The sequence below is a fragment of the Psychrobacter sp. NG25 genome (assembly GCF_015234355.1).
Taxonomy (GTDB): Bacteria; Pseudomonadota; Gammaproteobacteria; order Pseudomonadales; family Moraxellaceae; genus Psychrobacter.
The window spans coordinates 576,716-675,670 of sequence record NZ_JADGMV010000001.1 but is presented as its reverse complement, the minus strand read 5'-3'; the positions used below and the strand labels follow the sequence as shown (position 1 = coordinate 675,670).

Sequence of the window (98,955 nt, the reverse complement as noted above, 5' to 3'; positions counted from 1 at the left end):
GTCCAGTGTTAGTATTTCAACTAAATAATCTCAGCCAATACGGCTTATCCTATTTAGCGAGCTGACTATCATATCATGTTTTAATAGTCTGTCAACTTCTTTTTTTAATTCGTTTCAATGAGTTAACTGGGTTTTAATTAAGTAATTATCTCCTAATTACTGCCAGTTCTCCCTGTTGAGGGGCGTATTATATAGAGTTTAAGAGCTGTGTCAACTGCTTTGCCAAAGGTTTCTTGATTAGTTTGATCGTCTATATAATACTGCATTAGTTTCAATGGGTTAGGTTTTTATTGCTCCCGATAGGCTAAGAAGATGGCTAGGAATATCCTTTGGGTGTTTTCCTACTTATTCTTTTAATGTTGATATTTCTATAAAAAGCACTATATAAAAGGTCATTCACAGAGCTTCGCCAACACTCTATACTGAAATGTCCAAAACGGCTTTCATAGTCTATATTATGGTTCATGTCTTATTGAGACTAATACTCTATCCCTTGATATCTAGTGTTGATAGATGGTCTTTGCTATAATAGTTGGTTTACTGCATTATTTTATTTCCGCTAACCGTCCATTATCAATTAGATGACGAGACGTTACCTATTATATTGGCATTGGTCAAACACACTTGAACAATCCACTAGTTCCGCAATATGCAATATATATTAGTAAGCGACTTATAAAATAATGTATACCTTCCACAATGAACAGATGTACTTGATGCGGTCTCACGGTTATATGATTGATGGTTGCAATCATCACTGCCAACGGACCCAATAATAGGTGAATAGATTATGGTAGCGATTACTTTACCCGATGGCAGCGTAAAAGACTTCGAAGGTAATACAACAGTCATGGAAGTGGCGCAAAGTATCGGGGCGGGGCTTGCTAAGGCGACGGTTGCTGGACGTGTAAACGGTCATCTCGTAGATGCTCATGATCCTATCGTCGCTGATGCTAAAGTCGAAGTCATTACCCCAAAAGATGATGACGGTGTCGATATCATTCGTCACTCATGTGCTCATCTTTTGGGTCATGCCGTTAAGCAACTATATCCTGATGTGAAGATGGTCATCGGTCCTGTTATTGATGATGGTTTTTATTACGATATTTTCAGTGAGACGCCGTTTACGCCTGAGCATATGGAAGCTATTGAGAAGCGCATGATGCAGCTGATCAAGCAAGATTATGACGTTGTTAAAAAGATGACACCACGTGCAGAAGCGATTGAGATATTTGAGTCACGTAACGAAGATTATAAGCTTAAGTTAATCAACGATATGCCAGGCGAAGAAGCCTTTGGTCTGTATCATCATCAAGAATACGTCGATATGTGCCGCGGCCCACACGTGCCAAACACACGATTCCTAAAAGTATTTAAACTGACCAAAATGTCTGGCGCTTATTGGCGCGGCGATGCGAAAAACGAGCAGTTGCAACGTATCTATGGTACTGCGTGGGCTGATAAGAAACAGCTAAAAGCCTATATCCAACGTATCGAAGAAGCAGAAAAACGTGACCATCGTAAGATTGGTAAAGCGTTAAATCTGTTCCATATGCAAGAGCAAGCACCTGGTATGGTGTTCTGGCATGCAAACGGTTGGACGATTTATCAAGTACTTGAGCAATATATGCGTAAAGTGCAGCATGATAATGGCTATGAAGAAATCAAAACACCACAAATCGTCGATCGTAGCTTGTGGGAGCGTTCTGGACATTGGGGTAACTATGCCACCAATATGTTTACGACCTCTAGTGAAAACCGTGATTATGCTGTAAAACCGATGAACTGCCCTTGCCATGTGCAGGTATTTAACCAAGGCCTAAAATCTTACCGTGACCTGCCTCTTCGTATGGCAGAATTTGGTTCTTGTCATCGTAACGAACCATCAGGTTCATTGCATGGCTTGATGCGTGTTCGTGGTTTTACCCAAGATGACGCGCATATCTTCTGTACCCAAGCGCAAATTCAACAAGAAGTGGCTGATTTTATTAAGCTGACGCTTGCAGTGTATGAAGACTTTGGTTTCGATAACATTATCATGAAACTCTCAACCCGTCCTGAAAAACGTGTTGGTAGTGATGAGTCATGGGATTTTGCAGAGAAAGCCTTGTCAGATGCACTTGATAGCTCAGGCCTTGACTGGGATTATTTACCAGGCGAAGGCGCATTCTATGGTCCGAAGATTGAATTTAGTCTAAAAGACTCATTAGGACGTGTATGGCAGTGCGGTACCATTCAGGTTGATCCAAACATGCCTGAGCGTTTAGATGCTGAATTTGTCAATGAGCAAAATGAGCGCGAAGTACCTGTTATGTTGCACCGTGCAATATTAGGTTCATTTGAGCGTTTCATCGGTATATTAATTGAAAACTATGCGGGTTGGATGCCAGTATGGCTAGCACCACAACAAGTAGTGGTTATGAATATCACCGATAAACAAGGTGAAGCTTGTGAAAACGTCGTTAGTGAACTAAAAAATGCAGGTTTGCGAGCTATTAGTGACTTGCGTAACGAAAAGATTGGATTTAAGATACGAGAGAAAACATTAGAACGTATTCCCTATATGCTAGTATTAGGGGATAAAGAAGTCGAATCGGGCAGTGTCAACGTCCGTACGCGTGAAGGTGAGAACCTTGGCGTGATGAGTGTTTCTGAATTTATTACATTAGTACAGACCGCTGTCGCTGAGAAAGGCCGACAGACCCCAAAAACAGATGAGGAGTAATACCTATTAAACAGTCGAACCGTTTGAACATCAACGAAGATATCAGTGCCAAAGAAGTCCGTCTGGTTAAAGAAGACGGCGAACAAATGGGCGTGGTCGATATCGACACCGCGATGAAAGCGGCACGTGAAGACAGTCTAGATTTGGTTGAATTAGTTCCTGAAGCTAAACCGCCAGTATGCAAAATCATGGATTATAAGCATTTCCTCTATGATCAAAAGCAGAAAGCAAAAGAAGCTAAGAAAAACCAAAAACAGACTCAGCTCAAAGAGATGAAGCTACGTCCAAGTACCGAAGAAGCCGATTATCAGGTTAAACTGAGAAAAATCGTTAGTTTCTTGGAAGATCAAGACAAAGTTAAAATTAGCATCCGCTTCCGTGGACGTGAAATGGCGCACCAAGATATTGGTCGCAAACAACTTGATCGTATTATTGAAGATACCGCTGATATCTCAAACGTCGAGCAGTACCCTAAGATGGAAGGTCGTCAAATGGGTATGCTGCTTGGGCCAACTAAGAAAAAATAATCTGTTTTTCAGATTGTTTTAGTTGTGGCTGTTAGTCGATGTAGATACTTGTAATCTTAACCATCAATATGCTGCGGGATATTGATGGTTTTTTAATATTTAGGCCTATGAATAGCCATTTTTTAATATAATAAGTCGACGCTACTTTACAAAATCTATCTTCTCAACCTTTTCATTACCAGTTAGTCTAAAGGTCTTCTGTACGACATTTATACCATTCAAATAAGTACAATCGAGTGTATAAAAATATCCATGTACTGTTAACGTGTTTTACGATTATCGTCTTTTGTAGCTATTGACCAAAAATACTGTCCATTTCAGATATTATAGGAAACTTCATGCAAGAATTGACTCCACCAGAAAACGCAACAACTCCAAGTATTTCATTGACGCCGCCTGAACCTGTGAAAGAAATACAAAAAAGTGAAGCAGATCAGATGGTCAAGTTGGATGAAAGCCAGATTCCAGAGCTCGATGCCAAAGTTGACGCTTTTGTAGACCACGTTCTTACTAACTCTGTGCATAGCGATGAGTTTAGACAAAACGTGCAGTCTATTCATAACTTGGGTACGAAAGAGATTCGTGAATCGGCACAAGTATCTAACCGTATGTTGGATTTGCCAGCGAAAAGTCTCAATGACAGCTTGTTTGACAACTCCCCTATTGCCAAGTCATTGACTGAACTGCGCGGTATCGTAGAAGATTTAGATCCGAGTAAAAAAGAGCTGACTAGCTCACGCAAGCTGTTCGGTCTCATACCTTTTGGTAACAAAGTGCAAGATTATTTCCGTCAATATGAGTCAGCACAGTCACATATCAATGCCGTGGTGACCAGTCTTTATAATGGTAAAGATGAGCTGCTCAAAGACAATGCGATGATTGAGCAAGAAAAAGTCAATATGTGGGAGCTGATGCAGTCTATTCGTCAATATGTCTATGTTGGCAAAAAAATTGACGAACAGTTGGAACACAAAATCTATGCAATCGAAGCAACTGACCCTGAAAAAGCTCGCATTATCAAAGAAGAAATGCTGTTTTATGTGCGTCAAAAGAATACAGATTTTTTGACCCAATTAGCTGTTAATGTACAAGGTTATTTGGCGCTTGATACTATTCGTCGTAATAATTTAGAGCTAATCAAAGGCGTAGATCGTGCTACAACAACGACTGTTTCAGCATTACGTACTGCTGTCGTCGTCGCTCAAGCAATGACCAATCAGAAACTGGTGCTTGATCAAATCACTGCGTTGAATAAAACCACCAGTAGCTTGATTGAATCAACCTCAGCGATGCTAAAACGTCAGTCGGGTGAAATTCATGAACAAGCCACTAGCAGCAGTATCGAGCTTGATAAACTGCAAAACGCTTTTAATAATGTCTATGATACGATGGATATGATTAGCAATTATAAGATTGAAGCGTTAGAGAACATGAAACAAACGGTCAATACCTTGACTACTGAAGTAGATAAAGCACAAAAATACCTCGACAAGTCTAATCAAACAACCGTGCTAGAAGTCTCAAAAGAAATTGACAGCAAAAAGATAGCCAATAAATCAAGTAAGGTCGATGTTGATATTTGATTTATCACAATAGTTGTTACTAATTGAAAGTAACAACTCCTTGCTACTGAACACACATAAGACAATTGACGCAAGATATTGCCACGTTGTTCGTGTTAAGATAGCCCCTATTAATAATTTTAAAAATAGATACGGTAATTTATGAGTTGGAATGATCCAAACGCCTCAAGCGAGGCAAAAAGATATGACAATCCCATCCCTAGTCGTGAGCTAATACTTAGCACGATTACTGAGCATGGTGAAGTCACTCATCAGCAATTGGCAAAAGCCTTTAATATTGATGATCCTGATCAATTTGACGCTTTGGGCAATCGCCTAAAAGCAATGGCGCGTGATGGACAAGTAAACCGCGACGGTCGTCCTTATCGCTATCGCACAGTGACTCAGCAAGATGTCGTCACTGGTACAGTGTCTGCGCATCCTAAAGGTTTTGGTTTTGTGCTTTTGAGTGATATGCCAGATTTGTTCTTGCATGAAAAGCAAATGCGTTGGGTATTTAACGGGGACACCGTCGAAGCAGTCGGTACTTCAACAGACAATCGTGGCCGTACCGAAGGGCGTATTGTCGATGTCGTTGAACGTCGCCAAAACAACTTTATTGGCACATTAGCTCGTGATGACGATGGCTACTGTGTCGAGCTTGGCAGTCCAAATAACCATCAGCCGATTACGGTCACTGAAGACAACGTACAAGCGTTTAATGCCAAGCAAGGCTCTCCTGTCAAAGTCGATATCATCGATTGGCCAAACCAGCATGAGTTTGCTACTGGTAAAATCACGGAACTCCTGTCTGATGACAATGATCGTGAACTGATTATTGAAACCACGCTACTCAACTATGACATCCCTTCAGACTTCAGTGAAGCCACACTCAAACAAGCTGATGGCTATCAAGAGCCGACTGAAAAAGACATTAAAGGTCGCACAGACTTACGTCATTTACCACTCGTCACGATTGATGGTGAAGATGCACGTGACTTTGATGATGCTGTATTCGCTGAAAAACGATCTGGTGGTAACTATCGCGTTTTAGTAGCGATTGCTGATGTCAGTTATTACGTGACGCCAAATTCAGCACTTGACCAAGATGCTTACGAGCGTGGTACCTCAGTATACTTCCCGCATCGAGTGATTCCGATGTTGCCAGAAGTGCTTTCTAACGGTTTATGTTCATTGAACCCTAATCTTGATCGTCTGTGTATGGTTGCTGATATTAAGATATCACGCGCTGGCAAGGTTACTGGGTATGAGTTTTATCCTGCTGTCATGCATTCACAAGCACGTTTGACCTATAATCAAGTAAATGATTATCTGGTAAATCAGACTGATAAGCGCTTGCCTGAATCATTAACAGGTAATAAAGACGTTAAAAAATCTGTCGACACGTTACATCAGCTTTATGAGCTACTGCTTAAAAAACGTGAAGAACGTCATGCGATGGAATTTGAAACCGTTGAAACGTATATCAAGTTCAACGAAAAAGGCGGCATCGAGGCTATTCTGCCACGTACTCGTGGTGATTCTCAGAAGCTTATCGAAGAATGTATGCTACTGGCCAATACCTGTGCAGCGAACTTTGCGCTAAAGCATGAATTGCCTGTCTTATATCGTAACCATGATAAGCCTGATGGTGAAAAATCAATGCGTATTCATGAATATGCAAAGAACTTTGGCCTATCGTTCCCAGAAGAAAACCCAACTCAAGCGGATTATCAGCGCATTATTGAAGCGACTAAAGACAGACCCGATGCGATTAGTATCCATAGCATGCTATTGCGCTCAATGATGCAAGCAAACTATGCACCTGACAATATCGGTCACTTTGGTCTGGCATATGACGAATATAGCCACTTTACTTCCCCTATTCGTCGTTATCCTGATTTGATGCTGCATCGTGCTATTAAAGCAAAAGTGACTAATAGCCAACAGCCTGCTATGGACTTCTCTCTTGAAGGTGCTGGTACGCAAACGTCAGATACAGAACGCCGTGCAGAAAAAGCCTCTCGCTATGTAGAGTCTTGGCTCAAATGTCATTACATGAAAGACCATGTTGGCGAAGAGTTCGAAGGTGTGGTGACTACCGTTACTAGCTTCGGTCTATTTGTGACATTGACCGACTTATATATCGATGGTTTGGTCCATATCTCAAATGTCGGTGATGATTTCTTTGTCTATGATGAGCAGCAGCAACAACTGATTGGTAAAGACAAAGGTACTTTGTTTGGACTTGGTGATTCGGTCAAGGTCAAAGTTGCTGGCGTGAACATGGATCTATTGCAAATTGACTTTGATTTAAAAGCCAAACTGCAATCTAGTGAAATGAATCAGACGAAAAAAGCACCCGCCAAAAAGAGCCCAGCCAAGAGAAGTAGCAGTCGTAGTAAAGGCGCTAATAAGAAAGGCTAGTTTTAGTTAGACGCTCGAAATATAAAAAAGGCTAACGTCATCGTTAGCCTTTTTTATGTCTCACTATTCATATAAATGCGTGGTACTTGCTTAATAAGCACTGGCTACTGTGCAGTGTTATCCATCTCTTCTAGATTTTTCTGTTCTGCTTGTTGAGCTTGATCTATTTGAGTCGTGGCACTGTCAAGGATGGCTTTAGGCTGCTCACCCAAAGGCTTGCTAGTGATAGCATCGGAGCTGCTTGCTTCGATATGAGTCTCAGGTATCTCTGCGTTGATACTACTCTGCTGTGACGCTGCACTACTGACGAGCGCTTCTCTATTTTTATCACGTTGACTACCATTAATAAGGTTAAAGCCAAGTAATGCTACCATGCCAACTAGCGCGAATATAATCAGATGTTTCATTTGCATAGAAAATGTCTCGTATTTAAATAATTATCAGATATACGTTTCGTTGCATTTTCTATGCCTATTTTAAAACTGGTCTATATATAGTTGATTCAATATAGTTTGGATACAAGGAAGACGAATGAAAGTACTACAAATAGTAGACTAAATGAGACTGACACCGTATCCAGTTTATAGAGGATTGACCATATGTCACTCTTGCGGGCTATTATTGTTCAATAAATCAGTCTCATCTGAACGCTCTGCAATCTCTTGCTCAACCTTTTTCATTAGCTTGTCATCAGAACGCGCACTCAGAACATCACTAGCATTGTCATCTTGTAAAATAAGCTTAGCACGTGCTTTTGCTTGTTTTTTGTCGTTATTATCAGTAGGGCTGCTATTACTATTCGTAGCAGTCTCAGACACGGTCGGTGTAACCGTCAAATTAGATGTATCGTTTAAATGACTGCTTTGCATATGCTCAAAGGCTTTTTCCAAATCACGATTAAAACGCAATCGATAAATAGGTTCAGGTAGGCTGAAACCTTCATCCTCTAATGCATGTTTGGTCTCACGAATGGCAATACTGCGTGCTTTTGAAAAGTCCGTCTCTGATTGATCTACCCAAACTTGAAACTCTAATACGATGTTAGAATCGCCAACATTATTAATAACAGCGATCGCTTTTGGCTCATCTAACACGAACGCCAAACTATGTATTGCGTCCAATCCAACCTTGATAGCAGCTAACGGATCATCATTAGCATCAACACCCAACTCAAAGGTGAATCGACGTTCGGGGTTTTTGGTGTAATTGAGGATAGTACCTTTGAAGACTTCAGAATTAGGAATACGCAATTGATTACCATCTAGTGTCATCAATATCGTCGCGCGTGAGGTCAAGCGCACTACTATACCCTCTTGCCCATTAATCACAATGTGGTCACGTGCGCGAAATGGTTGGCGAATACTTAACATTAACGATGCGATATAGTTTTCAATGGTATCTTTGACTGCAAAACCAACCGCAATACCGATGACGCCAGCACCACCAAGCAATGTGCTTAAGATGGTCTCTGCTCCTATCAAGCTTAGCGCTAAGATAAGGCCAAATATAATAAATATGACTTTGACAGTTTGTGACAGTAGCTCAGCGACAAATGGATTGGGTGTCAACCGTTGCCACATTCTTTTGCGATTAGACAACCAGCTACCAAACCAGCTCACCAGTATAAACAGAATGATACCGACTAATAATAGTGGTAAGGCTTTGACTAAATTTTTGGCTTGTACTTTGAGACCTTGATAGACAGTAGTGACGTTATCTTGCACATCTAATGTACGATCAATCTGATCCGAGACGGTAACCACATCTGTCAAACGATTGGTTAAATTAATGGCCTGCTGTGCTTTCTTCTCGTTTGGCGTCTCTCCCGTTAAGGTAACCACACCTTGGGCGACACTCACATTGACAGCTTGTAAGCCATCAATTTCAGAAAAAATACCTTTGATACGTTGACGAATGTCATTGTCTTTTTGCGGGGTCGGTGTGGTTTCAATTTGGGCGTTATTGGTACTTTCGCTGACGATTACTGGCGATGGAGTTGGCTCAGGTTCAGATGACTGCGTAGGAAGCTCAACAATATCAGTATCTGGTTCCGCAATATCATTTGATACAACGCTTTCTGCACGCTCTATTTCTGATACTTCGGCTATATCAGTGGTTTCTTCATCAACAGCATAAACTGGAAGAGAACAAAGGAGGCTTAATAGCAACCATATCTGACACCACGCTCTTGGACAACTGCGTATCCTTGGAAGGTCTAAACGAGTTGCCATAAGCATCCTTTGCTAGCTTCACTAATTTTTATTGCTCAGTTTCACTACTACATTGTTTCTTATTTATGATCTAGATAAATCTGCGCTTCACTTAAGCTTAGCGTACCTTCATAAATAGCACGGCCAGTAATGATGCCCTCGATGCAATCGCCATAAGGCTTTAATAGCTCGATATCTTTCATATCAGTCACGCCGCCTGAAGCAATCACTGGTAAGCCGCCTTCACGAGCCAAGTTAACCGTTTGCTCAACATTGACGCCTTGCATCATGCCATCACGGGCAATATCAGTATAGACGATTGAAGAGACACCTACATCAGCAAAACGCTTGGCAAGCTCAGTTGCTTTGGTATCAGTAACATTCGCCCAACCATGGGTTGCGACCATGCCGTCTTTTGCGTCGATACCTACAATGATATGCCCCGGAAATTCGCGGCAAGCTTCTGCAACAAATTCAGGGTTTTCAACTGCTTTTGTACCGATAATAATATAAGTTAAACCTGCAGTGATGTATTGTTCAATGGTGTTCATATTACGCACACCGCCGCCCAATTGAATAGGCAAATTCGGATAAGCTTTGGTGATATCATTGACTACTTGTCTATGAACAGGCACACCATCAAAAGCGCCATTCAAATCAACCAAATGCAGTCGGCGTGCACCTTCCTCTACCCAGCGTGCTGCCATCGCAACTGGATCATCAGAGAATACCGTATCATCTTCCATACGGCCTTGTTTTAAGCGTACACATTTACCATCTTTTAAATCAATCGCCGGGATAATGACAGGCACAGCACACATATCGCATTCCTTATAAAACAAAATATTGAATAAATTTGAAAAACCAAACTTTAAATATTATGGTGTATTGAGTTCTCAACACACGCTAAATAATGATAAAAAATATTGCTCAAAACTGTATTCATGACAATAAAACTAAAAGTGATAACTATAAGTTTTTATAATTACAGCCATTGAAAACATTAGGTAAATTGAATTCCTGACTGGCAATTTTAGGTCAATTTAGCGTATAATCCTAGGTAAATTTTATTTGTTTCTATGTGATAGTAACCATACGTTATATTTTTATTAGGTCATTCACGACTAAAAAAAGATTAGCGGTCAGGATGAATCGAGTAAGAGCTAAATACATTTACATGATATTGGCTGACTTCTTGCTAAGAAAGGTTATATTAGAAATCTCAACTGGTCGATCGAAACAGATTACCCTGCAGTATTACACACTCTAATTAAATACCTTTCCTAACGTTTTCATATTGTCTTTATCACTGGTCAACGATACTAAAATAGCTATTATTGGCTTTATAGCAATATTATACGATAAGTGCACACTGCTTGTTAATTGCTTAGCCAGTTTGTCTTTTTACCAGTTTATCATCTATCTCAATAGATCGTTATTTGGCTACATACTTATTCAATTAAGTATCTTTTCTAGGATACTGAACTCATAAGTGGGGTCTACAATACTGGTATTAAGAATTTTAATTTTCAATGAAACGTATGATAAAGCTGTTTATCTTAAGAACTGTCACTTTTAGCTAACTGCTTTAGCGATGGTTTTTAATTGGATGGTTTTAATATACACCTTGGTAGCCAGTCGCCACTTTGGTAATTCGAATAAGACATTAACGTGTTGTTAAGGAGTCTAAGGTCAGCGTTAATACTCTTAATAGTAGTTATGATCGTGCTTTATTTTTAGAGAACTCTATCACCATCCTATTATAGGAATAGGTGAGTGAGTGCTTTATTAAATGATGCATATGTTCATGCTACCGATGTACCAAACAGGAAGTCTGGTATCGTTTTAGACTATGGACTAAGTTTTCGCTTATGATTACCATCAAAAAAGGTTTGGATTTGCCCATCACCGGCGAACCCTCCCGCGAGATATCTGAGCACCAACCGACACACGTAGCCCTTATTGGCTATGATTATATCGGTATGAAGCCCACGATGAATGTCAAAGAAGGTGACATCGTAGCAAAAGGTCAGCCCGTTTTTGAAGATAAAAAACGTGCAGGCGTTATCTACACTGCCCCTGCTGCTGGTAAAGTTGTCGCGATTAAACGCGGTGACCGTCGTGTGTTTGAGAGCCTCGTTATTGCGGTCGACCCAAAAGGTGAAGAAGTAGACTTCGAGCGCTATGACTCCCAGCAACTGGCTGACCTAGACTCTGAAGTTGTCGAAACCCAATTACTTGCCTCTGGCGAATGGACTGCGTTTCGCACGCGCCCCTTTAGCCGTACGCCAGAAATCGGTGCCCGTCCTCATGCCATCTTTGTCACTGCTATAGATACCAGCCCCCTAGCGTTTGATCCGATGTTGCTGATCAATGAGCAGCTACAAGCGTTCAATGATGGTCTTGCTGTGTTGTCGACACTCAGCCCAAAGACGTTTGTCTGCCATCATGGTAATGCCCAACTGACACCGGTCGCAAAAACTGCTGCGAATAACGTCACTGAGTATCATGGCTTTGCTGGCAAGCATCCAGCTGGTCTGGCAGGTACGCACATTCACTTTTTACACCCAATTATGCGTGGCGTGAGCGTCTGGACAATTGGCTATCAAGATGTGATTGCGATTGGTAAGCTATTTACCACCGGCCGTCTATACACGCCTCGCTTGATTAGCTTAGCGGGCCCTTCTGTCAGTAACCCACACTTAGTTATGACTGAGCGCGGCGCTGATATTACTGCCTTGACCAAAGGTCAGCTAGCAGCTGGCGAGAACCGTATCATTTCAGGTTCGGTATTATCTGGTCGCAAAGTGTTTAGCAATATTGCCTATCTTGGTCGTTTTCATAATCAGATCAGTGTGCTGACGGAAGGTCATGAGCGCCCAGCGTTCCACTTCTTTACGCCAGGTAAAAACCGTTTCTCAAAACTGCCTATCTATATCTCGCAGTTTTTTGGTGGCAAAAAATACAACTTTACTACCACGAGTAATGGCTCACCGCGAGCGATGGTGCCAATTGGTGCCTATGAAGAGGTCATGCCTCAAGACTATCTACCAACCCAACTACTACGCGCATTGATTGTCGAAGACATGTTGGTCGCGGTTGATTTGGGCGTACTTGAGTTGGATGAAGAAGATTTGGCACTATGCACCTTTGTATCTCCTGGCAAATATGAATTCGGTGATATCTTGCGTGATAACTTAACGCGCATCGAACTGGAGGGCTAACCACGATGAAATTTTTACACAATATGTTCGATCGTATGGAGCCATCTTTTACCAAAGGCGGCAAACACGAGAAATACTATGCCATCTTTGAGATGTTTGATACGTTTTTGCGTCAACCAGACTCAACCACATACGCGTCATCACACGTACGCGACGGGATTGATCTAAAACGCATTATGATTACCGTATGGTTATGTACTTTCCCAGCGATGTTTTGGGGTATGTACAATATCGGTCATCAAGCGTTAACTGCGGTTGCTCAGCTTGGCTTGCAGCCTGAAGGCTGGCGTACGGTTATCACTAGCATGGCAGGCTATAATCCAGACAGTGTCTGGGCAAGTTTTGTCTACGGTGCTATGCAGTTCCTACCTATTTACCTTGTGACATTTGCCGTTGGTATTCTCTGTGAGATTATCTTTGCCGTAGTACGCGGGCATGAAGTCAACGAAGGCTTCTTTGTGACCTCGGTACTATTTGCACTATGTCTACCACCAGATATTCCTTTATGGCAAGTTGCCTTGGGTATTATCTTTGGTGTGGTCGTAGCCAAAGAAGTATTCGGTGGTACAGGTAAAAACTTCCTTAACCCTGCCCTATCGGGTCGTGCATTCCTATACTTTGCTTATCCAGCCTATATGTCTGGTGACTCTGTATGGACAGCGGTTGATGGTTTTTCAGGAGCAACGCCTCTCGGTCTTGCTGCACTTGGTGTCTCTCCTCAAGATTTCGTCGATGTCTATGGCAATGCGATCACCTGGAGTGATGCATTCTTCGGTAATATGCAAGGCAGTATCGGTGAAGTATCAACACTAGCAATCTTAATGGGTGCCGTTGTTCTACTATGGACGCGTATTGCCTCATGGCGCATCATGGCAGGTTGTGTGGTTGGTCTTGTAGCTACCTCGCTTATCTTCAACATGATTGGCTCTAAAGACAACATGATGATGAACTTGCCGTTCTATTGGCACTTAGTCATTGGTGGTTTTGCCTTCGGTGCGGTATTTATGGCAACTGATCCAGTCTCAGCTGCACATACCAATAAAGGCCGTTGGGCTTATGGTATCTTGATTGGTTTTATGACGGTATTGATTCGTGTCATCAACCCAGCCTTCCCAGAAGGCATCATGCTGGCTATTCTATTCGCCAACTTATTTGCGCCATTGTTTGATTACTTTGTGACCCAAGCAAACATCAAACGCCAAACAGCTCGGAGGGTTCGTTATGTCCAAGCCCAAAAGTAATAATGCGAAAACCATTAGTGTGGCATTAACGCTATGCTTGGTGTGTTCAGTATTGGTCTCGGCCGTTGCAGTTGGCCTAAAGCCAGCTCAGCTTGAAAACGCGCGCTTAGACCGTAACAAAAACATCTTAGTCGCGGCTGACATGTACGATGCTGAGTCTGACACACAAGACGATGTTGCCGAACGATTCAAAGACTTTGATGTCGAAATTATTGACTTAAACAAAGGCAACTATGTCGATGATGCAACGCTAGCAGACGCGGGTATCCCTGATCGCAATGCTTATGACGCTAGTCAAGCGACTAAGAATCAAGCATTGAGTGACGACCTAGGTAACGATGATCCTGCGGGTATCGGTCGTAAGCCTAAATATGCCAAAGTCTATGTCAAAAAAGACGATGCTGGTAAACCTGAATTAGTCGTATTGCCTATTCAAGGTTACGGACTATGGGGTACTATCTATGGTTTCTTGACGCTTGAAAGCGACATGAATACTATTAAAGGTATCAGCTTCTATGAGCATAAAGAAACCCCAGGTTTGGGTGCTCGTATCGAAGAGCCAGAGTGGCGCGCCAAGTGGACTGGTATCCAGTCTTATGATGAAAACGGTGAAGTTGCCACTGGTGTAACCAAAGCAGGTAATCCAAAAGACAACTGGGTTGATGGTATCAGTGGTGCGACATTGACTAGCCGCGGCGTCAGTAACATGATTCAGTTTTGGTTAGGCGAGCAAGGTTATAAGCCTTATCTAGATATGCTGCGCAAAGAGGGTGGTCAGACAGTTGATACTGCAGAAACGCAAGCAAATCAATCAAAGCAAACCGCTCAACCTAAAACCGAACTGGCAGCAAAACTACCAGTAGCAAACGGCAAGGAGGCTTAACATGGCTGACACTAAAAGTATTTTAACCTCGCCTGTCTTTGATAATAACCCTATTGCCCTACAGATCTTAGGTATCTGTTCGGCACTAGCGGTTACCACAAGCATGGCAAATGCCATGGTTATGTGTGTAGCATTGACACTGGTAACGGCATTTTCGAGCTTTTTTATCTCGATTATTCGTAAACAGATTCCATCAAGTATTCGTATCATCGTGCAGATGACCATCATTGCCTCATTGGTTATCTTGGTCGATCAGGTCCTAAAAGCCGTGGCTTATGATGTGAGTAAGGGCTTGTCAGTTTTCGTTGGTCTGATTATCACTAACTGTATCGTAATGGGCCGTGCTGAAGCGTTTGCTATGAGCAACCCACCAGTACCGAGCTTTTTAGATGGTATTGGTAATGGTCTTGGCTACTCTGCGGTACTACTGTTCGTTGCCACTATCCGTGAGCTATTAGGCGCAGGTACTTGGTTCGGTATCACTATTCTACAACCAGTGACTGACGGCGGTTGGTACATACCAAACGGCCTATTATTATTGCCACCGTCAGCATTCTTTATTATTGCTTTGTTCATTGTCATCGTCCGTATTTGGAAACCAGAACAGGTTGAAGAAGCTGAGTTTGTAATGAAGCCGCAGTCTAAAGGCATGGCACATGGAGGCGGTCACTAATGGGACATTATGTTAGTTTATTTATAACCTCAGTCTTTATTGAGAATATGGCTCTTGCCTACTTCCTAGGTATGTGTACTTTCTTAGCAGTATCAAAGAAGGTTTCAACCGCTATCGGTCTTGGTGTTGCCGTCGTCGTCGTCATGGCGATTACGGTTCCATTAAACAACTTACTATTTCAGTTCATCCTAAAAGATGGTGCACTGGCATGGGCAGGTTTCCCTGATATCGATTTAAGCTTCTTAGGTTTGCTTAGTTATATTGGTCTTATTGCCGCTACCGTACAGATTCTAGAAATGTTCTTGGATAAGTTCGTTCCTAGTCTATACAACGCCCTTGGTGTTTTCTTACCACTCATCACTGTAAACTGCGCCATCTTAGGTGGTGTACTATTTATGGTTGAGCGTGACTATAACTTCGGCGAATCAGTCGTTTATGGTGTGGGTGCAGGTTTTGGTTGGGCATTAGCGATTACCGCATTGGCTGGTATCCGTGAAAAACTGAAATACTCAGATATCCCAGCACCGCTGCGTGGTCTTGGTATTACGTTTATCACCGTTGGTCTGATGTCACTTGGCTTTATGTCTTTCGGCGGTATGTCAATTTAGACCGCTAAGCTTAAACACTTATTTAGCGATTTGACCTATTTAATTCATTTATTCGGTAGGGGTTCAGAAAAACGTTATGACGTTACTTCGCTCCCCTACTCCATAGATTAAGGATACCTACCATGGATTACGCTACGGCGATTGGTGGCGTTGCTATGTTTACCTTGATCATCATGGGCCTTGTCGCCATTATTTTGGCGGCGCGCTCAAGACTGGTCAGTTCAGGCGATGTTACCATCCATATCAATGATAATTCCGATAATGACGTCGTGACACCAGCGGGCGGTAAACTACTGCAAACACTTGCGAGCGAAGGTATTTTCTTATCTTCAGCATGTGGTGGTGGTGGTACCTGTGCGCAGTGTCGTTGCCGCGTTATTGAAGGCGGCGGTTCTATCTTGCCGACTGAAGAAGGCTATTTTACTCAAGGCGAAATCCGCAATCACATGCGCTTAGCTTGTCAGGTAGCTGTTAAGCAAGACATGAAAATCGAGATTGACCCTGAGTTTTTTGATGTACAAAAATGGGAGTGCGAGGTTGTCTCTAACGATAACGTTGCCACTTTCATTAAAGAGCTGGTACTAAAAATTCCTGAAGGTGAAGAAGTTAACTTCCGCGCTGGTGGTTATGTACAGTTAGAAGCGCCACCGCATGAAGTGCACTATAAAGACTTTGATGTTGCAGAAGAGTACCGCGAAGATTGGGAAAAATTTGGTATCTTTAACTATGTATCAAAAGTTGATGAGCCAGTTATCCGTGCTTATTCAATGGCCAACTACCCTGAAGAAAAAGGTCTTATCAAGTTCAACATTCGTATCGCAAGTCCACCACCACGTGGCCCAGACGGTATCCCACCAGGTAAGATGTCTTCTTGGACATTTAGCTTAAAACCTGGTGATAAAGTAACGGTATCAGGTCCTTACGGTGAATTCTTTGCTAAGAAAACTGAAGCTGAAATGATCTTCGTCGGCGGTGGTGCAGGTATGGCACCAATGCGCTCGCACATTTTCGATCAGCTTAAGCGTTTGAATACAGACCGTAAAATCAGTTTTTGGTATGGTGCACGTTCTATTCGCGAGATGTTCTACGTTGAAGACTATGATCAACTTCAAGAAGATTTTTCTAACTTTGAGTGGCATGTGGCACTATCAGATCCACTTCCTGAAGACAACTGGACAGGCTACACCGGCTTTATCCATAACGTCTTACTAGAAGAATACCTGAAAGGTCATCCAAACCCAGAAGATTGTGAATATTACATGTGTGGGCCACCGATGATGAATGCTGCGGTCATCGACATGCTACATAGTATGGGTGTTGAAGATGAAAACATCATGCTTGATGACTTTGGTGGTTAAACCTACTGGTTAGGAATTACGATTAAATCCATACTATAAAAGAGAGTCTCAATTGAGGCTCTTTTTTTGTTTCTAAAAACTTACATTTTTAATGGTTTATTGTTAATATTTAGATGAATGAAATATTTTTCAATAAATTTTAATTTAAGGTTTTAGTATGAAACTTAGCTTACTTACAACTGTTATTGTTTCTATGGTAGTTGTTTCCGGCTGCACAACCACTCCCACAACACATCGTTCAACGCAGATGACACAGCCGACTTGGCAAAAAGCAGGTGTAGCACAAGATGATGTAAATAGTGCTTTACAAAAATGCCGTTACGACATTGGTATAGCAAACGTAAGTCCTGAGAAAGAAAATACGTTATTCACTGCTTGCTTAGAGTCAAAAGGTTATCGTTATACAAATAGAAATTTGACTGAAAACGCATATCTACAATAAGTACTCTTGTGAGACCATTTAAAAAAGGTACCTGATAAGGTGCCTTTTTTTGTTATTTATATTGACTATACGATGCTGTTTAGCTCATAGTTTTGATTAGAAAAAATACTTAGCTGACAAAGCTAATATCTCAAATATACACAGAACTTCAATAAATCAAGAAAGGACTCTTATGAAAACCAACGTTAAAAAATTAACTATTTGGATTACTGGTGCCTCTAGTGGTATTGGTCAAGCACTTGCAATTTCTTTCGCCAAGCGAGGCGCCAGAATTATACTAAGTGGTCGTGATCATGAGAAACTAGAAGCGGTCAGAAAAAACTGTAAAGGTAGTAAAAACCATATCGTTATCCCATTTGATATTGGTGACACCGATCAGACAAAAATAGCATATGAGTCAGCTATTCAGCAGGCAGGTAAAATCGACTGGCTGATTAATAATGCTGGCATCAGTCAACGCTCATTAATCATGGACACCACAGAAGACGTCGAACGGCAGTTGATGGAAATAGATTACTTTGCACAAACACGTCTGACCAGACTGGTATTACCAAAAATGATCGCACAAGGTGGCGGTAAAATAGTCATGATATCGAGTATCGCAGGTCTATTAGGTACTCAATATCGCGGCGCTTACAGTGCTGCCAAAGCCGCTATTCATATGTGGGCGAACAGCTTGCGTGCTGAATTACATGAGCAAGGCATAGAAGTTGCCACCATATTCCCAGGTTTTATCCAAACCAATGTATCTATCAATGCGTTGACTGGAGATGGTAGCGCGCAGGGTACGATGGATGAAGCTACTAAGAAAGGTTTGACTGCCGCAGTATTTGCCAAGCAAGCCGTCAAAGCGCTATTAAAAGAAGAAGAATATATTGTTATTTCTGGTCCAAAAGAGAAGTTCGCCACCAAGGTCAATCGCATATCTCCGCCCAAGCTGTACAAACTCATTCGTGAGTCAAAAGTGACCTAAGAAATTTAGCCAATTTAGATGACTATCGAGTAAATTGAAGACATGCTCTAGTCCAAATATTATTTACGCTCAAAGCGATTGGCGTTATTGCTAGCAAGAGGTGTAAAATAAGCACAGTTTATTTTACACCTCTCACTCCTCTGCTATAGCAAAAAGCTTATGAAAACGATAATACTTTCTACTAAGACAACTCGCACAGGCTACAGCATCATCGCTCTTGTCAGTGCGCTTAGCCTCACCGCTTGCCAGCAAACGCCAGATTACGATTATTTGGCTGGTGAAACAATGGGTACTAGCTACCACATTAGCTATCAGCTACCCGATGATGCTGATGAAGCGGCGATACAAGCTTCGATAGATGAACGTCTAAAGCAAATAAATGACAGTATGTCTACCTATCAAGCAGACTCGACTATCTCTACATTCAATCAGTTAGGCAAAGAAACACCCATCACTATCGATGCAGATTTTAGTCGCGTGCTCGACGTCTCGCGTATCGTGTACGAACAATCTGGTGGGGCATTTGATCCGACTGTGATGCCATTGGTAGAAACGTGGGGCTTTGGTAGTACTATGACCGTTGATCGGTTACAAAGCCCACCGACGGCCTTAGAAATTGCTCAAGCTAAAGCGTTGGTAGATTTTGACAGTATCATACACAAAGATAAAACCGTCCATAAAACCAAAGAGGGTGTCGAACTTGATTTTTCAGCAGTAGCCAAAGGCTATGGCGTCGATGTCATCGCTGACGTATTAAGAGAAGATTATAAGATTCGCAATTATATGGTAGAGATTGGGGGTGAGATTTCGACCGCTGGTGTCAATAATCAAAATCAGCCATGGCAAATTGCAATCGATGCGCCTATTGAAGGTAGCACAGTGAGCGAGCGCGAGACGATATCCGTCATTCGTCAACCAATCAATACTCACAATAAAATGCATTTAGCGACGTCTGGCAACTATCGTAACTCCGTCATATTCGATGGTAAACGTTATAGCCATACTATTGATCCCACTACTGGAGAGCCTATCGCTGGTGGCGCACCGTCTGTCACCGTAGCATCCGACTCAGTCGCATTGGCTGATGCATGGGCCACCGCACTCACTGCGATGCCTTATCAGAAAGCTCTAAAAGTTGCTAAAGAACAAAATCTAGCTGCCATGTTTGTCGTGTTAACTGATCGAGCAAAAGCCGATGGTTCTGATGATAGCATTGATGATTGGCAAGTGATAGAAACACCTGCCATGCAAGCCCTACGCGCTGATAAAAAGTCTTAGATGCTAATACATGAACTAACACGATAGGTATAAACGAGCGAAACAAAAATTTGCTATACTATTATGTAGATAATGTTGAAGATATATCGTTATCATAAAGATAACTACCCTATTTTGAGAACTGAGGTGCCCACTATGCTTAGTCAATTGCTTCCCATGCTCGCTATTACCTTTACTGTATTTGTCCTGTTTTTTGTATTTATGGGTATCGGTTATATGGTAAAAAAGACACCACTGAGGGGGTCTTGTGGCGGTGTTGCTAAACTGATGGGCAACGAAAAATGCTCATACTGCGGCGATGATCCTAATAAGTGCGATTCCATCATTGCTGAACAGCAAGAGAACGCGCTTAAAGCCGCTCAATTAGGCAAGTCGGTATAGACTTAATCCTTATATATACCGCGTTTGTTACCATACGCTGGTAGTATTTGCCTGACATCTGTTCTTATAATAGCGCTAGTTCTTTGAAAAGGACTGGCGCTATTTTTATTAGACTGCTCAAAGTATATCGCTTAGGTCATGTAGTTGATTCAATTTGAAAGTAGTACAAGGCAACCGAGTGCAGATGTATATGAAATACCTCAAGCGAGGTTAACGCAGTAATACTCTTATAGTGGAATGACTATACCTCTTTTTTCAAAGTCACGACTTATATATCCTGTACTCTGCACGTATTTCTATTTTTAATTTGCGATTCTGTTTTACTATTCTGATTTGCCATATTAGTCACCCTCTAGGTGCATTTTCTTTGGTGTTGTTTACAAGCGACGATTCTTCGGCGCGGTTTAACGATGTGTTCTTTTTCTTACTCTAATAATAGTCGTCCTGTTATGCCTACCTCTTCTCACTCTCAATCGGATGTGTCATCACAGCCTCATTTGGATAGCGCCTCACCATTGAAGCTGCCTTCTTCGCGTTTCACGTTTTGGCTCATATTGTGTGCCATGATTCTACTCGCCAGCAATATGCGAGCGCCTATCGTAGCGCTAGGCTCTATTGCGCCCGTCGTAAAAGACGCACTCAATATCTCCGAGACACAAATTGGCTGGCTAGGGGCAGTACCGATGCTAGGGTTTGCCATTGGTGCACTGATCTCACCAGCCATCGGTAAGCGATTCGGGCTAGAAAACACACTGATTGCGATGATTGCGCTATTAACCGCTGGTATGATTATTCGTAGTATTGTGCCGACTTGGAATTGGTTTTTGGTTGGTACGTTATTATTGACGTTGGCTATCGGTTTTGCCAATACCTTGGCAGCACCAATCATCAAACAGCGTACACCCAAACATATTCCGTTGATAACAGGACTGTTTAGTCTGACTATGACGGCGACCGCAGGCATTGTCTCGGGCGTAGTATTACCACTATCTGAGCAAGTAGGCTGGCAATGGGCATTGGGTGGCTGGGCAGTTTTGGGTATCTTTGCGATTATTCTCTGGATTTTTTTGCGATTGCGTTTAGGCTCATCTAGCCATCAAATAGCCGTCCTACCCACGTCAGCTTCTTCAGATATATCTAGCAGATCTATATGGCGTCTATCTTTTGCTTGGCAAATCGCCATCTTTATGGGTTTGCAGTCATTGTTATTTTATACCGTCGCCAGCTTCTTACCTTCCATTTGGATTGGTAAAGGATTATCCGCTATTCGGGCAGGACATATGGCTTCGGTGTTCCAATTTATGGCACCGATATCTATCTTAAGCTTAACGTGGCTCATCAATCGTGGTCGCCCTATTCAAGCGCTAGCCGTATTTGCGTCGGTATTAAATGTCATCGGAGTATTAGGCGTCAGTTACTTATCACCGAATTTGGCTTGGCTATGGTCAGGTATGATGGGCATTGGTTGCTCAGCGATTTTTACCTTGAGTATGATGCTATTCTCGTTACGGACTTATACCACCAATCAATCAAGTGAGCTGTCTGGGATGGCACAAGCCGTCGGGTACTTGATTGCGTTTTTTGGTCCGTTGGGTACTGGTTGGTTACATGAGGCGACGGGTAGCTGGGATTTACCCCTTTTACTTATCTTGATTTTGATGGTGATGAACGTGGTGATTGCATGGCTGGTCAGTCGTCCTGTTATGGTCGATGGTAAAAAGTTTTAATACTTACGATTAGATAAAGTAACCTTCGAATAATATTGGTATTCGTCTTATTTTGCTACACTGGTTCGATTGCATATAGGACAGAATAATTATTATGAAAGTATTTCCTCATTTCTCTCGACGCTTGCCAGCAATGGCAGTGCTGACCATCGCCGTGGCTATCAGTGGTTGCCAAAAAGACGCTGAATCAACTGACGCGACTGATTCGCAAAATACCAGCTCCCAAAACACTGATGTTCAAGCCATCAATACTCAAACAAGCACTCATACTAATGAAGTCACAGCTAGCGCGCCAGTATCCGCCGACCAACAAATCAATTCGCCGCTGACCATTTTAGCGCTTGGCGATTCATTGACTGAAGGTCTTGGTGTTGATAGTGATGCCAATTATCCTGCTCAGTTAGAAGCCAGCTTAAAAGAGCTAGGCTATACCAATGCCAAAGTAATCAACTCAGGCTTAAGTGGTGAAACCAGTACTGGCCTAGTCAATCGTCTAGATTGGGTAGCGCAGACCAAACCTGATATTACTATTTTGACGATTGGTGCCAATGATGCCATGCGTGGCTTAGATGTGGCTACCATTGAAAAAAACATCCGTACTGCGGTCAAAACGCTGCAAGATAATGGCAGCCACGTGATCTTAGGGGGCATGTCGATCTATGACAATCTCGGTAATGACTATGTTTCCGCGTTTTCAGACATCTATCCTCGTGTGGCAAAAGACATGAATGTGCCACTTATCCCCTTCTTTTTAGAAGGCGTGGGCGGTGACCCTGAGCTGAATCAAGCCGATGCGATTCATCCGACCAAGGAAGGCTATCAGATTATCGTCAAAGATAATATTTTGCCTATCTTAAAGCCTGAGATTGAAAAATTGAAAGCCAGTAATAGCACTAATACGACAGCATCAAACAATACGCCAACTGAGACCACGCAATGACATCATCACCTTCAGCTGACACAGTGACGACGCCTACCGCTACAGCAAAAGCATTACTGACTGCCTCGCATTTAAACAAAACCGTACAAGTCGGTGAGCAAACCCTATCCATTATTAAAGATGTGAACGTTCATATTAGTGCGGGTGAATTTGTGGTCATCATGGGCAAGTCTGGCTCTGGTAAATCGACGTTATTGGGATTGCTAGCAGCACTCGACTATCCTGATAGTGGAACGGTTGAGCTGGCAGGCCAAATGCTCAGCAGCCTTGATGAAGATGCACTGGCAGCTATCCGTCAGCGTGATATGGGCTTTGTGTTTCAGTCATTTCATCTACTGCCAACGCTAACCGTGGCAGAAAATATTGCCTTTCCGCTAGATATTGCGAGGCAGCCAAACCCTGCACGAGTAGATGAGTTAATCGATGCCGTTGGACTCGGTCATAGACGTGATAGCTTGCCCAATCAATTATCAGGTGGTGAGCAGCAACGTACTGCTGTCGCCCGCGCATTGGTATCGCATCCAAAAATCGTATTCGCGGATGAGCCTACGGGCAACTTGGATGAGCAAAACGCCGACCAAGTCATGCAGCTATTGTTGGACTTAAGACAGCAAGTCGGTTCGGCATTGGTCGTCGTGACCCATGATCCTGCACTGGCTGAGATGGCAGACCGAGTCATTACCATGCATGATGGCATGATAGATGGATTAGCGGCCAATGGATAAGCCTTCTATAGACACCAATGGCAACGCTAACGCTGTGAATCAAAGCAAAAGTAGAAATCCCTTCACTGCGCGTACTTTAGGTGCGAAAGCGTTGTCTCGTAGTTGGTGGCGACGCTGGGTATATCCCCTGCTCTTTTTGCTAACACTGATGCTATCGCTTGCCACCTATCTGACATTGGACTCTATCCAACAGTCAGTGAATACCTATGTCAATGACAATCAACTGGCACTCGTCGGTGGTGATTTAATCCTAGAAAGCAATCAAGCATGGCCTGAGGAAGTCTTGGCACAAGTCCAGACATTGCCTGATAGCCAAACGGTTTATGATTATCAGTTCAACGCTATGTTGGTCGCAGCAGACCAAACGCTGTTGGCTCGTATCAAAGGCGTTACTGCGGCTTATCCTTTATACGGTGAGGTTGAACTGGCGTCAGGCAAACCATTGTCCGAGCAGCTAAGTGCAACAAACGTGGTGGTCGCGCCTGAGGTTCTTAGAAGTCTAAACGTCGCGGTTGGTGACAGTATCAATATTGGTGAGGGAAAATTCACCATCAGTGATGAGCTCGTCAAAGAGCCAGATCGCCCACTAACGGCCTTTGGCTTTGGTGGTCGCGTGATGATGCAGCAAGACGCCTTAGAATCGACCAATCTAATCGGTCAGCGTAGCCGAGTCAGTTACCAAATCGAGATGGCAGGCACGCCAGAAGTCATTGCCACTCAGCGTGAGCAGTTGACGCAGATGCTGGTTAATTATCCTGATATTGAGATGTCTGACCCTACCTCAGAGGAGACGTCTGTCTCACGTATCTCTGACAATGTATTGATGTTCTTGAAACTGCTAGTCATTGCCGTTCTATTATTATCTGCGGTTGCCATGTATGGGGTGATCACTGCGTTTGTGACCAAGCAGCAATCCAACGATGCCATACGCATGGCGCTGGGTGAGACCAATCGTTCGATTAAGCGTAGCTATTATTGGCTGCTATTAATCATGTCTGTCTTGGCCTGCGTCGCTGCAGTATCGCTAAGCCTTGTGTTACTCAAAATTGGTCAACCGTATCTGACAGCTATTTTACCGCCAGACTTAGGGCTGGCGATTAACCCGATTAGTATCTTCAAAACGATTGTCATCGCCCTTGTCATGACGCTACTGATTACCCAGCGCAGTCTGCGTGCGCTTGATGGTACAAAACCTGCGGCACTGCTCAATCAAAGTACTGGTCAATCATCAAAGCGTTTGCCTTGGCAGCAGCGCATACCATTCTTGCGCTATGGTTTATTATTCATCGGGCTGTATGCCTTCCTTGCTTACGAAGTGCAATCTTTAGCGTTGGGCGCACAGATACTGGTCGGATTGATTGTATTCATTGCGATATTTTGGGCATTGGCACGTGGTTGGCTATGGTTGCTGGCTCGTATTGCCACTGGTAAAAAAATCAGCTGGATGCAGCGCATTGCGATTCATAACTTAGCGCGTAAAGGCAATCAATCAGCGCTATTCTTTGTGACATTGTCATTATCCGTTGCGGTATTGACCCTTATCACGTCGATCAATCACAGTATCAATGAGCAGTTTATCAATGCCTATCCTGAAGATGCGCCAAATCTATTTTTATTGGATGTGCAGACCGAGCAGCACGATAAGATAGACAGTATTCTCAAAGCACCTGTCACGTATTATCCAGTGATTCGAGCACGTATTGGTACGGCCAATGGTGTCGAACCCAAAGATATCGACGCGCCTGAAGGCGAAGACGACCCTACTCGGGTATTCAATTTAAGTTATTCCGATAGCATCATGGACACAGAGTTCATTACTGAGTCGTTGACTGACGATGCGCTTTATACTCCCATAGAAAATCAGGATGCGAGTGCCTCTGCGATCTCGCAAGTGCAGCCGTTGTCTATTTTGGACACGGCAGCCGAGATGCTGAACGTCGGTATGGGTGATCAAATCAGCTTCAATATTCAAGGTATCGAGTTGGTTGGAGAGATTACCAGTATTCGCTCACGTTTCGAGCGTGGCCCGAGTCCGTTTTTCTACTTCTTGTTTGAGCCTGAGATACTGGCTAGCGCACCGCAAATCCAATTTGCGACGGCGCATGTTTCTGCCGATGATATTCCTGAGCTGCAAGGTAAGCTGGTACGCGAATTCCCAGCTGTGACCAGTATTGACGGTACGATTATTGCGGAGCAAGTCCAAGGGTTGGTCGCGCAGATGAGCCGCTTGGTGTATATCTTTACTTTGCTTGCCTTGCTTACGGGCATCATGGTGCTCATCAGCTCGCTACTCTCTACGTCACAAGATCGTATGAAAGAGAGTGCTTCGTTTAGACTACTCGGTATGCAAAAGCGTGACTTGTATATGCTCAATATCTTAGAGCTGGGTGTGCTTGGGATTAGTGCGGCGACATTTGCGGTGATTATCGCCACTGGCGGTGCTTGGCTGGCGGTCACTCAATGGTTTAATCTGCGCTTTAGTGTGCCGTGGGCAAACTTAGGACTTGGCGGTATTGCGTTAGTTGCTTTGTTGTTTGCTATTGCTATTATCTATGTGAAATTAGTGATTGGACGCGGGATTATGGCGAGAGTAAGGGCGATGGTTTAAGCGTATTCGATTTTGGCTTGATACGAAAAAACCCCTTAATTGGGGTTTTTTCGTTCTATATTATCTAGCAGTATATGCGAAGCTTAGCTCGTCAGAATAACCGCTACTATCAGGACTAAAATGCTCTTAAAATCAGATTTTGATACAAAAAACGAATTTATTCTAATGGGTTGTGTCTAAAATCAATTATTACATGGCGTACAGTATATTCTAGTCCTGAAGAAGGATGATCATGATAACTATAGAAAACTAGTTGTTTTTCAGAACAGTTTTCAACTTTCAATGCTGGAGGTAGTATTGTAGGCAATCCCTCCTTATTAACAATATTGAGGTCAGGGCTTACTAAGTAGTCTTTCCAATCATCTAACATTTTTTTAGCTTTAACGTCACTGTCTTTAACATATATCATCATACCGCCAGAAGTTTGGAAATCCCTTCCTGTAGAATAACGATGAATGAGCTGTTTAATACCTTTATCTAGGTTCCCATTTCCACCTCTAATCTTTCCTTCGCCTATCCATTCATATTTTCCGTAATCAGTAGAAACTACAATATCAGCGTTACCATTAACATACTTACTATGATTCGCTACCCAACCTCTCGCATCTAGCATGTCACATATATATAGATTTATTAAGTCTTCACCTTTCTGAGAGTTGTCCTTCATGCCTTGAAGGTATTTATCTTTTGATTGGGATAGCTTATCTATAGTACGGTCTATATCATGATATAAAAGTTCTAAAAACTCTTGGTAACTAGTTGGGTCTCTCCTATATGATAATTGACGAATAGTCCTGTTAGACAAAGAAGGATTAGATAAACTACTATTCATTTATTTTCTCCACAAAGCATTTAGATGGAGAAAAATAAGTTAAGACCTGTTTACCAAACTCTTCTTCACTCAATGGATTACCTATAAAAGGATTATAAAGCTCACCATCACGCATATCCTCAATAAAACTGTCTCTGTTAGGTATAGATTGAAAAGAACAAGTTCTAGGTTCTATAGCTTCAAATTGTTGCTCTAGTACATCAATGTTTTTTCTAGTTAAATAGAATACAGCCTCATAAAACACAGCTTCATTAACTGTAGGGCTAATACTATATAAATCAATAAATGTTAGATGAGACTTTTTTGAAGGCCCTATTGAAACGTGTTCTATTATAGCCAAGCAAACCTTAGCCATATCTCTATCACTGAGATTAGAATAAACTTTACTTTTCAACTCATTCACAAAAATTGTGTTCATTGGAATAGTCCAATTAAATTAGCTTACCTAATATAAAGTTAAGTTCATCAATATTTCGTGTTCCATATACATAAGCTTCGTACAAATGGGAACCATTTGCAGCATGTATGGCTTGGTAGGAACTCTTTAGTGATGTATCTAAGTTTCTATCATCACGATAATAACGCATGCTTATTCTGTAAGGCGTAATATTATTACCCAACAGTTTTCCATTAATTTTTTCATTTCTAACAGCTTTTGTACCTTCATCGTGATATGTTGCGTCTCGCAGATCTTTTTGATTGCCTTTTAGCTTTTCATCATGCGTAGTACCATGAGGTGTCATAAACACTATTTCAGTAACACCATTTTTATTAGTTTTTTCTTCGTAAAGTTCTTGAATTTTAGGGAAGAAATCACATGGATTAGTCAAAATTATACCAATATCTTTCTCAATATAATTATTGAAATTAATATAAGCTAAGTTTAAATCACTTCTACTTAATACACTTGCGAGATCCATAGCAACAACAACGTAGTTATTCTTGGTATCACAAATCACTAAGTCGTAACAAGCTAAAGGGATCTTCTTTACACCAATTAGCTGTTGATATTCCTCTGTTATACTTTCTATCAAATCATTTGGATCAAGAATATCACGAACACTAATTTCTCTAACAATTGAGAACTGGAATAATGACACAGAGTCAGATAACTTAACTTGCTCTATAGGATGATATTCCGTTTCGTTTTCGTTGGATTCATTGAAATTAGTATTGAAAAACTCTATCAGCTTTTCAGCGGTTTGTTCTACATCAACTTCGTAATAAACTGATATTAACTTATCATCAAAGAATATATGTGATCTTAATAGCTTCTCAAGCTCTTCTTTTAGTTTTGAAAGCTTATCCAAGTCAAACTCACTGTTTAGCTTAGTTTTTAATCCCTCTCCATTCCTAGCACTTAGAGTACGTTTTACACCTCTAAATGTCGCTTGTAGCTCTGGAAGAGGAATTTTTCTATCAAGAGCCCAGTCTACATGCTTCGCTATTTGCTCTCGTATTTCATTAAGATCAACATTTTCACTCATAAATTAACCCGTCAATTTTTATTTCAAATACACTTAGTTACTAACTGAAAGTCTAGTGAAATTTTTAAGCTCAAATCGAGTTAATTTTTGAAATACTACCATCTAAAGTATTGATAGTAAGCATACTATAACTGTCAGAACCAAACTATACTTAGAGACTGTTTCTGTAGATTAAGTGACATCTGCTGTCGTATTGTTATCTATCTTCAATAAATTATAATCATATAGGTAAACATAAGTTATTTAAAGTTATTTTTATCCTATAGCAAGACTAGCTCTCATAGCTTTTTACTTAACAGTTTAAGCCTTAGGAAATTCTAATTTTTTGGTAAGATTAGCTACATAAACTTAGCTTTTAAAACCTCAAGCCAAAACGCCTTCTACTCATCTAGAAGGCGTTTTTTTGCTTCATAAGCTGTATAGACACATAAGTCAATATCTGCCCCGCACTTTGCTTATTTTATAGCCCTCATTTGCTATACTAGCCTAACTTTTATGAATCAAATCCCTTATTACAACATCCTCCAAAACAGCATGGTAGTCTTATGAAATTCTCAAAGTTCGGTCAAAAATTTACCCAGCCCACTGGCATCTCACAATTAATGGACGATTTGGGCGATGCGCTAAAAAGCGATCAGCCAGTCAACATGCTGGGCGGTGGTAACCCTGCCAAAATTGATGCCGTCAATGAGCTATTTCTAGAGACTTATAAAGCACTTGGTAATGACAATGATGCAGGTGAGGCCAATAGTAGCGCGATTATCAGCATGGCGAATTACTCTAATCCGCAAGGTGACTCAGCCTTTATCGATGCCTTGGTTGGCTTCTTTAACCGTCATTATGATTGGAATCTGACCTCAGAAAATATCGCCCTGACCAATGGCTCACAGAATGCGTTTTTCTATCTGTTCAATCTATTCGGCGGCGCTTTCGTTGATGAAAAAAGCCAAGATACAGAAAGCCAGTCTGTAGACAAATCCATTCTACTGCCATTGACCCCTGAATATATCGGCTATAGCGACGTGCATGTCGAAGGTCAGCATTTCGCAGCAGTATTGCCACATATCGATGAAGTGACTCATGACGGTGAGGAAGGTTTCTTTAAATACCGTGTCGATTTTGACGCATTAGAAAACTTGCCAGCGCTAAAAGAAGGCCGTATCGGCGCGATTTGCTGCTCACGCCCGACCAACCCGACTGGCAATGTACTCACCGATGACGAAATGGCGCATTTGGCCGAGATTGCCAAACGTTATGACATACCGCTTATCATCGATAATGCCTACGGTATGCCCTTCCCTAATATCATCTATTCAGATGCGCATTTGACTTGGGATGATAATACGATTCTATGCTTTAGCCTGTCTAAAATTGGCCTGCCTGGTATGCGTACGGGTATTATCGTGGCCGATGCCAAAGTGATCGAAGCGGTCAGCGCGATGAATGCGGTGGTGAATCTAGCCCCGACACGCTTTGGTGCAGCGATTGCCACGCCATTGGTAGAAAATGACCGTATCAAGCAATTAGCCGATAATGAGATTAAGCCGTTTTACCAAAAGCAGGCAACCCTTGCCGTGAAGCTGCTAAAAGAAGCATTGGGCGACTATCCATTGATGATTCATAAGCCTGAAGGCGCGATTTTCTTATGGTTGTGGTTTAAAGACTTGCCGATTAGCACTCTTGAGCTATACGAGCGTCTCAAAGAAAAAGGTACGCTCATTGTGCCAAGTGAATACTTCTTCCCCGGTGTCGATGTCAGTGATTATCAGCATGCGCATGAATGTATTCGTATGAGTATCGCGGCTGACGAGCAGACGCTGACTGATGGTATTAGAGTGATTGGTGAAGTGGTGCGTGAGTTGTATAATCAGAAATAGGTTTCTAAAGGTTTTGGTGGCGTCTTCTCTATAGAGCCACCTTTATCCTAATATATTGAAACTCATCATTGATATGCCCGTCTTCTTTCCAAAAATTAAGGCTATGGGTAACCGCTAGATACAGATAGCCATCTCTTGACCAAAATATGTCTTCTGGTTCAGTAGCTGGCATCCAGTTTTTAAACTCTGCATTCAGTATAGGTACGATTTGCTTATTCTCAATACGATATAGCTCAAGGTCAGCATGTTGTTCACCGTAAGGATCAGCATAGACAGCAATAATGTGCTTCTTGTTTGGAGAAAGATAAGGGAAGCCTATAATACCCTGAGTTTCCTTTCCGTTCGTCTTATCAATCATCGTATAACCAGAGATTTCCCAGAATTGCCCAAAAATTAGATGCTGATTTAAAGCATTAATCTGTCCAATATATTCAAAGCTAGCTTTACCGTCATCATCAGTGTCGATATCGATCAGCTTAACTACTTTTTTGGCAGTTGGAATCGATAGGACACCTTTTTGTTTTTTAATCATTTTGTCTTTAGATAAAAAACTGACCGCAAGTGGACGCTTTTTTTCAAACAAGGATTTGTCGATTAATTCGAACTTAAGATAAGTTTTAAGTGCTTTTCCCTTTTCAAAACGTTCATCTTTTCCATCTGCTAATAAGTAGGTTATGATGTTTAATTCATCAGGCGTTAAGATAGTTTTACGAATGGCTCCTGTATGATCTTTTTTCACAAAGACCTTTTCCCATTTGACAATATTAGTCTCTATAACCCCGTCACCGTTCTCATCATATTCTCTATAAATTTTGTCCCGCACCGCATACCAGCCACCTCTATCTTCAATAACCTCTAATTTCTCTCCAAAGGTATAATCTTTCACTTTTCTAGCGGCACTGCTTGGTAATTGGTGTGCGACCGCACCATTCTCGTCAGTCACGAAGACTTTTTTTAGTACAGGCGTATTGTCATAGTCGAACTCGATACCATCACGATTGTACTGTGCCAAAAGTGCTGCTGATATGGGTTTATTTAGGTCAATGATGACGTTTTGATTTGCCATTGCTGAATGATAGCTAAACGTCGTTAGGCATAGAATAGTAGAAGAAAAAATGTAAGTAGGTATTTTAAATGAAGGCATAATATGGACTGCTATATATTTTATATTATGAATTTTACACCATAAAATCCTACTTAAGTTCACTTTATTAGTACTTAAAAGAAAATTACTTCAGTATATTAGCGCTGCTTTAACAGCTTAGTTGAGGGGTTGGATGCATGAAAGATTTTCGTCCACTTATTTAACCCATAAAGCACATAAGACAGTAGACAGGTATTGATCAAATCACGGATACTGGCGGTAAGCTGTTCATGGCTTAAACCAGCCAAACCAAGCGATTCAATCGTCTCTCGATTGTCCAAATACTCACCCAATAACGCAATGCAAGTCACTATCACTAAGGCGATAAAAGATCTGATACCTTGCTTTTTAAAGATAGGACGCAGTAGCATTAAACATAGGAAATAAGCACCGATACCAACATAAATATGTAGGGCATCTTTGGCCAGTCCTGTCGCTTCAATAATACTCATTTTAAAGGCGGTAAAATCCACTATATATTCCAAATATAAGCCAGTAGAAAATAACTGAGGGTATCACTATAGCCATCCCACTATAAAAGTATTACAGCGTTAACCTCGCTTGAAGTATCACATATACATCTACACTCGGTTGCCTTGTACTACTTTTAAATTGAATCGACTATAAACAATATGACTAAAAATTGGTGGCTAAAAATTGATAGCTGATAATAAAATCTGAGAACAAAAAAGGCAGATTATACAATGGATAATCTACCTTACTGCTGAATTAAATATTCAATTCACGTTTATCGTCTATCTTACACATTCCACTCTACAAAGTTCTTTAACAGCTGCAAGCCTGCGGTATGGCTTTTCTCTGGATGGAACTGGGTCGCAAACAGATTGTCTTGGATGACACTGGCACAAAATGGCTGACCATAGTCACATACCGCAGCCACTTGCGCGCTATCGGCAGGCTCGCAGTAGTAGCTATGCACAAAGTAAAAATGCGCATTGTCTTGAATGCCATTCCACAGTGGATGATCAAAATCCATACCGCTGATGGTATTCCAGCCCATGTGCGGTACTTTAATCGTAGCGCCTTGCTTGTCTTTCCACGTAGGGTCAAAGGCTTCTACCGTGCCCTTTAAGATGCCGAGACAGTCTGTACCACCATTTTCCACTGACTGCTCAAACAACGCCTGCATGCCTATGCAGATAGCCATGACGGGCTTATTAAATATCGCCTGACGTATGACATCATCAATGCCAGCATCATGCATGCCAGCGATACAGTCACGCATGGCACCGACACCGGGGAAGACGATTTTGTCTGCCGCAGCGACGACTTTTGGATCATTGGTGATAGAGACGTCTGCCCCGACCACTGACAACGCTTTACTGGCGGAATGCAAATTACCCATACCATAATCTAGTAGTGCTACTTTAGTCATCGATTGGTTCTCATTTTTAAATATTTTGACTACTGTACTATTTATATCGTTAGCCATTTATATTGTTGGCTATTACCAAGGTGTAGATAAGGTTTTGCTACAAGGAAGTCAAGCGCAGGCTGTACAGCTAGTACGCCAAGCTTGACTGACACCGTAGAAGAGCCTTAAATGCGCCTTAGAAAGCCTCTTTGGTCGATGGCAATGTATTTAACGCACGCTCATCATATTCACAAGCCATGCGCAGGGCGCGAGCAAAGGCCTTAAAGGTCGACTCAATTTGGTGATGGCTGTTTTTGCCTTTGAGATTGTCCAAATGCACGGTCATCCACGAGTGATTGACGAAGCCATAGAAAAACTCACTGAACAAATCAACATCGAAACGACCTACGTGCGAGCGAGTAAACGGAATGTCCATGTGTAAACCAGGACGACCTGATAGATCGACTACCGCACGAGTCAACGCTTCATCGAGCGGCGCATAAAAGTGCCCGTAGCGACGAATGCCTTTTTTATCACCTAGCGCTTTGTTAAATGCTTGACCAAGCGTAATACCAGTGTCTTCGACGCTATGGTGGTCGTCGATAAAGGTATCGCCGTTGCATTTGATGTCCAAATCAAACAAACCGTGACGCTTGATTTGATCAATCATATGATCCAAAAAAGGTACGCCAGTGTCTACCGTACCTTGACCAGTCCCATCCAGGTTGACGGTACAAGTGATTTGCGTTTCGGCAGTGATACGCTCAACGGTCGCAATACGTTCAGGGCGACCGTGTAAGTTTGCATTTTTTGGTGCATTTTGCTCAGTTGCATTGGCTGTCATGGCTACTCTCTATCAGTTTTTTATCAGTGAAAAGCGGTCAATAAAATAGGACGAACACACGCCCAAAATATTTTACTAGTGTCTGAGTCAGACCTTAGCGAAAAAGGTATTAGAAAGTGATATATACAAAAGATATCAAGATATTAGACGTTATACGTATTACATATTATCTAGACTCATCATAGCAAACCCTAACATTTACTGCTATGTCCAAGCCGTAAACCACGCACAAATTTACGTCATTCTGCTAAAATAGTGTGTTCAGTATTATCAATCATGACGCACGCTAATGCTATAACACGACAATTTGCGACATCACACTCTATGACATTATGATGTCTCACATCATAGAAACCCTCTGTTTATAGGAACTGCTATGCCTTTAGAAGCGATCGCCATCAATAGTTTGGATGCACCACTGATTAAAAAACCTGCACGCGATAATGAACTCTCTGAGCGCCTGCAGGCTTTATATGACAGCGATGATACTCAGCCCAGTGGCGCCGATGTACTCAGTCTCGTTGAGCAAGGTTTTAAACGTGGACAAATTCTATACGTCGGTATGTTCAATGACAAGCCGATCGCTGCAGTTGCCTGTTTTGATGATGGTCAGACCAATGCTAAACGCTTGCAGTATCTAACGGTGCATGAACAGAATCGCGGCCGTGCTATAGATGCCAAGTTTATTAAACTGGTCTATGATGCCGAAGTAAAAAAAGGCGTACGTGAGTTTGTTCCTGTAGATACCGACATTCATCGTATTATGAGCGAGTACGAACTACTGCGGGTAAAAGACTAAACTGAGAACTAGAATGTTTAATTTTGCCCATATCTGACTATTTATCGTCTTTTATCAGATATAATGCAAAAAATGCTTGACAGCAGTGCGTATATTTAGTTTAATAGCGCCTCAACGAAGACGGCTCGATAGCTCAGTCGGTAGAGCAACGGATTGAAAATCCGTGTGTCGGCAGTTCGAACCTGCCTCGAGCCACCATCGTTTAAGCATTCTAAAAAGCCCCAAACATTTATGTTTGGGGCTTTTTTTATGTTTGGATTTTTATGTTTAGGTAGCATGCTCATATGTATATTAAATACTTCGAGCAAGATTAACGCAGTAATATTTTTATAGTGGAATGACTATAAGCGCTTTCTTACTTATCACAAACGTTTTCTTAATAATAACTCACAACGCTCACGCGAGTCCAAATCATAAACCGTCGCACGGTAATCAATACCATGACGTCCTTCAAAAAATATCACCCGATCGCCCACTGCTAAGAAACAAGACGTGCGCGCATCATAAATAAACCCATCAATCACAAATGCCAAATCACGATCTATCTCGCGTACCGTGTATGTCTCTCCCTTTGGAATCAAACCCTCAAACCAAGCGCTATGAGCTGCACTAGAGATTAGCAGGCTTATCAGTATAGTTGACATCATAAGACTATTCTGTGATAACCGCATAAAACGTGAATATGTAGTCGTTATTTTATTCATGATGATTGGCTTCCTGATAAGTAATGTCTTCAACCCGCGATAGTATTGAAGCGGTTTTATAATAGGCAGACTATAACGCTGACAGTCACAGCTGAACAACATTTATACGCTGTTTTTTCAACAGTCCGGCTCAGTATACTAGGACGTGTTAAATATCGATATGCTTAGCAGGTAACGTTATGAGAGAGTTTGATTACGACTTAGACTACCAAAATCTAGACTTGCGCGCGCAGCCAGAGCTGTATCGTGTCGGTCGTGGTGAGCAAGGTGTACTACTCGTAGAGCCCTACAAATCAGAAATACTACCCCACTGGCGCTTTGCCGATCCTGACATTGCGACCGAGAGTAGTGACACTATTTATCAGATGTTCTTAGATTATTTGGCTGACGATGACTTTGTCGGTGCGGATATGGCGCGCAAGTTTATTCAAATGGGCTATACCCGCGCTCGTCGTTATGCCAATCATAAAGGTGGCAAAAAATACAAAGGCACCGTCCCTGATGATAAAAAAGGCCAAAGCGGTGCACATGGGAGAGAAGAGCTGCCACGGCAAGAGGAAGACCCTATCAAGGCCGAATCTGCACGTATATTTAAACAAAAATGGGACGAGTGTCGTAAAAACGAAGATTATCTAAGAATGAAAAAAGAGCATCGCGAACGCTATAAAGATGTCTAGGGCGTGTCCTCAATTCAAACGAGTGTCCTCTAAATGGGCTAAAAACAACTAAATTTTGCCAAACATCGTCAAATAGTTGGTCAATATCTCGATATTATCTGCACTACTTTCCTCGTTTGACGGCAATTTATCTCATTTTTATCACCATTTTTAAAATGAGGACACGCCCTAGTGATTGCTTTGGTTCATTAAGGTCTGTTGCACATTGAAAAAGTGAATTTTCTAGCCTCAAAACATTACTGTGCTAAGGTATGGCATAACGTAAAGTATGGCAAACATGACAAATAGAACGATTTCTAATAGCGAGGAATAATGGATAAGCAACTTTTGATTTTTGATTTCGACGGAACACTCATTGATAGTGTGCCTGATTTGGCTGATGCGACTAACGCTATGCTAACCACGTTGAGCAAAGAGACCTACCCTATCGAGACGATACGCAACTGGATAGGCAATGGCTCAAGATTACTGGTAGAGCGCGCGCTAGTGGGTAAGGTAGAGGTGTTAGAAAATGAGTTAACGGTCGAGGAAGCTGATCACGCAGAGCAAATATTTTTTGAAGCTTATAAAAATCTCAGTGGCAGCAAAACCGTCGCTTACCCAGATGTCGATAGCGGACTAAAGAAACTGAAAGATGCAGGGTATACACTGGCATTAGTAACCAATAAACCCATTCGTTTTGTACCGAAGATATTGCAGTCATTTGGCTGGCAGGACTTATTTAGCGAAGTATTGGGCGGTGATAGTCTCTCAACTAAAAAACCTGATCCGGCACCGCTATTGCATGTCTGTGAAGCGTTAAACGTTTCTCCAGAACAAGCCGTTATGATTGGTGATTCTAGAAACGATATATTAGCCGGACAAAATGCCAATATGGACACGCTTGGATTGTCTTATGGCTATAACTACGGGCAAGATATTCGTGAGCTAAATCCTACCGAAGCGTTTGATAGCTTTCAGGCGCTGCAAGATTATCTGCTTAAATAATTATAATCTCAAAAATTTTCACAAGGTTAGTCGCATCTTTTGTGGCTTACCTTGTGGGACTTATCTTGTGGGAATAAAGTCACTTGCTACGATAGCTCAGTGCCTCAGATACATGGACACTCGTTATATCTACACTATCAGAAAGGTCTGCGATAGTACGCGCTACTCGCAATACTCGATGGTAGCCACGAGCGGATAAATTCAGGCGCTGCTGAGCAAGCTGTAATAGCTGCTGCTCGCTTTCTCCTAATTGGATATATTTATCAATCTCGCTAGGACTCAGCTCATTATTGACCTTTTGTTGCCGCTGCATCTGATTTTTATGAGCGGCGGCTACCCTTACCCTCACTTGTTCGGAGGTTTCTCCAGCCTGAGCATTTTGCAAGTCAGCAATGGGCAAAGCAGGCACGGTGATATGCAAATCAATGCGATCTAATAGTGGTCCTGACAGCTTGTCTTGATAGCGTTTAATCTGCTCGGGTCGACAGCGGCAACGTCCTGATGTATCGCCATCATAACCGCATGGGCAGGGATTCATGGCAGCGACCAATTGAAAATTAGCAGGAAAAGTCATTTGTGAGTTGGCACGGCTGATGGTGATTTGCTTGGCCTCCAATGGCTGACGTAACACCTCTAATACCGTACGATCGAACTCTGGTAATTCATCAAGGAATAACACACCCTTATTCGCAAGGGTAATCTCACCAGGTTTCGGACGTGAACCACCACCCACCAATGCCACGGCTGATATCGTATGATGAACTTGCCTAAATGGCCGTGTACCATAGTCATAATCGCTGTCTGCGACTGAATAGGTGCTGGCTACTTCTAACGCATCTTCGTCACTGAGGTCAGGCAATATAGTCGGTAGACGCGATGCCATCAATGTCTTGCCTGAACCGGGCGGCCCTGTGAATAATATCGAGTGCCCACCTGCTGCTGCAATCTCTAGTGCACGCCGTGCATGATGCTGACCTTTGACATCAGCCAAGTCTACTTGATAACCTACATGCTGTGGTGCTGGGCTGGGTGTGACGACTACCAAAGACTCATAGTGTGCGCTTGGATTCGCTAACGACTGCAGATGATCACAAACGGCTTTGAGACTTTGAGCGCCTAATATCTCTACTCCTTCGACACGGCTGGCTTCTGCCCCGTTATCTATTGGCACGATTAATTTGACTGATGTTAATGCTTCTCTTGGCCGCTGCTCGCTTGATGGTTGCTCATTACTACTCGATGAAGTTACAGCCAACCCTTCCGCTTTAATCGCTCGAGCTACTGCCAAACTGCCTGTCACTTGCCGCAGATTTCCGTTTAGTGCCAATTCACCGATAAACTCAAACCCTGATAACACGTCTGGATCGAGCTGATCACTGGCTGCCAAGATACCGATAGCAATCGGTAAATCTAGCCTTGCGCCATCTTTAGGTAAATCCGCAGGTGCTAGGTTAATAGTGAGGCGGCGATTGGGAAACTGAAACCCAGAATTCAATATCGCGGAACGTACTCTGTCTTTACTCTCACGCACTGCAGCTTCTGGTAGGCCGACAATGGTCAATGCAGGCAAACCTTGCGACAAGTGCACCTCAATAATGACCTTTGGTGCGTGCAGACCGACGACTGAACGGGTATAGACTTGAGCAAACGACATGAGTGTTTCCTATAAAGAGGCTCTCTCGATAATAGAGGATTACACATAGGTACGCAAATGTCGTGTTTTGAGTCATAAAACCTCATGTGATTGATGATTCAATCATGAGCTCATTATCTTAATAAGTTTTGCCTAAGAGCACTCGCTATTCACCCCACTATTAACAAGGATTTGTTATACTAGCCACTGTCTATTTAGACATAAATATCGCTAGAAAGGTGATCATAAACGAACGGTTTCAATTGCTACCCTTGAACCACATAAACTCTAGCAATATATATGGTCAAAACGAGGAATATCGCATGACAGAACATCCAGAACAAAACAATTCTAACAGTGCTGACCATATCGAGCAGCCTTACAATCGCGCCGAAGAGCAGCCGACCACGACACGTCCTGTCATGCAACCAGACAACCCTTATGCTAGTTTGCGCGGCAGTATTACGAGCAAACATCTACCCGCATTTGATGAAGCGATCATTCATAAATACAATCGCTCAGGGCCACGATATACCTCTTATCCAACGGCTTTAGAGTTCGCGCCAATCGCTGACAACCTTGAGACTAAAATCCTGCAGAACCGTGAAGCGCGTGCTCCCCTATCTTTGTACTTTCATATCCCTTTCTGTCGTCACCTTTGCTACTACTGTGCTTGCAATAAAATTATTACCAAAAAAAATAGCGACTCGGGCGATTATTTGCAGTACTTAATTGCTGAGATTAAGCATAAGCGTCGCTTATTATCTGTGCCAGAAGGTAGCAGCAAGCCATTGGTCAAGCAGCTGCATTTGGGCGGTGGTACACCCACATTTTTGCGCGATGAAGAAATGGTTCAACTGTGGCAGTTTTTGCAGACGCAGTTTGAGTTTTTGCCCGAAAATGAAGGCGACTACTCTATTGAGATTGACCCGCGCGAGCTGAGCGAAGACACACTAAAAGTATTGCGTGGTCTTGGTTTCAACCGTATCAGTTTAGGTGTGCAAGATTTAGATGAAACCGTACAAATCGCTGTCAATCGTGTGCATTCAGCAGAATTGATTGAAAATGTGCTCAACGAGGCGCGCGAACTTGGCTTTCACTCTATTAACATCGACTTGATTTATGGCTTACCACATCAAACGCCTGATACCTTTAACCAAACGGTACAGCGCATCATAGAGATGTCGCCAGATCGTCTGTCTGTGTTTAACTATGCGCATCTGCCTGAGCGCTTTAAAGCGCAACGTCAGATTAAGGATGAAGACCTACCCAATCCAGCAGCGAAGCTTACAATGCTTGGCAATACCATCAATATGTTGAGCGAAGCGGGCTATCAATATATCGGTATTGACCATTTCGCAAAGCCTGATGATGAACTCGCTATCGCACAGCGCGAGGGTAAATTACATCGTAACTTCCAAGGTTACACCATCATGGGTGACTGCGACCTATTAGGATTCGGTGTTTCTTCTATCAGTCAGATTGCCAATGCCAGTACCCGCTATATCCTACAGAATGATACGGATCTGCAAGCCTATCAAGCCAATATTGATATGGCAAAAATCAATCCTACTGTCATGCCAGCGGTAAAAGTAATCAAGACGTCGATTAAAGATCGTCTGCGTGAATATGTCATTATGAACTTGCTCTGTCATGACTATGTTGATTTTAAAGATGTGAATCAGAAATTCGGTATCGATGCTATTACTTATTTTATTGATGAAATAGCACAGCTCGGTGCCATGCAAGACGATAGACTCATCGATATGGATGCGGCTGGTATTCGTGTTTTACCACGTGGACGCTTATTGGGTCGAAACGTTGCGATGGTCTTTGATGAATATCTGGAAACAAAACATAAAGATCGTTTTTCGAAAGTGATTTAAAGCAACTTTAAAAAATAACTTTAGAAAGCAACTCTGAGTTTATAGCGCAAAAAAGACCTCGCTTGAGGTCTTTTTTTATCTGAAATAATAGTTACTACACTTTTAACTTATCACCCACCATACCTTTTACGGTACTTAAAATATCAGCAGGTAACACCACCATTTTTGAGTTATCAGATTCAGCCAGTTCACGGATTGCCTTGATATACTGCTCACCAAGCAAATAAACAATCGGCATCTCTTCTGTGCCCATGGCGTTGGTAATCAAACGAATCGACTCTTCTGAGCCTCTCGCTAGCACTACCTGCGCTTCAGCATCACGGCGTGAGGCCTCGAGACGCCCATCGGCTTCTAGGATAGCCGCTTGCTTTTGACCATCAGCACGCGTCACTGTGGCACGACGTAGACGCTCTGCCGCCGCCTGCTCTTCCATTGACGCTTGCATAGTTTGCGATGGGTTAATATCTTGAATTTCTACCGTCTTCAGCGTGATGCCCCAATCAGCGATATCTTCTGAGATTGCATGCTTTAGCTTCATCTTGATTTCGTCGCGACTCGACAAGGCACTATCCAGATCCATCTCACCGATGATTGAGCGTAATGAGGTCTGTACCAGATTGCGAATACCATATTCATAATCTTCGATGCCATATACTGCTTTGTCAGGGCGTACGATATTAATGTAAGCCACTGCATTGGCGATAATCACCACGTTGTCTCGAGTAATGACTTCCTGTGATGGAATATCAAGCACGATGTCTTTAGTCGTCACTTTATAGGCGACATCATCGACGAAAGGAATAATCAGATTTAACCCAGGCTCTAGCGTTTGGCTATATTTCCCCAAGCGCTGCACCACCCATTTGTAGCCTTGCGGTACGATGCGAACACCCTTAAACACTGTAAACACCACCAGTGCCACCAAGACCAACATGACAATACTAAAGCTTCCCATAACCCACCCCTATTATTATATTTGTTTACTATTATTCATCGCTGCCTGCGATTTCATACTGCTCACAATCAACTCGTTGCCGACGATATCGGTCACGACCACTCTATCACCGACTGCTACTTGTTCCCCTCTCGTGCGGCATACCCACTCAGCAGCACCAACAATAGGTACACTAAATCTGACGGTACCTGCCCTATCTGGCTGCGGCTGTACGATAATCATGCCAGTTTCGCCAACGATAACGCTGCCACCCAAACCTGCTTTGGTACGGTCTATCGATAACGGCTTAATGAATTTGAACCATGCCAACAGAAATATAGCCGATAACACCAACCAAATAATCACTTGAACAAAGACTGAAATCGGCAATAACCATGAAAGGGCTGCAACAATGATAGCAGCAGCACCAAACCATAGGCTTGCAAATGTGGGCACAAACATCTCAACAATCAGCAATATAAAGCCTAAAACGAGCCAATGCCAAGGTTCAATCATCCAAAGTATGTCCATCGCTGCGATACCTCTTATCTTTGATATTCTAACTTTCAATGTAACACACTTTTAGTATTCATAACTTCTTAAAAATCATCAATCTATGATGTTCACAGCTTAATAAACATGAGAGAAGTTATAAAAATTTAACGCAAAAAAACGCACCCCAAAGGATGCGTTTTTTATTTCTTTGCAAGCCAATTAGAACTTAAAGTGCGCGCCTAAGCTGAAACCACCAACATCCAAATCGTCAACTTCAGGATAGATGTTATACATAGCTTCAAAAGAAGCCGTAGGAGTAAGGTTATAACCCAAACCTAAACCACCTGCAATACCAGTATCGGAAAAACTAGAGCTATCATTTTCGCTAGAATCTTCTTTATCTGTGTAATCCACATCAATTTCATTTTTTGCGATACCTAAACGACCTTTAGCATACAGTGCCGTATTAGGGAATGCATAATCATAAGTAGCATATATACCGTAAACATCTGCGCTGTACTCATTCTTCTCAAACTCATCTTCAAAAGAATCAGCATCAGTAGTAGTCAGATACTCAGCTTCTACACCGAACGCTGGCGTGAACTTGTAACCACCGTAAACGCCATAAGACACAGCATCATCAACACCGCTTGCATCAGGGCTATACTGACCCACTTTTACACCAGCGTAAGGCTGGCCTGCATAATTCATGGCAGCTTGAGCACTCACGCTCATTAAAGAACCAACTGATAATGCGATTAAAGCTTTTTGCAAAGTATTCATATATCTTCCTATTGAATGCAAATAAAATGCAGTCTAGATGGATTAATAGAGTATACATTTTAGATGAACTATTGTTGGATGCAGGATTCTAACAGAACCGTATTTTTAATGCACTATTTTTTGGTTATTATCATGCTGTTTTTATAGCAAGCAAAAAAACGCACCCAAAAGGATGCGTTTTTTATACATTGTACAGCTAGTCAAACATTTAGAACTTGATGTTTGCACCAACAGTCATAAGATCTGTATCGCTACCCAACACGTCATATTCTGCTTCTACGTTGAAGTTAGGGTTTACTGAATAACCAAGACCTACACCACCAGCCAGACTGGTATCATGATCTGAGAAATCAGATGCGCCTGCAAAATTAGTATTTGTAGCTTCTACCTCAGTTCTTGCTACACCAAGCTTACCTTTTGCATATAGACCAGTATCTGTGAACGCATGGCGATAAGTACCATAAGCACCATAAGATTCAGCATCGATATCACCACCACGGTAATCAGCATCATCTGAACCTACATATTCAGCTTCAAGACCAAAGTTAGGATCAAAGTTATAACCAGCATAAACACCATAAGCAGTTGGATCATCAGCATTATTGATATCTAAATCAAATTGACCGACTTTAGCACCAACATACGGCTGGCCAGTATAGCCATTACCATAAGAACCAGCAGCTTGTGCGCCCATGCTTAATAAAGAACCTGCTACTACTGCCATTAGAGTTTTTTGTAGAGTTTTCATTTTATTTCCTTAAAATTACATTTTTGATTGGTATATATTATCTGTATGAGGAAAACCCATCAGATAAGCCTTCAATAAAAAGGGTTATAAAAAATATTTAGAATTTTAATTGAGCACCGACGGTCAAGAGTTTGGCATCTACATCGCTGTCCATCATTGAATATTCAGCTTCGACACCAAAATTAGGATTGACTGAATAACCAAGACCTACACCACCAGCAATACCAGTATCACTGCTAGAGTTTGAGACTTTAACCAAACCGTTGGTGTAGTCACCATCCACTTCAGTCTTAGCCACACCTAGCTTACCTTTGGCGTACAAGCCAGTATTTGGGAACTGATAACGTGCGGTACCGTATGCGCCATAAGTTTTGGCATCGAGGTCACCGTTTCTATAATCAGCATCATCTGAGCCGACATATTCAGCTTCAACACCGAAAGTAGAATCGAAGTTGTAACCACCATAGACACCATAAGCAGTAGGATCATCTGCGTTATCAATATCTAAATCAAACTGACCGACTTTGGCACCGATATACGGTTGACCAGTGTAGCCGTTGCTATAGGACGTTGCGGCTTGTGCGCCCATGCTTAATAAAGAACCCGCTGCTAGCGTGATTAGAGTTTTTTGTAGAATTTTCATTATTAGCTCCTTAACATCCATTTAAACAAACAAGTTATCTATTTATTTATACTGGCTCTTATAGCCCTATCGTCTTGCTTGCTACGATGAATGTAATAGTAACAAACTATTTCAGACACTCTGTCAGTGTTTAATAGTATGAGAGTTAAGATTTGCAAGTTTTCATCAGCGAGTGGGTTACAAAGGCCAAGATATGAAACCTTTTGTTACAACCAGCCCATTTATGCAATAATCCCTACTCATTTCACGCTCTTCCTACTAAAAAACCAAGCTTAAAATGCCTTAAATACTGTCAAATAACAAAAATGAAGGAAGAAAGAATGACCAATCTCATCACTGATCGTCTACAAGTAGCGCTCGAAGACCTCAAAGCAAACCAACAATATCGCCAATTGCCAAACCTGCAACACAAGGGGCAATACGTCATGAGCGAGGGTAAAGCTTTGCTCAACATTGCGAGTAACGATTATCTTGGCTTGGGTGGTGATATCGAGTTACAGACTGAGTTTCTTAATCAAATAGAACAGCTACCCACTGCACAGACACCTAAAATGAGTGCCACTTCCTCACGGCTCCTCACAGGAAACGATATACAGTTGCAAGCATTAGAGTCTGAATTGCAAAGCTGGTATCAGAATGCTACCGACAAGCAGAACATATCTGCCTCAAAATCAGTGTTGGTATTAAACAGTGGCTATCATGCAAATCTTGGTATATTGCCAGCACTGACTGCCCTACCAGTCAAAACACTTATTTTGGCTGACAAGCTAGTACATGCGAGTATTATCGATGGGTTGCGTCTGAGCCAAAGCAAACTGGTCACCTATCGTCGTTACCGTCACAACGATTACGAGCATTTGGCCAGATTCATTGAGCAAGCAGATGAAACGGTTGAGCGCATCATTATTATCACTGAGAGTATTTTTAGTATGGATGGTGACCGCGCCGACTTACCTCAGCTGGTGCAATTAAAAGCAAATGACACTCGTATTGAGCTATATGTCGATGAAGCACATGCCGTCGGTGTTTTAGGTGAAACAGGATTGGGTCTAGCAGAAGAAACAAATACGTTGTCCGATATCGATTATTTGGTGGGGACATTTGGGAAAGCCTTCGCTTCAGTTGGCGCTTATATCATGTGTGATGAGGTCGTCAAACACTGGCTGATTAATACGATGCGCCCACTAATTTTTAGTACGGCATTACCACCTATCAATCATGCCTGGACACGCTTTATCTTAGCCAAAATGCCGCAGTTAACTGATCAACGTATGCATTTAGCGCAATTGTCTATCACACTTAGTCAGGCTATCGACCCACAACACCGTGTATCACCTACTGCTCAACATATCAGTTATGACTCTCCTATCATTCCTTATATATTGGGCGATAATGCGCGTGCGCTTACTAAAGCGAACCAGTTACAAACAGCAGGGTTCTACGCATTGCCTATTAGACCACCCACCGTTCCTGAAAACACTGCTCGTATTCGCTTAGTGATGAATGCCAAATTAACCCACGAAGACTGCGAACGGCTAATACAACAGTTATAATTCCATTATCTAGCAAGGACAATGGTCCTACTATAGTCGATTCAATTTAAAAGTAGTACAAGGCAACCGAACGTAGATGTATATTTAATACTTCAAGCGCGGTTAACGCAGTAATATTTTTATAGTGGAATGACTGTATCGATTGATAACTGGCTCAATTGGATGTAATACACTCTATGAAAACACTCGACACACCTGATGACCTCAGTGCTAGAAAGCAAACCATCGCTCGTCATTTTGCGAGTGCTGGTGACTATGACCAACATGCCAATATTCAGCAAACAGTCTGTCAGTATTTACTAGAAAACATTGCTCAGTCCAAGCAAAGCAGTGTGCTAGAAATGGGTGCAGGCACAGGTCAAATGACGCGCCTACTCGCTGAGCATATCCAAAGCCAGCACTGGGTCATTAATGAGTTATGTAGTGAGCAGGCTGCTACATTGCAATCCATACTACCAACTGCTGATATCGTCATTGGTGATGCTGAAACCATAGACTTAGAGTCAAATCATAGTTTGATTGTCAGTGCCAATGCGGTGCAGTGGTTTGATGATCCATTGAATTTTGTCACGCAGTCAGCACGCAGTCTACAAACTGGAGGGCAACTGGTCTTTAGTACCTTTACCCCAAATAACTTTTTGCAAATTAAGACGCTAACCGGTCAAGGGCTTTACTACCCAGATATCGATAAGTGGCAATCAGCATTGGTTGATGCAGGTTTTGAGAATATCGAACTCTCAACTCAGCGCTTTGATCTACCCTTCCCTACCCCCTACGCTATCCTAAAACATATGCAACTGACTGGCGTATCAACCAATCAGACACAAGTACAATCAGATAACACCCAGACCTTTATGTGGACAAAATCGCGTCTAAAACAATTTGAATCAGACTATTGGCAACACTTCTCAGCACAAGATGAAGCAGGACAGCCTTGTGTGAATTTAACGTATGAGGTGCTAACAGTGAGTGTGTTTAAAACTTAAACCCTCAACTTATATAGTCGGTGAAATACTAAACTGCTACGGCGTTACCCTCCTTAGATGTACTACTTGTACAATCTGCAGTCGGCTGCCTTGTACCCATTTTAGAGTTCTTTGACTATAGTAGAAGTAATGACAACTCGTAGAAATATTAGCCACAAAAAAAACGCATCCCGAAGGATGCGTTTTTTAATTTAACTAGTTAGTAGATTAGCAGTATTACTTTTTGTCTTCGTCTACTTCAGTAAACTCAGCATCAACAACGTCGTCATCGGCTTGGCTGCTATCTGCTGCACCGTCTGCACCTTGTTGGAACTGGCTTGGATCCATACCTTCTGCGCCAGCGCCTGCATCAGCATAGATCTTCTGGCTAACTGGTAAGAAAGCATTATCTAACGCTTCAAGCTTAGCTTTGATGTCATCATGATCATCTTCTTTCGCCGCGGCTTCAAGTTCAGTGATAGCAGTCTCAACTGAAGATTTTTCTTCATCAGATACTTTATCTGCTGCTTCTTTTAGTGCTTTTTGCACGGCATGAATGCGGCCATCTGCTTCATTACGTACTTGCGCTAGGTTAGCGAACTTCTCATCTTCAGCAGCATTGGCTTCTGCATCACGAACCATTTGTTCAACTTCTTCGTCCGACAAGCCAGAATCCGCTTTAATTTGGATGCTTTGTGCTTTACCAGTACCTTTGTCAGTTGCTGAGATGTTCATGATACCATCAGCATTGATGTCAAAAGTTACTTCGATTTGTGGCAGACCACGTGGTGCTGGTGGAATATCAGTCAAGTCAAAACGACCAAGCTGTTTGTTTTGGTTAGCGATTTTACGCTCACCTTGATACACCTGAATCGTTACTGCTGGTTGGTTGTCTTCAGCAGTTGAGAACACCTGTGACTTCTTAGTAGGAATCATCGTGTTTTTCTCGATAACTGGCGTCATTACACCACCCATCGTTTCGATACCTAGTGTCAGTGGCGTCACATCAAGTAGCAATACGTCAGTTTTGTCACCAGACAATACGGCACCTTGAATAGCTGCACCAGCGGCTACGGCTTCATCAGGGTTCACATCTTTACGTGGCTCTTGACCGAAGAATTCTTGTACTTTTTGCTGTACTAGTGGCATACGAGTCTGACCACCAACTAGAATAACGTCATCGATATCGCCGATTTTTAGACCAGCATCTTCAAGAGCAATCTTACAAGGACCCATAGTACGCTGTACTAGTTCTTCCGTTAGGCTTTCTAGTTTTGAGCGGCTGATAGTAACAACCAAATGCTTAGGACCACTGCTATCAGCAGTAATATAAGGCAGGTTCACTTCAGTGCTTTGAGCACTTGATAGCTCGATTTTTGCTTTTTCTGCGGCTTCTTTTAGACGCTGCATCGCAAGAGAGTCACCTTTTAGGTTAACGTCTTGGTCTTTTTTGAACTCGTCTACTAAAAAGTCAATCAATGCTGAGTCAAAGTCTTCGCCACCAAGGAAAGTATCACCGTTGGTTGCAAGTACTTCGAACTGCTGCTCGCCATCAACGTCAGCGATTTCAATGATTGATACGTCAAAAGTACCACCACCCAAGTCATATACAGCAACAGTGCTATCGCCTTGCTTCTTGTCCATACCATAAGCAAGAGCAGCAGCAGTTGGTTCGTTAATGATACGTTTTACATCAAGACCAGCGATTTTACCTGCATCTTTAGTTGCTTGACGTTGTGAGTCATTGAAGTAAGCAGGTACAGTTACAACCGCTTCAGTCACGCTCTCACCAAGATAATCTTCTGCTGTTTTTTTCATTTTTTTCAAGATTTCAGCAGAAACCTGTGGTGGCGCTAATTTTTTGCCGTTGATTTCTACCCATGCATCGCCGTTATCTGCTTTAGCGATTTTGTAAGGCACCATACCGATGTCTTTTTGCACGACTTTGTCATCAAAACGACGACCGATCAAACGCTTGATCGCAAACAAAGTGTTGTTTGGGTTCGTTACCGCTTGACGCTTAGCTGACTGACCAACGAGGATTTCGTCATCTTTGTAAGCGACGATCGATGGTGTAGTGCGAGTGCCTTCAGCATTTTCGATGACTTTAACTTTATCACCTTCCATTACTGCAACACATGAGTTCGTTGTACCTAGATCAATACCAATTACTTTACCCATAATCAAATGCTCCTAATTTATTTTCAATATAAATACTTATATGTTCAGACCATAGTCGGTCACTTGTTGCTATATATCGGTTTACTTATTAATTTTTTCAAGTCAGAAGCCACGCAAAAATTGCCTTTTATGTGACTTTTTGTGAAAACCCTTACTAATAATGAGGTTTAGCACAATTAAAGACTGATTGTTTGCTGATTATATAATCAAGTCATAACTTCAAACACTACTGCTTCAGACAATGTCAGCTTAAATACTATTGACCGACGCGTACCATTGCTGGGCGCAACAGACGACCATTCAAGCTATAGCCTTTTTGTAGTACGGTTCCCACGGTATCCGCTTCAGCATCTGCATCAATACCAACGGCTTCATGAAAATCAGCGTTAAACTTTTCGCCTTGTGGATCAACTGCTTCTACGCCGTTTTTGGTGAGTAGTGCTAATAGCGCTTTATGCGTCAATTGCACACCTTCAGCTACTGGATCGTTGGCGTTGGCATTTTCCATGGCACGCTCTAAGTTATCAACGATATCTAATAGCTCTTTAGCAAATTTTTGTAGAGCGAATTTTTTACTTTTATCAGCTTCTTGCTCCATGCGTTTTTGTGCATTGTAAGCTTCTGCATTAGCACGAGCAGTGGTTTCTTTGGCTTGCTTAACTTCGCCTTCTAACTCAGCGATGCGCGCTTTAAAAGTATCAAGATCGATATCGTTTTCGATAGTCATCTCTTCGCCTGAATTATTTTGTGGATCAAACTCTTTCATCGTTTCTTCTAGAATACTGTCAGTATGGCCGATGTTGTCATGCACCACAGTTTGCTCAGCAGATTCGTGGTTGGTATTTTTCTCGCTCATGATAGCTCCTTAGAATGTAATAATGACGATTCATATAGAACGCAATAGATAGGCTCATCGCCAGTCATACTGCTACCTTATTAGATACTTAAAACATTTTGCTCATTGTTTTTATTAATGCGCTTTACTAGCTGCTTGATAAAGGTGATGAGTATAAATTTCAAGCCTAAGAAGAGTATTTTTTTACTTTAATGCGAAGAATTTCTAACAACTGCTTTTAATAGCTATTTTATCACCTTGAGCCACAAACTATTGATAGTATGAGTAGTGACGCTGTAAACAACATTATATAAACAGCAATACCCGTATTCTGTTGTGTTACTACTAGTAATTCGAATATGAGTAACGTACAGCGACTTATGAGTACAACCCCTTATTGTTCAAATCATATTTTGACAGCGGTATTTTGATAAATGTACTTTAATAATGATGCGTTTAAGCCTGTACCAATCATCTAATTCAGTGAGGACCCTTATGCCCATGCTAACGTTACCTGTATCACGCTACCGTAGACACGCCTTGCACTATGCGTTAAAGAGCTTGGGCCACTTGCCAGCTCCATTATTAGAGCGACTGAACCGGTCTCTAAATTCGCCCACCATGGCACAGTATCCACATGCTGACGGGCATTTGCGCGCCATTATTGGTGCCAATAGAAAAATGAAGCGACCGTTAACCGTATCTCAGCTCACACAGATGCGCAAAAAGTTTGCTGTAGACGCGGTATCGATGCAATCGCCAGCCGTTTGGCAGACGCAACCAAATAGCACACGGGTGCAAGCTAAAAATCCGCAAGCTAAAAGCCTGCAAACTAAGAAAACAACTAGTCAGCAAGTAACTTGGCAAGACAAAACGATTGCTAATGCCGATGGCGAAGACATGCAGATATGCTGCTATGGGGCAGGGGAAAAGAGCAATCCTGATAAAGTTGTGATGCTATTTATTCATGGTGGTGGGTTTTGTATCGGTGATATTGATACGCATCATGAATTTTGCCATACAGTCTGCCAGCAAACTGGCTGGGCAGTTGCGAGTGTCGACTATCGATTGGCTCCTGAATATACTGCTCCAATGGCCCTCAGAGATTGTTTAGCCGCTTATTTATGGCTATCAGAACATTGTCATACGATGGGTGCGTTACCCTCTCGGATTGTTTTATCAGGAGACAGTGCAGGTGGATGCCTTGCAACACTAGTGGCACAGCAAGTGATTTCACCTGACGAGGCGCAATGGCAGCAATTGAAGATACATGGCGCAACTGATATGCAAACCATCCAGCGCTTGCCACAGCCATTGGCGCAGCTACCGCTTTATCCTGTGATCGATATTACCGCCGAACACCCTAGTTGGGCACTGTACGGTGACGGGCTGTTTTTAGATCACAATGATGCTGAAGTGTTTGACGCCGCTTATGTAGGGCATAGTACCATCCCGCCAGAGCATGGCTTTGTTTCGGTGGCACGTGGTGATAGCACTAACATGTGCCCAAGCTATATCGTGGCCGCAGAGCTTGATATTTTGCGCGATGAAGCGCTTGATTATGCCGAGCAGCTAAAAGCCAAAGGGTATCCGGTTAAAGTCCATACAGTACTGGGCGCACCGCATGGCTTTATTCATTTGATGAGCATTCATAGTGGTCTAAACCACGAGGTCAATCACATTATCAGTGATTTTGCTAAATGGGTACACACGCTTTGTCAGACTGCTGACTGAACGGTGATAAGCCATATCTCAGAGCGTGACCCCAATCGAAAAGGAATGCCCCAAAAGCCATAGCCTGATGACACCACAAAGTGCCCAAGCCCAATGGCCTCATAACCGTAACCCAGACGGTTGATGGCTCGCACAATAAAGTTGGCGGGAAATATTTGCCCATCATGTGTGTGACCTGATACCTGTAAATCAATAGGCAGCTTGCTATGTTCTATAATATCACTCGGTCTATGATCTAGCAGTATCACGGGCACAGTGGTATCTACTTGCGATAACAGCTCGGTGGTTGCGACTCGCTCACGCTTATGATTGTCAAAACGTCCAATCAACCAAACTGGTTGATCTTGATGATTAATACACAGCACATCATCATTCAATAAATGCACACCAGCACTGCGTAACGAGTCACTAATCGGTCGCTCATGGCCATATAAATCATGGTTGCCTAGTGTGGCATACGCACCTAAGGGCAATTGATCGCAAAGTTTGGTCAGGTTGGTCTGCATATCATATGCTGTATAGGCGTTCGTATTGTCATCCATGATATCGCCCGGCATCAACAACATATCAGCGCGCTGCTCAACAAGCAGACGACCTAATCTATCAATCGCACGATTCCCAAACAAGCGGCCCAAATGTAAATCACTGGCCACTGCAATACGTAATTGTCCCTGCATAGACTTATTGATATGAATGGTGCGCTTCCTTACCACTGGCACATAAGCGCTATGTAAGGCGTAAACAAACAGCCCAATGAATAAGACAAAGGCAAATGTGCGAAGGCCAAAAGCGATGGTTTCTGATTGACTGATTATACTGCCAAATACCATTGTGCTTAATAAATAACTGCCATACACCGCACCGGTAATTCCAGCAGTAAGTATTATAAAATGCATCACTAGCATCCAACCACTCACCCATCGGTAGCTATTTGCGAGCAGTTTGCTGACGCTTAGCAGCAGCAAACCATTACTGATTATAAAAACCGTTATCATGACCGCTGTTTGTAATGTGGAGGTTGTCCAATGCTGTAACCACCACTTTAGGCTTAATGCGGCGCCCAAGCTAAATAGTTGCAGCAAACCAATGATGACTGCAAAAAACACGTAGCGCATGGGCGTTCCTATTCTGTTTTATCTTATTATATAATTAAACTTATGACTTTGCTGCCTGCAACGTAATCATCCAAATCTCCGAACGTGTGCCTAATCTAAAAGGCACTGCTCCTATGCCATAACCTGACGTTACTAAAAACTGCGTACTCTCTATTGTTTTGGTACCATAGTTTAGCGGTGAGAACCAATTCATCAGTATCGTTAATGGAAAAATTTGCCCACCATGAGTATGCCCAGACAGATGTAAATCCACTGGCAACTCTTTTATCTCTTCCATCATAGAAGGACGATGCTCTAAAAACACCACAGGCTTATCAGTATCAACTTGAGTCAATAACTCATCCGCTGACAACCTAGTCTGGTCGACATCATCTGAACGCCCAACCAACCACACTGAATCATTGAGCAGCACACTCTCATTATCAAGCGCTTTGATTCCTGCTGCCTCAACCGCCTGAGCTATTGCTTCATCGTAACCTCTATAATCGTGATTACCTAAAGTAGCATAAACCCCAAGTGGCGCCTTCAGCTTTGATAAATGCTCATGCATGTTGGTATTGTCATAAGCGATCGTCGTGTCATGCATGATATCTCCTGCTATAACGACCACATCAGGGTTTTGTGCATCGACTAAAGCTACCAGTTTATCTATCTGGTGATTACCAAACCACCTACTCCAATGAGTATCAGATACTAAGGCTATGCTCATGGGCTTATTCATGGGCTTATCTGTCGTAACCGTCAAACGATGTACCACAGGCGAATACGCATTAAATACAGCCAAGCTTACAATAGACGCATAAGTCGTCAGCGCAAACACGCGTAACAATTTAGGGCGCGGCTGAAATTTTAACAACTTATTAAAAAAGAGTGCTAAGACAGCAGTGGCGACACCTGCATATAACATAAAGCCTTGTAAGATACCAATGACCAGATAAACGTTAAAACGCTCGCCCCAAAAGTCGCTGAGACCATAGATTAAAAAACCATTGTTAATGACAAAGACGGTAGACATCAGCGTAGTTTTTGCAATAGTTTTTCTTGGTTTGATAAACCACCAAAGCAGAATACAAGTCATGAAAGCAAGCAGTTGAGTCAAAATTATAAAGAACCACATAATAGCGTCTGATATATATAAAGATGACCCTATTTTACTTTAAATATTCTTTTTACTACATATATTAAATTTTTTTCATCAAAACTTCATACGCTTTACATCAAAGCTGATCAGCTTCGCTTGTACACTTAATGGTGAATGTTGAGCACATATGCTAAATAGAAAACAAAGGTGAAAAAATGAATAAGCGCTGGGGTTTTTGGACACTTTGGATTTGTATCAGTGCAATAGCAGGCTTTGTATGGGGTGTGGTATTAAACGGTAATTCTTGGTTATCTATAGCTGGTATGGTAGCAGGTGTTAGCTGCTTTATTGTCTTTTATACGTTACTTGATGATTTTGCACGTAAAAACCAGTGGCATCGTTTTATCACAGCACTACAGAAAGGCGTCTACGTAAAAGCAGGACTACAGATTTTGAATCTAGCCATGCCTATTTTTCCTTTTATATCACCAGAGATTTTGGCAGGGGTAGCTGCTAGCTATATCGTTGAACTTTTAGGGTTAGATTTTCACCGACCCTTCTTATCAAGCTTTGTCATGACGTTAATAACAGGCGCTTTATTATCATTATTCGTGGGTGTTATCAGCCTTATTGTTCTTTTGATATCAAATAAGAATGCACATACTATTACGACAAACGACATGCCATAAAACGGCTTGCAGTAGAGCCGTCTTATTGTTTTTGACACAACTGCCTCAGCGTTTATCTGGCGCTATTTTGCAGACGCCATTTTCACACGCTTGCGTGACTGCTGTGCCATATATCATCTTGGTCACCCAGTTTGGAATTCGATAGCGATTGCGAGCGACATACGGATAAGTGAAGTTGCCTAGTTGCTTGATCACTGGCAAAAACAACAACGGTGACCATTTAACGCCGCCTGTCTTATATAGCAGACGTACAGCATCCATATGTGTGTACCAATTGCCGTAACTGTCTTTCATACACATATACGTCATCGCATCCTCACGGCTGAATCCTGCGGCCGCCAGCTCATCTAGCCCCTCCTCTACAGAAACTAAGTGTATCTTCTCTGGTTGACGCTTTTTCATGTTATGCGCCTCGGTGCTGCATATCACACACGCATCATCGTAGTACATGGTAATGGATAAACTCGCTTGCTCTCGATAGCTGTTGATATGGTTTTGGATAATCATGTTAGGACTCCTTTATGAGTGATACCTCAGTATTAAGACTGTTAACTTTTTCGGTCATGTGTACTACTGGATACTTATTGACTGGTACTAAAAAGGGAATGACGGGCTGCTGCGTCCACTGCGGTGCGGCGGCATCTAAGCGCTTGGCTAGTATCGGTAAGTGATTGGTCGGCACTGCTGGGAACAGATGATGCTCGATGTGATAGAGCAAATTAAAGGTCAATAGATTAATCAGTGGATGACGCTCACTGCGGGCATATGCCACGTCATCACAACCATGATGTACACTCCATACAGCAAAGAACCCCACCATCGTATTGGCCAATATCATCACTAATACGTGATATATCAAAACTGGGTGCATCGTAATAAAAGCAGTGGCAATCACTGCGAAAATGAGGAACATATCACAGGCAACCAGAATGCGATTGCGGCGACTACCATGCGTCAAGCCAAACCACTGAATCGCAATTGAAAAAATCCCGCCACCTAATATTGCCTGATACCAAGGCAGGCGAGCCCAGTTACCCTCGACATCGCTATCGCCAAGCGGATCTCGATGATGGTTGAGATGTGTGTGCCGAATGGCATGCGTGCTACAGAGCATCGTGATACTAAGTAAAAACAGCATGAGCTCAGTAGCAAGCCTCCCTACTCCCAATGTTCGATGATAACAATCATGTGCTTGTCTCAGTGCAGCGGTAAAAAAGAAAAAAGTCGCCACAAGTGCAAGTAACCACCACCCTTGCCACGCGCTCCACCATGACAGCAATAGCAAAGGTAATGATAAAAAAATATTATAAACAGTCTCGCTCAGACTAAGCTGACGCAAATCTTGCCATTCAATATTGGCTAACGAAGGATGACGCATGATGTTCTCCTTACTTAGTGATAAGCAGTAGCTGTCTTACTGGCGCGACCACTTAATTTAATTGGCTTAGTATTATTTATTTTATTTCTGTCAAAAGTGAAACGCGTAGATAAATTTTATTTATGTTTAGGTAGTGCGATAAGACCAGTGGCTATCGCGCTTGCGCCACCAATACAGCAAACTAGCATGATATTTACTACGGAATCTATCGAATCCGACTTTAACATAAACCAAACTATACATAGAAACGTGCTCATAAAACCAACAGTAAATAAGGGCAGTACCTTTCTCATAGAATCAAAATAAATCTCAAGTTTGTATGCGCTATAGCCAGTCAATAATGCAGGCAACAAACCCAAAGGGAAACCAAAAACCGCACCAACTGCTAGTATTTTTATAAAGTCTGATATTTCTTGCAGAGAAGTACTTCCCTCAATTACAGAAAATACAATTATAAAAGAAGTAGCAATTAGACCTCCTATCGCACCACCTAAGAGCCCATAGATGCCTATTACTTTACCTTTCGGATAATTGGAGACACTAACTGTAACGCTGCTCTCAATGTTGCTCATAAACACCTCTATGTAGGTTTCACATGAAACTTAAAGCTTAGATATGGAATAGCTATGTTTCACATGAAACAGCTACCTAGTCATTTATGACTTCTGCTCTGCTAATGCTTGCTTGAGCGTTGGCTGCTGGAACTCATAACCTGCGTCCTGCAATGCTTGTGGTAATACTTTTTGACCATCTATCAATAGTGTCGACATCTCACCAAACATCAACTTGAGTAAAAAATTAGGCAAGGTAAAAAAGGTCGGACGATGCAGCCATGCTCCAAGCGTTTTGGTAAAAGTATGATTACTTACTGGGTTTGGCGACGTTAAGTTATACACAAACGCTGGCGTATCGTTTTCCGTTGCCGTTTTTAATAGATTACCCTGTGTAGCCTGACTTTGCGTATAACTAGCAAGATGCTGCTCAATGATAAATATCGCTGCGCCTACCCAATCTTCACGACTGATCCAGCTCATGATCTGCTGACCATTACCCAACTGACCACCGACACCCATTTTAAATGGTGTCAAAAGCTTACCAACCATTCCGCCCTCAGGATGAATAACTACACCAGTTCGCACGATAGCCACAGGTACACCATATTCTGTTGCTGTCAAAGCTAGCTGTTCCCATTGTTCACATAACTGATGTGAAAAGTCGGTCTCAAAACCACTGCTTTCGGTTAATGGCTTATCACCTTGCGTGCCGTACCAGCCAATCGCTGAACCACTGACTAGCAGCTTCGGTTTGATAGTGGTGCGAGCAATAAATGCCAGTATTGATTCGGTCGGTTTGATGCGACTGGCGAGCAACTGCTCTTTGCGCTCATCGCTCCAACGCGAGTCGGCAATACCTGCGCCTGCTAGGTTTAAAATAATATCAAAGGTATTTTCTGTTTTTGATAGCTCATCATAAGTCATCATTTCAATATTATTGGGATGTGCTTGGCTATCATCACGTGTCAGCCAAGTGACGTGTATATTTCTATTATCCTGTTGATAACGCTGTTGAATCTCCTCGCTGAACGCACTACCCAAAAACCCTGAACCACCACTGATTAGAATATTCATACCTTACTCCCTATGTATATTATTTTTCAGTAAAACGTAACCCGTTATAGTTATCGTCTTCTTTTTTAGCCGTTATATCAAAACGACTTTTACATACTTTTGGCAAAGCAATGCAGCTAGCAATCGCTGAATTGATAGCACCAAACATCCCTATAGCAAACATAAATGCCAATAGCACGCCAATCTCTATCAATGAATTTATGCCTAAGTATAAAACGATTGCGCCCATATAACATGCTGATGTTACGAACCCAACTAAAAATGTTGTGCGTAGACTCTTATAATCACCGCGCCATATCTGTTGACTAGCGACAATCATGCCCGTTAATAAAGCAGGGATAAAACCCAGTAATCCAACATAGAGTAATGGCTGATAACCTATTTGAGCAAAATTAGCATCCCTAAATATGAATAACAAGAACAGCTGTGCTACCAGCCCACCAACCAAGCTACCAACCCCTGCAAACAGAACAACCACTTGTACATAAGGGTACGCACCTAACTCATTATTCGTTTTCATTCTATTTATCCCATTAACATTCATCGTTAATTTAGTATAAATATGGCGTTGGCAAAGCCCATGAAATTACTGTGGAGAATTGATGATTAATTATGTAACTTATCTTTGTGAATCATGCCTTTGGTAAGACAAATAACCCTGTGAAATATCCACTAGAACTTCCGATAAAGGCAGCAAAGATACAAGCAGTAAGTGAGAAAGGTATGTCGTTAAAGACCATGAATAACAAAGTACAGATAACCGTCGATACTGTACCGATGATAGCTGAATACGATAAACCTTTATAATTGCGGTATAGCTTCAAACTCGCGACTAAACAACCAGTCAATGCTGCAGGGATCAGATCTATCATGAAACCAAAGAATGCACAGATAGGTACTGCTAATACAGCTAGCACTATTGATCTAACGATATTCTGCAAGACATCACTTTGCAAGACAGCTTCTAAGACCATCAGCATAGCTATTATTAATCCTATTAAGCTGCCACCAATGGCTCCACCAAAGAATAAATAGGATGCTATGACATTGGCTTTTGAATAATTTTCATGACCTTTGTTAGAACCTGAACTCATGACGATATCCTTAGAGACAGTTTTTTAGCTATTTTTTCAGTCGATTAATCCAAACTTTCAACATATTCTTTCAATGTAGGTAAGGCTGACGTGCCTATCCATTCTATTAAGCAAAACGCTTACGAATAGGACATTCACTATCATTACTATTTTGATCTTTGTCTTTTAACTTACTCGCATAATGATTTATAAATTCCATTATAGTAGCCATATTTGGTAATACATGTGCTTTGGTCAGGTGTGGCACTGCCGTATCCAAACGCTTGGCAAGCTCAGGTAAATGGTTGGATGGCACAGCAGGGAATAGATGATGCTCTACGTGATAAAGCAAATTAAAGGTCAGTAAGTTGACCAAAGGATTGCGCTCAGTTCGGGCGATTGTCTCATCACAATCATGATGCACGCCCCACACGGCGATGATGCCGACACTGGCATTGGCCAACATCATCGTCAGTAGGTGATATATCAACACTTGCGCCAACGTTGAAATAGCAGGAACAGCTACAGGAAGCACAGTCAATACCAGTGCAGTGATAATAACAAGGAAAATCAAGCCAAACTCTAACCAAGCAATACGTTGATTACGATGGCTGCTGAGACGCAGTCCTTGGCGATAAATATCCAATCGATAAGTTATCCCGCCAAGCAGCGCTTGCCACCATGAACCTTTTGCCAAACGGCCTTCGATATCACTGTCACCCAATGGATTGCGGTGATGTTCCATATGGGTGGCTCGGATACTATGCAAACTGGTCATCAATAGTACGCTAAGCAATAATAGTATGCCGGTAACGGTACGTTTGCTCGCACCCAAGCTATGGTGATAACCGTCGTGCGCTTGGCGAAAAGCGGCAGCGAAAAATAAATAAGAAGCGCCACATGCCATCACATACCAAGACTGGCTGGCGAACCACCAAGACAGCAATAAAAACGGATAAGGCAAAATGAGGTTATAAGCAATTTGAGCGCGCGTTAGTTGGCGCAAATCCTGCCACTCAACTGAAGCCATTGTATTTTTAATGGCTGGCTCTTTATTAGCGTGTGTCTTATTTGCATTCATTTTACACGTCCATTTGTCGTTGCTGTTTCTTGCTGCTATTTTTACCGAAACTAGTATTACTCAAACTTGGCTATTCTTTATACTTATTACATAAGTTTCTGTTTAAACAGAAATTATTAATCAAATTTTTTATTTTAGATAACACATATGACTATCAACGTAGGATTTTTTTAATACTCGCACCCAGTTTAAGGACTTTTTTGAGAATACTGGTAGGTAGCTTGAGCATCTCAGCTGACCACGTAGTAAGCGTACTAACAAACTCTTGGGTGTCACGGATGCGCGCTTTTACGTCGCTGTTTTCGTGTTCGAATTCAGGACTGTCCATCAGCTCTTGTAAGAATTGTACCGTTGGCTCTAACTCGCGCTTTTGTCGTTCAACCACAATAATGCGTGCTAACTCCCAAACGTCGGTATTGGTCGTGAAATGATCGCGACGATCACCCAATATGGAGACTTTTTGTACCAAGCCCCAATGCTGCAACTCTTTGATACTGTTTGAGACGTTAGAGCGAGCAACACCAAGTGTGTCGGTAATTTCTTCAGCATTTAGCGGCTTACCGATGATGAATAACAATGCATGAATCTGTGACATAGTGCGATTGACGCCCCACTGCGAGCCCATTTCACCCCAATGTAAGATAAATTTTTCGGTCACAGGATTTAGTTTCATAATAGCTATTCACTTATTTTTTTGCGATATGGCTTATTTCTTGGTTACTCTACTTCTTAACTTATCTTGCGCCATTCTTTTATTTCTGTCAATAGTGAAATATAAAAACAATACTTATTATTTATATGATGTCACTTGTCTTATTACGACTAAAGGACTGCTACTCTTTAACGAATAACTAAGCCAGTGATTGCATCGCGAATTTGACTAGGCAAGGTATAGCCCAGCGTTTCAGCTTGTAAGTAACTGATGTGCTCGCCAAAATAGGCATAAGCATCATCGAAGGACATGGCCGGCTGCTGTCCTGATGGATTGCAGCTAGTAGAGACCAATAGCCCAAATGGATTGTGTGCGCTGACCAACTGCTGGCACAACTGACGAATAATAGGATGAGCAATGACTCTTACTGCTATCGTCTGATGCTGGCCGGTAATCCAAGTTGGTATAGCTGTAGCCAGTGCCTGAGGAATAGGCAATAACCAAGTATGCGCTTGCTTATATTGCAAACCATCATCGTTATTATAGCCACTATCTATCTGCCAACTCTTTAGAATAGGGTCACGCTGTTCATCTGTTAAAGACGATAGCAAAGGAACCAAACGCTCTACACTGTCTGTAATGACAATCATGCCTTTGGATTGTGGACGCTGCTTAATATCTAGAATACGTTGAACAGCTTGTTGATTATAAGCATCACAACCAATGCCCCACACGCTCTCGGTAGGATACGCGAGCAACTGTCCTTCTTTGAGGCTATGAGCTGCTTGTGAGATAGAATCGGTGATAAAAGGTGTAAGAGGATTCATGGCTAAAATGGTTTAGACTAGTAAAAGATTAGGTGCTAATCATAACACAGGAGAAAGTTTGGCTCAGACAACAAATTTCAAAAGCTGCCATTTTTTTACTATGTTAAATGAGTTAGAGACTGGAAAATAGAAACGTTTAAAGTTAGATAAGTGTAGCGTTAGACGCGTAAATATCGTCCACCTTGCACACTAATAACACCCAGTAATTCAAGTTCCATTAGCTGCCCAATCAATTGCGGTGGTGCAAGCGCGGTTGCTACGATAAGCGCGTCTAAATCCTGTCCATGCCAATCCAGCTGCTCATAAACAGGCATCAAATGCTCAGGTACTACGATAGCGCTAGGAGGAGTTTTGATGTTAGAGGGTGACGAAGTAACATGGCTAGATGCTACTTCACTTCTATCCGCACCTATCATTTTTTGGGATGAGTTGTCATTCGATTGCGATACAATTGTTGTTTTATAAGAACCACGGTCATAGTTCAACTGACCGCTGACATCTTCTAAGACTTGCTGAGGATGATAAATCAAAGTGGCGCCTTCACGTATCAAGTGATGACAGCCCTCGGCATTGCTATTGTCAATATGACTTGGAATCGCAAAGACTTGCTTGCCTTGCTCAGAGGTAAGGCGTGCAGTAATAAGTGAACCACTTTGGATGGTAGCTTCTGTCACGATAGTCGCCAGCCCAAGTCCAGCGACCAAACGGTTACGACGTGGAAAAGTATGTTTGTGCGGCTGAGTATGAGGCAATAGCTCACTGATAATGCAGCCACCTTGATCGATAATCTGAGCGAACAACTTATCATGATGGTTGGGATAATTAACATCAATACCCGTACCCATCACCCCAATTGTTCGACCTTGGTATTCAGCGTCCGCTTGAGCCAATGCTCCTAAATGCGCTCGTTTGTCCACACCCATGGCTAGACCACTGGTAATGATGTAGCCTGCCTGTGCCAAATATTGAGCGATATCAAAGGTGATCTTCTGTGCATGTGCGGTGGGTTTTCGGCTACCGACGATAGCGATTTGTGCTTGATGCAGACGTGCATGATTGCCACGATAAAATAATAATGGCGGTGGATCATAGATTTGTAAAAGTTGGGCGGGATAGTCGGATTCATCAGCAAATAGTAGACCATAGCGTCCCTCTATAAGAGCTTGCTGAATTTTATCGATATTGGTGAGTGTTTGCTCTGGCTGTTCATGACGTTTGAGATGAGTATGGTGAATACCCAATTGCCGCCATGCTTCTACTTTGGCTTGCCAAGCAAGTTCTGCATTTCCAAAAGAAGTAAGTAGCTTATGATAAGCAGATAATGACGCATTCACCTCGTACCACAGCGCCAGTACAGCGCGCTGATCGTCTGTTAAAGAAGAAGTGACTGCTGTCATAGTCCTTTATCTCTTATAGGTGGATTTGGAATGGTTAGCCTTCCAATAATCCTGTTACTTCCTTATAAATAAGGCGGTGGTAGTAACTGGTCACCGACATTAAGCGGTAGCTCAGAACTAAGCACATAAGCATAGCTAATATGGTCAAAAGTATTAAAGACCATTACCATACCAGTTTGTTCATTTGGCAAACGTACAGGAGTATCTTCATCTTTGATATCGCGTACCAAAGCACCTTTTTGATAGACCGTCAGGACATCACCAGGCTTAGCACCTTCGGTACTACCTAGATTAATAGCGACCACACTACCCTTCGCGGCTGAACTGATTGAGTCCATCACACGTACAATCATACCACCACGACTGGTACTAGCAGGCGTTGGGTAGAACACAGGTGGAATAGAGTTATTCAATTCAACAAATACGCGATCACCTTCACGTACTTCTTTGCCATAACTGTCGGTAAGCTGCAAGCTAGTAACACCATTGGTTTCGGTAGATGTGACCAAACCCGTTGCCACTTGCGTAACTTCTAAGCCAATAATGTTTTTTGTCGTGGGATCAGTATATAACTCGCCTTCACGATAGATACCGTAGCGCTGTCCGACAATAAGCGGCACACCTTTAGCATATATCTTGTCACCAGTTGCAGTGATTAAGTTACCTTTTTTAGAGGCCAGTATATAAGGAGTCGTATTAAAATCTTGTGGATTAACAATGACTGTTTTATCTAGCCAATGTTGAATAGCAGACCGAGGAATAGAAGGAATACTGTTGGCAGTTGACGTAACCGTTACCTTATTAGCAACCACGTTGCCTGTAAGTTGCTTTTCAACCCCAGCACAACCTTCACCTGTATCCACACCAATGAGCGTCTGACCTTTAATCACACACAAGATAAGAATGTCATTAGGATAGATAAGATTGGGGTTTTTGATTTGCTTATTGGTCGCCCAAATCTCTTTCCAGCGCCATGGACTGTCCAGATAGCGCCCTGAGATATCCCATAACGTATCACCTTTTTTAACAGTGTAGCGGTTGGGTGCATCTGCTTTAAGAGTGGGTGGTGGATTGTTAGCGTGGGCAGTGCTCATCAGCATCGCACTGCTAAATGTCGTCAGTAACAGTGCTTTTGCTATCTTGTTTAAGCTCATCTTCATTGTTATATCCACAATATGTACCGCTATTATCGCCATTAAAATCGCACTTAAGTCTATTTTTCTAGAAGCTCTTTGTTCGATACTTAAGCAAATAAGCCAGCATCAAGATCCAAAAAAACTATAGACTTAAATTTGCATTTATTGTGACGCCTAGAGGGCAGCTGTTCAGTGTAGTTGACTGGTTTTATTCCTAAAAAAGCGCCTAGCACAATGATGACTCGCTGACGCTGTTCCTAATATTACAATTATATCTACCATAACACAATCATAAACACTTTATTACAATAGTGTAACCTTTATGTGGATATTTTCTTTAGGTTTTCTATTGAATATAAGCTCACCATTAGCAGTGGTTTATGCAGGGTTTGGCGTGACATGCTGGCGAATTTGCTCAGCGACCAATTCAGCATTGTTGTCTAGCACGACCACATGCTGCGGCAAACTCTCCAATCCTTCGGTATGAGCTGGGCGAGCGATATCTATCTGACCGATAGCTTCAACGATGGTATCCGCAAACTTAACAGGTAATGCTGTTTCTGCACAAACAATGATTTCTCCCTCTTTTTGCAACTCTTTAGCGACCTTAATACCATCAGCTGTATGTGGATCGACTAGTTCACCATACTGCTCATACAGTGCTTTGATGGTCTGCAAGCGATCGCTGTGGGTAGATTTACCAGCAGCAAAACCATAGCGAGTATTAACTGCTTCCATTAGCTCAGATAGATCAAAACCTTGACCAGATTTCACCCCTTCAAATAATTCATGGACGCGGGCGCTGTCTTTCTCTAGTAGCAGATAAACAAAACGCTCAAAGTTAGAGGCTTTTGAGATGTCCATCGATGGGCTTGAGGTGATATAGGTTTTTTCAGTCGGACGCGGCTGATAAGCGCCTTGGTTAAAGAAGTCATTCAACACGTCATTTTCATTGGTTGCAACAATCAAACGGTCGATTGGCAGACCCATTTCACGGGCAATATGACCGGCACAAATATTACCAAAATTACCTGATGGTACGCTAAAGCTGACTTTTTCATCGTTGCTCGTCGTGACTGCAAAGTAAGCTTTAAAGTAATAAACAATCTGCGCTAGGATACGACCCCAGTTGATAGAGTTTACCGTGCCTAAATTATAAGCCGCTTTAAACTCAGCATCTTGCTGAAGTGCTTTAACGATGTCCTGACAATCATCAAACATACCTTCGATAGCGATATTGTGAATATTAGCATCCGTCAAACTATACATCTGCGCACGCTGGAACTCACTCATCTTGCCATGTGGTGACAGCATAAAGACTTCGACATTTTCTTTGCCACGTAGTGCATACTCTGCTGCACTACCCGTGTCGCCACTGGTCGCACCAATGATCGTAATACGCGCATCTTTTTTCTTAAGCACATATTCAAAGGCATTGCCTAAGAACTGCATGGCGACATCTTTAAATGCCAATGTCGGACCGTTTGATAATCCTAGAATATACAAATTATCTTCAAGCTTGCGGACAGGAACAATCTCGTCAGAGCCAAACACCTCAGTGGTATAAGTGCGTTCAATGAGGTCTTGCAAATCAGCCACAGGAATATCTGTCGCAAAACGCTGCATAATCGCCATCGCAAGCTTTGGATAGCTGAGCGTACGCCATTCATCAAGGATTGCACTATCGATATTCGGATAATGCTCAGGCAACATCAAACCACCATCTGGGGCAAGACCCATCAAAAGCACATCACTAAAATCCATTGGCGCTGTCTGACCACGGGTACTGATATATTTCATGGTTTATCCTATATAAGCTTAGTTTTATGTGACTTCAGTCAGTATAAGTATCAATTAATACGAAAATTCGTTGGAAAATCAATATCTACAAATTCATCTCGGTGTTGATAAGCTTCAGTAAAGTCCCTCATAAACTGACTGAACACCTTTTCAAAATTATCTTTAGCAAACGTTAATTCAGGTACAGTATCAAACCAATCTATAGCATCTGGGTTTTGCTTTTCGATTGAACCTGTAAGCAGTCCAAAACGCTTCCATACCACTTTATCATCGATAACATATTGCTCAGTGACAATGGTGGTACAAGACAAATCATTATCTTCAGGGCAGACTAATAATGGTACATAGCTAACATTACCATCACCTAACTGCCCTAAATAGTACCAAACAATCTTAGTATCGGAATATAAATCTAAGTTTAGACTCAACCCTAACTCTTCAACACCTAGATTTCTGAACTGAGTAGCCTTATCTATATACTCAGCAAGCCACTCACTAAATGCCACACCATCAACTGTGAGTTCTGAATGAAATACTTCAGGATTATAGTCTTGCTGAATATTAATCATAGAAAGGTTGTTCATGCTATTACATTAACTCTTCATCAACAATGCATAATAGAAACCATCGCCACTCGCGCTATCAATCGGTAAGCACTGACGACCGATGGCTTGTTCGATACCCCAACTGCATTCCTCGGTAAACTCAACCGCTACTGCATCATTATGATGAGTGATAAAGTCCTGCATTTGCTCGACGTTCTCTTGCTTTAAGATAGAACATGTCACGTACAGCAGATAACCACCAGCTTTGAGCTGTGGCCATAAATTATGCAAGATATCTGCTTGTAGCAATGCCGTTTGCTCGATATCTTCTTCGGTACGTAGAATACTGATATCAGGATGACGACGAATCACGCCAGTCGCGGTACAAGGAGAATCCAATAATATTGCATCAAATACTGGTTCATTTGTCGCTGCTTTTTTATTTTTTCCATGCTGCCATCTAGTCGCATCTGCGCAGACAATGTTCAATGCGATGCTGTTATCCGCTTGTTGCAAATCATGCTGACTCAGATTTAGACGCTGTAAATTCTCACGAATACGCTCGATACGTGGTGCTTCGTTATCGATAGCCGTTACTTTGATATCAGCAGTCACAGGCGACGTTTCAGCATTATCTTGTTTCACGTGAAACAACGATGATTCGTCATTAGCGCTTATGAGCTCTAACCAGTGAGCAAGCTTGCCACCAGGTGCCGCACATGCATCTAAAATGTGTAGCTCATTATTACTTTCATCACTGTCGCTATCAGTATTCGCATTTTCAGCAATGAGCTTAGCCATCAGTGCTTTATTAATGATTGGTGCAGCTAGCTGGGCATGCATGTCTTGGACGCTAGCAGTACCTAAAGCGAAATCCGGCAAAGCGTTCACCGCAGTGCTTTGATGTAGTCTAAGACCTTTGGTTGATAGCGTGGTAGTAGCTGCAGACTCTGACGAATTCGCTACCTTAAAACCAGTCGTTAGCTCAACGATATCTGCATCAATTTCTGCCCCGTCCAATGCATGCTGATAATCCTCTACCGAAGTAACCGCAGAATTCACTCGTAAAAACATCGGTGCTGGTTGACGCAATCCTTGTGTCAGCTCATCATACTGCTCGCTCCAGTCTTGCTTAAGCTGATAAGCGAGCCAGTTCGGTAGGCTATGCTTTTTATCGCACTTCTTACGGAATTTGCTTGGATTCTTAGCGACTTTACGCAAAATAGCATTTACCAAACCAGTCGAATGAGCAAACTCAATTTCTTTTGCAGCTTCAACAGTTTCATGAATCGCGGCATGGTCAGCCACTTCTAAGTACAGCAACTGCACTAAACCTACTTGAATGGTGGTACGCACCTCAACTTCGTCGATAGGGTTGTCTGCTAAGCTATCGAGCAAACGTGCCAGCGCATGCCACTGGCGTAATGTCGTGAGCAATAATGCATGGGCGAAACCTTTGTCACCATCATGTAGACTGTTTAGTAACGGATCAAGGACGCTTGAGAGCGACTGACCGTTTTGAATAGCCAGTAAGGTGCGAATCACACGCACGCGTACGCTACCATTCATAATAAGGTTGCTTGATGGTTTGAGCTTATTGTTTCTAGGCGCAGTACTATTTTGTCTCATTAAATTTCATTTCCTTGACGTATCATCGATAGCGTCTTGTGCAGATAGGGTTAACTATCATTAAGTTAGGTTCAGTTATTTTGATTCTGTCGTAAATTGATCGCCGTCATTTAATTGGTTGCCATGGCAAACTTGTTCGGCCGTCATGGGCTTACCACCTGCAAACTGCAAGTGAGTTATGGCTAAAGTCGTGGCCGATGACTCGGTATCATTATCCTTACCACAAGCGACTAAAATTGCTTTACGTCCGACGCTCACCACAGTCCCAGCAGGCTCGTTGGTTTGCTGAGATGCATTCACAGGCAAACTAGCCAAGACTTTGACACGTTGCCCTGCCAAAAAAGTATAAGCACCTGGCCATGGGGTCAGCCCTCGGATTTGGCGTTCAATAGCGGCAGCAGACTGCGACCAGTTAACTTCGCCTTCCGTTTTGACTAATTTCTCAGCATAGTTGGCTTGACTATCATCTTGAGCGATAGCTTGCGCTTGATAGGTAGATAAGTCTTTTAGCACCGTACTGATGGCTGTTGCACCAAGCGCAGCCATTTTATCGTGTAGACTGGCAGCAGTATCAATAGGATCAATACTAGCGCTGACTTTATAAATCATGTCGCCTGTATCCAATCCTTTGTCCATCTGCATAATAGTAATACCCGTCTCATCATCTCCAGCCAAGAGTGCGCGATGGATAGGAGCAGCACCACGCCAGCGTGGCAACAGTGAGGCATGGATATTTAAGCAACCATGAGTGGGCGTCTCTAATACACCGATAGGCAAAATCAATCCGTAAGCGGCGACAATCATGACATTGGGCTGGTAAGTGCGCAGAGTTTGCCTAGCGGCCAATCCTTCGGTGCTGGATTTTTTAAAGGTGAGTGGTTGCTCCACAGGGATATCGTTTGCGAGTGCGACCTCTTTTACCGCAGAAGCCGCCAGCTTTTGGCCACGACCTGCTTTGCGATCAGGCTGTGTGTACACCGCGACAATCTCTATATTTAGTACATCTTGCTGACTGATTAGTGACTCAAGACTAATAGCTGCAAACTCAGGAGTTCCAGCAAATACTACCCTCAATCGGCCAGTAGATAGAGGATTATGGGGAATAGATGGCGTAGATAGGTCTGAGGTAGAAGCAATTATAGTCATAATCATGCATTATATAAGGTTAAGTTGCTCATTATAGGTGAGTTTACAACGTTGTGCCATGATTGTAACCGTAGCAATGGGACGTTACTAATGACACCGTTTGTCTTTATAATAGCTAAAGAACTTAAAACCATAAGGAATTAAGCAAGCAAGCTACCTATTGATTCAAACTTACGATTCACTCACTATGTTTTTTCGTGTCGATATAGGACCACGTTTTCATGCAACAATTTCAGTCCTTAAAGCGCTTACTTATATTTTATGCACTGACGTTGCTAGTGATGCTAGTGCTGTATTACTTCACGCTTTTTCACGAAATAAAGACAAACAGTGAACAACAAAGTATCAATACCTTTTACTCATTACAACATGAAATCACTGAACATGCGGGCCCACTAAACCCTGAAATTGACAGATTTTTGAAGCAGCTTGCCTTTGAGGGTATCAGCTATCAGTTGGTGTTTATGATGCCATCTGGTCAGACTTATATTCACCGCTATACCCGTCCAAATGAGCGTGCTTTCCCTACCGTCAGCTTTCCCACTATTACATCGTCACCTATTGATAATAGTAGTCATAGCGCCTATAAGCTTAACAGCAGTAACTTGACAGGCACCATCAAGCTCAAAAGTGGTCATCAAATTTATATTATATTACGTCATAAACCGCTTATCATTGACTGGATATCTTACCGATATTGGTTACCGCTGATGACAGCGATTATACTTTTTGTGATCGCGTTACTCTATATGCTCAATCGCCGCATCAATTGGGAACAGCTAATAAGTTATACCGACAGCTTAAACAGTCATAAACAAGAGGTTTATAGCACCCCACCTTTTCTATATAAAAAATCCACGCCTGAGTTTTTGCGTTTGGGTCATGCGCTGAGCCGTGTCAGCTATCAACTACACAGTAACTATCGCCGTATAAAAACCCTCACACACCGTCTTGAGCGTTTGGTAAACCAAGCACCATTGCCGATGATTATGATTATGCGTCATGGTCAGATTAGTTTTTGCAATCAACGGTTTGACCAAATATTTATTTGTCCCTCTGAGAGTGACAAAACCTATGAGCTAACGGACTTCGTCGCAGGTAAAGATGAGTCTACTCAGTCGCTACTACAAACATTGTCTAATTTACGTGTCACTCGTACCTTGAGCGTTTATGGATTAAAGGATAAGCAAGCCTATCAATTAAATATCACGCCATGGTTCGGTGAACACGGACAAGTTCACGGCTTTACAGTAATTTTTAACAACATCAATGAAATTGTTAAGCAAAACGAGCAATTGCAGCAAAAAAACAAACAGCTGAAATCTAAGCTTGACGAATTCTATAAGCTCCGTCTTGTTATCGGTCATAAGCTGCGTGTACCGATAGAGGCAATGATCGATACCCTTGAACCTATCGATCCTAATAATCTAGATGCTAGGCAAAATAGGTCGTTAGATATTCTGATAAGAAACAGCCAAGACATGCTAACCTTGATCAATGACACATTGCATGTTGGCAATATTGAAGTTAGAAAAAGTCGACTGAATATTGAACCTGTTGATATTTATAAATTGACTAAGGAAGCTAATAATCTAGTCATCAATGATATAAGACAGCAGGGATTGGAGTTGATTTACTTCTTTGCCCCAGATTGCCCACGTTACATTGATACTGATGGTGTTCGCTTACGTCACATCCTATTAGATTTATTGAAAAATGCCATAAAATTTACAACTTCAGGCTATGTTGCGCTCACGATAGATCGTGTCACAGAAGAGCAGGTCAAGCGCGTAAATAACGACCGTGTCCTTCCTACCCGTAATACTATGATACCTACTCACGCGTCCCACTGGATTCACTTTAGTATAAAAGATACAGGGATAGGCATTGATGCTGATAAAAAAAATCAGCTCATCACTGTTTTTAATAAAGAAACCAATCTAGATAATAACAAATCAAGTCAAGCTACTGAGCAAGCAGGCACAGGGTTAGATAATGCCAATAGCTTTGCACAATTATTAGGCGGTTTTATCGAGTTGAAAAGTACGATGGGCAAGGAGAGTATATTTAATGTCTATCTCCCTTGCCGCCGCCCTAACTATCAACCGGTATATCATCAGAATCAACATTTAAGTGGCATCCACCTCATCGCTGTCATCGAGCAACCACTTGTTGCTGAAAATTTACAGCGATTGTGCAAGCACTTAGCCATCCCGATGACTATTCATACCGCTGTAGACTTAGCCACCTTAAGACAATTAACAAATACATTAGTACAGAACCAGCAGATGCTCACGCCTATCCTATTATTGGATTATGAGTACTACAAAACCATCACTTTAACTGATAATGATGACAACTCTCAAAATATAGAAACAGATATAGTAGAGAAGCAAATAGATTGGAAATATAAAACACTCAATAATAGCGATAAGCTTCAGGCTTTGAACGACTTGCTAGCGACGCCTTTATTACCAAAATTATTATTTAGCATGAAGCCTGAACGTCATATTCCGTCTGTACTATTAGACAAATATGATGGATTTTTGACCAAACCACTAGATGCTAACTTACTGGTTTCTGAACTGCTACGCTTAACGATATCATCTAGGCAAAAGCTTACAGCACCTATCAGCTGTGAAAAAGAGAGTAACCAACAACCAATAGACATAGCTGAACCAAAACCAGAAACCTTGTCACCACTTATTTTAGTAGCAGAAGACAGTCCAACCAATCAAAAAATAACCTGCAAAATATTGAGCAAACTAGGCTACCGTAGTGTTGTCGCAGAAGATGGTCAGCAAGCATTACACAAACTGAAAGAGCAGCGTCAGGATATTTCCCTTATCTTGATGGATTGTAGAATGCCTGTCATGGATGGGTTGCAGGCTACTCGTGCTATCCGTGCGCAAGATGACGATATTCCTATCGTGGCGCTGACGGCAAACAATGCACAAGAAGATCGTGATGCTTGTATGCACGTAGGAATGGATGATTTTCTATCTAAACCGATTAATAAGAAAGAATTGGAAGCCGTATTAGGTCGCTTAATAGAAGCATAAAAATCACGCTAATTGCAATTGAGTAGTATGTTATTAGGCAGCTACTCAATTGCTCAAATACTTATTTTTATATGGTTAGCGATTACTTCATAAAGCCATTATCTGCTAAGAAAGCTTCCGTAATCTGACTTTGTGGACTTGGCGCATTCATACCGCCAGTTTGCGACTTATTCAATAAACGCTCTAAATAGCGTGCAACGATGTCCACTTCGATATTCACTTTGTTTCCAACCAGCCAATGTTTAGCGATATTGGTCACTTGTGATGTATGTGGAATAATATTTAAAGAAACAATGTTGTCACGTACAAGGTTGGTTGTTAGGCTAATGCCATCAATCGTAATAGAACCTTTCGTCGCTGTGTAATGTGCCAGCTCTTGTGGTATTTCGATTTCAATATAGATAGAGCGTGCATCTTGCTGGAGCTTGCTTACTACCCCGACTCCATCTACGTGACCAGCCACAATGTGACCACCGAAACGTGTTGTTGGCAACATGGCTTTTTCTAAATTGACAATATGACCAGGTTTTAAAGTCTCTAATGCTGTACGAGCGATAGTCTCACGTGAAACATCAACAGAATAATAATTGCTACCGAACTCTACCACCGTCAAACAAATACCATTTGAGGCAATAGAATCTCCTAGCTTCACATCACTGAAATCTAAATCATTAGATTCTATTGTCAAACGTATATCACCGCCCGTAGGCTGCATAGATTTTACTTTTCCTACACTCTCTATAATTCCAGTAAACATATTGGCCTCATCTCTTTGTGACATTGCCGTTATCGACAATATATTTTAATTCATTCGTATTTTAGTGGTATCCACTCAGGCCAGGTTTTTAGTGAAACCTAAGCCAATTCTATGCTCAATATGGGATAACTTGTGGATAAGTAGTGATAAATCAACCCTTAGCAAGCCAAAACCCCTCGAGAATATCAAGTTATCCACAGGAAAGTAAAAATTGAGACTAGGATTAAAAAGCTAGGTTTGATAGTTAAGTCATTGATTTTAATATAATTAAATCCATTGTCACACAGAAAGAGAAATAATAAGTTCCATGTGAAACTAAGTTATACACAGTTTCATGTGAAACCTGAGCTATATAGCGCTACTTATCCACATTTAGCCCACATCAGATATAAATTATGGATAAACCCTTTATACTCAATGGCTTATAGAGGTAGCAGCGTTAACTTAAGATCAGAGCCTACCTGTTCATGGCTACTAACACTAAAACGTAGCTGCTCTGCTAAAGACAGCGGATTGAACTCGACCATCGGTTTGGCCTGTGCACCCAATAAACAAGGTGCTTGATAGACAATCAACTCATCCACAAATTGTTGGCTCAGAAAGCTGCCAGCGACGCTAGCACCAGCCTCTACCAGTACGTCATAACACTGATATTCACTAACTAAGGTTTTTAATAACGTAGTCAGATCCTCTGTACGCCAATATAGCGTACTGGGAAGACGACATAACTGCTGATCGGACTCTGGATTATGCGCTAGCCGTTGACGTCTATCTAGCACTACTACGAGAAGTGGTGGCACTTGCTCAGGTGAAACACCCAATTTTCCAGAACGTACATTGAGCTGTGGATCGTCTGCAATAACCGTTTCACTACCTGTAATAATCGCACCACTTTGTGCGCGTAGTTTCTGCACGTCTTCACGGGCAGCTGTTGACGTAATCCATTTCGACTCACCAGATGCCATCGCTGTGCGACCGTCCAAACTCGTAGCAATCTTAAGACGTACATAAGGCATCTGAGTACGCATCGCCTTTAAAAACCCACGATTCAATGCTTCTGCTTGCTCTGTCAGTACACCAACGACAACCTCAATACCAGCCTGCTCTAACAACACGACACCGCGTCCAGCGACCTGTGGATTAGGGTCGAGGCCTGCTATTACAACACGCTTTATGCCCGCATTAATGAGACCCAATGCGCAAGGTGGTGTACGCCCTGTATGACTACAAGGCTCTAAAGTTACATAAGCTGTGGCTCCTACTGCCTTCATACCTGCTTCTTTGAGCGCAAATACTTCTGCATGAGGCTCACCCGCTTTAGGATGAAACCCTTGTCCGACTACTTCCCCTGCTTGGACGATGACACAGCCCACTGCAGGATTGGGCCTTGTGGTATACAAACCTTGCTTCGCCTGCTCAATAGCAAGCATCATAAAGTAGCGATCTTGTGCATCTTGAGCATGGTTTTGAAGAGACATAGCGGTAGACTTAATCAATGATTGAGGGTTCTATATAAGAAAGTAAGTATTTGAGACCTGATTAATAGAGTAACTATGACTTATTTATCAGTTTCGTTCGATTGTTTTTCATTTGGGCGGATATTTGCAATCTCTTGATGAAAAGCATCTATATCTTGAAAGTCTCTATAGACACTAGCAAAGCGCACATAAGCGACATCATCTAGCGTTTTGAGCTCACTCATGATGATTTCACCTAAGACCTTACTACTGATCTCGCGCTCACCCATTTGTCTAACACGCTTCTCAATTCGGCTAATCATCGCTTCTTGCTCATCAATCGTGATAGGGCGCTTTTGTAGAGGCAGTAAGATAGAACGACGTAATTTTTCATTATCATAAGGCTCAATCTTGCCACTTGATTTGATAATTCTTGGCATCACGACTTCGACCATCTCAAAGGTCGTAAACCGCTCTTGACAACTATTGCATGAGCGGCGGCGGCGAACTTGTGCACCTTCCGCAGCAAGACGCGAGTCAATAACCTTAGTCTCTGACGCATTACAATACGGACAGTGCATCGCATTTTCCTTGTTTTAATATTGAGAGTAAAAGTCTTTATTTATGAGACCTATGCTAGATAAGTACATCATAGTAATACTCTGTTATTTACCAATACAAAAGCTACCAAAAATCTTACCCAGTAGGTCATCAGCACTAAACTCACCTGTAATCTCGCCCAGACTGCGCTGTGCTTGACGTAAGCTGTCAGCAACTAACTCTCCTGCTTGAAAGACTGTTAACTGTTCGTGTGCTTCGACCAGATAATCAGCCGTCCGCCTAAGGGCATCTAGATGTCTTGTACGAGCAATGAGACTATTTTCTGGTGGATGAAAACCCACTTTAGCACACAATGTTTCGACTAAATTATCGATGCCAATGCCTGTTTCACATGAAACATTTACTTGTTCATAGCCACGATTTTCTATTTTAGCTTGCGAAGTGGAAATAGTGCGCTCGCGTTTACTGTCGTTCAATAGATCACTTTTATTAGCAATAATCAATAACCGTTTAGCCTCTGGCAACTCGCCAAATAATTGCTCTGCAAGCTGTAGCGGTGTGCTTTCTTCCTCAAGATCACGGGTAACATCATAGACCATGAGTAGCATATCAGCCTGAGTAATGGCCGTGCGTGCACGCTCAATACCAATACGCTCTACTGTGTCTTCTGTGTCACGTAGACCTGCTGTATCAGTCAAATGAAGTGTGAGCCCATTAAGAACTACTGTCTCTTGCAGCGTATCACGAGTAGTCCCTGCTACGTCAGTAACGATAGCCCTCTCCTGACCCGCTAGACGATTGAGCAGGCTTGATTTCCCTGCATTTGGTCTACCTGCTAGTACCACATGAATACCATCACGTAGCAGCTGGCCTTGTTTTGCCGTTGCCAGTACTTGTTGTATTTTTTCTTGTGTTTGCTCAAGCTTATTTTGTATCACACCATCAGATAAAAAGTCTACGTCCTCTTCATCAGGGAAATCAATAGCTGCTTCAACGTGCAAGCGCAGATGAATAAGTTGCTCTAATAGTTGATTAATTTTTTGTGAAAACTCACCGCTGAGAGAGCGAATAGCACTACTAGCTGCCGCCGCACTGGTCGCATCGATCGCATCAGCAATAGCCTCTGCTTGAACCAAATCTAATTTGTCATTATCAAAAGCTCTATAAGAGAACTCCCCTGCACTGGCTTGTTTTGCACCCAACTCAAACACACGGGCTAGCAATTGGTTTTGCAAAATCATTCCACCATGCCCTTGCAGCTCAATTACATCTTCACCGGTGAATGAATGTGGGCCTTTGAAATACAGTACCAAACCTTCATCAATCACTGTGCCGTCAGCCTGATAAAATCGGCAAAAACTGGCCATACGTGGCGTAAAGGCAGACTTACCTGTTAAGGCACAGGCCATATCATACGCACGCGCACCTGACAAACGTATAACGCCGACACCACCACGCCCAAGCGGTGTTGCAATCGCTGCAATCGTAGCCAATCCAGCCGAGCTAGGTTTATCAGATGAGTGATGCGAGGTTGACGCGTTTTCTAGGGAATCCACTATAACTCTCAATAACTAAAAACCCCATTATAGACGCCTCAGCACAGACTGACAAAGCAAACTTTACATAGTGATACTTTAAGCATGTGGCACGTTTCTTTTATTTTTTATTGAGAATAAGTTAAAGGCGATAGATATGTGCCACGCATAAAAAAACCACCGCCGTAGCGATGGTTTTCTATCAGTTAACAAGCTAGAGCTAGTTAGTCCAGTACTTTCACAGTACGGCGCTTTTGCTCTTCTTCAACTTTTTTATTAACGATATATTGCTGAGTCATACTAAATAAGTTGTTCACAGTCCAGTATAGAACCAGACCCGCTGGGAAGAACAGCATGAATGCAGTAAAGATAATCGGTAAGAACTTCATAACCTTTGCTTGCATTGGATCAGCTGGTTGCGGATTAAGCTGTTGCTGAATAAACATGGATGCGCCCATTAGTAGCGGCAAAATAAACCATGGATCCATCGATGACAAATCTTGAATCCATAAGATCCAAGGAGCGTGGCGCAGCTCAACACTTTCGACCAGCACCCAATATAACGCCAAGAAGATCGGCATTTGCATCAGAATAGGCAAACAACCCGCCATTGGATTGACTTTCTCTTCTTTATAAATGGCCATCATCTCTTGCGACATCTTCATACGATCGTCGCCATGCTCTTCTTTGAGCGCTTTGAGTTTCGGTCCGATAGCTCGCATTTTTGCCATTGAGTAATAGCTCTTGTTAGAGAACCACATCAAGGCAATTTTAACTAAAACCGTCAATAGAATAATTGACCAACCCCAGTTACCGATGATTTTGTGAATACCATCCAAGATAGCAAACAAGATCTTAGATATTGGCCATAACAGACCATAATCGACCGTTTTGTTGAGTCCTACCGAAACTTCTTTGAGTTCAGACTGTACTTTTGGACCAGCATATAACGTGGCATTCAACGTCAACTGCTTGTTTGGTGCTACATTAATAGGCTGACTATTAAAACCAATAAAGTAATCATCACCCGTTTCACGGCTGAAAAAGTTACCCGTAAAGTTTTCAGGCGTCCATGCAGATACAAAGTAATGCTGCACGATGCCAACCCAACCTTTATCACTGGTCGTCGTCAACTCGCCATCACTAAAGTCACCAAACTTCAGCTTATTATAAGGATCGTCTGGAGTACCCCAAGCGCCGCCCAAATAAGTAGCCATACTTAATGCGCCTTTGTCAGACGTACCAGGGTCTTTACTGTCATCACGCTTTAGCTGCGCAAACATCTGACCTTGCCAAGCATTGGTAGAGGTGTTTTGAATTTGATAGCTAATATCAATCGGATACTTACTTTCAGTAAAGGTGAAGGTCTTGGTAATTGTCACGCCATCTTTTTTGTAAGTTAGCGGTACAGACAGTGTTTGCTGCCCTTCTTCCATTACATAATTATTGGCAGTATGACTGTAATTGGCACGACCTTCTGCCGTATCAATACCATCTTGACCAATTAGACCTGACTGAGCCACGTATACACGATTGCTATTATTTTCTAGCAATACGAAAGGCTTATTGCTATCGAGCTTCGCGTTATATTGCTTAAGAGCAGCATAAACAATATCGCCGCCTTCTGGATTGATTTTTATATCATAGCGATCGGTCGTAACCGTGATTAGACCTGTGTCTTTAGCAGGAGTAGGGGTCGCAGTCACTGTGCCGCTATCGACAGGTTGTGTCTGTGCCGGAATATCACCTGCTGCACCGGTCGAAGATGGAATGTCAGCACCCACTGAAGTGGTCGTTTCTGGCAGCACATCTACCGCTGGTGCATCGGCATAATCATCTCGCCATGCCAAAATCAGCAGATAAGCGGTGATTAGCATCGCAATGATGATCATCACCCGAAATATCTTTTGCATAAACCTTTCCTAGATTAAAAAATTAGGGAATGAAAAATTAGGGCATGTGTCATGACTGTACAGCACGGCTGTTCTCATGTTCAACAACAGTATTGCGAGCCATTTACATAAAATGTGCATTATTTTACTAAAAATTAGCCTTAAATGATACCAAGAGTGTGGATAACTTGTGGGTAACTTCTTGGTCTCTATATGAAAGCAGAACGACACTCACTTTGATTCTAACGTCATCAAATGATTAAGACGTGGAACATAGCTTTTGCTATCTCGATAAACACCCAGTCCTTGAACATTTATATTATGAGGTAAGCAAGCAGAAGATACATAACTATATTGATAAGAGGCTAAAGGTAGCGGCACGAAATCAATACCATGTCCACCTAAAGGGTGACATCTACTGATACGTTTTAAGAGTAGCCAACTGCCAGATCGGACACCATGCCACATCAAGGCATGTTTGCCATAATTAGAACAAGTTGGATAATATCTGCAACGAGCAGGTATCATTGGGCTAACTATTTTTTGATAAAGAATAATTAATTTAAATAAAAATATATAAATAATTTTTTTATTTAAATTTATAAAAAAATTCATTTTATTTTATTTCTATTTTTTTAAAAATATTATTTATTTGATTTTTTAATTCTTTTTTATCTATATCTTTTATTGATTTCTTAACAATAAACACAATATCTTTATTTTCTATTTTAAAAGCCTTTGATCGAAACTGTTCACGTATTTGTCGTTTGATTAAATTTCGAGCGACTGCAGTAGGTACTTTTCGCTTTGTAATAGCCATACCAACTCTCGGTTTATCATGAGTATTGGTACGTATAAAGGCCATCAAATGGCTCTGATGAATCTTACGTTCAGGCGCATCAAACACCTCGCGAAAAGCCGCTGGGGTTAGCAGGCGCTGCTCTTTAGTAAAATTGGCAGCAGGTGTAGCTGAAACAGTATGTGGCATATTAAGACCTAGTATAAGAGCTAATAGCAAGATTAGAAATAATAGTAAAATATAAAGACAAAAAAAGCGCCTATGTGGGCGCTTTTAATATATGGCTAAGTGTCAGTTGTGATGATTGACTATCGCAATCTATGCATAATAGAGACACAACAAGCACAATTAGCCATGCTTATCGCAATCTACTGATTATACAGTAAGGCGATGACGTCCTTTAGCGCGGCGACGAGCTAAGACCTGGCGGCCTTTTTTAGTTGCCATACGAGCACGGAAACCGTGAGTACGTTTACGCTTGATCACGCTTGGTTGGAATGTACGTTTCATAACTCACCTATCAAAATAATGGACTAAATTCGTAATAACGGAGGATTATACCACCAGATATTGTCTTGGTCAATGAACTAATTTAATCCATGTTTGTACAAGTAGAAATCACTATTGTCAAATAGCAAGTTTTTAGTAGCTGTTTTCTGATAAGTAGAAATATACCGCGTTAATTTAACTGATCAGTAAACCTAGTTTTTGAAACGAATATTAAAAAGTTATCCACAGTTTCTGTCGAACTCTATAATAATTAATTACTAATATATATAAGTATTGTTGTTATTGGGAGCCCTATTATCTGTGGTTAACTACATTTTTCCTTTTATAATCAAAATACTAGGCTATGGGTAATCTTGTGGATAACCTGTGGGTTAAATATGGATAACTCAAGGTTTAAAGTTGTCCACAAAACTATCCACAGTCTTATCCCCAAAAAACGAGGTTTTATCCACAGGGTAACTGTGTTAAATTAGCACCCTACTCGACGTCTAGTTTTACTCGATCTACGGGGACTGTCTTTGGTTTAGCGATCAGACACTGTATTAGTGTTTAATAGCAATTTATACCGTTGATATATATCTATTGTTTCAAATTATAGGGTTAGTATTTTTCATGATAGACACTGCAAATATTTGGGATAAATGTTTAAACGATTTACGCTATAACGTAAAAGACAATGTATTTACTATGTGGTTGAGACCTTTATCAGCCCATCAAGAGGCTCAAACCCTTATCATACTTGCTCCTAACGATTATTTTGTCACTTATATTAAAAAAAACCATTTGCAAGATATCCAGCAATTGGTTGCTAAGCATAGCCAAGGAAGTATTGAAGAGGTTATCGTACGTGTTGATAATGTGGGTCGTGATACCGATGATAACCAACCACAGTCAGGGTCTTTATTTGCAGAAGATAAGCCCTCCCCTCCCCCAGTGGAACATAATTTTGAAACGATCCATCATAATAATGCGAAAGCAGATATTGATGCCAACATGCGTCATGCAGAACTAGTAGATTCTGCTGATGCTAAATCACTTAGCTATCTCAATCCTGAGTTTACTTTTGAGACATTCGTGACGGGCAAATCTAATAACCTTGCTTACAAAGCCTGTTATGAGCTTGGTAAGCGCCAGTCGAAAAATCGCCACAATCCTCTGTTTATATATGGACCTTCTGGTTTGGGAAAAACGCATTTAATGCATTCTGTAGCACACCGCTATTTAAAAAATAATCAAAGTTTTTACTATTTCACTTCTGAAAAATTTATTAATCAATTAGTTTATTCATTAAGAAATAATAAAATAGAAGATTTTAAAAAGAAAATTAAAAAAGTAGATTTATTAATTGTAGATGATATTCATGTATTAGCAGGAAAGACCAAAAGTAGTAATGAGTTTTTGACGTTGTTTGCAGATTTTACTAGCGGTGACAAACAACTTATTTTGGCCTCTGATCGTCATCCATCACAAATGACTGAGTTTGACGAGCGCTTTAGATCAAGATTCTCTTGGGGTTTGACCGTAGCAGTTGATCCACCTGAGATTGATACTCGTGTTCAAATTTTGCAGAAAAAAGCAGCATCATATGGAATGGTGTTACCTAAAGAATGCGCACTATTTATCGCACAAAATGTGGTGTCGAATGTTAGGCGATTAGAAGGTGCGCTAAATCAAGTGTTTGCAAATGCGAATTTAACAGGTGCACAGATAACGCTTGAAATGGTGCAATATGCGCTAAAAGATATCGTAGCGATGCGTGTACAAGCCGTTAATATGGATAATATTCGCAAAGTAGTCGCTGAATACTATGATGTAACTATCAAAGATATGATGGGTCGTAAGCGCACACGTAGTATTGCTAGACCTCGTCAAATTGCGATGGCATTATCACGTGAATTGACGGGGGATAGTTTTCCTGAAATTGGTCAGTCATTTGGTGGACGTGATCACACAACAGTGATGCATGCCTGTGATAAGGTCAATGAACTGCGAGCCGCAGACCCCGCATTCGATAAGGATTACAAGACTCTAGCGTTGATGCTCCAAGCGGGTTAGCAGGTCAAAGTATCACTATATTTTAGTAGTATGATATGGTTTATAATATTGACAATATAAGCACACAGATAGCTAATGGATTATAGTCCGTAGACAAGGTATTATTAGGCCTGAGCCATTGTTCTGAATTGATAAAAATACAGTCATTTAAATAAGAGTAACTAAGCATGCAATTATCGATTAATCGAGAGTCGTTACTGAAAGCCATTAACTTGATCGCCAAGGCTGCTGATAAACGCCATAATATGGTTATTTTGGGCAATATTAAGCTACAGCTATCTGAATCAGCGCTTATTTTAACTGCCTCTGATTTGGAAGTAGAGCTGACGTCGACGTTGAAATTGCCTGCAGGTGCTTGTGTTGAAGCTGGGACAACAACTTTACCTGCGACGAAGCTGAAAGATATTTGCAAATCATTACCAGCACAAGCACAAGTTAATCTGGCAACTCAAGCGAATGAACGTTGCCTACTCACTAGCGGTAAGAGTCGTTTTACCTTAGGTACATTGCCTGCCGAAGACTATCCAAGCTTGGGTAATCCAGAAAACATCACACCATTAATCATCAGCCGTAGCCGCCTTACTGATTTGATCCACAAAACTCAGTTTGCGATGGCGATTCAGGATGTGCGTTACTATCTAACCGGCATGTTATTTGATGTATCACAGCAGCAGCTAACCACGGTTGCAACTGATGGACATAGATTGGCTTTAGCGCGTAGTGTCATCGATGTGAGTGCTGATTTGAATATGCAGGCTATCTTGCCACGCAAAGCTGTCATTGAGCTTGAGCGTTTGGCTTCTGAGCTTGGCAAAATGCTTGGTGATAAAGATAATCCCGTTACCTTAAGTTTTGGTCGTGAGTTTCTGCAAGTGAGCTTACCGTTCGGTGATGTTGATAGTGCAGGGCAGGTGAGTGATAATTTAATGGTCACTTTTACGGCACGCCTGATCGATGGTAAGTTCCCAGATTATCGCCGTGTCATGCCAAGTAATACGGATAAACTCGCTCTGTTTAACCAAGAAAAAATGACTGATGTATTGCGTCGTGTCGCAATTTTGAGTAATGAAAAATCTCGTGGTGTGGTATTTAACTTTGCCAGCGATGGAATGGTAGAGGTACGTGCTAATAATGCTGAGCAAGACGAAGCGGTGGAAATGATACAAGCTAAGTATCAAGGCGAGCCAATGGAACTGTCATTTAACGCAGCTTATTTACAAGACGTATTGGGCGTTATCCAAGGTGATTTGCAAATGCATATGAGCCAATCAAACGCCTCCGTGTTGGTCAATCAGCTGAATGATGAATTCCATCAGTATGTCATTATGCCAATGCGAATATAGTGATATTCGTTTTACAAAAGCGGCAGAGTTGGGTATTTGAGCTGTATTTAAGTGCAAACTTACTCTTAGAGTAGGTTTGCACCTTTAAGTTTTAGTCTTCTTTATCTATAAATTAGCCAGCTTTTGTTTACTTTCACATGCTATTTTAATAGGCGGCTATCGGTATCATGATTGAACGTCTGCAAATATCACACCTTCGTAACCTAACACAAGTCAATCTACAGTCTGCTGCGTGTAACGTCATTATCGGCGCGAACGGTAGTGGAAAAACATCCTTACTTGAAGCCATATTTTTGCTGTCCAGAGGCAAAAGTTTCCGGCATCACCAGCCCAAGCGCTATATTCAACATCATCAAAATATGGTCACTGTACATGCTAAGCTTAATGATAGCAGTACCTTAGCTATCCAAAAGCAAGCTGATGCTACAACGCTCTTGCGTCTTAATCAGGCTACTGTCTACAACCAAAGCATCTTAACTGAGCAACTGCCAACACTACTGATAGATCCATCAACAATGGATATGTTAGAGCAGGGTAGTGCCAGCCGTAGACAGCTATTGGATTGGCTAGTGTTTCACATGAAACAAGGCTTTCATCCACAATGGGTAGCCTATCAACGATTACTAAAACAGCGCAATAGTTTACTAAAGAAATCACGGCATTTGACCCAAGTTCAGCTTGCTGAGCTGAAGTCATGGGATAAAGGATTGAGTAGCCATGCAGCACTCATTCATCATTACCGCGAGCGGATATTTACCGAATGGCAGCCTTATTTTGCTGAGAGTATTGAGCAATTACTGCCATCTTATGCCGAACAATTGAGCTTAAGCTACAATGCTGGCTATGATACAAGTATTGCGCTAGATGTGCAGCTTAACGAGCGACTAGAGCAGGATCTGCAGCTAGGATACACTCGCATCGGTAACCACAGAGCTGATGTTCATGTGCATTGGCATTCTGATGATTCAGTAGAGATGAATAATGAGTCTGCAAGCACAGCGCTAAAAAACGATGTTAGTACTAAATTGCCGACTCTAAAAGAGCAAGCGGCTAATGTATTGTCTCGTGGGGAAAAGAAGCTGTTAATCACGGCATTAAGGCTGTCTCAGTTACCACTATTGCTCAATGCTGAACAGGATATTGATTCACAGAGAGACGGCTTTAATACTAGAGTCACGCCAGTCGTATTGCTAGACGATATAACGGCAGAGCTTGATGGTAGGGCAATAGAGATTTTATTATCGACTTTATCGCAGTTGCCCTGTCAGGTATTTATGAGCAGTTTGACTGATGATATCGTGCCAATGATCCAAGATTTATGGTCCAATCCTAATATGTTTCATGTGAAACAAGGCAATATCCAACCTCTTTAATAACTTCCTCATACTGTCTATTTCATCCTGATTTACAACCTCATAAATCCTCTATACCTACCATTATTTTCCTATAATACCGTTTATTTTTTGAGAGCCACTCATACTAAGAAAACTGTCAGTAAACAGTGACTTAGAAGCAAAAAAATGCTAAAATTAGGCTTTATTTTTATCCTGTTTTCAGCAAGTTGTTTAATAGCGTTATGTAGATATTTTTTATTATCTATAGGTTTCTAAGTGTTTGATAAGTATGTGTTTAATTGATTCTGCTAGCTTTAATAATGTTTAAAAAAAAGAAGCTGATTGTGAAGTTATAAAGCACTGACTTGGTATTCTCTGAGTCAATATCATCTCTGACGAAATTTTGGTTAATTATGTTTTAGCCAATGATGCGTATCGAAGATTTTTACTACAACAGTTGAGTCTAAAATAACGTTATGAGGCATCATCGTAGTGGTGAGTCCATAGCAAACGGCTGATTATGGCTAGATTAAGGAAGACACATGAGTGATTCATTACCTACCGACCACGAGCAACTGACATCAGATAGTATTGCTGCAACGACGGTGCCAGCTGTGGCGCCTGGAGTATTACCCTCTGATTATAGCTCTAAAGATATTCGCGTATTACGTGGGCTAGAAGCGGTACGTGTACGTCCTGGTATGTATATCGGTGATACCGATGATGGTACAGGCCTCCACCACATGGTCTTTGAGGTAGTGGATAACTCTATTGACGAAGCGCTTGCAGGCCACTGTGATCAGATTGACATCATTATCCATGAAGACGAATCTGTCAGTGTGATGGACAATGGTCGCGGTGTGCCTGTCGATATCCATCCAGAAGAGGGTGTATCTGCAGCACAGGTCATTATGACGGTACTGCATGCTGGTGGTAAGTTCGATGACAATAGCTATAAGGTGTCAGGTGGCTTGCATGGCGTAGGCATCTCAGTGGTCAATGCCTTATCTAAAAAGCTTGAGATGAATATCTGGCGAGAAGGCTATCATTACAATCAGACTTATACTGATGGCGTACCAGATAGCGATATTCAACAGATGGAAGCGACGAATCAAACAGGTACGCAAATCCGTTTTTATCCTAGCAGTGATGTATTTACCGGTACTATTTTTGAATATGACATCTTAGCAAAACGCTTACGTGAGCTATCGTTTTTGAACTCTGGTGTGCGTATTGTATTGACTGATGAGCGCATTGATAAGCGTCATGAGTTTGAACATAAAGGTGGGTTGCTAGAGTTCGTTAGTTATATCAATGCTGGCAAAGACGGTGTCAACGAAGTCTTCCATTTTACCAGTCAACAAGACGACGGTATCAGTGTTGAAGTCGCACTTCAGTGGACAGATACTTATAACGAAAAAGTACTGTGTTTCACCAACAACATCCCTCAAAAAGATGGTGGTACGCATCTATCAGGTTTTCGCTCAGCTTTGACGCGCTGCCTGAATAGCTATATGGATCGTGAAAATTTATTCAAAAAAGAAAAAGTCGCTGCAACGGGTGATGATGCCCGTGAAGGTCTAACTGCTATCGTCTCTGTAAAAGTACCAGATCCAAAATTCTCGAGTCAGACCAAAGATAAGCTCGTATCAAGCGAAGTAAAATCAGCTGTTGAATCAGCAATGCATGATAAGTTTAATGACTATCTACTAGAAAACCCGAGTGCTGGTAAAGCGATTGCGAGTAAGATAATCGATGCGGCACGTGCGCGTGATGCAGCTCGTAAAGCGCGTGAGATGACGCGTCGCAAGACAACTTTGGATATCGCAGGCTTGCCAGGTAAGTTGGCTGATTGCCAAGAAAAAGATCCAGTATTATCAGAGCTATATATTGTGGAGGGTGACTCTGCAGGTGGTTCAGCCAAACAGGGTCGTAGTCGTAAGACTCAAGCTATTTTGCCGTTAAAAGGTAAAATTTTGAACGTTGAGCGTGCTCGTTTTGATAAAATGCTATCGTCTGCTGAAGTGGGTAACCTGATTACGGCACTTGGCTGTGGCATTGGCCCTGATGAATATAACCCTGACAAAGTACGCTATCATAAAATCATCATCATGACCGATGCTGATGTTGATGGATCACACATTCGTACGTTGCTGTTGACTTTCTTCTTCCGTCAAACGCCTGAATTAATCGAACGTGGTTATGTTTATATCGCTCAGCCGCCGCTATACAAAGTCAAAAAAGGTCGTCAAGAGCTGTACCTAAAAGACGATGAAGCACTTAAAGCGTATCTACTGTCATCAACAATTGACAATACTAAGCTGCATATCAGTGCTGATGCGCCTGCGATCACTGGTCAAGCGCTTGAGACACTACTGAATGACTATAACCAAACGCAGCTAATCAAAGCCCGTTTGCAGATTCGTTTCCCAGCGGTACTTTTGGATGCGTTGACGCATACACCAAAGCTGACTACGGATATGACTAACGATAAGTCTGCTATGCAAGCATGGAAAGACGCCATGCAAACGCAGCTAGACCATTTCGGTAGTGATCTAAGTCCTGAGATTGAACTGATCAATATCCATGCACCGCAGCCAAAAAATATGGATGCGGCAGCGGCTGATTTATTGGGTATGAAGCCAGAAGTAGTTGCTGAAGAAACTATCGATGGTGAAGCGTTATCTACCAAAGCGCAGTGGTTACCACGTATCACGGTCTATGTGCATCAATTGGCTCATCATTATCTACTGGATGCGAGTTTCATCAGTTCAGGTGAATACAGCAAGCTGTTGCGCTTATCCGCTGAATGGAACACGTTGCTTGAAAGTGATGCCTTTATCCGCCGTGAAGCAACAGCGGGTACCACTAAAGATATCCCAGTACGTGACTTCGATTATCTCTGGCAGCAAATGATGGTTGATGCACGTCGTGGCCTAGCAATCCAGCGCTATAAAGGGCTAGGGGAGATGAACGCTGATCAGCTTTGGGACACAACGATGGATCCTGAAAACCGTCGTATGCTACGTGTCACTATCGAAGATGCTATCGCCGCTGACCATATGTTTACGTGCCTAATGGGCGATCATGTTGAGCCGCGCCGTATCTTCATCGAAGAGAATGCACTGACAGTGTCAAACCTAGATATCTAAGTCTCAGACTATCATTAATGATATATAAAACACCGCTTCGATACTCGAAGCGGTGTTTTCGTTTCACGTGGAACAAAAAACTGACTATTTTACGAGAAAAATAAAATGATTGAAGTCATATTACTCGCTATTGCATTAGCAATGGATGCATTCGCTGTGGCCATTGGATTGGGTGCTAAGTCACAAAAACAGAGTAAGTCTTATTTACTGCGATTGGCTATGTATGCTGCCTTATATTTTGGCATTGCACAGGGCGTGATGCCACTTATAGGTTACTTGTTAGGTGCAGCATTATTAGGTTGGTTGGCAGCAGCTGCACCTTGGATTGGTGGTTTTATTCTGATCGCTCTCGGTGGAAAGATGCTTTACGAAGTATTTACTGCGGATGAAGAAGATGCTGTGGATAGTGCGCTTCACACAAAGGGTAACGCTATAAATGCTGATAGTGAGGCAATGTCAGTTATTCATAACGGTCATAAAACTATCAATCACCGCACCTTATTTACGCTCGCCATTGCGACAAGTATTGATGCGATGGCAGCAGGATTTACACTCAATCTGTTAGAGCTAAATGCGTGGCTAGCCTGTTTAATCATCGCGTTAATCACTGCTGGATTTAGCTTGTTTGGTGTTTATTTAGGCTGGCGATCTGGCACATGGCTAGAGGATAAAGCAGAAGCGCTAGGTGGATTGGTGCTTATATTGATTGGGCTAAAGGTAATGTTTTTTAGTTAATAGCAATCCCAAAAAATACGATTAGCGGTGTTAAACTTGTTTAGTCTACTATGCGTAGTACTTGCACTCATTTTCCTTGCTACTCTAATTTTTGTGAATGGTATAACAAGTCGTTTTTTTAATTTAATACTTCCAATAAAAAGCACCGCCCTAAACTTTAGAGCGGTGCTTTTTTGTTTCACGTGAAACTTAAATAGATAAACTTCTAACAGCTACTCTTCGTCAGTGTTAAAGCGCCATGCCAATACACGGGTGCTCTTTTGACCTTGACTCATCTCGATAATACGCATTTGGGCGACATCAAGTTGCTTTAATAGTAGCTGTAATGGTTTTACGTTTTCAGACTTTGAGACTAAGGTCGTAAACCAACCAACATGCTCTGCAAAATCTTGGCTCTCTTTTGCCATTTTGGTCAAAAAGGCAATCTCGCCACCTTCACTCCATAGCTCTTTATGCTGACCACCGAAGTTTAGATTTTGTGCAGCGTTCCCAGTCTTCGTCGAACTACGGCTTATTTGCTCGTTTTCATTTTTGCCGCGATGTCTTTGCAAGTTATGTTGCTTGCGGCTGTTGGATTCCATCGCTTCCTCTAATGAGGCATGGAATGGAGGGTTACAGACCACCACATCAAAGTAGTCCTGGCGACCAATGATGCCTGCGAACATATGCTTAGGATTGGTTTGCAGTTTGACTTTTACCGCACCTTTTAGCTTTGGATTGGCATCACAAATAAGCGCAGCAGTATTGACCGAAATTGGATCAATATCGCTGGCGGTAAAGCGCCAACCGTAGCTCTGGCTACCAATAATTGGATAGATAGCACTGGCACCCGTTCCAATATCTAAAGCGTGAATTTCTTTACCTGTCGGCGGTGTGTTATCTGCATTCACATGGGTGGTCTGCGCAAGCAAGTCCGCAATATAGTGGATATAATCAGCGCGTCCTGGGATAGGTGGGCACAAATAGCCTTCTGGAATGTCCCAAAACTTCACGCCATAATAATGGGCCAGTAGCGCCTGATTCAGCACACGTACGGCTTGGTGATCCGAGAAGTTAATCGTCGGCTCGCCTTTAGGGTTGGTAATAGTATGCTTGGCAAGCTCAGGCAACGCGCGAGTCAATACTGCAAAATCATAACGACCCTGATGCGGGTTGCGCGGATGTAGCTGACCGAGTTTTTTGGCGGTCGCCGGTGATCTGTTTCTGTGTGTACTATTTGCTGGAATACGGGTCATAGTGTGTGGCTTTGATGTTTGAATATAATCAACCATTTTAGCAGATTTCACGAGTAACGAATGTCTTATCGACTACGTAAAATCAGATTTAATCCCAATACTATCATCGCTGTACCCAATACGCGATCGATCCAATGCTCAAAACGCTGAAAGCGGCGATGAATCGCAGGGATGGAAAGGAGCATCACGACCGTACTAAACCATGCCATCTGTAAGACCATCATCCATACGCCATAAATGGCTAACTGCCATAGCGGTATATCAGGTGATAACACGAGTGTGAATATTGCGACGAAATATATGGGTGCTTTTGGATTGAACACATTACAAAAAAAGCCACGGCGCATAGTGGCAAAGGTGGATTCGCTATTACTAGGTAACTTTTTGGTAGAGATATCTTTAGCTGGGGGTGTGGTTTGGCTAGTAAGCGCATCCTGTGAAACGTGAGCGCTTGAACTTACTTCTGAGTCTGCTGCATTTGTTAAGTTGGCTAAATCTGATGGCTTTTTAGGCTTGGCTTGGATGCCTTGCCAACCGAGATAAATCAGATAACCACCACCCAACCATTTGATAGTAGTCAATAGCGGCTGCGAATGTGCGATGACTGTCGCCAGTCCCAACACCGAATAGATAATATGTACGGCAAGGCCCAAGGTAATACCGAGACTACAGATCAAACCTGTGCGTCGACCTTTCGCCAATGTCTGCTGTGATACCAAGACAAAATCAGGCCCCGGGGAGGCTGCAGCCAGTAAGTGGACTGTAGTAATCAGCAAAAAACCGTGCCAAAATTCCATAAAGTGCTCTGAGTAATGTCTATATTTTCCTCATGGTTACACTTAACGTGAATGGGGTCAACTGATATTGATATGAGCTTTATTCGTAGCAGTTCTACTGCTTGTGTTATCGCGCGAGGGTGTCTATATTAAAAGTGGGTTTATCGACAAATTTCTATGAATCCATTACGGCATTCTTATCTTCATTTACAAGACTTGTATTGGTCAGAACTATATTGAAGATAGCCGATTGCTGCGACTGATGATATATCAAGGCTATCGATGCGCAACTACATAACCACCCACTACATAACAATGATTATTTCAACAAGGACAGCACCATGACTACGGACAGCAACGCCACAGAAAACCGCATCACTTATAACACGCAAGGCCATGTTTGCCTTGTCGGGCTAAATCGCGCCAATAAACGCAACGCCTTTGACAGTCATATGATTGTTCAGCTGTCTGATGCGATGACACGCTACGAGCAAGACGACAACTTACGCTGTGCGCTGATATTTGCGCATGGTGATCACTTTACCGCTGGGCTGGATTTGGTCGAGCTGCAAGACAAGCTAAACGATGGTGTTTTTGAGTTTGATGGTAACCAAATCGACCCGTGGGGTATCGGTGGAAAACTGCGTACCAAACCTGTGGTCGTAGCGGTCAAAGGCACTTGCTTTACGGTAGCTATCGAGCTGATGCTAAATAGTGATGTGGTCATTGCTAGTGACAACTGCAACTTTGCACAAATGGAAGTCCAGCGCGGTATCATGCCGTTTGGCGGTGCGACGGTGCGTTTTGTCGCGGCAGCAGGTTGGCAAAAAGCCATGCCGTATCTACTCACGGGTAAGGCGTTCGATGCGCAAACGGCTGATAGACTGAATTTGGTCAGCGAAGTGGTGGCAAATGGGACTGAATACGAGCGTGCATTGACGCTGGCACAAGAGATCTGTAAAGCTGCGCCTTTGGGTGTGAGAGGGGCATTGTCTTCAGCGCAAGATGCCAGTCGTAATGGTGCCGCGACTGCATTGGCCAATATTCATAGTTATCTGCCGCCGCTGTTTCATTCAGAAGATGCGAAAGAGGGCGTGATGGCGATGGTTGAGAGACGTGAGGCTGAGTTTAAGGGGTGTTAGGCTTAATCAATGTGAACCAAGCTTTCAGTATTTTGAACGTTGTTACTTTATAGTCATAGCGAAAATTTTGTTAAAAGGATGCTTCAGTGCAACAAATTATCGTAAAGGATGGTGATTATAATTGCCCACCCCAAGTCACTAAACAAGATTGGATAGGGATACTGTCGGATGACAGTTTTATGTCTAACAACTACAAATTTGCACTGAGTATCTTTTATTTAGAACCAGAACATAAAGCTACCTGTAAGTATTTGGCTGAGAAATATCATACTCATCCTACTTCAATAAGTGGGTTTATTACTCAGTTTAGTGCTCGCTTGCAAGGTAAGTTAGATCGCTTTGAGATAATCAGGGAGGATGGATCGCCAAATTGGTGGCTAGTTACTATGACAGGTGAAAAAATAACTGGTGGTTTGTTTGAGTGGCGTTTACGTGATGAGCTTATAGAGGCTATTTTTGAACTAAATTATGTTCAAAAAAGTATGCTTCACATTAACGATATAGAGGCATTAATCAAATATGTTAATAATGATATTTATGACTTTGCAACACGCTTTGTGAAAATAAGACAGCATTTAGCTGATCTGAAACGTCCGAATAGCGCAAAGCAATTTTTCACTTATGAGAGTAAGGATAGGGATTGGGCAGTCAACGTTGGTGGTTCTGATGAAGTGCAATATCGTATCTATTTACGAGATGGTGTAGTTGGTTATGGACTAGGGTTTAACACTCGTTACGTAGAAAGTGAACGAAGACCTAATTTTGAATATATAAAACCTTATATGGAAGCTTTCATATCTTTAAGAGAGAGCGATGAGATAACTAAGCTTGAGGATAGAGGGTTCAGTCTAGATAATAATATTACAGACATAAATGATTTTGAGAAAGGAAAGTATTATTTATACGGTCGTCAGATAAAAATGAACAGTAAATATCTTTCTTTGATTGACTACTACAGCATCATTAATGACCTCAAAGGAGGTTTGTTTGAAGTTTATAAAAAGGTTTATGAGTTGACCAATAAGTTAAGAGTGAACAGTGATGAAGTTGCACAAGATATCCAGAAACCTACAATCCATCCATTAGTCAAAGAAATTAGCGAGTTATTACTAGCCAACAAAAACATTGTTCTTACAGGTGCACCCGGAACAGGCAAAACCTATTTAGCTAAAACGTTGGCTGAGGAATGGGGCGCAGAATATGAACTTATTCAGTTTCATCCATCTTATGACTATACCGACTTTGTAGAAGGCTTACGACCTATTCAAAATGAAAATGGAGAAGTTGGTTTTGAGCTACGAGATGGTAGTTTTAAGAAATTTTGTAAAAGAGCACTCAAAAATCAAGCCAATCAAGAACTCGATAATTTTGATCAAGCTTATGCGAGTTTTATAGAGGATGTTGCTGAAGAAGGGTTGGAGCTTAAGACACGTGTTCAGGGTAATCCTTTTCGAATAACGATAAATAAGAAAGGTGATTGTGTTGCTATACCTGACACAATCAAACAAACACCGATGATAGTTACTAAAAGCTATATTCAAACTTATTTTGAAACTGGCAAAGTAATAGATTGGAAGCCTTACTTAATACCAGTTTGTAATTATATCAAAGAAAAATATGCCTTGAGAATGTCCGATACGAGCGATAAAAATAAAAAATTTATTATTATTTTGGATGAGATTAATCGTGCTGAAATCTCTAAAGTATTGGGTGAGCTTTTCTTCTCTATTGACCCTGGCTATCGAGGAGAGAGTGGTAGAGTCACTACTCAATATGCTAATTTGCAAACGGACGAAGATGTATTCAAAGAAGGTTTTTATATACCAGATAACGTCTATATCATCGGCACTATGAATGACATCGACCGCAGTGTTGAGTCTTTTGATTTTGCTATGCGCCGCCGTTTTGCATGGAAAGAAATCAAATCAGCAGATCGACTATCTATGTGGGAAGGTCAAATTGATGATTGGGCAGAGGAAGCTGAACAGCGCCTAATGGATTTAAACAAGGCTATCGAATCTGTGCAAGGGTTGAATTCGGCTTATCATGTTGGCCCATCTTACTTCCTAAAGCTTGCCAACTATGATGGCGACTTTGATAAGTTATGGACATATCATTTAGAGTCGCTACTTTTTGAATATCTGCGTGGTTATCCCGATGCTGAGCAACAGATTCAAGGGTTAAAAGATGCTTATAATCTACAGTTAGGGTTTGATGATGATCGTAACGACGGATAATTCTTCATTAATTTTAGACGCTAATGTTTCGAATGTTAATAAAGTTATAGATGATTTATCACTACTCGCTAGTAAAAGTATTGGCGAGCTAGTGACCGCACACCCCAATTTATTGATTTTCGCTGCTCATTTTGAAGATAACGAAGACGATATTGCCAGTAAGCCAATTTTTGAATTAAAGGTTAATGAGTCTCAGACCATTTTAGAGACAGGCAACGTCATGGGCTTTATTGGTGTGAGAGATACACAGTTAAAAATCCAGTCCCGTTTTGCTCGGGCTTCTGTTGTCGATAGTGATGCCCAAGCCAATCAAGAAGAGGTTATTGAAGAAGATTATTTTCTACATTATATGCTGCAAAAAGTATTGTGTATTAACCTGTTTGACTTAAAGCACAGTCGAAATCAAACCAATTTATTTGATTTTTTGGTATATCTATTTCCTTATTTTCTTAAAAGAGCACTCTCACAAGGCCTGTATAAAGAGTATCAAAAGCAAAGCTATAACGACAGTAGCCTCAAAGGGGCTATCGACATCAAAGCCCATATATGCAAAAACTTGCCGTTTCGAGGCAACGTTGCCTACAGTGTGCGCGAGCATAGTTTTGATAACCCAATCTCCCAGCTTATTCGTCATGCCATAGAGCTTATCAAACAAAAACCTAACATGAGGGATGTGCTGCATAGCGACAGCGAAACACTTGATTTCGTCAATCTGATTGTCCAACATACTCCGTCATATCATGTACGCGACCGACATACTATTATCAATACTAACCGTAAGCCTTTTGTACATCCTTACTTTACGGAATACAGTGGCCTGCAAAAAATCTGTCTGCAAATCTTACGTTATGAAGGTCTAAAATACGCTCACAACGACGATAAGGCTCACGGCATTTTGTTTGATGGAGCGTGGTTATGGGAGGAGTACCTCAACACGCTACTACGTCCTATTGGATATGACCATCCCACTAACAATACCCGACAAGGTGGTATCAAGGTGTATGCTCAAAAGCTTTCAGGTAATAACGTGCGTCGTTATCCTGATTTTGTGAAAGACAATCGTATTATTTTAGACGCGAAATATAAGCGTATGAAAGATAATAAAATCGATAGAGATGACCTTAATCAAGTCCTGTCATACTTGTTTTTATATAAAGCGAATATTGGAGGTTATATTGCTCCTACAGAAGAGGATAACTTGGTGCTAAATATGGGATTGCTTAATGGTTTTGGTGGCAGTATCCACAAGTTTAAGCTATCCATTCCCCAACATGTTGCAAGTTATCCAGAGTTTAAACAGCTTATTGCTATGAATGAGACAAAGCTAATTGAATCTATTAAAGAACTATCTTTTAAGCAAAGTATCGATGAATCTTTTTCAACTGTCTAAAGTTAGTTATCATTCAATAGTCGCCTTGAAACGCGGTTTAGCCCTGACAGTAGCGGCTATCCTGCTTGAATAGACGTGTTGCGAAGGCTAGGTTTTGGGGCAGTCTCGTCACCAAACAGGAATGACCCAAACCGTTGCCGCGCCACGCCTAGATAAGCAGATAATAGCGGATGGCAGGATTGGCTCCCACTTCATAATAACTTTGATAACCATGAAATCTAACGCAGCACTTCAAAATACCATCAAGAAAATCAAACATACCAACCAAAAAAACCTCGCAATCGCGAGGTTTTTGATTTTATCTAGTATGACTGACTACACCAGCGTCAGTGTTGACCACTCAACTATAATTATTTAGCTTTTTGGTAGTAATCAACCATCATCGTACCTAGCGTGCCATTGTCATCGATAGTGACGATTCTGACCGTACCTGATTGTGCTGCGGTACTTGATTGTACTTGTCCGGCACTACCTAAGACGACTTGGTTATTTTTAGCTGCTTTTGCCTCGTTACCGATAGCGATGCTATTCATGCCAGCTGCCATAGATTTATTACCGACCGCGACCGAATTTGCACCTTGTGCTGCTGCCGCTTCACCGACTGCCGTAGCACGAACGCCACTAGCGTCAGCTAAATGACCGAACGCTTGTGCGCGCTCGCTTGTGGCTTTGGATTTCCAGCCGATAGACGTTGAACCTAGACCAGCAGCATTGGCTTCGCCGCCGACAGCCGTTGCTGAGTTCAGACCTGCATTGGCTTTATTACCGACGGCGACTGTATCGTTAGTACCACCAGCCATGGCTGCTTCACCAACTGCGGTAGAGCGTACACCGCTAGCATTGGCTAGATGACCGAACGCTTGCGCGCGTTCAGCGGTTGCTTTTGATTGCCAACCGATAGACGTTGAGCCTAGACCTGCTGCATTGGCTTGACCGCCTACAGCCGTTGCTGAATTCAGACCTGCATTGGCCTGACTACCGATAGCGACGGTATCATTAGTGCCGCTAGTCGTGGCAGCGTTGCCAAGCGTGATGGCAGTACTGCTAGTCGCAGTTGCAGTGGTTGGAGCATCTGACATTTTATGCTCAGCGCCTGTTGCCATCGTCGAGCATGCCGTGGTTGCGGCGATAGCTAAAGTAAGGATACCAACTTTGAGTGTTGTACTTTTAAGTGCTACGTTTGATAGAAAGTCCATTTTCATTATGCATCGTCCTGTAAAAAAGCCATAGAGACTTTAGGGTGGGGTTATAGGTGACTTGGAATCATCAGGTTGATAGTATTAGTATACTGTGATGACCTGAGTTCCAATCGGTACGTAAAATTAACTATACGAATTTCACATTAACTTATAATGACAATTCAATCAATAAATGCTTTATACCCTTTATATGCTCAAAGAGTGGTCAAGCGGAGAATAGATATTTATGCTCTAAAGGCACGCTAAAAAGGCATGCTAACTATTCGTCTATTGATACAAATACAATAAAGTATATCGGTAACGTAGTACATATACGACACTGTATTTTTTATACCCAAAACCATTATTTTTATAATTAAGAAGAAGTCCAATGCAATACAACTTTGATGAGATAATCGACAGGCGTGATACAGGGTCACTTAAATGGCATTATACCGATGACACGATTCCGTTATGGGTCGCAGACATGGACTTTAAAGCCGCCCAGCCCATTTTAGATGCCGTTGAGCAAGTCGTGCAGCACGGCATATTGGGTTATACCAAACCCACCGATGCCTTATATGACTCAATCATTAAATGGCATGGCAGTCGCTATGATTTGCAGCTTACTAAGCAAAATATTTTATTCTCTCCCGGTGTTGTACCAAGCTTAGCGCTAATGATGAATGTCTTTACCGAAGTAGGCGAAGCAGTATTGGTGAACGATCCTATTTATACACCCTTTATGAGCAAAGTTGAGCAAAATGGCCGTAAGCTCGTGCTCTCTGCATTAAAGGAAGTCGAGGGCAAGTATCATCTAGACTTGGCCGATATCGAAGCCAAAATTATCGAGCATAATGTTAAGCTTTATTTATTGTGCAATCCGCATAATCCTGGCGGGCGAGTGTGGACGACTGATGAGCTTGAAGCATTACTTTCTGTTTGTAAAAAGCATAACGTAGCGATTGTCAGTGATGAAATCCATCAAGACTTGACCTTAACGGGTCACACATTTATACCGTTTCTAACGCTAGCAAAAGGCTACGAGCACAATGTTGTAAGCCTGACATCAATGACCAAAACCTTTAACATTGCAGGTATCAAAGGCTCTATGATATTTGCAACAGATGAGGCATTGGTCAAAAAAATTAGCCAGCAGCAGCACTTAAATGACGAGTATGAGTTGAATTTATTTGCTTATACGGCCATGCGTGTGGCTTATGAGCAAGGCGCTGAGTGGTTGGTGCAGGCGCTGAGCTATATCGAAGCCAATATTGATTTAACGGTGCAGTTTTTAGAAGAGCATTTGCCTAAGATTAAGGTCATGCGCCCAGAAGCCTCATACTTAATCTGGGTGGATTGCTCGGCATATGCTGAAGATGATCACGTGCTTTATAACACCCTTCGAGCTGCCAAGGTTGAGTTGAGTGCGGGATTCAAATATGGTGATGAAGGGCATCTTAAAATGCGTATTAACGTCGCATGTCCTAGAGCGTTATTGCTAGAAGGGTTAAATCGTATGCATGCGGCGTTAGGTGATGATGTTAAACCCTGAGTGATAGCGTCAAGCTTTTATAAAGTGGCCATATAACAAAAAATCTAGATAACAAAAAAGGCTGGACTATCAAGGTAGTCCAGCCTTTTGACTGCTTTAAAACAACGTTAATGGTAATTTTTATTAGTAATAATTAATCATCATTTTTCGCGTTCTCAGCATTTTCAGTATCCTCACGCATTTGCTCCCACTCTTCATGTTGATGCATAACCGAGCCTTCGAGCGATTCTGAGGTTTTGCCTACTTCCCACGGTGCATTGTCAGGTAGCTCTTCGATATGGATGGTTTTTAGACCGTAATCAGGCTGATAAGCCAGATCATATCGAGCGGCTTTAATCACAGATATCATCATCATAGACAGGATAACAATGAGCGGTGCACCGGCGATAATAGAAGCCGTCTGTAAGGTTTGCAGATCTCCTAAAAACATCAAAATGGCGGGTAATAAGCACAAAGTAAATGCCCAAAATAGGCGATTCCAACGATGTGGCTCGTCATCTACTTCTACCTGTACGACAGATGCCAAGATATAAGATATCGAGTCAAAGGTTGTGGCGGTAAAGATAACGGCCAAAAAGGTAAACACAGCGATGACTAAATAAGACATCGGCAAGCTGTTTAGTATCGCAAAGATGGCAGCCGTTGGAGATTCATTATTGAGTACTGCAACCACATCGACCGTACCTGTCAGCTGTAGATACAAACCATAGTTGCCTAAGATAATCATAAACATGGCACAGCCAAGCGAGCCATAGAACATAGACCCCAAGACCATATTGCGTATGGTACGTCCTCTAGATATTTTGGCAATAAACAGACCGATAGTTGGTGCAAATACTAGCCACCATGCCCAATAGAAAACCGTCCAATCTTGTGGAAAGGTCGTGTGCTCAAAGCCGAACTCTGGGAAGTCTTTAAAGGGTTCGATATAGGTCATCATACGCGGCATTTCGGTGAGAGAACGCCCTAGCGCTTCTAAGCCTGTATTCAAAATAAAGACGGTTGGCCCGACAATCAAAATAAATAATAAGAAGGCGACCGCTAAGTAAAAGTTAATGTTGGAGAGTTTTTGAATACCGCCTTTTAACCCTTGATAGGCACTGTACGCAAAAATCATGGTGGTCACTAACAACACGACAATCTGCATCGTGGTATTACGTGGCAAACCAAACAGGTTGTGTAAGCCTTCATTGATAAGCGGAGAGGCCAGACCTAGAGTCGTCGCGCCACCACCAACCATACCGAAGACAAATAGTACATCAAGCATCTTGGCCCAGTTACTGCCAGCCAGCTTTTCACCCAACAATGGCATGAGCGTTTGGCTAACTTTGAGTATGGGTGTCTGACGCACATAGTAAAAATAAGCGATAGGCACAGCAGGTACTAAGTAGATAGACCAAGCGACAGGACCCCAGTGAAAGATACCGTAGGTGGTTGCCCAGCGA

At 42.0% G+C, this 98,955-nt stretch carries 85 protein-coding genes and 1 tRNA gene (1 of these 86 running past the window's edge); 38 read left to right on the top strand and 48 right to left on the bottom strand.

Annotation, left to right across the window (positions count from 1 at the left end; all coding sequences use genetic code 11):
* The first annotated feature begins 790 nt into the window (after window positions 1–790).
* The 4 genes from thrS to rnr all read left to right on the top strand — a co-directional run bounded on the left by thrS (window position 791) and on the right by rnr (window position 7,241).
* A complete protein-coding gene (gene thrS / locus IPZ60_RS02835) occupies window positions 791–2,725 on the top strand; it encodes a threonine--tRNA ligase (RefSeq protein ID WP_194196328.1) in 1,935 nt (644 codons plus the stop codon).
* A gap of 23 nt (window positions 2,726–2,748) precedes the next feature.
* Window positions 2,749–3,252, top strand: coding sequence for a translation initiation factor IF-3 (infC, locus tag IPZ60_RS02830; RefSeq protein WP_010197324.1), 504 nt, complete (start codon window positions 2,749–2,751; stop codon window positions 3,250–3,252).
* A 338-nt stretch (window positions 3,253–3,590) separates the two neighbouring features.
* Window positions 3,591–4,835, top strand: coding sequence for a toxic anion resistance protein (locus tag IPZ60_RS02825; protein WP_194196327.1), 1,245 nt, complete (start codon window positions 3,591–3,593; stop codon window positions 4,833–4,835).
* Between the two features lie 141 nt (window positions 4,836–4,976).
* The gene (rnr, locus tag IPZ60_RS02820) at window positions 4,977–7,241 is read left to right on the top strand and encodes a ribonuclease R (RefSeq protein ID WP_194196326.1); all 2,265 of its coding nucleotides are present in this window, start codon (window positions 4,977–4,979) and stop codon (window positions 7,239–7,241) included.
* A gap of 104 nt (window positions 7,242–7,345) precedes the next feature.
* Here rnr and IPZ60_RS02815 read toward each other — a convergent pair whose 3' ends face one another.
* The 3 genes from IPZ60_RS02815 to hisA form a co-directional block, all read right to left on the bottom strand.
* Window positions 7,346–7,654 carry a hypothetical protein gene (locus IPZ60_RS02815; RefSeq protein WP_194196325.1) on the bottom strand — a complete coding sequence of 103 codons (309 nt, stop codon included), beginning with the start codon at window positions 7,652–7,654 and terminating at the stop codon, window positions 7,346–7,348.
* A gap of 189 nt (window positions 7,655–7,843) precedes the next feature.
* Complete coding sequence (locus IPZ60_RS02810) at window positions 7,844–9,472, bottom strand: mechanosensitive ion channel family protein (RefSeq protein ID WP_194196324.1); 1,629 nt, start codon at window positions 9,470–9,472, stop codon at window positions 7,844–7,846.
* 59 nt (window positions 9,473–9,531) lie between these two features.
* Window positions 9,532–10,272: a 1-(5-phosphoribosyl)-5-[(5-phosphoribosylamino)methylideneamino]imidazole-4-carboxamide isomerase gene (gene hisA, locus IPZ60_RS02805; protein WP_110924421.1), complete on the bottom strand. Its 741-nt coding sequence runs from the start codon at window positions 10,270–10,272 to the stop codon at window positions 9,532–9,534.
* 1,050 nt (window positions 10,273–11,322) lie between these two features.
* Between hisA and IPZ60_RS02800 the strand changes: the two genes are divergently transcribed.
* From IPZ60_RS02800 to IPZ60_RS02735, 14 genes are all read left to right on the top strand, one after another.
* Complete coding sequence (locus IPZ60_RS02800; protein WP_194196323.1) at window positions 11,323–12,675, top strand: Na(+)-translocating NADH-quinone reductase subunit A; 1,353 nt, start codon at window positions 11,323–11,325, stop codon at window positions 12,673–12,675.
* Between the two features lie 5 nt (window positions 12,676–12,680).
* Window positions 12,681–13,916 (top strand): NADH:ubiquinone reductase (Na(+)-transporting) subunit B, encoded by a 1,236-nt coding sequence (locus IPZ60_RS02795; protein WP_194196322.1) that lies wholly within the window; start codon window positions 12,681–12,683, stop codon window positions 13,914–13,916.
* Window positions 13,897–14,799 (top strand): Na(+)-translocating NADH-quinone reductase subunit C, encoded by a 903-nt coding sequence (locus IPZ60_RS02790; protein WP_194196321.1) that lies wholly within the window; start codon window positions 13,897–13,899, stop codon window positions 14,797–14,799. The genes IPZ60_RS02795 and IPZ60_RS02790 overlap by 20 nt, the downstream gene beginning before the upstream one ends.
* Before the next feature lies 1 nt (window position 14,800).
* Complete coding sequence (locus tag IPZ60_RS02785) at window positions 14,801–15,472, top strand: NADH:ubiquinone reductase (Na(+)-transporting) subunit D (RefSeq protein ID WP_110924425.1); 672 nt, start codon at window positions 14,801–14,803, stop codon at window positions 15,470–15,472.
* The gene (nqrE, locus tag IPZ60_RS02780) at window positions 15,472–16,080 is read left to right on the top strand and encodes an NADH:ubiquinone reductase (Na(+)-transporting) subunit E (protein ID WP_011281361.1); all 609 of its coding nucleotides are present in this window, start codon (window positions 15,472–15,474) and stop codon (window positions 16,078–16,080) included. Before IPZ60_RS02785 ends, nqrE begins: the two co-directional genes overlap by 1 nt.
* 122 nt (window positions 16,081–16,202) lie before the next feature.
* Window positions 16,203–17,438, top strand: a complete 1,236-nt coding sequence (nqrF, locus tag IPZ60_RS02775; protein ID WP_194196320.1) for an NADH:ubiquinone reductase (Na(+)-transporting) subunit F — start codon at window positions 16,203–16,205, stop codon at window positions 17,436–17,438.
* Between the two features lie 157 nt (window positions 17,439–17,595).
* Entirely contained in the window at window positions 17,596–17,880 is a 285-nt protein-coding gene (locus IPZ60_RS02770; protein WP_194196319.1) for a hypothetical protein, read from the top strand.
* 172 nt (window positions 17,881–18,052) lie between these two features.
* Complete coding sequence (locus tag IPZ60_RS02765) at window positions 18,053–18,853, top strand: SDR family NAD(P)-dependent oxidoreductase (protein ID WP_194196318.1); 801 nt, start codon at window positions 18,053–18,055, stop codon at window positions 18,851–18,853.
* A 159-nt stretch (window positions 18,854–19,012) separates the two neighbouring features.
* Complete coding sequence (locus IPZ60_RS02760; protein ID WP_194196317.1) at window positions 19,013–20,131, top strand: FAD:protein FMN transferase; 1,119 nt, start codon at window positions 19,013–19,015, stop codon at window positions 20,129–20,131.
* 135 nt (window positions 20,132–20,266) lie between these two features.
* Window positions 20,267–20,512, top strand: a complete 246-nt coding sequence (gene nqrM / locus IPZ60_RS02755) for a (Na+)-NQR maturation NqrM (protein ID WP_110924429.1) — start codon at window positions 20,267–20,269, stop codon at window positions 20,510–20,512.
* 449 nt (window positions 20,513–20,961) lie between these two features.
* Entirely contained in the window at window positions 20,962–22,239 is a 1,278-nt protein-coding gene (locus IPZ60_RS02750) for a CynX/NimT family MFS transporter (protein ID WP_194196316.1), read from the top strand.
* Between the two features lie 94 nt (window positions 22,240–22,333).
* Window positions 22,334–23,179: an arylesterase gene (locus tag IPZ60_RS02745; RefSeq protein ID WP_194196315.1), complete on the top strand. Its 846-nt coding sequence runs from the start codon at window positions 22,334–22,336 to the stop codon at window positions 23,177–23,179.
* Window positions 23,176–23,904 (top strand): ABC transporter ATP-binding protein, encoded by a 729-nt coding sequence (locus IPZ60_RS02740; protein ID WP_194196314.1) that lies wholly within the window; start codon window positions 23,176–23,178, stop codon window positions 23,902–23,904. The genes IPZ60_RS02745 and IPZ60_RS02740 overlap by 4 nt, the downstream gene beginning before the upstream one ends.
* Window positions 23,897–26,512, top strand: a complete 2,616-nt coding sequence (locus IPZ60_RS02735; RefSeq protein ID WP_194196313.1) for an ABC transporter permease — start codon at window positions 23,897–23,899, stop codon at window positions 26,510–26,512. The genes IPZ60_RS02740 and IPZ60_RS02735 overlap by 8 nt, the downstream gene beginning before the upstream one ends.
* A 157-nt stretch (window positions 26,513–26,669) precedes the next feature.
* Here the strand turns inward: IPZ60_RS02735 and IPZ60_RS02730 are convergent, their stop codons facing one another.
* Genes IPZ60_RS02730 through IPZ60_RS02720 form a run of 3 tightly spaced genes read right to left on the bottom strand, consistent with a single transcriptional unit; the run spans window position 26,670 to window position 28,831 of the window.
* The gene (locus IPZ60_RS02730; RefSeq protein WP_194196312.1) at window positions 26,670–27,344 is read right to left on the bottom strand and encodes a hypothetical protein; all 675 of its coding nucleotides are present in this window, start codon (window positions 27,342–27,344) and stop codon (window positions 26,670–26,672) included.
* A complete protein-coding gene (locus IPZ60_RS02725) occupies window positions 27,337–27,762 on the bottom strand; it encodes a hypothetical protein (RefSeq protein WP_194196311.1) in 426 nt (141 codons plus the stop codon). The genes IPZ60_RS02730 and IPZ60_RS02725 overlap by 8 nt, the downstream gene beginning before the upstream one ends.
* Window positions 27,763–27,775: 13 nt before the next feature.
* A complete protein-coding gene (locus tag IPZ60_RS02720; RefSeq protein ID WP_194196310.1) occupies window positions 27,776–28,831 on the bottom strand; it encodes a hypothetical protein in 1,056 nt (351 codons plus the stop codon).
* Window positions 28,832–29,376: 545 nt separating this feature from the next.
* Here IPZ60_RS02720 and IPZ60_RS02715 point away from each other — a divergent pair.
* Window positions 29,377–30,708 (top strand): valine--pyruvate transaminase, encoded by a 1,332-nt coding sequence (locus IPZ60_RS02715; RefSeq protein ID WP_194196309.1) that lies wholly within the window; start codon window positions 29,377–29,379, stop codon window positions 30,706–30,708.
* Between the two features lie 28 nt (window positions 30,709–30,736).
* On the opposite strand, the gene IPZ60_RS02710 is transcribed toward IPZ60_RS02715, so the two are convergent.
* The 4 genes from IPZ60_RS02710 to hisB form a co-directional block, all read right to left on the bottom strand.
* Window positions 30,737–31,852 (bottom strand): SH3 domain-containing protein, encoded by a 1,116-nt coding sequence (locus IPZ60_RS02710; RefSeq protein WP_194196308.1) that lies wholly within the window; start codon window positions 31,850–31,852, stop codon window positions 30,737–30,739.
* Between the two features lie 98 nt (window positions 31,853–31,950).
* Window positions 31,951–32,325 (bottom strand): hypothetical protein, encoded by a 375-nt coding sequence (locus tag IPZ60_RS02705; RefSeq protein WP_194196307.1) that lies wholly within the window; start codon window positions 32,323–32,325, stop codon window positions 31,951–31,953.
* 287 nt (window positions 32,326–32,612) lie between these two features.
* Complete coding sequence (gene hisH, locus IPZ60_RS02700; protein ID WP_194196306.1) at window positions 32,613–33,248, bottom strand: imidazole glycerol phosphate synthase subunit HisH; 636 nt, start codon at window positions 33,246–33,248, stop codon at window positions 32,613–32,615.
* Between the two features lie 175 nt (window positions 33,249–33,423).
* Window positions 33,424–34,071 (bottom strand): imidazoleglycerol-phosphate dehydratase HisB, encoded by a 648-nt coding sequence (hisB, locus tag IPZ60_RS02695; protein ID WP_194196305.1) that lies wholly within the window; start codon window positions 34,069–34,071, stop codon window positions 33,424–33,426.
* 376 nt (window positions 34,072–34,447) lie between these two features.
* On the opposite strand from hisB, the gene IPZ60_RS02690 reads away from it, so the two are divergent.
* Both IPZ60_RS02690 and IPZ60_RS02685 read left to right on the top strand, forming a co-directional pair.
* Complete coding sequence (locus IPZ60_RS02690; RefSeq protein ID WP_194196304.1) at window positions 34,448–34,870, top strand: hypothetical protein; 423 nt, start codon at window positions 34,448–34,450, stop codon at window positions 34,868–34,870.
* A gap of 122 nt (window positions 34,871–34,992) precedes the next feature.
* A tRNA-Phe gene (locus IPZ60_RS02685) sits at window positions 34,993–35,068 on the top strand.
* A gap of 164 nt (window positions 35,069–35,232) precedes the next feature.
* Here the strand turns inward: IPZ60_RS02685 and IPZ60_RS02680 are convergent.
* On the bottom strand, window positions 35,233–35,517 hold the full coding sequence (locus IPZ60_RS02680; protein ID WP_194196303.1) for a hypothetical protein: 285 nt from the start codon (window positions 35,515–35,517) through the stop codon (window positions 35,233–35,235).
* Window positions 35,518–35,753: 236 nt separating this feature from the next.
* On the opposite strand from IPZ60_RS02680, the gene IPZ60_RS02675 reads away from it, so the two are divergent.
* Together IPZ60_RS02675 and IPZ60_RS02670 are read left to right on the top strand one after the other, a co-directional pair.
* Entirely contained in the window at window positions 35,754–36,251 is a 498-nt protein-coding gene (locus tag IPZ60_RS02675; protein ID WP_194196302.1) for a DUF4385 domain-containing protein, read from the top strand.
* A 312-nt stretch (window positions 36,252–36,563) separates the two neighbouring features.
* Complete coding sequence (locus IPZ60_RS02670) at window positions 36,564–37,238, top strand: phosphoglycolate phosphatase (RefSeq protein WP_194196301.1); 675 nt, start codon at window positions 36,564–36,566, stop codon at window positions 37,236–37,238.
* Window positions 37,239–37,317: 79 nt separating this feature from the next.
* Here IPZ60_RS02670 and IPZ60_RS02665 read toward each other — a convergent pair whose 3' ends face one another.
* Window positions 37,318–38,892 (bottom strand): YifB family Mg chelatase-like AAA ATPase, encoded by a 1,575-nt coding sequence (locus tag IPZ60_RS02665; protein WP_194196300.1) that lies wholly within the window; start codon window positions 38,890–38,892, stop codon window positions 37,318–37,320.
* Between the two features lie 401 nt (window positions 38,893–39,293).
* On the opposite strand from IPZ60_RS02665, the gene hemN reads away from it, so the two are divergent.
* A complete protein-coding gene (hemN, locus tag IPZ60_RS02660) occupies window positions 39,294–40,757 on the top strand; it encodes an oxygen-independent coproporphyrinogen III oxidase (RefSeq protein WP_194196367.1) in 1,464 nt (487 codons plus the stop codon).
* 94 nt (window positions 40,758–40,851) lie between these two features.
* On the opposite strand, the gene IPZ60_RS02655 is transcribed toward hemN, so the two are convergent.
* The 5 genes from IPZ60_RS02655 to IPZ60_RS02635 all read right to left on the bottom strand — a co-directional run bounded on the left by IPZ60_RS02655 (window position 40,852) and on the right by IPZ60_RS02635 (window position 44,360).
* Window positions 40,852–41,712, bottom strand: a complete 861-nt coding sequence (locus tag IPZ60_RS02655; protein WP_110922177.1) for an SPFH domain-containing protein — start codon at window positions 41,710–41,712, stop codon at window positions 40,852–40,854.
* Window positions 41,713–41,727: 15 nt separating this feature from the next.
* On the bottom strand, window positions 41,728–42,222 hold the full coding sequence (locus tag IPZ60_RS02650; protein WP_227669182.1) for an NfeD family protein: 495 nt from the start codon (window positions 42,220–42,222) through the stop codon (window positions 41,728–41,730).
* Between the two features lie 183 nt (window positions 42,223–42,405).
* Window positions 42,406–42,969, bottom strand: a complete 564-nt coding sequence (locus IPZ60_RS02645; protein WP_194196299.1) for a porin family protein — start codon at window positions 42,967–42,969, stop codon at window positions 42,406–42,408.
* A 208-nt stretch (window positions 42,970–43,177) separates the two neighbouring features.
* On the bottom strand, window positions 43,178–43,717 hold the full coding sequence (locus tag IPZ60_RS02640; protein WP_194196298.1) for a porin family protein: 540 nt from the start codon (window positions 43,715–43,717) through the stop codon (window positions 43,178–43,180).
* 97 nt (window positions 43,718–43,814) lie between these two features.
* On the bottom strand, window positions 43,815–44,360 hold the full coding sequence (locus IPZ60_RS02635) for a porin family protein (RefSeq protein WP_194196297.1): 546 nt from the start codon (window positions 44,358–44,360) through the stop codon (window positions 43,815–43,817).
* A 320-nt stretch (window positions 44,361–44,680) separates the two neighbouring features.
* Here IPZ60_RS02635 and IPZ60_RS02630 point away from each other — a divergent pair, with 320 nt between their 5' ends.
* Together IPZ60_RS02630 and IPZ60_RS02625 are read left to right on the top strand one after the other, a co-directional pair.
* Complete coding sequence (locus IPZ60_RS02630; RefSeq protein WP_194196296.1) at window positions 44,681–45,913, top strand: 8-amino-7-oxononanoate synthase; 1,233 nt, start codon at window positions 44,681–44,683, stop codon at window positions 45,911–45,913.
* Window positions 45,914–46,089: 176 nt separating this feature from the next.
* Window positions 46,090–46,899, top strand: a complete 810-nt coding sequence (locus tag IPZ60_RS02625; RefSeq protein ID WP_194196295.1) for a methyltransferase domain-containing protein — start codon at window positions 46,090–46,092, stop codon at window positions 46,897–46,899.
* Between the two features lie 216 nt (window positions 46,900–47,115).
* Here the strand turns inward: IPZ60_RS02625 and dnaK are convergent, their stop codons facing one another.
* Both dnaK and grpE read right to left on the bottom strand, forming a co-directional pair.
* Window positions 47,116–49,059: a molecular chaperone DnaK gene (gene dnaK, locus IPZ60_RS02620; protein WP_110922170.1), complete on the bottom strand. Its 1,944-nt coding sequence runs from the start codon at window positions 49,057–49,059 to the stop codon at window positions 47,116–47,118.
* 256 nt (window positions 49,060–49,315) lie between these two features.
* Window positions 49,316–49,915 carry a nucleotide exchange factor GrpE gene (grpE, locus tag IPZ60_RS02615; protein ID WP_194196294.1) on the bottom strand — a complete coding sequence of 200 codons (600 nt, stop codon included), beginning with the start codon at window positions 49,913–49,915 and terminating at the stop codon, window positions 49,316–49,318.
* Window positions 49,916–50,395: 480 nt separating this feature from the next.
* Here grpE and IPZ60_RS02610 point away from each other — a divergent pair, with 480 nt between their 5' ends.
* Entirely contained in the window at window positions 50,396–51,628 is a 1,233-nt protein-coding gene (locus tag IPZ60_RS02610; RefSeq protein WP_227669181.1) for an alpha/beta hydrolase, read from the top strand.
* Here the strand turns inward: IPZ60_RS02610 and IPZ60_RS02605 are convergent.
* Together IPZ60_RS02605 and IPZ60_RS02600 are read right to left on the bottom strand one after the other, a co-directional pair.
* Window positions 51,613–52,743: a metallophosphoesterase gene (locus IPZ60_RS02605; protein ID WP_194196292.1), complete on the bottom strand. Its 1,131-nt coding sequence runs from the start codon at window positions 52,741–52,743 to the stop codon at window positions 51,613–51,615. The genes IPZ60_RS02610 and IPZ60_RS02605 overlap by 16 nt on opposite strands.
* A 40-nt stretch (window positions 52,744–52,783) precedes the next feature.
* On the bottom strand, window positions 52,784–53,758 hold the full coding sequence (locus tag IPZ60_RS02600; RefSeq protein WP_227669180.1) for a metallophosphoesterase: 975 nt from the start codon (window positions 53,756–53,758) through the stop codon (window positions 52,784–52,786).
* A gap of 281 nt (window positions 53,759–54,039) precedes the next feature.
* Between IPZ60_RS02600 and IPZ60_RS02595 the strand changes: the two genes are divergently transcribed.
* Entirely contained in the window at window positions 54,040–54,513 is a 474-nt protein-coding gene (locus tag IPZ60_RS02595; RefSeq protein WP_194196290.1) for a hypothetical protein, read from the top strand.
* 45 nt (window positions 54,514–54,558) lie between these two features.
* Here IPZ60_RS02595 and IPZ60_RS02590 read toward each other — a convergent pair whose 3' ends face one another.
* The 15 genes from IPZ60_RS02590 to fmt all read right to left on the bottom strand — a co-directional run bounded on the left by IPZ60_RS02590 (window position 54,559) and on the right by fmt (window position 68,805).
* A complete protein-coding gene (locus IPZ60_RS02590; protein WP_194196289.1) occupies window positions 54,559–55,020 on the bottom strand; it encodes a thiol-disulfide oxidoreductase DCC family protein in 462 nt (153 codons plus the stop codon).
* Window position 55,021: 1 nt separating this feature from the next.
* Window positions 55,022–55,891, bottom strand: a complete 870-nt coding sequence (locus tag IPZ60_RS02585; RefSeq protein WP_194196288.1) for a fatty acid desaturase — start codon at window positions 55,889–55,891, stop codon at window positions 55,022–55,024.
* A 116-nt stretch (window positions 55,892–56,007) separates the two neighbouring features.
* Window positions 56,008–56,463 carry a hypothetical protein gene (locus tag IPZ60_RS02580; protein ID WP_194196287.1) on the bottom strand — a complete coding sequence of 152 codons (456 nt, stop codon included), beginning with the start codon at window positions 56,461–56,463 and terminating at the stop codon, window positions 56,008–56,010.
* 84 nt (window positions 56,464–56,547) lie between these two features.
* Window positions 56,548–57,519 carry an epimerase gene (locus IPZ60_RS02575; RefSeq protein WP_194196286.1) on the bottom strand — a complete coding sequence of 324 codons (972 nt, stop codon included), beginning with the start codon at window positions 57,517–57,519 and terminating at the stop codon, window positions 56,548–56,550.
* A gap of 19 nt (window positions 57,520–57,538) precedes the next feature.
* Entirely contained in the window at window positions 57,539–58,039 is a 501-nt protein-coding gene (locus tag IPZ60_RS02570; RefSeq protein WP_194196285.1) for a hypothetical protein, read from the bottom strand.
* Between the two features lie 112 nt (window positions 58,040–58,151).
* Window positions 58,152–58,613, bottom strand: a complete 462-nt coding sequence (locus IPZ60_RS02565; RefSeq protein WP_194196284.1) for a hypothetical protein — start codon at window positions 58,611–58,613, stop codon at window positions 58,152–58,154.
* A 106-nt stretch (window positions 58,614–58,719) separates the two neighbouring features.
* Window positions 58,720–59,673 (bottom strand): fatty acid desaturase, encoded by a 954-nt coding sequence (locus IPZ60_RS02560; RefSeq protein ID WP_194196283.1) that lies wholly within the window; start codon window positions 59,671–59,673, stop codon window positions 58,720–58,722.
* Between the two features lie 154 nt (window positions 59,674–59,827).
* Window positions 59,828–60,346 (bottom strand): GbsR/MarR family transcriptional regulator, encoded by a 519-nt coding sequence (locus IPZ60_RS02555; protein ID WP_194196282.1) that lies wholly within the window; start codon window positions 60,344–60,346, stop codon window positions 59,828–59,830.
* Window positions 60,347–60,513: 167 nt separating this feature from the next.
* On the bottom strand, window positions 60,514–61,152 hold the full coding sequence (locus tag IPZ60_RS02550; protein ID WP_194196281.1) for an L-threonylcarbamoyladenylate synthase: 639 nt from the start codon (window positions 61,150–61,152) through the stop codon (window positions 60,514–60,516).
* Window positions 61,153–61,310: 158 nt separating this feature from the next.
* Window positions 61,311–62,549, bottom strand: a complete 1,239-nt coding sequence (gene dprA / locus IPZ60_RS02545; protein ID WP_194196280.1) for a DNA-processing protein DprA — start codon at window positions 62,547–62,549, stop codon at window positions 61,311–61,313.
* Between the two features lie 62 nt (window positions 62,550–62,611).
* Window positions 62,612–63,709: a LysM peptidoglycan-binding domain-containing protein gene (locus tag IPZ60_RS02540; RefSeq protein ID WP_227669179.1), complete on the bottom strand. Its 1,098-nt coding sequence runs from the start codon at window positions 63,707–63,709 to the stop codon at window positions 62,612–62,614.
* A 354-nt stretch (window positions 63,710–64,063) separates the two neighbouring features.
* Window positions 64,064–65,485, bottom strand: a complete 1,422-nt coding sequence (thrC, locus tag IPZ60_RS02535; RefSeq protein WP_194196278.1) for a threonine synthase — start codon at window positions 65,483–65,485, stop codon at window positions 64,064–64,066.
* Between the two features lie 50 nt (window positions 65,486–65,535).
* Window positions 65,536–66,069 carry a hypothetical protein gene (locus IPZ60_RS02530; RefSeq protein ID WP_194196277.1) on the bottom strand — a complete coding sequence of 178 codons (534 nt, stop codon included), beginning with the start codon at window positions 66,067–66,069 and terminating at the stop codon, window positions 65,536–65,538.
* 9 nt (window positions 66,070–66,078) lie between these two features.
* On the bottom strand, window positions 66,079–67,659 hold the full coding sequence (locus IPZ60_RS02525) for a transcription antitermination factor NusB (protein ID WP_194196276.1): 1,581 nt from the start codon (window positions 67,657–67,659) through the stop codon (window positions 66,079–66,081).
* Window positions 67,660–67,734: 75 nt separating this feature from the next.
* Window positions 67,735–68,805 carry a methionyl-tRNA formyltransferase gene (gene fmt / locus IPZ60_RS02520; protein ID WP_194196275.1) on the bottom strand — a complete coding sequence of 357 codons (1,071 nt, stop codon included), beginning with the start codon at window positions 68,803–68,805 and terminating at the stop codon, window positions 67,735–67,737.
* A 221-nt stretch (window positions 68,806–69,026) separates the two neighbouring features.
* Between fmt and IPZ60_RS02515 the strand changes: the two genes are divergently transcribed.
* Window positions 69,027–71,867, top strand: a complete 2,841-nt coding sequence (locus IPZ60_RS02515; RefSeq protein WP_194196274.1) for a hybrid sensor histidine kinase/response regulator — start codon at window positions 69,027–69,029, stop codon at window positions 71,865–71,867.
* 82 nt (window positions 71,868–71,949) lie between these two features.
* On the opposite strand, the gene IPZ60_RS02510 is transcribed toward IPZ60_RS02515, so the two are convergent.
* The 8 genes from IPZ60_RS02510 to rpmH form a co-directional block, all read right to left on the bottom strand.
* Complete coding sequence (locus tag IPZ60_RS02510) at window positions 71,950–72,624, bottom strand: riboflavin synthase (RefSeq protein WP_194196273.1); 675 nt, start codon at window positions 72,622–72,624, stop codon at window positions 71,950–71,952.
* A gap of 422 nt (window positions 72,625–73,046) precedes the next feature.
* Entirely contained in the window at window positions 73,047–74,102 is a 1,056-nt protein-coding gene (gene ribD, locus IPZ60_RS02505) for a bifunctional diaminohydroxyphosphoribosylaminopyrimidine deaminase/5-amino-6-(5-phosphoribosylamino)uracil reductase RibD (RefSeq protein ID WP_194196272.1), read from the bottom strand.
* An 80-nt stretch (window positions 74,103–74,182) separates the two neighbouring features.
* Window positions 74,183–74,662, bottom strand: a complete 480-nt coding sequence (gene nrdR / locus IPZ60_RS02500) for a transcriptional regulator NrdR (RefSeq protein WP_110922147.1) — start codon at window positions 74,660–74,662, stop codon at window positions 74,183–74,185.
* An 84-nt stretch (window positions 74,663–74,746) separates the two neighbouring features.
* The gene (gene mnmE, locus IPZ60_RS02495; RefSeq protein ID WP_194196365.1) at window positions 74,747–76,135 is read right to left on the bottom strand and encodes a tRNA uridine-5-carboxymethylaminomethyl(34) synthesis GTPase MnmE; all 1,389 of its coding nucleotides are present in this window, start codon (window positions 76,133–76,135) and stop codon (window positions 74,747–74,749) included.
* 266 nt (window positions 76,136–76,401) lie between these two features.
* Window positions 76,402–78,090, bottom strand: coding sequence for a membrane protein insertase YidC (gene yidC / locus IPZ60_RS02490; RefSeq protein ID WP_194196271.1), 1,689 nt, complete (start codon window positions 78,088–78,090; stop codon window positions 76,402–76,404).
* A gap of 210 nt (window positions 78,091–78,300) precedes the next feature.
* Window positions 78,301–78,684 (bottom strand): membrane protein insertion efficiency factor YidD, encoded by a 384-nt coding sequence (gene yidD / locus IPZ60_RS02485; RefSeq protein WP_194196270.1) that lies wholly within the window; start codon window positions 78,682–78,684, stop codon window positions 78,301–78,303.
* Between the two features lies 1 nt (window position 78,685).
* On the bottom strand, window positions 78,686–79,057 hold the full coding sequence (gene rnpA, locus IPZ60_RS02480; RefSeq protein ID WP_194196269.1) for a ribonuclease P protein component: 372 nt from the start codon (window positions 79,055–79,057) through the stop codon (window positions 78,686–78,688).
* Between the two features lie 186 nt (window positions 79,058–79,243).
* Window positions 79,244–79,378, bottom strand: coding sequence for a 50S ribosomal protein L34 (gene rpmH, locus IPZ60_RS02475; RefSeq protein ID WP_007394757.1), 135 nt, complete (start codon window positions 79,376–79,378; stop codon window positions 79,244–79,246).
* A gap of 612 nt (window positions 79,379–79,990) precedes the next feature.
* Between rpmH and dnaA the strand changes: the two genes are divergently transcribed.
* The 5 genes from dnaA to IPZ60_RS02450 all read left to right on the top strand — a co-directional run bounded on the left by dnaA (window position 79,991) and on the right by IPZ60_RS02450 (window position 87,997).
* A complete protein-coding gene (dnaA, locus tag IPZ60_RS02470; protein WP_194196268.1) occupies window positions 79,991–81,433 on the top strand; it encodes a chromosomal replication initiator protein DnaA in 1,443 nt (480 codons plus the stop codon).
* Between the two features lie 167 nt (window positions 81,434–81,600).
* On the top strand, window positions 81,601–82,776 hold the full coding sequence (gene dnaN, locus IPZ60_RS02465) for a DNA polymerase III subunit beta (protein ID WP_194196267.1): 1,176 nt from the start codon (window positions 81,601–81,603) through the stop codon (window positions 82,774–82,776).
* Between the two features lie 167 nt (window positions 82,777–82,943).
* The gene (locus IPZ60_RS02460; RefSeq protein ID WP_194196266.1) at window positions 82,944–84,149 is read left to right on the top strand and encodes a DNA replication/repair protein RecF; all 1,206 of its coding nucleotides are present in this window, start codon (window positions 82,944–82,946) and stop codon (window positions 84,147–84,149) included.
* Window positions 84,150–84,652: 503 nt separating this feature from the next.
* Window positions 84,653–87,262 (top strand): DNA topoisomerase (ATP-hydrolyzing) subunit B, encoded by a 2,610-nt coding sequence (gene gyrB, locus IPZ60_RS02455; protein ID WP_227669178.1) that lies wholly within the window; start codon window positions 84,653–84,655, stop codon window positions 87,260–87,262.
* Between the two features lie 105 nt (window positions 87,263–87,367).
* Entirely contained in the window at window positions 87,368–87,997 is a 630-nt protein-coding gene (locus tag IPZ60_RS02450; protein ID WP_194196265.1) for a manganese efflux pump MntP family protein, read from the top strand.
* A 212-nt stretch (window positions 87,998–88,209) separates the two neighbouring features.
* Here the strand turns inward: IPZ60_RS02450 and rlmF are convergent, their stop codons facing one another.
* Window positions 88,210–89,268, bottom strand: coding sequence for a 23S rRNA (adenine(1618)-N(6))-methyltransferase RlmF (gene rlmF / locus IPZ60_RS02445; protein ID WP_194196363.1), 1,059 nt, complete (start codon window positions 89,266–89,268; stop codon window positions 88,210–88,212).
* Window positions 89,269–89,297: 29 nt separating this feature from the next.
* Entirely contained in the window at window positions 89,298–90,029 is a 732-nt protein-coding gene (locus tag IPZ60_RS02440; RefSeq protein WP_194196264.1) for a LysE family translocator, read from the bottom strand.
* A gap of 320 nt (window positions 90,030–90,349) precedes the next feature.
* Here IPZ60_RS02440 and IPZ60_RS02435 point away from each other — a divergent pair, with 320 nt between their 5' ends.
* The 3 genes from IPZ60_RS02435 to IPZ60_RS02425 all read left to right on the top strand — a co-directional run bounded on the left by IPZ60_RS02435 (window position 90,350) and on the right by IPZ60_RS02425 (window position 94,777).
* On the top strand, window positions 90,350–91,150 hold the full coding sequence (locus IPZ60_RS02435; protein ID WP_194196263.1) for a crotonase/enoyl-CoA hydratase family protein: 801 nt from the start codon (window positions 90,350–90,352) through the stop codon (window positions 91,148–91,150).
* 86 nt (window positions 91,151–91,236) lie between these two features.
* On the top strand, window positions 91,237–93,387 hold the full coding sequence (locus IPZ60_RS14310; protein ID WP_194196262.1) for an McrB family protein: 2,151 nt from the start codon (window positions 91,237–91,239) through the stop codon (window positions 93,385–93,387).
* Entirely contained in the window at window positions 93,365–94,777 is a 1,413-nt protein-coding gene (locus tag IPZ60_RS02425; RefSeq protein WP_194196261.1) for an McrC family protein, read from the top strand. The genes IPZ60_RS14310 and IPZ60_RS02425 overlap by 23 nt, the downstream gene beginning before the upstream one ends.
* A gap of 350 nt (window positions 94,778–95,127) precedes the next feature.
* On the opposite strand, the gene IPZ60_RS02420 is transcribed toward IPZ60_RS02425, so the two are convergent.
* A complete protein-coding gene (locus IPZ60_RS02420; protein ID WP_227669177.1) occupies window positions 95,128–95,979 on the bottom strand; it encodes a hypothetical protein in 852 nt (283 codons plus the stop codon).
* A 367-nt stretch (window positions 95,980–96,346) separates the two neighbouring features.
* On the opposite strand from IPZ60_RS02420, the gene IPZ60_RS02415 reads away from it, so the two are divergent.
* Window positions 96,347–97,510: a MalY/PatB family protein gene (locus IPZ60_RS02415; protein WP_194196260.1), complete on the top strand. Its 1,164-nt coding sequence runs from the start codon at window positions 96,347–96,349 to the stop codon at window positions 97,508–97,510.
* Between the two features lie 133 nt (window positions 97,511–97,643).
* On the opposite strand, the gene IPZ60_RS02410 is transcribed toward IPZ60_RS02415, so the two are convergent.
* Window positions 97,644–98,955: the 3' portion of a BCCT family transporter gene (locus tag IPZ60_RS02410; protein WP_265087424.1), read on the bottom strand. Its footprint extends 557 nt past the window's final position; the window shows 1,312 of its 1,869 coding nt (coding positions 558–1,869); the start codon falls outside the window, past its right edge — the gene reads right to left on this strand; the stop codon is at window positions 97,644–97,646.

What these genes read in the sequence shown, in the direction of transcription:
- grpE (WP_194196294.1), bottom strand. Translation starts at nt 49,915, where the DNA reads ATGAGCGAGAAAAATACCAACCACGAATCTGCTGAGCAAACTGTGGTG.
- IPZ60_RS02415 (WP_194196260.1), top strand. Translation starts at nt 96,347, where the DNA reads ATGCAATACAACTTTGATGAGATAATCGACAGGCGTGATACAGGGTCA.
- IPZ60_RS02600 (WP_227669180.1), bottom strand. Translation starts at nt 53,758, where the DNA reads ATGTCTACCGTCTTTGTCATTAACAATGGTTTTTTAATCTATGGTCTC.
- IPZ60_RS02825 (WP_194196327.1), top strand. Translation starts at nt 3,591, where the DNA reads ATGCAAGAATTGACTCCACCAGAAAACGCAACAACTCCAAGTATTTCA.
- IPZ60_RS02735 (WP_194196313.1), top strand. Translation starts at nt 23,897, where the DNA reads ATGGATAAGCCTTCTATAGACACCAATGGCAACGCTAACGCTGTGAAT.
- IPZ60_RS02420 (WP_227669177.1), bottom strand. Translation starts at nt 95,979, where the DNA reads ATGAAAATGGACTTTCTATCAAACGTAGCACTTAAAAGTACAACACTC.
- IPZ60_RS02710 (WP_194196308.1), bottom strand. Translation starts at nt 31,852, where the DNA reads ATGCCTTCATTTAAAATACCTACTTACATTTTTTCTTCTACTATTCTA.
- IPZ60_RS02440 (WP_194196264.1), bottom strand. Translation starts at nt 90,029, where the DNA reads ATGGAATTTTGGCACGGTTTTTTGCTGATTACTACAGTCCACTTACTG.
- IPZ60_RS02800 (WP_194196323.1), top strand. Translation starts at nt 11,323, where the DNA reads ATGATTACCATCAAAAAAGGTTTGGATTTGCCCATCACCGGCGAACCC.
- IPZ60_RS02670 (WP_194196301.1), top strand. Translation starts at nt 36,564, where the DNA reads ATGGATAAGCAACTTTTGATTTTTGATTTCGACGGAACACTCATTGAT.
- hisB (WP_194196305.1), bottom strand. Translation starts at nt 34,071, where the DNA reads ATGACAGCCAATGCAACTGAGCAAAATGCACCAAAAAATGCAAACTTA.
- IPZ60_RS02560 (WP_194196283.1), bottom strand. Translation starts at nt 59,673, where the DNA reads ATGAATGCAAATAAGACACACGCTAATAAAGAGCCAGCCATTAAAAAT.
- IPZ60_RS02740 (WP_194196314.1), top strand. Translation starts at nt 23,176, where the DNA reads ATGACATCATCACCTTCAGCTGACACAGTGACGACGCCTACCGCTACA.
- IPZ60_RS02815 (WP_194196325.1), bottom strand. Translation starts at nt 7,654, where the DNA reads ATGCAAATGAAACATCTGATTATATTCGCGCTAGTTGGCATGGTAGCA.
- rlmF (WP_194196363.1), bottom strand. Translation starts at nt 89,268, where the DNA reads ATGGTTGATTATATTCAAACATCAAAGCCACACACTATGACCCGTATT.
- IPZ60_RS02575 (WP_194196286.1), bottom strand. Translation starts at nt 57,519, where the DNA reads ATGAATATTCTAATCAGTGGTGGTTCAGGGTTTTTGGGTAGTGCGTTC.
- yidD (WP_194196270.1), bottom strand. Translation starts at nt 78,684, where the DNA reads ATGAATTTTTTTATAAATTTAAATAAAAAAATTATTTATATATTTTTA.
- IPZ60_RS02785 (WP_110924425.1), top strand. Translation starts at nt 14,801, where the DNA reads ATGGCTGACACTAAAAGTATTTTAACCTCGCCTGTCTTTGATAATAAC.
- IPZ60_RS02460 (WP_194196266.1), top strand. Translation starts at nt 82,944, where the DNA reads ATGATTGAACGTCTGCAAATATCACACCTTCGTAACCTAACACAAGTC.
- IPZ60_RS02605 (WP_194196292.1), bottom strand. Translation starts at nt 52,743, where the DNA reads ATGCGCTACGTGTTTTTTGCAGTCATCATTGGTTTGCTGCAACTATTT.
- thrS (WP_194196328.1), top strand. Translation starts at nt 791, where the DNA reads ATGGTAGCGATTACTTTACCCGATGGCAGCGTAAAAGACTTCGAAGGT.
- IPZ60_RS02565 (WP_194196284.1), bottom strand. Translation starts at nt 58,613, where the DNA reads ATGAGTTCAGGTTCTAACAAAGGTCATGAAAATTATTCAAAAGCCAAT.
- IPZ60_RS02640 (WP_194196298.1), bottom strand. Translation starts at nt 43,717, where the DNA reads ATGAAAACTCTACAAAAAACTCTAATGGCAGTAGTAGCAGGTTCTTTA.
- IPZ60_RS02635 (WP_194196297.1), bottom strand. Translation starts at nt 44,360, where the DNA reads ATGAAAATTCTACAAAAAACTCTAATCACGCTAGCAGCGGGTTCTTTA.
- IPZ60_RS02540 (WP_227669179.1), bottom strand. Translation starts at nt 63,709, where the DNA reads ATGAAGATGAGCTTAAACAAGATAGCAAAAGCACTGTTACTGACGACA.
- IPZ60_RS02450 (WP_194196265.1), top strand. Translation starts at nt 87,368, where the DNA reads ATGATTGAAGTCATATTACTCGCTATTGCATTAGCAATGGATGCATTC.
- hemN (WP_194196367.1), top strand. Translation starts at nt 39,294, where the DNA reads ATGCAACCAGACAACCCTTATGCTAGTTTGCGCGGCAGTATTACGAGC.
- IPZ60_RS02595 (WP_194196290.1), top strand. Translation starts at nt 54,040, where the DNA reads ATGAATAAGCGCTGGGGTTTTTGGACACTTTGGATTTGTATCAGTGCA.
- IPZ60_RS02590 (WP_194196289.1), bottom strand. Translation starts at nt 55,020, where the DNA reads ATGATTATCCAAAACCATATCAACAGCTATCGAGAGCAAGCGAGTTTA.
- IPZ60_RS02745 (WP_194196315.1), top strand. Translation starts at nt 22,334, where the DNA reads ATGAAAGTATTTCCTCATTTCTCTCGACGCTTGCCAGCAATGGCAGTG.
- IPZ60_RS02425 (WP_194196261.1), top strand. Translation starts at nt 93,365, where the DNA reads ATGATGATCGTAACGACGGATAATTCTTCATTAATTTTAGACGCTAAT.
- IPZ60_RS02610 (WP_227669181.1), top strand. Translation starts at nt 50,396, where the DNA reads ATGCTAACGTTACCTGTATCACGCTACCGTAGACACGCCTTGCACTAT.
- IPZ60_RS02645 (WP_194196299.1), bottom strand. Translation starts at nt 42,969, where the DNA reads ATGAATACTTTGCAAAAAGCTTTAATCGCATTATCAGTTGGTTCTTTA.
- IPZ60_RS02580 (WP_194196287.1), bottom strand. Translation starts at nt 56,463, where the DNA reads ATGAGCAACATTGAGAGCAGCGTTACAGTTAGTGTCTCCAATTATCCG.
- dnaA (WP_194196268.1), top strand. Translation starts at nt 79,991, where the DNA reads ATGATAGACACTGCAAATATTTGGGATAAATGTTTAAACGATTTACGC.
- hisH (WP_194196306.1), bottom strand. Translation starts at nt 33,248, where the DNA reads ATGACTAAAGTAGCACTACTAGATTATGGTATGGGTAATTTGCATTCC.
- IPZ60_RS02770 (WP_194196319.1), top strand. Translation starts at nt 17,596, where the DNA reads ATGAAACTTAGCTTACTTACAACTGTTATTGTTTCTATGGTAGTTGTT.
- IPZ60_RS02760 (WP_194196317.1), top strand. Translation starts at nt 19,013, where the DNA reads ATGAAAACGATAATACTTTCTACTAAGACAACTCGCACAGGCTACAGC.
- IPZ60_RS02585 (WP_194196288.1), bottom strand. Translation starts at nt 55,891, where the DNA reads ATGCGTCATCCTTCGTTAGCCAATATTGAATGGCAAGATTTGCGTCAG.
- dnaK (WP_110922170.1), bottom strand. Translation starts at nt 49,059, where the DNA reads ATGGGTAAAGTAATTGGTATTGATCTAGGTACAACGAACTCATGTGTT.
- rnr (WP_194196326.1), top strand. Translation starts at nt 4,977, where the DNA reads ATGAGTTGGAATGATCCAAACGCCTCAAGCGAGGCAAAAAGATATGAC.
- dnaN (WP_194196267.1), top strand. Translation starts at nt 81,601, where the DNA reads ATGCAATTATCGATTAATCGAGAGTCGTTACTGAAAGCCATTAACTTG.
- IPZ60_RS02750 (WP_194196316.1), top strand. Translation starts at nt 20,962, where the DNA reads ATGCCTACCTCTTCTCACTCTCAATCGGATGTGTCATCACAGCCTCAT.
- IPZ60_RS02715 (WP_194196309.1), top strand. Translation starts at nt 29,377, where the DNA reads ATGAAATTCTCAAAGTTCGGTCAAAAATTTACCCAGCCCACTGGCATC.
- dprA (WP_194196280.1), bottom strand. Translation starts at nt 62,549, where the DNA reads ATGACAGCAGTCACTTCTTCTTTAACAGACGATCAGCGCGCTGTACTG.
- IPZ60_RS02680 (WP_194196303.1), bottom strand. Translation starts at nt 35,517, where the DNA reads ATGATGTCAACTATACTGATAAGCCTGCTAATCTCTAGTGCAGCTCAT.
- IPZ60_RS02515 (WP_194196274.1), top strand. Translation starts at nt 69,027, where the DNA reads ATGCAACAATTTCAGTCCTTAAAGCGCTTACTTATATTTTATGCACTG.
- IPZ60_RS02510 (WP_194196273.1), bottom strand. Translation starts at nt 72,624, where the DNA reads ATGTTTACTGGAATTATAGAGAGTGTAGGAAAAGTAAAATCTATGCAG.
- ribD (WP_194196272.1), bottom strand. Translation starts at nt 74,102, where the DNA reads ATGTCTCTTCAAAACCATGCTCAAGATGCACAAGATCGCTACTTTATG.
- IPZ60_RS02625 (WP_194196295.1), top strand. Translation starts at nt 46,090, where the DNA reads ATGAAAACACTCGACACACCTGATGACCTCAGTGCTAGAAAGCAAACC.
- yidC (WP_194196271.1), bottom strand. Translation starts at nt 78,090, where the DNA reads ATGCAAAAGATATTTCGGGTGATGATCATCATTGCGATGCTAATCACC.
- IPZ60_RS02570 (WP_194196285.1), bottom strand. Translation starts at nt 58,039, where the DNA reads ATGAAAACGAATAATGAGTTAGGTGCGTACCCTTATGTACAAGTGGTT.
- IPZ60_RS02675 (WP_194196302.1), top strand. Translation starts at nt 35,754, where the DNA reads ATGAGAGAGTTTGATTACGACTTAGACTACCAAAATCTAGACTTGCGC.
- nqrM (WP_110924429.1), top strand. Translation starts at nt 20,267, where the DNA reads ATGCTTAGTCAATTGCTTCCCATGCTCGCTATTACCTTTACTGTATTT.
- IPZ60_RS02665 (WP_194196300.1), bottom strand. Translation starts at nt 38,892, where the DNA reads ATGTCGTTTGCTCAAGTCTATACCCGTTCAGTCGTCGGTCTGCACGCA.
- nrdR (WP_110922147.1), bottom strand. Translation starts at nt 74,662, where the DNA reads ATGCACTGTCCGTATTGTAATGCGTCAGAGACTAAGGTTATTGACTCG.
- rnpA (WP_194196269.1), bottom strand. Translation starts at nt 79,057, where the DNA reads ATGCCACATACTGTTTCAGCTACACCTGCTGCCAATTTTACTAAAGAG.
- nqrE (WP_011281361.1), top strand. Translation starts at nt 15,472, where the DNA reads ATGGGACATTATGTTAGTTTATTTATAACCTCAGTCTTTATTGAGAAT.
- IPZ60_RS02730 (WP_194196312.1), bottom strand. Translation starts at nt 27,344, where the DNA reads ATGAATAGTAGTTTATCTAATCCTTCTTTGTCTAACAGGACTATTCGT.
- hisA (WP_110924421.1), bottom strand. Translation starts at nt 10,272, where the DNA reads ATGTGTGCTGTGCCTGTCATTATCCCGGCGATTGATTTAAAAGATGGT.
- IPZ60_RS02650 (WP_227669182.1), bottom strand. Translation starts at nt 42,222, where the DNA reads ATGGACATACTTTGGATGATTGAACCTTGGCATTGGCTCGTTTTAGGC.
- IPZ60_RS02790 (WP_194196321.1), top strand. Translation starts at nt 13,897, where the DNA reads ATGTCCAAGCCCAAAAGTAATAATGCGAAAACCATTAGTGTGGCATTA.
- IPZ60_RS02655 (WP_110922177.1), bottom strand. Translation starts at nt 41,712, where the DNA reads ATGGGAAGCTTTAGTATTGTCATGTTGGTCTTGGTGGCACTGGTGGTG.
- gyrB (WP_227669178.1), top strand. Translation starts at nt 84,653, where the DNA reads ATGAGTGATTCATTACCTACCGACCACGAGCAACTGACATCAGATAGT.
- IPZ60_RS02795 (WP_194196322.1), top strand. Translation starts at nt 12,681, where the DNA reads ATGAAATTTTTACACAATATGTTCGATCGTATGGAGCCATCTTTTACC.
- IPZ60_RS02690 (WP_194196304.1), top strand. Translation starts at nt 34,448, where the DNA reads ATGCCTTTAGAAGCGATCGCCATCAATAGTTTGGATGCACCACTGATT.
- thrC (WP_194196278.1), bottom strand. Translation starts at nt 65,485, where the DNA reads ATGAAATATATCAGTACCCGTGGTCAGACAGCGCCAATGGATTTTAGT.
- IPZ60_RS02525 (WP_194196276.1), bottom strand. Translation starts at nt 67,659, where the DNA reads ATGAGACAAAATAGTACTGCGCCTAGAAACAATAAGCTCAAACCATCA.
- rpmH (WP_007394757.1), bottom strand. Translation starts at nt 79,378, where the DNA reads ATGAAACGTACATTCCAACCAAGCGTGATCAAGCGTAAACGTACTCAC.
- IPZ60_RS02810 (WP_194196324.1), bottom strand. Translation starts at nt 9,472, where the DNA reads ATGGCAACTCGTTTAGACCTTCCAAGGATACGCAGTTGTCCAAGAGCG.
- nqrF (WP_194196320.1), top strand. Translation starts at nt 16,203, where the DNA reads ATGGATTACGCTACGGCGATTGGTGGCGTTGCTATGTTTACCTTGATC.
- fmt (WP_194196275.1), bottom strand. Translation starts at nt 68,805, where the DNA reads ATGACTATAATTGCTTCTACCTCAGACCTATCTACGCCATCTATTCCC.
- IPZ60_RS02550 (WP_194196281.1), bottom strand. Translation starts at nt 61,152, where the DNA reads ATGAATCCTCTTACACCTTTTATCACCGATTCTATCTCACAAGCAGCT.
- IPZ60_RS02765 (WP_194196318.1), top strand. Translation starts at nt 18,053, where the DNA reads ATGAAAACCAACGTTAAAAAATTAACTATTTGGATTACTGGTGCCTCT.
- IPZ60_RS02720 (WP_194196310.1), bottom strand. Translation starts at nt 28,831, where the DNA reads ATGAGTGAAAATGTTGATCTTAATGAAATACGAGAGCAAATAGCGAAG.
- IPZ60_RS02725 (WP_194196311.1), bottom strand. Translation starts at nt 27,762, where the DNA reads ATGAACACAATTTTTGTGAATGAGTTGAAAAGTAAAGTTTATTCTAAT.
- IPZ60_RS02630 (WP_194196296.1), top strand. Translation starts at nt 44,681, where the DNA reads ATGACCAATCTCATCACTGATCGTCTACAAGTAGCGCTCGAAGACCTC.
- IPZ60_RS02530 (WP_194196277.1), bottom strand. Translation starts at nt 66,069, where the DNA reads ATGAACAACCTTTCTATGATTAATATTCAGCAAGACTATAATCCTGAA.
- IPZ60_RS02435 (WP_194196263.1), top strand. Translation starts at nt 90,350, where the DNA reads ATGACTACGGACAGCAACGCCACAGAAAACCGCATCACTTATAACACG.
- IPZ60_RS02555 (WP_194196282.1), bottom strand. Translation starts at nt 60,346, where the DNA reads ATGAAACTAAATCCTGTGACCGAAAAATTTATCTTACATTGGGGTGAA.